Origin of the sequence: Glaesserella sp. (assembly GCF_041817755.1) — a bacterium.
GTDB lineage: Bacteria > Pseudomonadota > Gammaproteobacteria > Enterobacterales > Pasteurellaceae > Glaesserella.
This window is the reverse complement of record NZ_JBGYBX010000055.1, coordinates 1-115,343: the sequence shown is the minus strand read 5'-3', so window position 1 is coordinate 115,343 and position 115,343 is coordinate 1. Positions and strand designations below refer to the sequence as shown.

At 43.5% G+C, this 115,343-nt stretch carries 107 protein-coding genes and 1 other RNA gene (1 of these 108 running past the window's edge); 79 read left to right on the top strand and 29 right to left on the bottom strand.

From position 1 onward, the window contains the following. From ACEYKX_RS08420 to ACEYKX_RS08345, 16 genes are all read left to right on the top strand, one after another. Positions 1–852, top strand: partial view of a terminase large subunit gene (locus tag ACEYKX_RS08420; RefSeq protein ID WP_373766380.1) — the 3' portion only. It extends 852 nt beyond the left edge of the window; the window shows 852 of its 1,704 coding nt (coding positions 853–1,704); its start codon lies off the left edge, out of view; its stop codon occupies positions 850–852. Then, entirely contained in the window at positions 849–1,001 is a 153-nt protein-coding gene (locus ACEYKX_RS08415) for a hypothetical protein (RefSeq protein ID WP_373766381.1), read from the top strand. The genes ACEYKX_RS08420 and ACEYKX_RS08415 overlap by 4 nt, the downstream gene beginning before the upstream one ends. Beyond that, on the top strand, positions 998–2,215 hold the full coding sequence (locus ACEYKX_RS08410; protein ID WP_373766382.1) for a phage portal protein: 1,218 nt from the start codon (positions 998–1,000) through the stop codon (positions 2,213–2,215). The genes ACEYKX_RS08415 and ACEYKX_RS08410 overlap by 4 nt, the downstream gene beginning before the upstream one ends. Next, the gene (locus tag ACEYKX_RS08405; RefSeq protein ID WP_373766383.1) at positions 2,208–2,807 is read left to right on the top strand and encodes an HK97 family phage prohead protease; all 600 of its coding nucleotides are present in this window, start codon (positions 2,208–2,210) and stop codon (positions 2,805–2,807) included. Before ACEYKX_RS08410 ends, ACEYKX_RS08405 begins: the two co-directional genes overlap by 8 nt. Before the next feature lie 62 nt (positions 2,808–2,869). Further along, the gene (locus tag ACEYKX_RS08400) at positions 2,870–4,069 is read left to right on the top strand and encodes a phage major capsid protein (RefSeq protein ID WP_373766384.1); all 1,200 of its coding nucleotides are present in this window, start codon (positions 2,870–2,872) and stop codon (positions 4,067–4,069) included. A 225-nt stretch (positions 4,070–4,294) separates the two neighbouring features. Continuing rightward, positions 4,295–4,627, top strand: coding sequence for a head-tail connector protein (locus tag ACEYKX_RS08395; RefSeq protein ID WP_373766385.1), 333 nt, complete (start codon positions 4,295–4,297; stop codon positions 4,625–4,627). Between the two features lie 8 nt (positions 4,628–4,635). Further along, on the top strand, positions 4,636–4,965 hold the full coding sequence (locus tag ACEYKX_RS08390; protein WP_373766386.1) for a phage head closure protein: 330 nt from the start codon (positions 4,636–4,638) through the stop codon (positions 4,963–4,965). After that, positions 4,952–5,434, top strand: a complete 483-nt coding sequence (locus tag ACEYKX_RS08385) for an HK97-gp10 family putative phage morphogenesis protein (protein ID WP_373766387.1) — start codon at positions 4,952–4,954, stop codon at positions 5,432–5,434. Before ACEYKX_RS08390 ends, ACEYKX_RS08385 begins: the two co-directional genes overlap by 14 nt. Further along, entirely contained in the window at positions 5,431–5,775 is a 345-nt protein-coding gene (locus ACEYKX_RS08380; protein WP_373766388.1) for a DUF3168 domain-containing protein, read from the top strand. Before ACEYKX_RS08385 ends, ACEYKX_RS08380 begins: the two co-directional genes overlap by 4 nt. A 3-nt stretch (positions 5,776–5,778) precedes the next feature. Then, complete coding sequence (locus tag ACEYKX_RS08375) at positions 5,779–6,435, top strand: hypothetical protein (protein ID WP_373766389.1); 657 nt, start codon at positions 5,779–5,781, stop codon at positions 6,433–6,435. A gap of 70 nt (positions 6,436–6,505) precedes the next feature. Further along, the gene (locus ACEYKX_RS08370) at positions 6,506–6,907 is read left to right on the top strand and encodes a hypothetical protein (RefSeq protein WP_373766390.1); all 402 of its coding nucleotides are present in this window, start codon (positions 6,506–6,508) and stop codon (positions 6,905–6,907) included. Positions 6,908–6,951: 44 nt separating this feature from the next. Continuing rightward, the gene (locus ACEYKX_RS08365; protein ID WP_373766391.1) at positions 6,952–7,179 is read left to right on the top strand and encodes a DUF4035 domain-containing protein; all 228 of its coding nucleotides are present in this window, start codon (positions 6,952–6,954) and stop codon (positions 7,177–7,179) included. Between the two features lie 341 nt (positions 7,180–7,520). Then, positions 7,521–7,769 (top strand): hypothetical protein, encoded by a 249-nt coding sequence (locus ACEYKX_RS08360; RefSeq protein ID WP_373766392.1) that lies wholly within the window; start codon positions 7,521–7,523, stop codon positions 7,767–7,769. A gap of 196 nt (positions 7,770–7,965) precedes the next feature. Next, positions 7,966–11,229: a tape measure protein gene (locus tag ACEYKX_RS08355; protein ID WP_373766561.1), complete on the top strand. Its 3,264-nt coding sequence runs from the start codon at positions 7,966–7,968 to the stop codon at positions 11,227–11,229. A 44-nt stretch (positions 11,230–11,273) separates the two neighbouring features. Then, entirely contained in the window at positions 11,274–11,606 is a 333-nt protein-coding gene (locus tag ACEYKX_RS08350) for a phage tail protein (RefSeq protein WP_373766393.1), read from the top strand. Continuing rightward, on the top strand, positions 11,606–12,343 hold the full coding sequence (locus ACEYKX_RS08345) for a phage minor tail protein L (RefSeq protein WP_373766394.1): 738 nt from the start codon (positions 11,606–11,608) through the stop codon (positions 12,341–12,343). The genes ACEYKX_RS08350 and ACEYKX_RS08345 overlap by 1 nt, the downstream gene beginning before the upstream one ends. Here ACEYKX_RS08345 and ACEYKX_RS08340 read toward each other — a convergent pair. Then, the gene (locus tag ACEYKX_RS08340) at positions 12,340–12,621 is read right to left on the bottom strand and encodes a HigA family addiction module antitoxin (protein ID WP_160576952.1); all 282 of its coding nucleotides are present in this window, start codon (positions 12,619–12,621) and stop codon (positions 12,340–12,342) included. The two genes, ACEYKX_RS08345 and ACEYKX_RS08340, sit on opposite strands and share 4 nt — an antisense overlap. Positions 12,622–12,632: 11 nt before the next feature. After that, complete coding sequence (locus tag ACEYKX_RS08335; RefSeq protein WP_016527932.1) at positions 12,633–12,911, bottom strand: type II toxin-antitoxin system RelE/ParE family toxin; 279 nt, start codon at positions 12,909–12,911, stop codon at positions 12,633–12,635. 70 nt (positions 12,912–12,981) lie between these two features. Here ACEYKX_RS08335 and ACEYKX_RS08330 point away from each other — a divergent pair, with 70 nt between their 5' ends. From ACEYKX_RS08330 to ACEYKX_RS08245, 18 genes are all read left to right on the top strand, one after another. After that, the gene (locus ACEYKX_RS08330) at positions 12,982–13,743 is read left to right on the top strand and encodes a C40 family peptidase (protein WP_373766395.1); all 762 of its coding nucleotides are present in this window, start codon (positions 12,982–12,984) and stop codon (positions 13,741–13,743) included. Next, the gene (locus ACEYKX_RS08325; RefSeq protein WP_373766396.1) at positions 13,686–14,300 is read left to right on the top strand and encodes a tail assembly protein; all 615 of its coding nucleotides are present in this window, start codon (positions 13,686–13,688) and stop codon (positions 14,298–14,300) included. Before ACEYKX_RS08330 ends, ACEYKX_RS08325 begins: the two co-directional genes overlap by 58 nt. Before the next feature lie 161 nt (positions 14,301–14,461). After that, the gene (locus tag ACEYKX_RS08320) at positions 14,462–14,608 is read left to right on the top strand and encodes a hypothetical protein (protein WP_373766397.1); all 147 of its coding nucleotides are present in this window, start codon (positions 14,462–14,464) and stop codon (positions 14,606–14,608) included. A gap of 330 nt (positions 14,609–14,938) precedes the next feature. Beyond that, positions 14,939–15,406: a ProQ/FINO family protein gene (locus tag ACEYKX_RS08315; RefSeq protein ID WP_373766398.1), complete on the top strand. Its 468-nt coding sequence runs from the start codon at positions 14,939–14,941 to the stop codon at positions 15,404–15,406. Positions 15,407–15,711: 305 nt separating this feature from the next. Continuing rightward, positions 15,712–16,593, top strand: a complete 882-nt coding sequence (locus ACEYKX_RS08310) for a phage antirepressor N-terminal domain-containing protein (RefSeq protein WP_373766399.1) — start codon at positions 15,712–15,714, stop codon at positions 16,591–16,593. Between the two features lie 122 nt (positions 16,594–16,715). Then, a complete protein-coding gene (locus ACEYKX_RS08305; RefSeq protein WP_373766400.1) occupies positions 16,716–22,427 on the top strand; it encodes a phage tail protein in 5,712 nt (1,903 codons plus the stop codon). A gap of 73 nt (positions 22,428–22,500) precedes the next feature. Then, entirely contained in the window at positions 22,501–22,833 is a 333-nt protein-coding gene (locus ACEYKX_RS08300; protein WP_373766401.1) for a hypothetical protein, read from the top strand. A 48-nt stretch (positions 22,834–22,881) separates the two neighbouring features. Next, positions 22,882–24,042, top strand: a complete 1,161-nt coding sequence (locus tag ACEYKX_RS08295; RefSeq protein WP_373766402.1) for a hypothetical protein — start codon at positions 22,882–22,884, stop codon at positions 24,040–24,042. A 349-nt stretch (positions 24,043–24,391) separates the two neighbouring features. Next, positions 24,392–25,075: a 2,3-diphosphoglycerate-dependent phosphoglycerate mutase gene (locus ACEYKX_RS08290; RefSeq protein ID WP_373766403.1), complete on the top strand. Its 684-nt coding sequence runs from the start codon at positions 24,392–24,394 to the stop codon at positions 25,073–25,075. 100 nt (positions 25,076–25,175) lie between these two features. After that, positions 25,176–25,562, top strand: an RNA gene (gene rnpB, locus ACEYKX_RS08285) — RNase P RNA component class A. Between the two features lie 116 nt (positions 25,563–25,678). Continuing rightward, a complete protein-coding gene (locus ACEYKX_RS08280) occupies positions 25,679–26,317 on the top strand; it encodes a DUF1007 family protein (protein ID WP_373766404.1) in 639 nt (212 codons plus the stop codon). Continuing rightward, positions 26,308–27,297, top strand: a complete 990-nt coding sequence (locus tag ACEYKX_RS08275) for a nickel/cobalt transporter (RefSeq protein ID WP_373766405.1) — start codon at positions 26,308–26,310, stop codon at positions 27,295–27,297. The genes ACEYKX_RS08280 and ACEYKX_RS08275 overlap by 10 nt, the downstream gene beginning before the upstream one ends. Positions 27,298–27,424: 127 nt before the next feature. Further along, positions 27,425–28,873: an alanine/glycine:cation symporter family protein gene (locus tag ACEYKX_RS08270; RefSeq protein ID WP_373766406.1), complete on the top strand. Its 1,449-nt coding sequence runs from the start codon at positions 27,425–27,427 to the stop codon at positions 28,871–28,873. 213 nt (positions 28,874–29,086) lie between these two features. Further along, positions 29,087–31,015 carry a TonB-dependent receptor domain-containing protein gene (locus ACEYKX_RS08265; RefSeq protein ID WP_373766407.1) on the top strand — a complete coding sequence of 643 codons (1,929 nt, stop codon included), beginning with the start codon at positions 29,087–29,089 and terminating at the stop codon, positions 31,013–31,015. Positions 31,016–31,091: 76 nt separating this feature from the next. Continuing rightward, positions 31,092–31,880 carry an ABC transporter substrate-binding protein gene (locus ACEYKX_RS08260; protein WP_373766408.1) on the top strand — a complete coding sequence of 263 codons (789 nt, stop codon included), beginning with the start codon at positions 31,092–31,094 and terminating at the stop codon, positions 31,878–31,880. Between the two features lie 108 nt (positions 31,881–31,988). Next, entirely contained in the window at positions 31,989–32,837 is an 849-nt protein-coding gene (locus tag ACEYKX_RS08255; protein WP_373766409.1) for a BRO family protein, read from the top strand. 11 nt (positions 32,838–32,848) lie between these two features. Continuing rightward, the gene (locus ACEYKX_RS08250) at positions 32,849–33,829 is read left to right on the top strand and encodes a FecCD family ABC transporter permease (RefSeq protein ID WP_373766410.1); all 981 of its coding nucleotides are present in this window, start codon (positions 32,849–32,851) and stop codon (positions 33,827–33,829) included. After that, positions 33,822–34,550 carry an ABC transporter ATP-binding protein gene (locus ACEYKX_RS08245; protein WP_373766411.1) on the top strand — a complete coding sequence of 243 codons (729 nt, stop codon included), beginning with the start codon at positions 33,822–33,824 and terminating at the stop codon, positions 34,548–34,550. The genes ACEYKX_RS08250 and ACEYKX_RS08245 overlap by 8 nt, the downstream gene beginning before the upstream one ends. Positions 34,551–34,614: 64 nt before the next feature. Here the strand turns inward: ACEYKX_RS08245 and ACEYKX_RS08240 are convergent, their stop codons facing one another. The 5 genes from ACEYKX_RS08240 to metH all read right to left on the bottom strand — a co-directional run bounded on the left by ACEYKX_RS08240 (position 34,615) and on the right by metH (position 42,141). Next, positions 34,615–35,070: a hypothetical protein gene (locus ACEYKX_RS08240; RefSeq protein WP_373766412.1), complete on the bottom strand. Its 456-nt coding sequence runs from the start codon at positions 35,068–35,070 to the stop codon at positions 34,615–34,617. Between the two features lie 198 nt (positions 35,071–35,268). Further along, entirely contained in the window at positions 35,269–36,108 is an 840-nt protein-coding gene (locus tag ACEYKX_RS08235; protein ID WP_373766413.1) for a DUF72 domain-containing protein, read from the bottom strand. A gap of 218 nt (positions 36,109–36,326) precedes the next feature. Continuing rightward, positions 36,327–36,800, bottom strand: a complete 474-nt coding sequence (locus tag ACEYKX_RS08230; RefSeq protein WP_373766414.1) for a transposase — start codon at positions 36,798–36,800, stop codon at positions 36,327–36,329. 178 nt (positions 36,801–36,978) lie between these two features. Further along, positions 36,979–38,391 carry an HNH endonuclease gene (locus tag ACEYKX_RS08225; protein WP_373766415.1) on the bottom strand — a complete coding sequence of 471 codons (1,413 nt, stop codon included), beginning with the start codon at positions 38,389–38,391 and terminating at the stop codon, positions 36,979–36,981. A 60-nt stretch (positions 38,392–38,451) separates the two neighbouring features. Then, entirely contained in the window at positions 38,452–42,141 is a 3,690-nt protein-coding gene (gene metH / locus ACEYKX_RS08220) for a methionine synthase (protein ID WP_373766416.1), read from the bottom strand. Between the two features lie 269 nt (positions 42,142–42,410). Here metH and lepA point away from each other — a divergent pair, with 269 nt between their 5' ends. From lepA to recO, 5 genes are all read left to right on the top strand, one after another. Beyond that, positions 42,411–44,204, top strand: coding sequence for a translation elongation factor 4 (gene lepA, locus ACEYKX_RS08215; protein ID WP_373766562.1), 1,794 nt, complete (start codon positions 42,411–42,413; stop codon positions 44,202–44,204). A gap of 80 nt (positions 44,205–44,284) precedes the next feature. Then, positions 44,285–45,319 carry a signal peptidase I gene (lepB, locus tag ACEYKX_RS08210; RefSeq protein ID WP_373766417.1) on the top strand — a complete coding sequence of 345 codons (1,035 nt, stop codon included), beginning with the start codon at positions 44,285–44,287 and terminating at the stop codon, positions 45,317–45,319. A gap of 105 nt (positions 45,320–45,424) precedes the next feature. Further along, positions 45,425–46,096, top strand: a complete 672-nt coding sequence (gene rnc / locus ACEYKX_RS08205; protein ID WP_373766418.1) for a ribonuclease III — start codon at positions 45,425–45,427, stop codon at positions 46,094–46,096. 21 nt (positions 46,097–46,117) lie between these two features. Further along, a complete protein-coding gene (gene era, locus ACEYKX_RS08200; RefSeq protein ID WP_005711218.1) occupies positions 46,118–47,020 on the top strand; it encodes a GTPase Era in 903 nt (300 codons plus the stop codon). Beyond that, on the top strand, positions 47,020–47,742 hold the full coding sequence (gene recO / locus ACEYKX_RS08195) for a DNA repair protein RecO (RefSeq protein WP_373766419.1): 723 nt from the start codon (positions 47,020–47,022) through the stop codon (positions 47,740–47,742). Before era ends, recO begins: the two co-directional genes overlap by 1 nt. Here the strand turns inward: recO and ACEYKX_RS08190 are convergent, their stop codons facing one another. Continuing rightward, a complete protein-coding gene (locus ACEYKX_RS08190) occupies positions 47,743–48,816 on the bottom strand; it encodes a homoserine O-acetyltransferase (protein WP_373766420.1) in 1,074 nt (357 codons plus the stop codon). Positions 48,817–49,068: 252 nt separating this feature from the next. Between ACEYKX_RS08190 and ACEYKX_RS08185 the strand changes: the two genes are divergently transcribed. Then, a complete protein-coding gene (locus ACEYKX_RS08185; protein WP_373766421.1) occupies positions 49,069–49,959 on the top strand; it encodes a helix-turn-helix domain-containing protein in 891 nt (296 codons plus the stop codon). A gap of 63 nt (positions 49,960–50,022) precedes the next feature. Here the strand turns inward: ACEYKX_RS08185 and ACEYKX_RS08180 are convergent, their stop codons facing one another. Genes ACEYKX_RS08180 through ACEYKX_RS08170 form a run of 3 tightly spaced genes read right to left on the bottom strand, consistent with a single transcriptional unit; the run spans position 50,023 to position 54,004 of the window. Further along, complete coding sequence (locus tag ACEYKX_RS08180; RefSeq protein ID WP_373766422.1) at positions 50,023–50,934, bottom strand: DmsC/YnfH family molybdoenzyme membrane anchor subunit; 912 nt, start codon at positions 50,932–50,934, stop codon at positions 50,023–50,025. Between the two features lies 1 nt (position 50,935). Further along, a complete protein-coding gene (locus ACEYKX_RS08175) occupies positions 50,936–51,556 on the bottom strand; it encodes a DMSO/selenate family reductase complex B subunit (protein WP_373766423.1) in 621 nt (206 codons plus the stop codon). Positions 51,557–51,562: 6 nt separating this feature from the next. Then, the gene (locus tag ACEYKX_RS08170; protein ID WP_373766424.1) at positions 51,563–54,004 is read right to left on the bottom strand and encodes a DMSO/selenate family reductase complex A subunit; all 2,442 of its coding nucleotides are present in this window, start codon (positions 54,002–54,004) and stop codon (positions 51,563–51,565) included. 257 nt (positions 54,005–54,261) lie between these two features. Here ACEYKX_RS08170 and ACEYKX_RS08165 point away from each other — a divergent pair, with 257 nt between their 5' ends. Continuing rightward, positions 54,262–55,158, top strand: coding sequence for a DMT family transporter (locus ACEYKX_RS08165; RefSeq protein ID WP_373766425.1), 897 nt, complete (start codon positions 54,262–54,264; stop codon positions 55,156–55,158). Next, the gene (locus tag ACEYKX_RS08160; RefSeq protein ID WP_373766426.1) at positions 55,155–55,871 is read left to right on the top strand and encodes a vancomycin high temperature exclusion protein; all 717 of its coding nucleotides are present in this window, start codon (positions 55,155–55,157) and stop codon (positions 55,869–55,871) included. The genes ACEYKX_RS08165 and ACEYKX_RS08160 overlap by 4 nt, the downstream gene beginning before the upstream one ends. A 75-nt stretch (positions 55,872–55,946) precedes the next feature. Here ACEYKX_RS08160 and argG read toward each other — a convergent pair whose 3' ends face one another. Further along, positions 55,947–57,278 carry an argininosuccinate synthase gene (gene argG / locus ACEYKX_RS08155; RefSeq protein ID WP_373766427.1) on the bottom strand — a complete coding sequence of 444 codons (1,332 nt, stop codon included), beginning with the start codon at positions 57,276–57,278 and terminating at the stop codon, positions 55,947–55,949. 186 nt (positions 57,279–57,464) lie between these two features. Between argG and ACEYKX_RS08150 the strand changes: the two genes are divergently transcribed. Further along, entirely contained in the window at positions 57,465–58,493 is a 1,029-nt protein-coding gene (locus ACEYKX_RS08150) for a glycosyltransferase family 9 protein (RefSeq protein ID WP_373766428.1), read from the top strand. Positions 58,494–58,565: 72 nt separating this feature from the next. Here the strand turns inward: ACEYKX_RS08150 and ACEYKX_RS08145 are convergent, their stop codons facing one another. Further along, the gene (locus ACEYKX_RS08145; RefSeq protein ID WP_373766429.1) at positions 58,566–59,327 is read right to left on the bottom strand and encodes a glycosyltransferase family 2 protein; all 762 of its coding nucleotides are present in this window, start codon (positions 59,325–59,327) and stop codon (positions 58,566–58,568) included. Between the two features lie 133 nt (positions 59,328–59,460). On the opposite strand from ACEYKX_RS08145, the gene yhbY reads away from it, so the two are divergent. The 18 genes from yhbY to tyrA all read left to right on the top strand — a co-directional run bounded on the left by yhbY (position 59,461) and on the right by tyrA (position 78,137). Then, a complete protein-coding gene (gene yhbY, locus ACEYKX_RS08140) occupies positions 59,461–59,775 on the top strand; it encodes a ribosome assembly RNA-binding protein YhbY (RefSeq protein ID WP_373766430.1) in 315 nt (104 codons plus the stop codon). A 97-nt stretch (positions 59,776–59,872) separates the two neighbouring features. Next, positions 59,873–60,562: a phosphatase PAP2 family protein gene (locus ACEYKX_RS08135; RefSeq protein ID WP_373766563.1), complete on the top strand. Its 690-nt coding sequence runs from the start codon at positions 59,873–59,875 to the stop codon at positions 60,560–60,562. A 1-nt stretch (position 60,563) separates the two neighbouring features. Beyond that, a complete protein-coding gene (gene nagK, locus ACEYKX_RS08130; protein ID WP_373766431.1) occupies positions 60,564–61,484 on the top strand; it encodes an N-acetylglucosamine kinase in 921 nt (306 codons plus the stop codon). Between the two features lie 50 nt (positions 61,485–61,534). After that, on the top strand, positions 61,535–62,242 hold the full coding sequence (gene gloB, locus ACEYKX_RS08125) for a hydroxyacylglutathione hydrolase (RefSeq protein ID WP_373766564.1): 708 nt from the start codon (positions 61,535–61,537) through the stop codon (positions 62,240–62,242). A 91-nt stretch (positions 62,243–62,333) separates the two neighbouring features. Beyond that, complete coding sequence (gene uppS, locus ACEYKX_RS08120) at positions 62,334–63,047, top strand: polyprenyl diphosphate synthase (RefSeq protein WP_373766432.1); 714 nt, start codon at positions 62,334–62,336, stop codon at positions 63,045–63,047. Positions 63,048–63,066: 19 nt separating this feature from the next. Further along, a complete protein-coding gene (locus ACEYKX_RS08115; protein WP_373780703.1) occupies positions 63,067–63,936 on the top strand; it encodes a phosphatidate cytidylyltransferase in 870 nt (289 codons plus the stop codon). A gap of 12 nt (positions 63,937–63,948) precedes the next feature. Then, positions 63,949–65,268 carry an RIP metalloprotease RseP gene (gene rseP, locus ACEYKX_RS08110; protein WP_373766434.1) on the top strand — a complete coding sequence of 440 codons (1,320 nt, stop codon included), beginning with the start codon at positions 63,949–63,951 and terminating at the stop codon, positions 65,266–65,268. Between the two features lie 55 nt (positions 65,269–65,323). Continuing rightward, positions 65,324–67,714, top strand: coding sequence for an outer membrane protein assembly factor BamA (gene bamA / locus ACEYKX_RS08105; RefSeq protein WP_373766435.1), 2,391 nt, complete (start codon positions 65,324–65,326; stop codon positions 67,712–67,714). Positions 67,715–67,832: 118 nt separating this feature from the next. Beyond that, positions 67,833–68,543, top strand: a complete 711-nt coding sequence (locus tag ACEYKX_RS08100; protein ID WP_373766436.1) for an OmpH family outer membrane protein — start codon at positions 67,833–67,835, stop codon at positions 68,541–68,543. Next, on the top strand, positions 68,543–69,568 hold the full coding sequence (gene lpxD, locus ACEYKX_RS08095; protein WP_373766437.1) for a UDP-3-O-(3-hydroxymyristoyl)glucosamine N-acyltransferase: 1,026 nt from the start codon (positions 68,543–68,545) through the stop codon (positions 69,566–69,568). Before ACEYKX_RS08100 ends, lpxD begins: the two co-directional genes overlap by 1 nt. A gap of 33 nt (positions 69,569–69,601) precedes the next feature. Continuing rightward, complete coding sequence (gene fabZ / locus ACEYKX_RS08090) at positions 69,602–70,069, top strand: 3-hydroxyacyl-ACP dehydratase FabZ (RefSeq protein ID WP_373766438.1); 468 nt, start codon at positions 69,602–69,604, stop codon at positions 70,067–70,069. Positions 70,070–70,099: 30 nt separating this feature from the next. After that, positions 70,100–70,894 carry an acyl-ACP--UDP-N-acetylglucosamine O-acyltransferase gene (lpxA, locus tag ACEYKX_RS08085; RefSeq protein ID WP_373766439.1) on the top strand — a complete coding sequence of 265 codons (795 nt, stop codon included), beginning with the start codon at positions 70,100–70,102 and terminating at the stop codon, positions 70,892–70,894. 217 nt (positions 70,895–71,111) lie between these two features. After that, positions 71,112–73,682 (top strand): ATP-dependent chaperone ClpB, encoded by a 2,571-nt coding sequence (gene clpB, locus ACEYKX_RS08080; protein ID WP_373766440.1) that lies wholly within the window; start codon positions 71,112–71,114, stop codon positions 73,680–73,682. 121 nt (positions 73,683–73,803) lie between these two features. Further along, positions 73,804–74,469, top strand: coding sequence for a Bax inhibitor-1 family protein (locus tag ACEYKX_RS08075; protein WP_373766441.1), 666 nt, complete (start codon positions 73,804–73,806; stop codon positions 74,467–74,469). Positions 74,470–74,500: 31 nt separating this feature from the next. After that, on the top strand, positions 74,501–74,872 hold the full coding sequence (locus tag ACEYKX_RS08070; RefSeq protein WP_373766442.1) for a TusE/DsrC/DsvC family sulfur relay protein: 372 nt from the start codon (positions 74,501–74,503) through the stop codon (positions 74,870–74,872). 9 nt (positions 74,873–74,881) lie between these two features. Continuing rightward, positions 74,882–75,916 carry a glycosyltransferase family 9 protein gene (locus ACEYKX_RS08065; RefSeq protein WP_373766443.1) on the top strand — a complete coding sequence of 345 codons (1,035 nt, stop codon included), beginning with the start codon at positions 74,882–74,884 and terminating at the stop codon, positions 75,914–75,916. A 41-nt stretch (positions 75,917–75,957) separates the two neighbouring features. Then, entirely contained in the window at positions 75,958–77,019 is a 1,062-nt protein-coding gene (locus ACEYKX_RS08060) for a 3-deoxy-7-phosphoheptulonate synthase (protein ID WP_373766444.1), read from the top strand. Continuing rightward, on the top strand, positions 77,016–78,137 hold the full coding sequence (gene tyrA, locus ACEYKX_RS08055; protein WP_373766445.1) for a bifunctional chorismate mutase/prephenate dehydrogenase: 1,122 nt from the start codon (positions 77,016–77,018) through the stop codon (positions 78,135–78,137). Before ACEYKX_RS08060 ends, tyrA begins: the two co-directional genes overlap by 4 nt. A gap of 110 nt (positions 78,138–78,247) precedes the next feature. Here tyrA and bamE read toward each other — a convergent pair whose 3' ends face one another. Both bamE and yejK read right to left on the bottom strand, forming a co-directional pair. Further along, on the bottom strand, positions 78,248–78,595 hold the full coding sequence (bamE, locus tag ACEYKX_RS08050) for an outer membrane protein assembly factor BamE (RefSeq protein WP_373766446.1): 348 nt from the start codon (positions 78,593–78,595) through the stop codon (positions 78,248–78,250). Between the two features lie 64 nt (positions 78,596–78,659). Continuing rightward, the gene (gene yejK / locus ACEYKX_RS08045; protein WP_373766447.1) at positions 78,660–79,661 is read right to left on the bottom strand and encodes a nucleoid-associated protein YejK; all 1,002 of its coding nucleotides are present in this window, start codon (positions 79,659–79,661) and stop codon (positions 78,660–78,662) included. A 121-nt stretch (positions 79,662–79,782) separates the two neighbouring features. Here yejK and ACEYKX_RS08040 point away from each other — a divergent pair, with 121 nt between their 5' ends. From ACEYKX_RS08040 to lptD, 6 genes are all read left to right on the top strand, one after another. Then, the gene (locus ACEYKX_RS08040) at positions 79,783–80,172 is read left to right on the top strand and encodes a RidA family protein (RefSeq protein WP_373766448.1); all 390 of its coding nucleotides are present in this window, start codon (positions 79,783–79,785) and stop codon (positions 80,170–80,172) included. A gap of 5 nt (positions 80,173–80,177) precedes the next feature. Beyond that, a complete protein-coding gene (gene pgeF, locus ACEYKX_RS08035; RefSeq protein WP_373766449.1) occupies positions 80,178–80,915 on the top strand; it encodes a peptidoglycan editing factor PgeF in 738 nt (245 codons plus the stop codon). 156 nt (positions 80,916–81,071) lie between these two features. Continuing rightward, positions 81,072–81,650 (top strand): Der GTPase-activating protein YihI, encoded by a 579-nt coding sequence (gene yihI / locus ACEYKX_RS08030; RefSeq protein WP_373766450.1) that lies wholly within the window; start codon positions 81,072–81,074, stop codon positions 81,648–81,650. A gap of 33 nt (positions 81,651–81,683) precedes the next feature. Beyond that, positions 81,684–82,133 carry a DUF2489 domain-containing protein gene (locus ACEYKX_RS08025; RefSeq protein WP_373766565.1) on the top strand — a complete coding sequence of 150 codons (450 nt, stop codon included), beginning with the start codon at positions 81,684–81,686 and terminating at the stop codon, positions 82,131–82,133. A gap of 8 nt (positions 82,134–82,141) precedes the next feature. Then, entirely contained in the window at positions 82,142–83,509 is a 1,368-nt protein-coding gene (gene hemN / locus ACEYKX_RS08020) for an oxygen-independent coproporphyrinogen III oxidase (protein ID WP_373766451.1), read from the top strand. 104 nt (positions 83,510–83,613) lie between these two features. Then, positions 83,614–85,947: an LPS assembly protein LptD gene (gene lptD / locus ACEYKX_RS08015; protein ID WP_373766452.1), complete on the top strand. Its 2,334-nt coding sequence runs from the start codon at positions 83,614–83,616 to the stop codon at positions 85,945–85,947. Positions 85,948–85,987: 40 nt separating this feature from the next. Here the strand turns inward: lptD and yfbV are convergent, their stop codons facing one another. After that, on the bottom strand, positions 85,988–86,422 hold the full coding sequence (gene yfbV, locus ACEYKX_RS08010; protein ID WP_373766453.1) for a terminus macrodomain insulation protein YfbV: 435 nt from the start codon (positions 86,420–86,422) through the stop codon (positions 85,988–85,990). Between the two features lie 138 nt (positions 86,423–86,560). Here yfbV and ACEYKX_RS08005 point away from each other — a divergent pair, with 138 nt between their 5' ends. The 10 genes from ACEYKX_RS08005 (at position 86,561) to fadD (ending at position 96,027) form a co-directional block, all read left to right on the top strand. Continuing rightward, the gene (locus ACEYKX_RS08005) at positions 86,561–87,295 is read left to right on the top strand and encodes a hypothetical protein (RefSeq protein WP_373766454.1); all 735 of its coding nucleotides are present in this window, start codon (positions 86,561–86,563) and stop codon (positions 87,293–87,295) included. Positions 87,296–87,304: 9 nt separating this feature from the next. Next, positions 87,305–87,859 carry a septation protein A gene (locus ACEYKX_RS08000; protein WP_373766455.1) on the top strand — a complete coding sequence of 185 codons (555 nt, stop codon included), beginning with the start codon at positions 87,305–87,307 and terminating at the stop codon, positions 87,857–87,859. Next, a complete protein-coding gene (gene yciA / locus ACEYKX_RS07995; protein ID WP_373766456.1) occupies positions 87,849–88,292 on the top strand; it encodes an acyl-CoA thioester hydrolase YciA in 444 nt (147 codons plus the stop codon). The genes ACEYKX_RS08000 and yciA overlap by 11 nt, the downstream gene beginning before the upstream one ends. Positions 88,293–88,306: 14 nt before the next feature. Then, a complete protein-coding gene (locus tag ACEYKX_RS07990) occupies positions 88,307–88,603 on the top strand; it encodes a YciI family protein (protein WP_373766457.1) in 297 nt (98 codons plus the stop codon). Positions 88,604–88,686: 83 nt separating this feature from the next. Then, a complete protein-coding gene (gene glnE, locus ACEYKX_RS07985; RefSeq protein WP_373766458.1) occupies positions 88,687–91,596 on the top strand; it encodes a bifunctional [glutamate--ammonia ligase]-adenylyl-L-tyrosine phosphorylase/[glutamate--ammonia-ligase] adenylyltransferase in 2,910 nt (969 codons plus the stop codon). Positions 91,597–91,600: 4 nt separating this feature from the next. Beyond that, positions 91,601–92,350 (top strand): copper homeostasis protein CutC, encoded by a 750-nt coding sequence (locus ACEYKX_RS07980; protein ID WP_373766459.1) that lies wholly within the window; start codon positions 91,601–91,603, stop codon positions 92,348–92,350. Beyond that, positions 92,347–92,736 carry a hypothetical protein gene (locus tag ACEYKX_RS07975; protein WP_373766460.1) on the top strand — a complete coding sequence of 130 codons (390 nt, stop codon included), beginning with the start codon at positions 92,347–92,349 and terminating at the stop codon, positions 92,734–92,736. Before ACEYKX_RS07980 ends, ACEYKX_RS07975 begins: the two co-directional genes overlap by 4 nt. A 166-nt stretch (positions 92,737–92,902) precedes the next feature. Continuing rightward, positions 92,903–93,877 (top strand): MucB/RseB C-terminal domain-containing protein, encoded by a 975-nt coding sequence (locus tag ACEYKX_RS07970; RefSeq protein ID WP_373780702.1) that lies wholly within the window; start codon positions 92,903–92,905, stop codon positions 93,875–93,877. A gap of 5 nt (positions 93,878–93,882) precedes the next feature. Beyond that, a complete protein-coding gene (locus ACEYKX_RS07965) occupies positions 93,883–94,311 on the top strand; it encodes a SoxR reducing system RseC family protein (protein WP_373766462.1) in 429 nt (142 codons plus the stop codon). 12 nt (positions 94,312–94,323) lie between these two features. Beyond that, a complete protein-coding gene (gene fadD, locus ACEYKX_RS07960; RefSeq protein WP_373766463.1) occupies positions 94,324–96,027 on the top strand; it encodes a long-chain-fatty-acid--CoA ligase FadD in 1,704 nt (567 codons plus the stop codon). Between the two features lie 137 nt (positions 96,028–96,164). Here fadD and pyrD read toward each other — a convergent pair whose 3' ends face one another. From pyrD to ACEYKX_RS07920, 8 genes are all read right to left on the bottom strand, one after another. Then, the gene (pyrD, locus tag ACEYKX_RS07955) at positions 96,165–97,172 is read right to left on the bottom strand and encodes a quinone-dependent dihydroorotate dehydrogenase (RefSeq protein WP_373766464.1); all 1,008 of its coding nucleotides are present in this window, start codon (positions 97,170–97,172) and stop codon (positions 96,165–96,167) included. Positions 97,173–97,243: 71 nt separating this feature from the next. Beyond that, positions 97,244–98,194, bottom strand: coding sequence for a ribose-phosphate pyrophosphokinase (locus ACEYKX_RS07950; protein WP_373766465.1), 951 nt, complete (start codon positions 98,192–98,194; stop codon positions 97,244–97,246). Next, a complete protein-coding gene (gene ispE / locus ACEYKX_RS07945) occupies positions 98,187–99,065 on the bottom strand; it encodes a 4-(cytidine 5'-diphospho)-2-C-methyl-D-erythritol kinase (RefSeq protein WP_373766466.1) in 879 nt (292 codons plus the stop codon). Before ispE ends, ACEYKX_RS07950 begins: the two co-directional genes overlap by 8 nt. Further along, positions 99,065–99,697 carry a lipoprotein insertase outer membrane protein LolB gene (gene lolB, locus ACEYKX_RS07940; RefSeq protein ID WP_373766467.1) on the bottom strand — a complete coding sequence of 211 codons (633 nt, stop codon included), beginning with the start codon at positions 99,695–99,697 and terminating at the stop codon, positions 99,065–99,067. The genes ispE and lolB overlap by 1 nt, the downstream gene beginning before the upstream one ends. A gap of 82 nt (positions 99,698–99,779) precedes the next feature. After that, entirely contained in the window at positions 99,780–102,347 is a 2,568-nt protein-coding gene (glnD, locus tag ACEYKX_RS07935) for a bifunctional uridylyltransferase/uridylyl-removing protein GlnD (RefSeq protein WP_373766468.1), read from the bottom strand. 92 nt (positions 102,348–102,439) lie between these two features. Beyond that, positions 102,440–104,083: a bifunctional UDP-sugar hydrolase/5'-nucleotidase UshA gene (gene ushA / locus ACEYKX_RS07930; RefSeq protein WP_373766469.1), complete on the bottom strand. Its 1,644-nt coding sequence runs from the start codon at positions 104,081–104,083 to the stop codon at positions 102,440–102,442. Between the two features lie 64 nt (positions 104,084–104,147). Next, a complete protein-coding gene (locus ACEYKX_RS07925; protein ID WP_373766470.1) occupies positions 104,148–104,645 on the bottom strand; it encodes a murein L,D-transpeptidase family protein in 498 nt (165 codons plus the stop codon). Between the two features lie 87 nt (positions 104,646–104,732). Next, complete coding sequence (locus ACEYKX_RS07920) at positions 104,733–105,095, bottom strand: diacylglycerol kinase (RefSeq protein WP_373766471.1); 363 nt, start codon at positions 105,093–105,095, stop codon at positions 104,733–104,735. A 240-nt stretch (positions 105,096–105,335) separates the two neighbouring features. Here ACEYKX_RS07920 and sstT point away from each other — a divergent pair, with 240 nt between their 5' ends. Together sstT and ACEYKX_RS07910 are read left to right on the top strand one after the other, a co-directional pair. Further along, positions 105,336–106,547, top strand: a complete 1,212-nt coding sequence (gene sstT, locus ACEYKX_RS07915; RefSeq protein ID WP_373766472.1) for a serine/threonine transporter SstT — start codon at positions 105,336–105,338, stop codon at positions 106,545–106,547. A 138-nt stretch (positions 106,548–106,685) separates the two neighbouring features. Next, positions 106,686–108,968 (top strand): DNA internalization-related competence protein ComEC/Rec2, encoded by a 2,283-nt coding sequence (locus ACEYKX_RS07910; protein ID WP_373766473.1) that lies wholly within the window; start codon positions 106,686–106,688, stop codon positions 108,966–108,968. 43 nt (positions 108,969–109,011) lie between these two features. Here ACEYKX_RS07910 and queA read toward each other — a convergent pair whose 3' ends face one another. From queA to ACEYKX_RS07885, 5 genes are all read right to left on the bottom strand, one after another. After that, positions 109,012–110,097, bottom strand: a complete 1,086-nt coding sequence (queA, locus tag ACEYKX_RS07905; RefSeq protein WP_373766474.1) for a tRNA preQ1(34) S-adenosylmethionine ribosyltransferase-isomerase QueA — start codon at positions 110,095–110,097, stop codon at positions 109,012–109,014. 68 nt (positions 110,098–110,165) lie between these two features. Beyond that, positions 110,166–111,089 (bottom strand): uridine diphosphate-N-acetylglucosamine-binding protein YvcK, encoded by a 924-nt coding sequence (yvcK, locus tag ACEYKX_RS07900; RefSeq protein ID WP_373766475.1) that lies wholly within the window; start codon positions 111,087–111,089, stop codon positions 110,166–110,168. A 28-nt stretch (positions 111,090–111,117) separates the two neighbouring features. Beyond that, positions 111,118–112,194 (bottom strand): AI-2E family transporter, encoded by a 1,077-nt coding sequence (locus ACEYKX_RS07895; protein WP_373766476.1) that lies wholly within the window; start codon positions 112,192–112,194, stop codon positions 111,118–111,120. Positions 112,195–112,209: 15 nt separating this feature from the next. Continuing rightward, positions 112,210–112,965: a class I SAM-dependent methyltransferase gene (locus tag ACEYKX_RS07890; protein WP_373766477.1), complete on the bottom strand. Its 756-nt coding sequence runs from the start codon at positions 112,963–112,965 to the stop codon at positions 112,210–112,212. Positions 112,966–113,160: 195 nt separating this feature from the next. Next, a complete protein-coding gene (locus ACEYKX_RS07885; protein WP_373766478.1) occupies positions 113,161–115,005 on the bottom strand; it encodes an acyltransferase family protein in 1,845 nt (614 codons plus the stop codon). Positions 115,006–115,343: the final 338 nt, after the last annotated feature.

Sequence of the window (115,343 nt, the reverse complement as noted above, 5' to 3'; positions counted from 1 at the left end):
ATTTTGCGTAAAGCTAACCCAAACTTTGATATTTCGGTTTATGGCGACTATCTCATCAGTCAACAAAAGCAAGCGATGAACAATCCACGCTTTACGAATACTTTCAAAACCAAGCATCTTAATGTGTGGGTATCTGCAAAAGAAGCCTTCTTCAACATGGTAAGTTGGGAAAATTGTAAAGATGAAACACTCAGTTTAGATGATTTCACCGGTGAAGATGTTGTATTAGGGCTTGATATGGCTCGCAAACTGGATATGAACAGCCTAGTGAGAGTTTTTAGCCGAATCATTAACGGAAAACGGCATTATTACTGTATTGCTCCCCTGTTTTTTGTGCCAGAAGAAACGATTTTTAATACGGATACTGCCTTAAAACGAGTGGTAGATAAGTATCAAAAATGGGTAGTCAGCGGTCATCTTACTGCAACGGATGGGGCGGAAGTAGATTATCGAGAGATCTTTGAATGTATTAAAGACACCAACAAGGAACACAAGGTTATCTGCTGTCCTATTGACCCACACGGCGCAATCGCAATCAGTCACGATTTGGCGGATGAAGGCTTAAATCCGATAACGATTACCCAAAATTACACCAATTTATCCGACCCAATGAAAGAGTTGGAAGCGGCTATTGAAGCAGGAAGATTTCATCATGACGGAAATCCTATTATGACATGGTGTATCGGCAATGTAGTCGGCAAATCTGCTGTCGGTAATGATGATATTGTCCGCCCAATCAAAGAAATCCCCGAAAACAAAATTGACGGAGCGGTCGCTTTAATGATGGCGATTGGTCGATTAATGTTAAATACAGATGAAGGCTATATTCCTGATGAGGTGCTAACGTTATGAAAACCTTATTTACAGATTTAATCGGTCTTGGCGGAATGTCTACTTTATGTTATGGCACTTATTTACAATATGGTACAGCGATTACATGTATGGTTGCAGGTTCGTTATTGTTGCTTTATGCCGTATTAACAGCAAGAGGTGATAAATGATTTTCGACAAACTATTTGGTCGGCGTTCCATTGAAAATCCACAAGTGCCACTTTCAGCAGAAAATGCCATCGATGATCTTTTTGGCAATGAGCGTGGGAAAACAGTCAGTCCGGATATGGCGATGAAAAGTGCAGCAGTTTATGCCTGTGTGAATGTGCTTGCCAGTTCACTCGCACAATTACCGTTACACGTGCTACGCAAAGATGGTAAAAAAATCGAAAGTGCCAGAGAGCATCCGCTGTTTTATCTACTACATGACAGCCCGAACTTTTGGCAAACATCCTACAAAATGCGTGAATATAATCAGAGTGCGGTTTTACTGTATGGTAACGCCTATTTACGCATTGAGCGAGATAAAAAAGGTAATGTAACCAGCATTGAGAGTTGTGAGCCTTGGCAAGTGCAGTTATTAAAAAACGGCAATCGCTATACTTACGGTTACTACAATGAAGATGGCACATTGGCGGTGCATCCTGATGATATGATTCACATCAAAGCCTTAGGCACAAGCCTGAAACAAGGTAAATCAGTCATCCAGCAGCACGCAGAAACTATTGGCTTAGGACTTGATGCCAAGGAATTTGCGACAGGTTTTTTCAATGGTAATGCACGTCCTGCAGGTATTGTTACCGTTAAACAGCAAATTAACCAAAGTTCTTGGGATAATTTCAAAAAAATGTGGGAAAAAGCACAGTTAGAGTTGCGTAGAAAAGAGAATAAAACCATTCTTTTACCTGCAGATCTTGACTATAAAGCCTTGACTATTTCCCCTGTTGATACCGAATTACTCTCAATGATGAAGCTTAATCGCTCAGAAATTGCCGGTATCTTCAACGTGCCGGCACACATGATTAACGACTTAGAAAAAGCCACATTTTCTAATATCTCAGAGCAAACCATTCAATTTATCCGGTATAGCTTAATGCCATGGATTGTAAATTGGGAGCAAGAGATCAACCGAAAAGTATTCACACAAGCCGAACGGAAAGCAGGTTATTTCGTCAAATTCAACCTTTCAGGGATTATGAGAGGCACCCCAACCGAGCGAGCAGCGTTTTACCACAATGCGATTACGGACGGTTGGATGTCACGCAACGAAGCCCGAGCCTTTGAAGATATGAATCCTGTGGATGGCTTAGACGAATTCCTTGTAAGTGTGAATGCCAGCCAGCAACAACACAATCAACCAACGGAGGTACCACCGAATGAGTGAAATTGAAAAGCGCTCTTATCTTGGTGAAGTCCGAGCCGACAGTCGAGAAAATGAGCCGACTCACATTATTGGCTATGGCTCAGTATTTAACACCAAATCGGAAGTAATGTGGGGCTTCCGCGAAATCATTATGCCGGGTGCATTCGACAATTGCCTTGACGATGATGTTCGCGGTTTATTTAACCACGATCCGAATTTTGTATTAGGTCGATCAACCGCCGGCACATTAAGCCTGTCCGTGGATGAACACGGCTTAAAGTACGATATTATCGCCCCAGATACCCCAACAATCCGCGATTTGGTCATTGCCCCACTGCAACGTGGTGATATTAACCAATCTTCGTTTGCTTTTAAAATTGCTCGCAATGGCGATGACTGGTATGAGAACGATGAGGGCATTATTATCCGTGAGATCCATAAAATCTCACGGCTTTATGATGTCAGCCCCGTCACTTACCCCGCTTATCAAGAAGCAAGTAGTACCGTGCGATCGTTCGAAGCGTGGAAAGAAGCTCGTAACAGCGGAGCAATCAAACAAGCCATTCACCAACGTTCAGCACGAGAACGATTTTTACAGTTAATTTCAGCCTAAACCGACCGCTTGTGTCGGTTTTTTTATCTCTATTTTTTAACCATAGCTATGAGGAAAAACTTATGTCTTTAAAAGATCTACAACAAAAACGTAATACCCTTGCAGGTCAAATGCGTAATTTACATGAAACCATTGGTGAAAACGAATGGACGGTCGATCAGCGTACCCAATGGGAAAATATGAAAGGCGAACTCGACAAGTTGGAAACTCAAATCCAACGTGAAGAAGATTTACGAGCCTTAGATCAAAAAGTTGTGACTGACGCAGAGCCACCAAAAGAAGATCGTCAAACCAATCCGGAGCTTGAACAGCGTTTTGTCTTTGATGCATTCTTGCGTCACGGCTCAAGTGAGTTAACCGCAGAACAACGTAAAGTATTAGGCGAAATGCGTGCGCAAGCCGTAGGAACTAATGAAAAAGGTGGTTATACCGTACCCAAGGAGTTTCAGGCTCGTATTGTTGAGCAGATGAAAGCCTATGGCGGTATTGCCAGTGTCAGCCAAATTCTTAATACATCTGACGGTCGCACAATCGAATGGCTTACAGCAGATAGTACCGCAGAAATCGGTGAGTTAATTGGTGAAAACCAAGCTGCAAGCGAAGAAGATACCAATTTTGGTATTGCAAACCTTGGTGTGAAAAAACTCTCTTCAAAAATTATTCGTGTTTCAGGCGAATTGCTCAATGACAGTGCTATCGATATCGAAGGTTATCTTGCACAACGCATTGCAGAGCGTATCGGTCGAGCAGAAGCGAAATACCTTATTCAAGGTACAGGCTTAGGCTCACCAGCACAACCTAAAGGGTTAGAAGCAAGTGTTACCGGCACAACTCAAATTGCAACAGCAGGCAAAGTCGATTGGAAAGATATTAACGCATTGATTCACTCAATAGATCCTGCATACCGCAATGCTGCACAATCACGCCTTGCCTTTAACGACAACACATTAAAAGTGCTCAAAGAAATGGAAGATGCACAAAAACGCCCATTATGGTTGCCGGATATTCGCGGTGTTGCACCTGCAACGATTCTTGGTTGCCAGTATATCATTGACCAAGGCATTAAAGATATTGGTGCTGGTAATAAGTTTATTTATGTGGGTGATTTTAACCGATTTATCGTCCGTCGAGTATCTTATATGACCTTAAAACGACTTGTAGAACGATATGCGGAATTTGATCAAGTTGGCTTCCTCGCATTCCACCGCTTTGACTGCGTACTGGAAGATACATCGGCAATTAAAGCCTTGGTTGGTAAGTAACAAAAAATAAGCCCGAACGACTGCAATCGCTCGGGCTTTTTTATTCCACTTTCGTTACCAAAGAGGAACAAAATTCATGGAGAGTTTAAAACTTATTCTCTCAATTATCAAGGAGCTTAGGAAAATGAATGAAAAATTAACTACGCTTAGATTTTGGGGGATTTGGTTGATCGGCTTTTTAATTGCATCAGCCATTTTCATTAATGCGGTAAAGTGGTGGTAAAAATGAAAATCACCCTAGACGAAATCAAACAGCAATGCCGAATCGAGCACGATTTGGAAGATGACTTACTGCTTGGTTATCTTAAATCAGCTCAAGTGATTGTAGAAAATTATACAAATAGAAAGTTGTTTGACACATTGCCAGATAATCCACCTGATAATGCACTGTTACTATCAGATGATTTAAAAATTGCTATTTTAATGCTGATTGCATATCTCTATGAACATAGAGAGGGATGGAATGAAAGTAATCAAATGCAATTTGTAGGTACTATTTTGAAGTTACCACCAACAGTAGAGCTTATTGTGTCTCGCTATATTTTCTTTACCTTGTAGGAGACTGAATGAACATTGGTAGATTACGTCACCGCATTAAGATCCAGAAGCAACGATACCGCCCAAGCGATTATGGTGCAACGATTGCCGAATGGCACGATCTGCACAACGTTTGGGCGGATGTTAAATCCTTGTCGGGCAGAGAATTATTCACGGCCCAACAAGTACAAGCGGAAACCACAGCTCAAATTTGGTTGCGTTATTTGGCGGATGTGGACACCACAATGAGAGTAGAGTTTAACGGTCGATTTTACCAAATCTTATCCGTTATCAATTATCGAGAGCTAAATAAATCCCTGATTTTACACTGTAAGGAACTGCACAATGGCGAGCGTTAAAGTGAAAATTGATGGGTTAAAAGAGCTTGGCAAAGCAATGCAAGATCTCGGCAAAAAAGCCAGCAACCGCATAGCCGTTAAAGCCATGCGGCAAGGTGGTGCGATTGTTCGCGATAAAGCACGAGCCAACGCCCCAGTATTGCAAGAAAAAGTACCGCACCGCAAAGCAGGTACATTGCGAAAAGCGATCAAGTCTCGTACCAAAGTCAAACGTGGTGGCAAAACCGAAACAGTCATTTGGGTAAAAGGTTTAACGGGCAAGCAAATCAGCAAATTCAAGGGTAAAACAGGTAAAGGTGGGCGTGATAACCCAAACGATCCTTACTATTGGCGATTTGTTGAATTTGGTACCAGCAAAATGCCGGCTAAACCATTCTTACGCCCAGCATTTGAGCAAACCAAAGAACAAGCCAGTTCAGCCATTATCAGCACACTTCGGGAAGAAATTCTCAAGGAGGGCAACAAATGATACAACAAACACTTTTTTCTGCCCTGTCGCCGTTGGTGGCAGGGCGTTGTTTTTATGAACTGATTCCCGAAACAAATCGGGAATATCCAGTAATTGTATATCAATTTCCCAATATCTCACCAAATTTAGCATTAGAAAATGGTGATTTAGACGATTTTACGGTGCAAATTGACCTTTACAGTCCAAATCCTGACGACATTTTCCGCTTACGCAAAACAATATTTCAATCAGTTGAAAATGCTTTTGATTTTGCTACAAGAGAAAATGATTTCAGCGATTACGAGCCTGAAACCAAGTTACACCGCAGAATAATCCAATATCACATTAGTTATGAGGAATAATCTATGTCAAAAACAACACCCTTTCAAGGTACAAAATTCTACATCGGCACAGGTGTAGAAACCGAAAAAAATATTACAGCTTGCACAGTCACACCTAATGCAAGCATTACCATTGCTTCGCACGGTTTCAAAGCCGGTGATCTCATTCGTATCACAAGTTTAGGATCACTCGATGGCTACTATCCAATTAAAACCGTAGATAGTGGAACGCCAGGTTTAATTACTTTGGCGGACGAAGTGGATTGGAGCGCTCACGACAAGCCGACTGATTTCAGCCAAGCCAAAGCCACTCGTGTTCAATGGTCTAATAACTTCTGTGCAATCAAGAATCTTGAACGTAGCGAAGATACATTGACGGAAGAAGACGTGACGACAATGTGCGATGAAGGTACCGTTACCGAGCCGGGCGAAATCGAATTTGGTTCGACCAAGCTCACGTTTGCCACCGCTCCAAGCACTGCAATGCAACAGTTGCTGCGTAAAACCTTTTTTGCTAAAGCCACGATCCCATACAAACTAATCTTCAAGAAAGGTGAAGGCACAATGTACGGCACCGGCTTTATCCAATCCGGCAACAGCTATTCAGGCGAAGTCAAAGGCAAGTTTGAAAGCGGTGCAACCATTAAGCACACCAAACGGGATTATCATTTACCGGCTTAATTGCAAAAAATTGGTAAGAACTGACCGCTTGTAGTAATACAGGCGGTTTTTTTAATAAAAAGGAAACCCTATGACCCTACGCGAAACCTTATTATCCCAAACCCCAAAATTGAACCCGATTGAGATCAAAGGCACGACCTACTATGTGCGTGATTTAACCGTTGGGGACATGAACAACCATCTTTACGGTATCAACGTATGGCTGAAAAAACAAGCTGAAATCGAAGGCTATGAATTACCTGCAGAAGATGATGAAAACTTTGCGACAGCTTTAAGTGAGTTCGGGGCAAAATACCGCTTACCGCAATCAATTGCAGTACGTCTGTGTGATGAGAATGGCGAATTGCTGTTTGATCCATTCAATGTCGATGATTTGAATGCCATTGCAAAATTAGATAACCAAGTCTTAATTGATTTCAACAATGGTTTAGGTGACCCAAAAAACTCACCGACCGCCGACGCTTCCAGTTAAATTTATCACTGGCGTTAGGCAAAACCCTTGCTGAAATTGAAGCAATGCCTGAAAGACACTTGGCGGAGTATGAATTATTTTACCAAGAACAACCTTTCGGGCTTTGGCGTGACGATTACCGCACAGCCCAAATATCGCATTTACTGGCGATGATCAATCGAGATCCAAAAGGCGACAGCCCGAAATTATCGGATTTTATGCCCTTTTATCAAAAGGCAGAAGAAGCGGAAGACGATGACGGTGGTGTGGCGTCGTATTTGGCGAGTAGGTAAAAACAACGAACCCCTGACTATTGGCGTAGTACAGGGGTTCTTTCATATCCACTTAATGCACTAAGAGGACATAAATTGGATGAATTTTAACATATTTAATGAGGTACGCAAAATGTTAGAGATAATAGATAAGTCTGATAAAGCACGCAAATTTGCGTATTGTGTTGTCATTTTGGCATTCATTTTTGGAATGGTTTGGGCGTTACCTAATTTAATTACTGTTATTCGGTGGTGGTAATGAAAGCAATCATTCTGTGTATTTTACGGTAAAATTTACAAAAAAAGCCTTGAAAATGACCGCTTGTTGACTTATGTTTTGGGTATAAGTTAAGGGAGGAAATATGGGAATTAGAGATATATTTGAATCATTTGGATGGCTTTTTAGAACATTCTTTTCTTTAGTCGTTGTTGTTTTTGTGTTACCAGTCATTATCATTGCTTGGATAATATTTGCAACATCATTAAATACTCCTGATTTCCCTTGGGCTGCAATTGTTGGTCCTGCGCCTTTCTTCTTGTTGCTAGGAGCTTACTATCTTGAGCAGTATAAAATAAACTGCCATTTAAAACGTAATAAAAAACAGTATTAAGATAGTAGATATGATTATTTAATTAGGTTTTATAGATTTATAAGCCACCTTTATAGGTGGCTTTTTTTATGGGAGAAATAAAATGTCGCTTGGAAAATTAAATATTATCCTTGATTTAGAAACCGCTAGTTTTGAAAAAGGAATGTCTAAATCGGAGCAGAGAACCAGTCAATTTTCACGCACTTTCCAAGTGGATATGGATAAAGCGTTAAATTCAGCCAAGCAGTTTTCTCAGCGTACTACCACATATTTAAAAAATATCGAGAATGCAGCAAACAACATCAATTCAGCTGCTAAGTGGGAGTTTCGATTTAATAATATTGACAGGGTAAAATCACTTGGTTCTCAAATTTTTCAACTGTCTGACAGTCATACGGAACTTGCTAATAAAATAAAGCTTGTCACTGAAACCGAAGCTCAGCACGCTCAGGCAATGGCTTCAGTGTATGACATTTCAATGAAAACCGCACAATCAACACAAGCGGTATCAGCGGTGTATCAATCATTTGCCCAAAATGCGAAAGAGCTAGGCATCAACCAACGGCAAGTCGCCAGTGTTACTGAAACGATCTCAAAAGCCGTTGCTATCTCAGGGGCAAGTACAGCAGAAGCCCAAAATGCCTTAACCCAATTTAGCCAAACGCTCTTAATGGGCAAAATGCGAGCTCAAGAGTACAACTCAATTATGACCCAAACGCCGGCGGTGATGCAGGCGATTGCTCGTGGTTTAGGGGTCACAATGGGGCAATTGAAAGAGATGTCGGATAAAGGAGAATTAACCACCGACAAGATGATCCAAGCTCTTGAGAAGTCAAAAAAATCTGTCGATGAGCTTTATGGCAAAACAGCAACAACGATCAGTGGTGCAATGCAAAATTTATCAACTGCAACAGAAAAATTTGTTGGTAATTTAGTTAATTCGACAGGTGTTGCAAATGGAATGGCTTCTGCAATTGGTGTATTAGCAAATAATCTCAATTACATTTTACCTACTATAACAAGCGTTGGCGTTACATTTGCTGGAATTAAATTATTTGAACGGACAAAAGAAACTATTGCGTTAAGCAATGCGAATAGAGAAGTCGCAGCAACACAGGCACAAGTGGCACATGCAACACTTTTACGCACACAGCAAGATTTGGCTTATGCTAGAGTGTCAATGCAATCACTCTCTGCTCAATTGCAACTTGCAAGGACAGAGCAACAAAGAGCGTTAATTCGTACTCAAATGCAAACTCAAGCTGCACAAATTATTTCATTAACAAATGCTGAAACGGCAGCAACAGTGAAACTTACAGCTGCTCGTCAAAGTGCGAGCTTGCTTTCTGGAGCATTGTCAATGGTTGGTGGGCCACTTGGCTTACTCACGATTGGATTAACTGCTGGGGCAACCTGGCTTTACAACTGGCATCAAGAAGCTGAGCAAGCAAGACAAAATGCCCTTGAATTTGCGAACGAATTGCCACGTATTAAGGAAAATATTGAGGCAATGAACAGCATCGATCTTCGCTCAACAAAAGCTCAGCTTGAAGAAAGTGCCGAAGTTCAACAACGTCAAGTCGATCAACTTAAGCGTAAGGTCCAAGAATTAAAACAAGAAATTGAAAACACACCTAAAGTTAAAGTGTTAGAAGCAGATGGATATGAATTTGAGATAGACCAAACTCAAAAAATTATTCGGATGCAACGTGAATTAGATAAAACCATCAAGGAGCTTAATGACAGCGAAATCAAGTTAAATGATACTAAGCAAACCATTGCAACTACGATGGAACAAATGCCTGTCGCCGAGCTCAAAGCCCGTTTTGCAGAGCTTTATCCAAACATTGAACAATCTAAAATCAAAGTGGATGGGCTGAATGTATCCATCGGTAATTTTACTTTTGCAATGCCGTCAGCAACCGCCGAAGCATTAAAGTTCGCCGGTGCAATCGGGACGATTTCACAGGCAGCCATGCAGGCGGCGGTTACGGTGGCAAATCTGCCGTTTGTACAAGGTGGCGGTGGTATCATCGACCCTAAAAACTTGGAAATGATCGAGAAGATTGAACGGCGGAATGCGATAGATCAAGCCAAAGGCAACGATAAAGTTGCTTTACAGGTTAAAGACGCACTCATTAATTCGGGAATGAAAGAAGGGGACGCAGGCTATCAGCGACTGAAAGAAGCGTACGAGAAACAATTTGCCCAACAAGCCTTATCAAAAGGTGGCGGTGGGGGAAAGGGTGGCAAAACACGATCAGGCGCCGATTATCGGAAAGACTTTGACGGTTTTTTTGACGATCTCAAAAAGACCAATGCGGATACGTTGCAAAATATTGACATTAGTCGTGCGAACTCACTCGAAAAACTCAACAAACTGATGAAAACGGGCGTGGTGGCTCACGAAGAGGCGGAAAAGGCAAAAGTCTTGATCACTCAACGTTATTTACGAGAACGTGAAGAGTTGGCGGAACGTTACGCACCGCATTTATCTGCTAAAAACAAAATGCAACGTGAGCTTTATGATATTCAACAGTTGCAGTCGGTAGGGTCGTTATCGAATATAGATGCCAGAAATGCCGGTGACAAAGCTAAATTTGAGTATGCTCAAACAGCGGCGCAAAATGCGGTATCCGTGCAAGATCAGATTAAGGGGATGTATGACCCGAATCAAGAGCAGCTCAATCGACAAACACAAGAACTTGCTCAGCTTGACGCATTTCATCAGACGCAGTTACTTAAGGAAGAGGAGTTCCAAAAACTCAAACAGCAAATTATCGACCGTTATGCGAATGATAAATTTCAAACCGAAATGCGGAAATATGCGGAAGGCTTGAATACATTAGGCTCAGCTTTTGGGGATTTAACCAGTGTTATTGAGCAAGCAGGAGGCAAACAATCTGCCGCTTACAAAGCAATGTTTGCGATACAAAAATCTTTTGCGATTGCGGAAGCGACAATTAATGTCACCCGTGCTGCAAGTCAAGTGATGACAGATTGGTCAACAATGAACCCTGCGGCTAAGTTTGCCGCCGTCGCAAGTGTAATGTCTCAAGGTATGGCATTAGTCGGACAAATCCGCAGTGTTGGCTTTGCGACCGGCGGTTATACCGGCGATGGTGGCAAATACACCCCAGCCGGTATCGTCCACCGTGGTGAATATGTTATCACCAAAGAAGCAACTTCTCGTCTTGGGTTGGATTATCTTAACTACCTTAACTATGGCAAACGTGGTTTTGCGACAGGTGGCGGTGTTGGTGTGCCGAGAGTGCCGAGTACGCCTACGCATTTTGGCGGGTCGCAAAATGTGACTGTGACGGTGATTAATAACGGCAAACCGACATCCGCCGAAGTTGAAACCCAAAAAGACGGTCAAGATTTAGCAATTACCGTGAAGTTAATGGAGCAGATTGCAGATGGTGTCTATCGTCGCAATCAAACGCGTGATCTGCGTAGTGGTGGTGCGTTAAATAGATAATACCCTTAGAGAGTTTCTAAGGGTATTTTATTATAAGGTGATCTATGACATTACAAATACTTCCCTTTTGCCCACAACCAAATTACACCGTCGAAAGCGAACCACGCAGAAAGGTGAATAAATTTGGTGACGGCTATCAACAGCGAATGGTCGATGGATTAAATCCATTGCAACGTAAATTTTCATTGAGCTTTAACCTACGACACGCACAAGCGGTTGGATTGTTACAATTTCTTGCAAATCACGGTGGTGTAAATGCCTTTCAATTTAGGGAGCAACCAAAAATGCCACTGATTAAAGTGGTGTGTCCGAAATGGTCGCAGACGGTAGGTAAAACCCATACGTTGATTAACTGCGAATTTGAAGAGGTGATTTAATGCCCAAAGCCCTTCCCCAAAAAATGGCAAACGAACTGCCAAAACTTGAACAAAATGCCTTGATCGAACTATGGGAAATTGATTTAAGGCATATCAGCAGTAATAGCGACTCAACCAGAAAAGGTGAATTGTTACGCTTTCACAACGGTTTAAACCAAGGACAACAAAATGTTTGGTGGCAAGGTAATGAGTACCAAGCCTACCCTATTAAAGCCGATGGTTTTGAAATTAGCGGTCAAGGTCCAAGCTCACGCCCTACGCTGACAGTATCCAATCTGTACGGCATTGTGACCGGTATAGCTGCAAACTTCGGGCAGGGTGTCGGCGGGAAAGTTACCCGCCGTTTGGTTTATGCGCAATTCCTTGACGCGCGAAATTTCCCGAACGGGCAGAACCCGCAAGCCGACCCGACACAGGAAAGCGTGAGCTTATTTGTGATCGAGCAGCTGAAAAGCCTGAACGACGAAATCGCCACCTTTGAGTTAGCCTCACCCGCAGAAACGGACAATGCGCGAATCCCACTGTTGATGATTACCTCGGATGTTTGTATTTGGCAATATCGTTCTGCGGAGTGTGGCTACACAGGCGGACCGGTTGCCGATGAAAAAGATAATCCGACGACCGATCCGAAAAAAGATGCTTGCTCTCACTGTTTGCGTGGGTGCAAGTTGAGATTCGGGGCTAACGCCATTTTGCCGTTTGGTGGCTTTCCAAGTACGACGCAGTATGGGGCTTAAGCAAAGAGCGGTTCTATGTGAAATGTAGCACGCTGTTCTAATTGCCACAAATCAAAATCTGCTTGCATACCTAACCATAATTTTGGTGTGGTATTAGGCAATAGCTGACTTAAACGGAGTGCCATTTCAGGGGTAATCGCTGATTTTTCATTGATAATGCGAGATAAGCAGACACGAGTAACACCAAGTTGTTTAGCAATTTGAGTAATACTAGCGTCAGTATTATCTAGGTATTCTTTTAGCAACAAGCCCGGATGTGGCGGGTTAAACATTCTCATTCTTCAGCTCCTTAATGATAATCTTGATAATCCACAATTTCTGCGTGACCGTTTTCAAATTTAAAGGTTAAGCGCCAGTTTTTATTGACTTTGACACTCCAATGCCCAACAAGATTGCCTTGTAATGGGTGTAAATCCCAACCGGGGAAGTTCATTGCAGAAACAGTTTCAGCGTTCTCTAGTGTAGCAAGTTGAAGACGTAATTTAGAAGCGTGGTTAGCTTGAATACCTGCTGTTGAACCTGTTTCAAAAAATAGCTTTAAGCCTTTATGTTTAAACGAGAGAATCATTGTAGTTATCCTTTTTGTATACAGTAAGTATACGCTAAAATCTTAACTTGTAAATAGGTTGTATACAATAATGCAAAATATCTCTTTTACAGAACAAATTTTATATCACGCCAAACGCTCAGAACCGCACGAAAGTTGCGGTTTTGTCGTTTCTAAGGGCGGTAAACAACATTATTTCCCTTGCGAGAATATCGCAGTCGATCCGATTAATCACTTTGAAATTTCGCCCGATGATTGGATTCGGGCAGAAAGCGTAGGGGAAATTGTGGCGGTTGTTCATTCTCACCCTGATTCTGAAACCGAAAAAGGTTTGCCGTATTTATCCACCGCCGACCGTGAATGCCAAGTTCGGCTTAATCTGCCGTTTTGGTTAGTTTGCGACGGAAAATTGCAAAAAATCCGCCCAATTGCACCGCTTGTCGGTCGTCAGTTTGAAAACAACAAGCAAGATTGCCGAAATATTTTGTTAGATGCCTATATGTTGGCAGGGTTGGATTTGCCCGATGATGTGACGTATGAATTTGAGTGGTTTAAATCGGGCAATCTGTATGAAGAAAACCTACTCCGCTTTGGATTTAAGCGGTTGGATTTTGAAGAACCGCCCCAGCTTGGCGATATTGTATTACTGCAAATTGGTAGCGAAGTGGCTAATCACGCAGGCATTTACCTTGGCAATCAGCTGATGTTGCACCACAGCGAAGGCAGATTATCTGCCCGAGTGCCTTATGATGGGGCGTGGTTACAACAAACTCATAGTATTTGGAGATACCCGAAATGGTCAGAGTTAAATTTTACGGCGATCTTAAACGATTTGAGCCTAACGAACCGATAGAGCTTGAAGTGAGTTCGTTTAAAGAGTTGATGAACGGACTGCTTAGCCAAATTCAAGGCTTAAATCAGTATTTGCGTAAAGGCTATTACAAAGTGCGGATCGGGAAACGCTATTTAAGCGAAGAGCAGATTAAAACCAACCCCACAATGACATTGGCGGATGATTGCACGGTGCATTTTACGCCGGTGGTGGCGGGAGCTGGGAAAAATATGAATGTGATGAATATTGTCATCGGCGTTGTACTGATTGCTGCCTCTTGGTACGCCGGTGGTGCGGCAGGTTGGAGTTATCTGGGGGCGCAAGGTTTTGCTGGGGCAACTATGGCATTTACTATGGGTGCCTCGATGGTGCTCAGTGGGGTAATGGGGTTACTCACAAAACCCCCATCAATGGATACCAAACTCAGCGACAGCGAAAAACAGCAAAGTACCTCATTCAGCAATTTGCGTAATCTTACCCCGCAAGGCAGACCAATACCGTTACTTTACGGAAAAATGATGACAAGTCTTGTGCTGATCTCGCAGGGGTTAGACTCGTACGATGATGTGACAACGTAAATAATTAACAAAAAACAAACCCCGAACATTGCGAGTGCTCGGGGTTTTTTATTCCCAACTTTCCATAACAAAGAGGAAATAAACTGAATGAATAATAAATTTAACAAATGGAGAACTTCCAAATGCAGATAGATTTTAACGTAATGGAGGGGATTTGTAAAATGTTAGAGATTATCGAAAAAGCACCTAAAGCACGTACATTTGCTTATATTGCTTTGTTTTTAGGTTTTATTTTAGGGACATATTGGCTTGCCCCCACTTTTCTAAAAGCCTTAGCAGATTTTATCTTAACGCTGAAAAATTATTAAACCAAATAAAACAAAACCCCGAACATTCGCAGTGCTCGGGGTTTTTCATTTAACTATTAGTTAGGACTAATATGGAGCAAATTATATCTTTTCTATTTGAGCAATTCAAGGAGTTTAAAATGCAATATGGCTTATGGGAAACAGTGTTAGCATATTCATTTTTAGGTTTTGTAGTTTGTTTGGCGTGGCGACTGCCGAACATCATTACAGCATTAAAAGAGTGGAAAAAGTAATTGACGATAAGAAATAGTTAGAGTAGTATTTACCCCATAGGTGTCGAAACCTTAATCCACAGCTTCCAATAGGAAGCTATTTTTTTATGGAGAAAGTATGGGGCGAAAAGATAATGTAAAAGCTAATTTAGCTAAATTAAAAGAGCGGTTCCCCAACGTATTTTTTGATACAAAACCGTTAGTTCCAACGATTATTGAAGATATGATTGCTGTATTGGGCAATGATGAACTCTCTAAAGTCGTGCGAAGTGCAATGAAATATTACTTAGACTCACCAAGTTATTTAAAGCGTTTTGTAAGGCGAAAATGGATTAGAGATGTTAATGGTTCAAAGGTCAGACTAATTACGGATGAAGAAAAAGACTGTGCGAGAAAAAGGTTAAGTCAAATTAATGAGCATAATTCTAAGGCAAATGCAGAATATCGTTTTGCAGTAGCTTTAGCGAGAGAAACCAAAATTGAATATAAAAAAATTGAATTACTTGAGCAAAATAATTCAGAGAAAAGTAAAGTTGTCGTTATTCACAAACGAACACCTAAAGTTAAGAACGAACAATGCTCATAACCCTATTGACAATCAATAGGGTTTTTTATTACTATTTCCTTGCTCTCAAAAGGCATTTTACATCTGTTCGGTTATCTCAATTCACCCCGTTAGTGTGATTTTTTTATACCTGAAATCCAGTAGGCTTGACCTTGCCATTATCAAGTTTATTGCAGGCAGAAAAAGAGATAGATTTTATTTATTCAATGGTCGGCGGTGCGAGGAATACAACACCGCAAGGAAATAACTCCGCTAGCTAACAGATCTAGTTTTGAGCCGCCGACCACCCGATTTATCGGGATTTTCTCTCAAAAGGAAACTCTGTTATGACTACTCAAATTTCTACCCAAATAATTTCATTCAACAACCAATCCTTAATTACATTCGAACAAAACGGTACACGTTACACAGCTATGAAACCAATCTGTGAAAATATTGGTTTAGCTTGGGAGCCGCAATTATTAAGAATTAAGCGTGATGATATTCTTAGTTCAACTATGATCATCACGATCATAGTTGCTGAAGATGGAAAAAATAGAGAAATGGTCTGCTTACCAATTGAATATCTTAATGGTTGGTTATTCGGCATTGATGTTAAACGTTGTAAACCTGAAATCCGAGAAACTTTAATCAAATACAAAAAAGAATGTTATCAAGCATTACACGACTACTGGTTTAATGGCAAAGCCGAACGCAAAACAACCACAGACGAACGCACGGGATTAAGACAAGCAGTCAGTGCTTTAGTGAGTAAAAAAGGCTTACTCTATTCCGATGCTTACACACTCATTCACCAACGTTTCAACGTAGAACATATTGACGAGCTAACCCCTGATCAAGTTGGAATGGCGGTGGAATATGTACACAAGATTTATCTTGAAGGGGAGTTGATTATTGACCCACCAAAACAAGATGATGACCTTGCGGATAATCTTACACTAACCTCAATGTGGTTCGCTCTTTACAATTGCTTAGATTTATTGGGACAACTGGAACAACCTCTGCGGGCAATCGGATCGCATTTTGGTTCGGCAGCATATACACACGCCACGGAATATTGCCACACATTACAATTTGCGAGAGATATACTGATGCCCAAATTAGAGGGCGTAGAGATCAACGCTTGGAAAGATCCTCATTACCATTTAGCATTGGAAACAATGCGAGCAAGAGCATACCCGCTAAGAAGAGGTATGACTAAACGATAATTTAGCAAAATTTTAACCAAAACAGACCGCTTGCAGCCTAGCGTTGCAAGTGGCTTTTGGCATATCTGAAATTTAACCGCCGTTACAGGAAACTGTGACGGCTTTTTTATTGGAGAAACACTATGGGCGGAAGTGCAGGCGGTGGCGGAAGAACACCTTACGAAGCACCGGATAATTTAAAGTCGGCGCAACGATTAAGAGCGATAGGGCTAATTTCCCTCGGTCCTATTCGGGGGGCGGTAACAGAAGACCAATATCAAAGTGCTTTTTTTGATTACACGCCACTGAAAAACCAACAAGGCGAGTGGAACTACCAGAACACAGAAATTAACTATCGGTTGGGGTATCAAGATCAAACGCCGCTGGAAGGTTTTGAAATGTCGGAGCGGGAAGTGTCGGTGGGGGCGGAAGTGAAATTTGATCATCCGTTATCCCGTACGGTTATTGATCCGGATATTACCCGCTTGCGTATTACGTTAGGCGTAAATGCGTTGTTTAGTCAAAACGACGAGGGCGACACACACGGTTCGTCCGTGTCGTTTCAGGTGTTGATTAACGGCGTTATCCGAGAGGATCAAACCATCGAAGGGAAGTCCTCCTCTCGTTTTACCCGTAGTTATATTATCGATAATTTACCGCCACGTCCGTTTACGGTGACGGTAAAACGAATCACACCGGACAGTAAGAGCCAACGCTTACAGAACGGGACGTTTTGGTCAAGCTATACGGAAATTATTGATACAAAACTCAGTTATCCGAATATGGCGATTGTCGGGGTAAAAACCGATTCTCGATACAATCCGAATTTTCCGAACCTGAATTTCTTACTTTACGGCAGGTTGGTAAAAGTGCCGGTCGGTTACGATCCGGATAAACGAACTTATGCCGGCGGAATTTGGCGCGGTGATTTTAAGCTGGCGTGGACAAACAACCCGGCATGGGTGTTTTATGATTTAGTCACGAACAAATTGGCGGGATTGGGGCAACGTCTAGGCGATTATGGCATTGATAAATTCCAACTCTACCAAATCGCAAAATACTGTGATGAGTTAGTCGATGACGGTTTTGGCGGAAAAGAACCTCGTATGACGGCGAATCTATGGATTACCGAACAACGTAGTGCCTATGAGGTTGTGTCGGATATGGCGTCCGTGTTCCGTGCTATCGTCATTTGGAACGGCACACAGCTGACGGCAATCCAAGACAGACCGGCTGATCCGGTGTGTACTTACACGCAGTCAAACGTGATTGAGGGGAAATTTAACCGCCAATACGTGCCGCTGAAATCCATTTATACCGCCGTAGAAGTGGAATATGCTGACGAAAATAATCAGTATCAGAAGGCGATCGAATACATTTCCGACGACGCCATGATTGCCCGTTACGGCTACAATGTGAAGAAAATCCAAGCGTTTGCCTGTACGAGCCGAGGGCAAGCCCGCCGTTACGGCAAATGGGTGCTGGAAACCTCACGACTTGAACAATGCACGATCACCTTTAGCGTCGGTCGGGAAGGATTATTAACTCTCCCGGGAGATATTATTGAGGTTGCGGACAAAACTTATGCCAATGTAAATATTGGCGGGCGTGTGATTGCCGTCAGCGGCAGAAACGTTACCCTTGATGCACCGATTGAAGTCGCAGGCGAAAAACACCTGAGTTATCTCATCAATGATAACAATGTACAGCGATTGACCCGTATCAAAATTACGCAAGTCAACGCTAATAACAAATCCATTGTTACACTTGAAAGTGTGCCGACCGGATTAGAGGTCATGGATACATGGGCATTGCATACGCCGTTAGTCAGCACTCAACGCTATCGGGTGTTGGGTGTAACGGAGAATGAGGACGGCAGCTATGCGATTACCGCCCTCCAACACGAACCGCAAAAAGAAGCGATTGTGGACGGCAGTGCGAGCTTTGTGCCGATTTCTGACACGACCCATAATGGCGGCGTCTCTGCCGTGATTAATGCGGATGCCACCGTCACAGAAGGCGGGGTGAAATTGACGTGGAGTCAACCGTTTGTCAGTGGCGGAAAAGTGACGTACGAAATCCGCTTGTACCGCAACGGCAAGCTATACAGTACACACTTAGGGTTAGAATCGCCTGAATTTACTTTTGACAACCTGCCTGACGGCAGCTATACCGCCGAAATCAGAGCGAGAAACGCACAAGGGCAGTTATCGAATCCGGTAACCCGCAGCTTTGAAATTAACTTAAGAATCCCTCGATTTGTCACAAAATCATTGTTGTTTGCGATCGAATTGAATTGGGATTTACCGAAAACAGCGACCGTCGGTAATTACACCGAGATTTGGCGGAGCAGCACCGACGATATTACCAAAGCGGTAAAAGTGGCGACCTTAGCTTATCCGCAAAACAGCTACACGATCAACGGGGTAAGCTTGTCGGAGAGTTACTACTTTTTTGCCCGTTGCGGGGATAAAAACGGCAACAAAGGCGAATTTACCGAAGGTGTATTTGGCGAGGCGGATCATAATCCTGATACGCTACTAAACGCGCTGGAAGGACAGATTACCAAGTCACATCTCGGCGAAAGTCTTATTAACTCGCTAAAAGGCGACATTGACGCCGCCGTCGACGAAGAAGCCGAACTGCGTCGTGTTGCATTGGCGAGCGTCGTTGGTCAAATCCAAGCGGAAACCCGTGAACGGGTTAAAGCGATTGAAGCGGAAGCTGCGGCGCGCGGAAATGCGATTGCAACCGTCGAAACGGTTAACGCCGAACAAGCAAGACAGATAGCAACCGTAACCGCTCAGGCAGGTAGTGCGTTGAGTGGCTTACAAGAAGAGCGACAAGCCCGCATTGATGCGGATAAGGCGGAATCGGCAAAACGCGAAACGTTAACGGCGAAAGTTGATAACATTGGCGGCGTAAATATATTGGTGGATTGCGAATATCGCTCTCGCCTTGCATGGGATCACACTAAAGTGCGAATCTCCCAAAATATGTGGCAAGGTCGGTTTACAACTCGCGTTACCTCAACGGCTGACGGTCAAGGGCAGCGAGGCATTATACAGGGTAATGATAAAAAGTTGACGAAAGTCAAGCAAGGCGAAACCTACACCTTGTCATTGCACGCGCAAGGTACCGCAGGATTTACCAAGAACGGGTTAAATTACGTTTATTTAATGCGGGACGAGGGTGAGAATTTCCGTCTACCGACTATCCCAATTACCAACTCTATTAGAGACCCGCACAAGGTGACGTTTGTCGCGCCATGGACAAGTAACACGGTGCGGGTATTGATTGGACACATTGGCGAAGCGGCGTCTGATGATTGGTTCTCGTTTCATGGTGTGAAATTAGAGCGGGGAAGTGTGGCGACGGACTGGTCTCCGACACCGTCAGACGTAAACTCAATGATTGATAGCGTTAGCGCCGACTTAACCGCGTATAAATCGACACAGGCAACCAAGGAGCAAGCGCAAACCGTCGCATTTAACGGATTGACCGCGCGCATGGGTACCGCAGAAGGTACGCTGGAGACAATCCAAACCACTAAAGCGAACAAAGACGAAGTGGCGAGTATTGCACAAACAGCGTTACAATCGACGTGGAAGGCTGACGCTCAACAAACCGTTGATGCACTGAAAATCGGTGGCCGCAATCTCCTGCTGGACAGTGAGTTTAAAAGTTTTTTGTTATGGGGCGGTACGAATTATACCAACGCTTCAGCCTCCGAATACAACGGTCGACGGGTCATCCGCATTGAGAACAAGGAGGTGGCAAAAGCTGCGGGTGTATCGGCAATGGCGAAAAACCGCAAGACCACATTTGTGAAGGATAAAAAATATGTGTTGTCCTTTTATGCGCGCGGAAATGCAAATCTTAATTACGTACACCTGATGCGTAACAATAGTGGATTCCAGCGATTACCAGAAATGCGAGTACCGAGCGAGGAGACGTTTGAGAAGGTTGAATTGAAGTTTATCGCAAAAAACGGCGTGGAAGTCACGGACGGCTATCTTTTAATGGCGTTTACTAACTTTGAGGTCGGAAAATGGGTGGAATGCCACTCGATTAAGATCGAAGAAGGGGATGTGGCGACAACATGGACACCGGCACCGGAAGACTTAGAATCGGTCGTATCCGAATCTACCGCCAAAATAACAGCGTTGTCCGAAACGGTCAGCAATCACACCACCGCTTACGCTAAAGATAAACGGGAACTCGTCGCACGGATAGACGGTGCAGAATCCCGCATAACCACCACCAGTGAAGCAGTGACAGGCTTAAACGGTAAAGTCAGTGCAATGCACACGGTGAAAACACAAACTATTGCAGGCGGTCGAACAGCGATTGCCGGGGTTGCAATGGGGACGGATTCGGCGGGTGAAAGCTCGGTTATCGTTATGGCGGATAAATTCGGTATTGTTGCCAATGCCAATGACAGCAACGTCAAACCGGTATTCAGCGTGGCAAATGGTCAGGTTGGTATTCGTGGTGATTTGGTTGTGGCGGGGTCGGTGACACGGGATAAATTATCATCAGGTGCTGGCGGTAACTTATTGTATAACCCGCAAATCGGTCAGCATGGCTGGCGACAAGCCGGGCATCGTAGTGGAGCGCAAATCGGAAAGCTTAATATTACCCATCAGATTAGAGCGGGTAACGGTGAGTTTCATCCCAATGTTGCAGATGAAACATGGTCTGTATTGGCAATATCAGGATCTCATGCGGATATTAACGCATTGGCGGATAATGCAAAAAATAACTGGGTAGACAACATCCGCTGCCTTGTGCCGGTCACTCCCAACAAGTGGTATATGTTTTCCGCTTACGTTGGTGGTTATCATTGTGGGGCACAGGTGTTGATTGAAAAATATAGCGCAGACGGCAATAGCTATCTTGGTTTTATTGACTCAACGGCAATCATCGGGCAAAGCGACGCAGTGATATTTAGTGGCGATCGGTTTGAGATTGGCGATACCAGTCATTTTCAGCATGGTGTAGGCTTAAACGCCAAAAGAGCATTTGTAAAATTCCGCGCGCCGGATACCGGTAAAATCATGATCATCCATCGGCTCAATCGTTTTGCCAAAAATCAAGGATATCAAGACGCTTACTTGTGCCGTCCTATGTTGGAGGAGTGCTCCGAGCACACGTCCGAGCCCAGCGCATGGCAAAATGCGGGGGTGAGTGTTGTACATGGCGGCAGCATTCTTGCCAACACCATTCGAGGCGAGCACATCCAAGCCAACCAAGAGATTCGCGCACCTAATATCAACGGCGGAAATCTCAATATTGGTAATGGCAATTTCATGGTTGACAGTAGTGGCAATATGACGGCGCGTAGAGGCACATTTAGTGGTACGGTTACCGGTTCGACGATAAATGCTGCAACGATTAACGGCGGAACGATTAACGGTGCGCACATTACCGGTATTACGGTGGAAGCCGAGAATATCATTGGTGATGTGGTGAAAGCATATCATGTGACTTATCGCAATACCGCAACATATGTTCATAATCATGTCATGACGCTATCCATCCCTGCCTCAAGACGGTTAAGAGCGGCATACTTAATGCCGGTTATATTGATGTCATCCGGACATTATAGTATTGGTGCCGGCGAAAGGGATGAGTGGGAGTGGACAAGCACTCAAAATGCATCCGCAGAAATTAGAATGAACAACGCAACCGTGATACGTAACAGTGCAAACGGAGGTAAGTTTTCCAAGGCATTGCAAGGTACGTTTAACATCCCTCCGCATACTGTCGCGAACATTTCCATTATTGTTAACAGTACCTATCAAGGCTTAGCCGACGGTACGCAATTTGTGTTCTTCGTCGGTAATGCTTGATTCGTAAATTTTTAACCCAAACCGACCGCTTGTAGCAATGCAGGCGGTTTTTTTATTACTCATAGGAGCTCATATGAAATACATTGAAAAAACACTCGAAGACGATAACACCGGCGCTGTCGTCGGTTATCATGAAATCACCGCAATCAATTGTGATTATGCGAACAATTCGGTGGTTGCTACGTTATCCTCTTATGTCTCGAAAAAAGCAAAAGACAGAGGCAAAAACGCATTGTCATTTGCGCAATTTACCTTTACCAGCAGCATGCCAAGCCGAGACGAAAGCGCGCATAATTGGGTGCTCGATCAGTTAATCTTACCGGAGCCCGAAGGGTTCCAGCCTGAAACATATTACGGCTATGTTAACCCGCATATGTTTGCCGGTGGCACCATTAAACAATCATAATCAACCAACAGCCCGCTATATGCGGGCTTTTTTATTTTGGGTAGCAAAATGGAAAAGCAGAACATAACAATCAAGCGCGGTGATACCTTTGTTCACCGCTTTACACTGTTTGAGCAAGTTGGCGAAGAGAAGACGGCTTTTGATTTTACGGGTGTTGCCCGCGTGGATTTACAAGCTGTGGCGGATGATGAAGTTGTGTTGTCGCTCTCAACGACGGATAACACGCTCTTAATTAAGGATAACGTACTTTTGGTGTTGGTCAGTAAACAAGCGACCAAGGGGCGGGAGTGGATTAAAGCCAAATATGACGTACAAGTGACGTACACCGATGGCGTCGCGAAGACGATTATCGACGGCACAATTAAACTCAATCACGACGTAACCACGTTGGCGGAAGAAGGTGAAGCATCCTTTGAACGAGCGATTGAACAAGCAATGTCTAATCCGGTATCTGATATTGTGGTGGAGCGTGACAGCGTTAACGTTGTTTTCGGCGTTGCGGCAAAAGGCGATAAGGGCGATCCGGGAGAAAGAGGCTTACAAGGTCCAAAAGGGGATAAAGGTGATGTCGGTCCACCGGGACCACAGGGCTTACCGGGTGTGCGTGGCGCACAAGGCTTACAAGGAGAAAGAGGTTTACCCGGTGAGAAAGGGGAGCCGGGCACACCGGGTAGAGATGGAGAGCGAGGCGAAAAAGGCGAACCGGGGAATAATGGACGGGACGGCGAGAGAGGTCCGCAAGGTGAGCGCGGTTTACCCGGTAAAGACGGGCGAGACGGAGCCCCGGGTGTACAAGGACCTCCGGGACCACAAGGAGAAAAAGGCGAGGCTGGACAAAACGGTAAATCTGTCTACGATCTGTTGGTGGAAACTGGTGCTTTTACTGGATCGCTGCAAGAGTTTACAACGCAAATACTGGCAAGTGTTTTGCCTGTTAAAGAATTACAAATGGGGGCACCAGTCAGAAGTGAGCTTGAATTAACGAACCCTGAAGTTGGTGCAGGAAGCAATAATCGTGTTTGGAAAGTCCCGTTTAAAACACCATTTAGCCAAAAGCCAAAAGTACTCATGACGGAGAATGCCAATTATTACCATGGCGGGTCTATGTTGGTACATGCTATTACCACAGAGTATTTTTTAGTACGGTCAAACTATGCTGGTCCCGACACAATGGAGCTCCCTTATATTGCTTTTGTGCTTAAGGATTAATAGAGACTGTGTCATATTTGTGACGTAATTAACGATAATTATCATTAACCACTGTAATTAAAAACAGTTTTTTTGAATGCGGGTTATCTTGTAGGCTATTGATTTTTAAATGATTTATATAATTTCGCTGATGTTTTACGTCAGACTCATAATCGCTTGGTCACTGGTTCAAGTCCGGTAGGGGGGACCATTTTAAACAATCGTTTATTTGTTTCATTCCATAAAATCCCGATTTAATTTGTTACAGATCAGCTTTTTATCGAATCCTTTTGGTTTAGCTTTAAAAGCGCGTTGTTTTTTGTTATAAATAACAAGTTATCAAATCAACTCAAATCTAATAGGAGAGCTTATGGAATTAGTATTTATCCGTCACGGTTTTAGTGAGTGGAATGCTAAAAACTTATTTACAGGTTGGCGTGATGTTAACTTAACGGAGCGCGGTGTTGAAGAGGCGAAGGCGGCAGGTAAAAAATTATTAGCCGCCGGCTACGAGTTTGATATTGCGTTTACCTCCGTGTTAACACGTGCTATTAAAACCTGTAACATCGTGTTAGAAGAATCTAACCAACTTTGGATTCCACAAGTGAAAAACTGGCGCTTAAACGAACGTCACTACGGTGCGTTACAAGGTTTGGATAAAAAAGCGACCGCCGAGCAATATGGTGATGAGCAAGTTCACATTTGGCGCCGTTCTTATGACATTTCTCCGCCGGATTTAGATCCGAACGATCCGAATTCCGCACATAACGACCGCCGTTATGCGCACCTTCCGAAAGATGTTGTGCCGAATGCGGAAAACTTAAAAATCACCTTAGAGCGCGTATTACCTTTCTGGGAAGATCAAATCGCACCGGCGTTGTTATCCGGTAAACGCGTTTTAGTCACCGCACACGGTAACTCATTACGTGCATTGGCAAAACATATCATCGGCATTTCCGATGAAGAAATCATGGATTTTGAGATCCCGACCGGCCAACCGTTAGTGTTGAAACTGGATGACAAATTGAATTTCATTGAGAAATTCTATTTATAATTGATGTTCAATGAACGCCCGGCTTACTTGCCGGGCGTTTTTTATGGTACAAGCGGTCATTTCTTGGCAAAAGTTTGCAAATCCGCTATACTCGCCCACCTGAGTCGGTCAGACAATCGCTGGTTTATTGAAGCCCTTAACCGTTCGCAAGAACGACCTAGCGGGACAAGTAAACGAGAGGAAAGTCCGAGCTACACAGGGCAGAGTGCCGGATAACGTCCGGGAGGCGTGAGCCTACGACCAGTGCAACAGAGAGCAGACCGCCGATGTACGCAAGTGCAGGTAAGGGTGAAAGGGTGCGGTAAGAGCGCACCGCGTGAGTGGTAACATGTCACGGCACGGTAAACTCCACTCGTAGCAAGACCAAATAGGAATCCAACGAGTTGCCCGCTTGGGATTCGGGTAGGTTGCTTGAGCGGCTGAGTAATCAGTCGCCTAGAGGAATGATTGTCCGCGACAGAACTCGGCTTATCGATCGACTCAATTTATTTTAAACAGCGAACAGAACTTTCTGTTCGCTTTTTTGTATTTATAATATCGATCAAAGTAGGATCACATTCGACAAACCGGCTATATGGCTGTACTGAATCAATGAATATGTCTATGAAAAAAATCTTTTTAACGCTATTGGGTTTACTTATTGCAAATGCCACCTCGGCACATCCTCATTCATTTTTAGATATGAAAAATAAAGTACTGATTCATCAAGATAAACTGGAAGGTTTTGAAATGAGTTGGATGCTGGATGAAATCACGTCGGCGGAATTGATTTATGAAATTTCGGCAAGCGATAATAAAGACGACGCCGTGAAAAAGATCACCCAAGAATTGAATCGGTCGGCGGTGGATGCGCACTATTTCAGTGAGCTGTATGATGAAAAAGATCAGCCGATCAAATTTAAAGCTCAGCCGACCGCTCCGTCTATCGAAATCAAAGACACCCGAATTATCTATCATTTTACCTTATCATTAGCGCAGCCTCAGGAGATTGCCGGACGTAGTTTTCGCTTATTCACCTTTGAACCGAGTTATTATTTATCCATGGCGTATGAAAATGCGCAAGATGTAACAAGTACGGCGCAAAATCGGTGTGACATCAATATGACCGAGCCGAAAGTGAGCCAATCCCTCCGCTTGTATGCCTCAAAATTGGATAAAACCGAGACACCGGATATACCGGATGATAAAAGTCTTTCCTTAGGTGCACAATTTGCCCAAAAAGTGAGCATTGTATGCCAATAAACGCTAGACCGCTTTTATGGATTATCCTGATTGGCGGATTGATTTTTATGCTCTACCAAATCTATCCGCATATTTTATTTCAAGTGGCGGAGTGGCAGCGTCATTTTAATTTGGAATTGTCCGCGTCACTGAAAAGTATTAAGGAGCACCCGCAACAAGCCGGTATGACGTTGATGGGGGTGAGCTTTCTTTACGGTGTATTTCATGCGATCGGCCCGGGACACGGCAAGTTTATTTTGACCGGTTATTTGTCGCTTGAAGAAACCAAACTGCCGAAGGCAATTCGGATTACATTACTTTCTGCGCTGGTACAAGGTTTGGTGGCGATTGGCTTGGTGACGCTGATTGTCGTAGTGTTTACCCTTTCCCGCAGCTATTTTAATTTGACGCTGAAATGGGTTGAGCGGGGCAGTTTCATCGTGATGATGTTGTTCGGATGCTATTGGTGCTATCAGGCTGTCAAGGAAAGAAAACCGGTACCGACAAAACCCCAAGGCTTCCAAATTCATCATTTGCAAAAAATTGAACGAAACGCACCGCTTGTTCAGGCGGTATCGCATCAACATACTGAAAACTGCCCTTGTGGTCATCGTCATTTGCCGTCGGCAAGCGAATTGGCTAACGCGACGGATTGGAAAACCGTTTGGATGCTGATTTTAAGTATTGGATTACGTCCGTGTACCGGCGCCGTGTTGGTCTTATTTTTAGCTTATACCTTGGATTTATACCTGTGGGGCGTGGCTTCAGCCTTATTAATGGCGGCAGGCACCGGTCTGACGTTAACCTTGTTTGCCTGTGTGGTGCTGTTTGCCCGAGGGCAGGCAATGCGAGCCGGACGGTGGTATCTTTCCGTGCAAACCAGCAAGCGGTTTGTGTTAGGTTTAAAATTATTGATGGGAATAGTACTCATCGGACTAGGTGTTACGTTATTCCACAGCAGTCTGCTCGAAGCAAGCGGTAGCTTGCTATTCAAACGTTAACACGCTTTTGACTCATTAAATCCCATTAATGTTTTTGATTATGCCAATAAATTAAACTTTTCAAATAGCTAAAAATCGCTAAAATGCGCTATCTTTTTTAACGTATTTTTAACGAATGAGGCTCAATATGGAAAGCATTGTTTCGATGTTTGAAGAACTCCTGACGTGGATTGTCAACACGGTTGACGGTCCGCTTTGGGATATCACCGTGCTTACGTTGTTAGGCGTAGGCTTATTTTTTACCATTACGACCGGATTGGTTCAGTTGCGGTTATTACCGCGCAGTATCCGTGAAATGTGGTCGGGACGAGCGTCGGACGGCGATGCATTGACACCTTTCCAAGCATTTGCCACCGGGTTGGCAAGCCGTGTGGGCGTGGGTAATATCGGCGGTGTGGCAACGGCGATCGCCTTAGGCGGACCGGGTGCGGTATTTTGGATGTGGATTACCGCATTAATCGGGATGAGCAGTGCATTTGCGGAATCATCATTGGCACAAGCGTTTAAAGTCTGCGATCCGAACGGTATGTTCCGCGGTGGTCCCGCCTATTATATTGCAAAAGGCTTAAAAGCGCCTTGGCTTGCCATTGCTTTTGCGGTGACTTTAATTTTTACCTTCGGCTTTGCTTTCAATGCCGTCCAAGCAAACTCCATTGTGGAAGCTACCCGTAATGCTTGGGAATGGGATCCGCACTATGTCGGTATCGTCTTGGTTGTGATGACCGCCGCCATTATCTTCGGCGGTGTCAAACGTATCGGGCAAGTTTCGGCAAAAGTCGTGCCGCTGATGGCGTTGTTCTATTTAATCGTCGCCATGATCATTTTAGGGATGAATATTGAACGCGTACCCGAAATCTTAAATAAAATTATTACGAGCGCATTCGATTTCTCGGCAATGGCGGGGGGGATTTTCGGTTCGCTTTTCTCACAAGCAATGTTACAAGGGATTAAACGCGGTTTATTCTCAAACGAAGCGGGTATGGGTTCGGCGCCGAATACGGCGGCGACTTCAGATGCCAAACACCCGGCAAGCCAAGGTTTAATCCAAATGTTAGGCGTATTCGTCGATACAATCATTGTGTGTACCTGTACCGCGATTATCATCTTAATGTCTAACGACTACGGCAATGAATCTTTACGTAGCGTCTCTTTAACACAAAAAGCATTGGAATTCCATGTAGGTGAATTTGGCTTACATTTCTTAGCCTTTACTTTACTTCTTTTCTGCTATACCTCAATTATTGGTAACTATGCTTATGCAGAGAATAACATTCGCTATATCCGCAACAAACCAAGTTTCGTATTAGCGTTCCGTTTAATCGTGTTATTCTTCGTTTACTTCGGTGCGGTGCGTGACGGCGGTATCGTTTGGGCGTTTGCCGATACGGTGATGGCTTCAATGGCGATGATTAACTTAGTGTCTATCATTTTACTTGCGCCGATTGTGTGGGTCATCTTGAAAGACTACCAAAAACAAATTAAAGCAGGTATCGAGCAGCCGGTGTTCAACATTGAAGATCACCCTGAGCTTATCCGCCGTGGTGTAGATCCGTTAATTTGGAAATCTAAAAAATAGTTTGCCGTTTTTACAAGCGGTTCGTTTCTCGCAGAATTTTGCAAAATGTTGTGAAAAACAAACCGCTTGTTTATGGAGATTGTTATGTAAAGATGAATTTCTTTCATAGACAAACAGCAAAACATTCATCACTTCTCGAACGCTTTAACCACCGAAATCCCTTCTCTTTAGGTATAATAATGTGAATTTATTATGCAACCCTGAGAACCCAATATGAAAAAAAATCTCATCACGATCGCTATTTTTATGAGCTTACCTGTTTTTGCCTTCGCCCAAACGGAGACGGAACTCGATACCGTTAATGTCTATTCCGCTTATGCCGCGCCCGTTAACCAAGACAAAACCGCCTCTTCCGTCACTGTTTTGACAGAGAAAGATTTCACTGAACGCAATGCGACTTATGTCAGCGATGTGTTGAAAACCGTGCCGAGTGTGGCGATTAGTGCTTCAGGCGGTCGCGGTACCTTAACCAACTTCTATTTGCGTGGTGCCGATGCAAACCATACGGCTGTGATCATTGATGGTGTAAAAGTTAATCCTGTGACAGGATACGGCTTTGATTTCGGTGGTTTAAGTTTAAGCAATATTGATCGCATCGAAGTTTTACGCGGTGAGCAATCGGCGCTGTGGGGCAGTGATGCGATGGGCGGGGTGATTTATATCACCACTAAAAGCGGATTATATAAAGATAAGCCGTTTAATGTGGACTTTGATTTAGGCACAGGTTCACACGGAACTTATGACGGTTCAGCGACGATTTCAGGTTATAACAATGGCTTCTATTATGCGTTGAATGGAAATAGCCATCGTACCCGAGGTATTTCAGCGTTAAGTTCAAATACATTCCGCTATACAGCCCAAAACGGAACAGAAATAGCTACCGGTGGAGCGAAAGAGCGTGATAAATTTCATCGTGATAATGCCTCTTTACGTTTAGGATATGACGATAATCAAAAAGGTGTAGAAGTTTTGGCTTCTCATTTCTCGCAAACAGCACATTATGATGGCAGTTTAGCGGGAGAAACCTCTTTTGATGATTATACTCGCACCCGTGAAACCTTGTTCAAATTAAGCGGTTATCTAGGGAATGAACAGGAATTATTTAAACAGAAAGTGAGTGTCAGCCACGTTAAAACCGATAGTGATACGATCAGTTCTTGGGCAAGTGCTTATGATGCTAAAAAATTAAATGCAAATTATCAATTAGATATTAACTTTGATCGTGAAGGTCCGGTAAATCAAGCGGTCAGTATTTTAGGCGAATATCAACAGTCAAAATATGATTCAACCTCTTACAATGATGAAAAAAGCTTAGTAGAGAAGAGTATTGCTACCGAATATCGTTTATTTACAGAAGATGATCACAGCCTTTCAATTAGCGGACGCTATACAGGGAACTCTGAATATAAAGATGCGTTTACAGGGCGTATTTCAGGCGCTTATCGCTTATCGCCAAACTTCCGCGCTCACGCGAGTTTTGGTACAGCAATTCAAAACCCAACAATGACGGAATATTATGGTTATTCAGGCAGTTATGTAGGAAATCCAAACTTAAAACCGGAAAAAAGCCGTGGTGGAGATGTTGGTTTACTTGTGGAAAGTAATGATAAACATCACTCTCTTGACTTAACGTACTTTGCCCGCAACGTGAGTAATTTAATTAGTAGTGAAGTACTTGATTTTACAACTTATCGCTCTCGAGCTATTAATATAGAGGGTACGAGCCAAATTCGAGGCTTAGAAATTGCCTACAATGGTAAATTGGCAAATCGTTTAACGGCTTATGCTAACTACACTTACACTCAAGCCAAAGATAGTAAAAAAGCGGAATTAGTTCGCCGTCCGAAACATCTTGCGAACCTAGGCTTAGCGTATCAAATCACGGAGAAATTGGGTTCAAATGTTAATGTTTCATATGTTGGCAAACGGGTTGATACCTATTTTGATGAATTAACCTATGCTTCTTCTCGGGTTAAAATGCCATCTTATACATTGGTTAATTTGGGTGTAAATTATCAACTAAGCAAGAACTTGAATGTTTATGCGAATTTAAACAACTTATTTGATAAAAAATATGAAAATATTATCGGCTACGGACAAGACGGTCGTAACGTTTATGTTGGCTTAAAAGGTAGCTTCTAATAACCGTAGAGGCAAATTATATTTGCCCCAAAACGGTTTAGGGAAATGGGGCTAATATGATTAGCCCCTACATTTTATGAAAAAAACGCTTACATTTTTAACCGCACTTTTCTTGCCGTTTACAACGGCTCTTGCACAAGAGCAGTTTGTTTCGCTCACCCTTTGTAGCGACCGCCTGCTGGCCGAAATCGCTCGCCCTGAACAAATTGCGGCGATGTCGCCTTATTCTCAAAATCCGTTGATGATGTTGGATAAACTCAATCACGACAAACCGACACTTGAACCGCAATTAGACCGACTGTTGCCGTATCTGGATAAAACCATGCTGATTAACGAGCGGTTTTATCCGCAATTGGTCGCAGAGCTAAAACAGCTCGACGTGAAAATTCTGCCGATAAATGACAGTCCGCAAACCCCCGAACAGCTTTTTGAATTGATTTTGCAGCTGGGGAAATTAACCGATAATCAAGCTAAAGCAGAACAACTTATCGCTAAATTAAAATCGCAAAATGTTATGCTAAACCGACCGCTTGCAGCGACCTTGATTGTATCGGATACCGGTGTGGTCGATACACGGCAAGCTAATTATCAAACCTTATTGCAGTTATTAGCTTTAACGCCGTTAAAAAACGCCTTAACGCCACAAAATTTCTCGCTCGAAAAAGTGTTGCTCAGCCAACCGAATATCTTGATTACCTTAACCGATAAACAAGGCTATAACGAACAATCAGAACTACTTTCGCATCCACTTTTGCAAAATTATTTCCAAAACCGACCGCTTGCAACCATCCCGTTGAAATATACTTATTGTTTTGATCACGGTATTTGGCTGGGAGCAGAAAGGATTTATCAACAGTTAAAATAGTTTGTGAAGCTTGTCGAAAAACGGGAATTTTCTATTTATACAGTATTGCACTGTATATAAATTTGTGTATGATTTCTGTGTTTTTATACAGTTGTGTAGGGGGTCGTGATGAGCAATGCAATTAAATTATTTGAAGGAAATCAAATCCGTTCCGTATGGGATAATGAGCAAGAAGAGTGGTATTTTAGTGTTGTTGATGTGGTTGCGGTATTAACCGAAAGTGCCAATCCAAGACGTTATTGGAGCGATCTAAAACGTAAATTACAAGTAGAAGAAGGGGCAAATGAGTTGTACGAAAAAATCGTACAACTGAAATTTAAGTCTTCCGATGGGAAAATGTATAAGACAGATGCAACTGATATACAAGGTATTTTCCGTATTATTCAATCTATCCCAAGCCCGAAAGCCGAGCCGTTTAAATTGTGGTTGGCACAGGTTGGCAAAGAACGGATTGATGAAATTATCGACCCAGAATTAACCATTGATCGCGCCTTGGAAACCTATTTGAAAAAAGGTTATACAAGAGAATGGATCAACCAACGATTACAAGCTATTCAAGTGCGAAAAGAGCTAACGGATACTTGGCTAGATCACGGCGTGAAAGAAGGACGAGAATTTGCGATTTTGACCAATGAAATCTCGAAAGCGTGGAGCGGAATGACAACCAGAGAATATAAGGATTTCAAAGGATTGAAGAAAGAAAATTTACGCGACAATATGTCCACCCTTGAATTAGTGCTAAATATGTTGGCGGAAGCCACCACAACCGAGCTGACACAGATTGCCAACCCACAAGGATTAGAAGAAAATAAAAAGATTGCTCAAGAAGGCGGAAGTATTGCCGGCGATACGCGAAAAGCGATTGAAAGCAAAACGGGTCAGCCCGTGATTACCCCGAAAAATGTAATCTCTTTTTCTCAGCTAATCGAAGACGTCGTTAAAGAGACATCAAAATAATTACACAAAAAATGAACAAAATAGCCCGACTTAACACTGCACTTTTGCTCTTGCTTCTTGCGATTATTAGCTTAGCAAGTTGGTATGATCTTAACGATTTTTCAGCATTGAGAAATGCGGACGGAATTGTGACGGATATGCGACCGCTTGTGTTGTGGGATATTCGTCTTCCACGGATTTTACTTGCCGTTCTAACAGGGGCAAGTTTGGCGTTGGCAGGCAATGCCATGCAGGGCATTTTCCAAAATCCGTTGGCAAGCCCGGGCTTGTTGGGGAGTGCAAATGGGGCAACAACCGCCAGTGTTTTTATCCTGTACTATTTTTCCGTCCCCTTTACCTTGTTACTGATTGGCGGTGTACTTGGGGCATTATTGAGCTTCTTATTAGTTTATTTGATTGCCAAAAATCATGGTACAACAATGATGATTTTAAGTGGTTTGGCGGTCAATATGCTACTCGGTTCAGCGATTGCGTTGTTGCTGTCGAATGCCGAAAGCCCTTGGGCGTTGGCGGAACTTTATCGTTGGCTACAAGGCTCGTTGGTATGGGCGAAATTAGATACCTTATTGATTTCATTACCGATTATCCTATTGGGGGTGTCCTGTCTTTATCAACAACGCCGTTATCTTGATTTGTTCACCTTTGGCGAAGAAACCGCAAGCACAATGGGCATTAATCCCAAGCACAGCTTTTTTATTACCACCTTTGGTGTTGCATTATTAGTGGGGGCAACCATTCCGCAAACGGGAACCATCGGTTTTATCGGCTTAATTGCACCGCACTTGGCGCGCATGATCCTGAAAAAACGCCCATCACAGCTTTATCTCACAAGCGGTTTGATTGGTGCATTAATTTTACTGATTGCCGATCTCTGTATTTTATATTTGCCGTTCTTTTCCCATATTTATGTGGGAACGCTTACCGCAATTATCGGCGCGCCGTTTTTGATTTGGATTTTATTAACACAGCAACGGAGAATGGCAAATGATTAAACTGGAAAATGTCAGCCTTGCATTTGGTTTATCTAACATCAGTTGCCATATCCCACAAGGCAAACTTATCGGCATTATGGGGGCAAACGGGGCAGGGAAATCTACCTTGTTGAAAAGTATTGCGGGTATCTTACCACTTACAAGCGGTGAGATTTGGCTCGGAAATTGCAAATTGTCCGACATGACCGCCAAGCAGAAAAGCGAATGGCTGGCGTACTTCGCTCAAAATACCCAAATTCATTGGGATTTATCGGTCTATGATGTGATTGCGCTCGGTTTAACAATACCCACAAAAGATGAAACAGAAAAAGTGCGGTCGGTTTCCGAACAATTTTCTATTTCCCATCTACTTGAAAAGCCGTTCCAACAGCTTTCAGGCGGTGAAAAAGCTCGCGTGCAACTGGCTCGCTGTTGTATCAAACAAGCCCCCTTATTACTTGCCGATGAACCGATTGCATCGTTAGATCCTTATTATCAAATTGATATGATGGAACAATTAAAATCCCTCACTCCGCAAAGAACCTGCATAGTCGCCATTCACCATTTAGATTTAGCCTACCGTTTTTGCGACGAAATTATTTTGTTGGATAAAGGCAAAATCCTCGCCGGCGGCGAAACACAAGCGGTATTAAATGTAGAAAATCTTGCAAAGGCGTTTGGGGTGAAAGTTAAACTTGATCAGGTAAAAAGAGAAATTTTTGGCATAGCGAAAATGACTTGAGTATACACTAAAAAAAAACAGCCGTTCGATTTACTGTCAAACAGCTGTTTGGTTTCGGTAAGCGTTAACTCTCCCGACAATTCAACCAAGGCATACGTCTTCCTTGATAATTTTTGTAGTAAGTCGAGCCGTGTTCGCGGGCGATTAAATCAACATAAGTCCCTTGAATCGGATGATATGAACGATAAACCACCTCAAAACGTGAACGGCGTGCATTGAGCGGTTTATTTTCGATATGATCAAACGGCTGTGCTTTATCTCCGTCTAATTGAAAATAAAAACCGAAATTTTCCGTCATGCGACTTTCCCTTGAAAGCGGAAAATAGGCGGATAAATAAGAGTCTGCACCAGTTTCTGCGTTACGGCAATGGTAATAATAACGTTTGAAATTCGTCGAATTATACAATTCAGCTTGGCTGATATTGTCCTTTAAGTAACCGGTTTTCGGTGGTGGGGGAGGGGTACAAGCGAATAATCCGGCGAGGGTTGACGTGAATAAAATCCATTTAAGTGTGTTCATAGCTAAAATATCCGAGAAAATGAGAGACTACCTATTAGCGAACTATGATAACTTAAATTGTGCAGAGTGCAAGGGAACGGGGAAGTTGACCCTAATTTTGCAAAATATCGGCGAGATCAGACCGCTTGTAATCTGATTGTCGAATAGAAAAGGCGATTTTCCGATGGAGATCGCAAAAGTGAAACCTGTACGTAATCCCTAAAACAAACTCTGTTGTCCAACCAAAAATTCAGGTGTGTTTTTCACTTGAAATCCATAGTTCGCCAAATAGCCTTTCAAACTTGCGATATTGTAGAACGAATGGCTTTTAGTGGTGTTTTGAAAGTAAAGATAAAGCCGATCGAATTCCGCTTTTCGCTGATTTAACAACACTGCCAGTTGTTGTAATTCGGTTTCGCTATAACGATAATCGTGGCGTTCTTGTGCCGATTGGGCTTTCCACCAATGGGGATTACGACCGTGCAATCTTAGGTAAGCGGTACGTTGGTTCGCATAAAATTGAAAGGCTGGCAAGCCGATATTCTGCGGATAATCCACATTGCACCAAATCAGATTTTCCTTGCCGTGAAAATAATCCCACACCGACTGAGTATGCCAACTGGCGTGGCGAAACTCAATGGCAAGGGGATAATCACTAAACCACGACACCAGTTCCGCCAGATAGTAACGGTTGGCGTGATGACGCTCAAAACTGGTAGGGAATTGCACAAATAAATTGGCTAAACAATGGCTATCTCGCAACGGTTGCAATGCAGCCAAAAACGCTCGAGCTTGCTCGGCAGTGGCGGTGTGTTTATGGCTAAAATCTTGATGCAGTTTTACCGAAAATTTTAACCGCCCTTCCGCCTTTTCTAACATACCTTGCACCGCCTTATAGCCAATCGGGGCGTGAAAGGTACTGTTGATCTCAACGGTGTCGTAATGCTGGCTGTAAACCGACAAAAAATCCGCTTTGTCCGTCCCAAACGGATAGAGCGAACCGACTAAATCCGTATCGCTATAACCACCCGTGCCGATGTAGATGTGGGGTGTGTGCATTTTTAATATTTTGTTTTTAATTTGCAAAATGTTGAGTAAATGTAACCGCTAGTGAGGGGATTGTCGAATGGAAATGTAAGTTCTACATAGTTGGAAGTTTATTTCCATTTCAACCTTATTTTAAAACAATTGGAAGTTGATTTCCAATTTAAGGATTTTTCTCCAAAATTGGAAACACACTTCCATTTCGTAGGGGCGGGGTTTATCCCCGCCCGTATCTATTGATAAAAACGATCTAAATGCCATTGTAATGGATTATTTTCAATATATTCCCAAATTCTCAAAAAATCTTCATCATTCCGAATAATATGCTCATAAAAACTGCGTTGCCATAATGGTTCATAAATCTGGTTATTCATCATCTCTCGATATTTTTTAGCCGTAATCCCTTTCAATTTCCGAACCAAATGTGAAAGTAAAACATCGTCTTGATTAAACCAAATGAAATGTATGTGATTTGGCATAATAACATAGTGAGAAAACTCACTTTTGGGATAATCTTTTAATAAATCGTTTAAGGTTTCATCTATCATCATTCCAATTTCATTTAAGTGCATTTTTTCATTAGCAATATCTCCAAAAAGACAATTTCTGTTTTTGGTACAGATTGTGACGAAATAGCAACCATATTGAGAATAATCGTAATGTGGTAGTCGCATATTATTACGGCGTTTGGGGAGATTGTTTTTCATATTTTCTGTATGTGGGGATATTTTCGGGCGGGGATAAACCCCGCCCCTACGAAAATTTATTAAAATTGTCGTGTTGCCAAATAGAAAATTTATAGCGGTTGAATTTGTTTGAAATTTTACAGATTTTGAAGAAAAAGTACCCATCGTGAGATAGGCGCTACTAAGGTAATTCTATACGTCAGTATAGGAATTTGAATAATTCGTTTAATTTTTTTAAATTTGCAATAGCTTGCTTTAAAATCTCTTTGCAAATTGTATCAAAAACGACTTCATCATCATTTACTATATTAGCTGTATAATAATCGGATAAATTTTCACAAACATCACTCATAAAATAATCTAAGTCAATTAATCTTAATTGATTTTGAAAATTGAGGTTTTCTCTTTGATTGCTTATACTGGAAATAATATTATTAAAATGGGCTTTTCCATTAATTTCTAATAATATCTTAAGATATTTTACAGCTATTTCTATAGGATTATTACTTCCTGGTTCTTCTTTAGAAAGGAACTTTATAGAATTAAAAATATGCTGTTTATTATTCAGCCAAAATAGCTTCATATCTTCTGATGTTTTTTGTTTCTTTAAACCATCAATTAGCATTTTATTTTGTCGATTATTCTCAAATATACTTAGTTTCTTTTCAAGTAGCTTTATAGGTGAATTAGCATCACCTTGAAGATTTTTTTTAATGTTCTCTTTATGCAGGCTAGGACTAAAATTAACGAGTACATCTTCTGGTAAGGATTCTTTAACCATACTATCATTAGGGTTTTTAGTCCTAACTAACGGGTAAATATATATTACAAAATTATTGAAATCATTCTTGCACTCTCCTATTTTAATAACATATGTAACAGTATTAAAGTATGAAAATATACTATAAATAAATCCATTATTTTTAATAAATGCGAAAGAATGCATAATACTATTCTCATCATCTTTCAGAAATGGTGGAAGTTTTTCGAGAGAAACCATGTTATCAATATCAAATTCATCATTATTAAGCAATATTTTTTTAATGCTTTTTATGTCAATATATTCTATTGTTTCACGAGAGTAGTGAGCAATAAATGTTATAGATAAATATAATATTGATTTAAAAAAATCTAATCCGCCAAAAGTGATTTCTAACCTAAGTTGATTTTTGAAAACCTCTTTTGTAGGTTCTCCTTTTTCTAAGATTTTTATATCTACACTGTGTTTCTTATTTAAGTGTTTTTTTAAATATGTAATATCTTGATGTGATGAAGTTATTATTTCATATGGTTTACCAGTCAATAGTTCTTTTTCATTTATATTATCTAATATTGAAAGAGCTATTTCACCATCAACATTCCGCAGAAAAATATCTCCGGTAATAGGATCTTCTAATTTTATTGATTTGGAATCTCCACGATCGGGTCGTATCCCAAATATATTGTTCAAAGCTCCAATTTGAGAATCAAGAAATTCAACATATTTTCCTAATGCTGAATTATGAGTTTCGCAATAAATTTTACTATTTTCTAATTGTCCTCCAAAAGACGATGGAAAAATGTGTTCCTTTGAACGTTGTGTACTATCACAAAAAATACAATATGCTCCCATGTTATTATTTTCCTTAATTTGTTAGATTAAAAGATGCGTTAACAGACTCCCCATGCATCCCTATTTCATCGCCATTCCCAACCACTTCACCATCTCTCTCTCACTCCACCCTTTACGTTTCGCATAATCCACCGCTTGATCTTCGTCAATACGCCCAAGGGTGAAATAATTACTCGCAGGGTGGGTGAAATACCAACCGCAGACACTTGCCGCTGGCCACATGGCGTAGCTTTCGGTGAGTTTCATGCCGATGCGTTGTTCCACTTCCAGTAAATCCCAGATGATCTGTTTTTCCGTGTGTTCAGGGCAACTTGGGTAGCCGGGAGCTGGGCGGATGCCGATGTATTCTTCACGGATTAAACGGTCGTTGTCTAAGCTTTCATCGGTGTAGCCCCAGACTTTGGTGCGCAGTTCAAAGTGCAGATATTCCGCCATTGCTTCGGCTAAACGGTCGCCGACGGCTTGCAGCAAGATGGCGTTGTAGTCGTCCCCCGCGGCTTTGTAGCCTTCCACTAAGTCGTGTTCTTCAATCCCGGCACAAACGGCGAACATACCGAACCAGTCTGGTTTGCCGCTGGCTTTGCCGGCGATAAAGTCGCTTAAGCAAAGGTTGTACGGGCTTTTGCTGTTTCTGCCGCGTTCGCTTTGTTGGCGGAGATTATAGACTTTGCCTGCCACTAAAGTGCGGTCAGAATTTTGATAGATTTCAATATCATCGCCTACGCTGTTGGCTGGGAAAATGCCCATAATACCGCTTGGGTTGAGCTTGTGATTTTGCTCTAATTCGTCCAACACTTTTTGGGCGTCATTCCACACTCGGCGTGCCTCTTCACCGCCTTCAGGGTAGTCGAAGGCATCAGGATAACCGCCCATTAAGCCCCATAAACGGAAGAACGGCGACCAGTCGATAAATTTCCGCAAGGTCGCAATCGGCACGTTTTTATATTCCACAATGCCTGTTTGTTTTGGCGTTGGCACTTGATAATCCGCCCATTCGCCACCGAACGCATCAAAGGCATTTTTGCGAGCCTCGATAATCGGCAACTGCTTGCGTGGCGCTTTTTTGTTGGCAAAGGATTCTTGAATTTGCTCGTACTCTTTCTTCATTCGTTCCCACAGTTCCGCTTTGGTATCTGGGTTCATCAATGCCGCACAAACTGTCACTGCACGAGAGGCGTTGGTGGTGTAAATCACTTCGTGCTTATATTTTGGATAAAGTTTAATCGCCGTATGCTCTTTGGAGGTAGTTGCACCGCCGATAATCACAGGAATATTCAAGTTCAAGCGGTTCATTTCGCCTAAGAAATATTCCATTTCGTCAAGGGATGGTGTGATCAAACCGCTTAAGCCGATAATGTCCGCTTTTTCGTCAATCGCCGTTTGAATGATTTTATCCGCAGGCACCATTACGCCTAAGTCAATCACTTCAAAGTTATTACATTGCAACACCACGCTCACGATATTTTTACCGATGTCGTGAACATCGCCTTTTACGGTCGCAATCACCACTTTACCGCTTGACGAGCCTTTCTGCTTGGTGGCATTGATAAACGGCTCTAAATAGGCAACCGACTGTTTCATTACGCGAGCGGATTTCACCACTTGCGGCAGGAACATTTTACCGTCCCCGAACAAATCGCCCACCACATCCATACCGTCCATCAGCGGTCCTTCGATCACTTCGAGCGGTGTCGGGAATTTTTGACGGGCTTCTTCGGTATCTTCAATAATGTAATTAGTAATCCCTTTCACGAGAGCGTGTTTTAAGCGTTCTTCCACCGCCCAAGTACGCCATTCGGCAACACCGCTGTCTTCATTGCTACTAGCGGTTACATTTCGGTATTTTTCTGCAATATCCAACAGGCGATCGGTCGCATCAGGACGGCGATTTAGCACTGCATCTTCAATCACATCACGCAATTCAGGATCGAGATCATCATAAATCGCCAGTTGCCCAGCATTCACGATCCCCATATCCATTCCCTGCTTGATAGCGTGGTAAAGGAACACGGCGTGAATGGCTTCACGCATCACGTTGTTACCACGGAACGAGAAGGACACATTCGACACACCGCCCGAAATTTTGGCGTGCGGTAGGCTACGTTTAATGCGACCCGTGGCGTTGATAAAGTCCACGCCGTAGTTATTGTGTTCTTCAATCCCCGTACCAATGGCAAAAATGTTTGGGTCGAAAATAATATCTTCAGGCGGAAAGCCCACTTGGTTCACAAGAATGTCGTAGGCTCGGGTACAGATTTCCACCTTGCGTTCTTCGGTGTCCGCTTGCCCCACTTCATCAAACGCCATCACGACCACCGCCGCACCATAACGGCGAACCAGTTTCGCTTGGTGGATAAATTTTTCTTCACCTTCTTTAAGGGATATGGAGTTCACGATCCCTTTACCTTGCACCGATTGCAAGCCGGCCTCAATCACTTCCCATTTGGACGAGTCAATCATCACAGGCACTTTCGCCGCATCAGGCTCAGTCGCCATAATGTTAAGGAAACGGGTCATACATTTTTGTGAGTCGAGCAAGGCTTCATCCATATTGACGTCAATCACTTGCGCACCGTTTTCCACCTGATCGATAGCAATCTCAATGGCTTCGCTGAATTTTTCTTCTTTAATCAAACGCTTAAACTTCGCCGAACCTGTTACGTTATTGCGTTCGCCCACGTTTACAAACAGGCTTTCATCATCAATGTTCAACGGCTCAAGCCCCGACAAACGCATTGCCGTTTTGATTTCAGGCAAGGCACGCGGTTTAATCCCAGCCACTACGTCCGCAAAGGCTTTGATATGTTCAGGTGTCGTCCCGCAACAGCCGCCCACGATATTTAAGAAACCGCTTTCCGCCCACTCTTTGATGTGAGCCGCCATCTCTTTCGCCCCCAAATCGTAGCCACCAAAGGCATTCGGCAAGCCGGCATTCGGGTGAACGGACACATAGGTTTCACAGATTTTCGACATCACTTCCACATAAGGACGCAACTCTTTCGGCCCTAACGCACAGTTCAAACCAAAGCTGAGCGGTTTAGCGTGGCGGAGCGAGTTGTAAAAGGCTTCGGTGGTTTGCCCCGAAAGGGTACGCCCAGAGGCATCGGTAATCGTCCCCGAAATCATAATCGGCAATTCTACGCCCAGTTCTTCAAATACTTGGTCAATGGCAAAAGCGGCAGCTTTAGCATTCAAGGTATCAAAGATGGTTTCGATCATAATGATGTCTGAACCACCCTCAATTAAGCCACGAGTTGCTTCCGCATAGGCATCGACTAATTCCATAAAAGTAATGTTACGAAAACCTGGGTCGTTCACATTTGGTGAAATCGAAGCAGTGCGGTTAGTTGGGCCAAGAATACCTGCCACAAAACGTGGTTTCTCTGGGGTGCTGTATTTATCCGCCGCAATCCGAGCCAACTTCGCCCCTGCAAAATTTAGCTCATAAGCCACCGCTTGTAAGTCGTAATCCGCCTGTGCAATGGTGGTGGAACTGAACGTATTGGTTTCAATAATATCCGCCCCAGCTTCAAGGTATTTTTCGTGAATAGAGGAAATCACTAAAGGCTGCGTCAGGGTAAGCAAATCGTTATTACCACGCAGATCCACGCTAGAGTTTTTAAAACGCTCGCCACGGAAATCCGCTTCGGTCAGTTTAAATTGTTGGATCATCGTCCCCATCGCACCATCTAAAATCAAGATACGTTGTGCAAGGGCAGTTTTTAATTGTTCAATTCGGTTGTGTTGCATAAGTGATTCCGGTTACGAAAATTAGGGAAAATGGGAGAAATGATAGGGAGGAGGGCGAAGTGTGTCAAATTTTATCTTGGCGCCAAAGTCGTTCGCTGATTTGGGTATCATACAAGCGGTCTGATTTCGTCGATTTTTTGCAAATTACAAAATTCAGGTGGAATCTTACCGCTTTCCTTTTCCTTTTTAGGCTATTTTCAGGTACAATCCGCCGATTATTTTTCTTTTATCAATAACAATACAATAGGACATTTACTGCCCTTATGAAAATGCAGAACATTCGTAACTTTTCTATTATTGCTCACATTGACCACGGTAAATCGACTTTATCTGACCGCTTGATCCAAACTTGCGGTGGTTTGTCGGATCGTGAAATGGAAGCTCAAGTGTTAGATTCTATGGATCTTGAGCGTGAGCGTGGTATTACCATTAAAGCACAAAGTGTTACTTTAAATTATCAAGCAAAAGATGGTCAAACCTATCAGTTAAACTTTATCGATACGCCGGGGCACGTTGATTTCTCTTATGAAGTTTCTCGTTCCCTTGCCGCCTGTGAAGGGGCGTTATTGGTCGTGGATGCCGGGCAAGGGGTTGAAGCGCAAACCCTTGCCAACTGTTACACGGCGATTGAGATGGATTTGGAAGTGGTGCCGATTTTAAACAAAATCGACTTACCGGCGGCTGATCCTGAGCGTGTTGCAGAAGAGATTGAAGATATTGTCGGGATTGATGCGATGGAAGCGGTGCGTTGCTCGGCGAAAACCGGTGTGGGTATCGATCTCGTTTTAGAAGAAATCGTGGCGAAAATTCCAGCCCCTGAAGGCGATCCTGATGCACCGTTGCAAGCCTTGATTATTGACTCGTGGTTCGATAACTATTTAGGCGTGGTGTCTCTCGTGCGTGTCAAAAATGGTGTGTTGAAAAAAGGCGATAAAATCAAGGTAATGAGTACAGGACAGTCTTATCAAGTGGATCGTCTCGGTATTTTCACGCCAAAACAAGTGGATACTACGGAATTAAAAACAGGCGAAGTAGGTTGGGTGGTCTGTGCGATTAAAGATATTTTAGGTGCACCGGTTGGGGATACTTTAACCCATCATCACAATCCTGCAAGCGAAGTGTTACCGGGCTTTAAAAAAGTAAAACCGCAAGTCTATGCCGGTTTGTTCCCAATTAGCTCAGATGATTATGAAGCGTTCCGTGATGCGTTGGCAAAATTGAGCTTAAATGATGCGTCGCTTTTCTATGAGCCGGAAAACTCAACAGCACTAGGCTTTGGCTTCCGCTGTGGCTTCTTAGGCTTGTTACATATGGAGATCATTCAAGAGCGTTTGGAGCGTGAGTATGATTTGGATCTGATTACCACCGCACCGACGGTAGTCTATGAAGTAGAACAAACTAATGGTGAAATTGTCTATGTAGATAGCCCATCGAAGTTACCTGCGATTAACAATATTGCGGAAATTCGTGAGCCGATTGCGGAATGTAATATGTTGTTACCGCAAGAGTTTTTAGGTAATGTGATTACGCTTTGTGTGGAAAAACGTGGTGTGCAGACAAATATGGTGTATCACGGTAATCAAGTAGCACTCACCTATGAAATCCCGATGGGTGAAGTGGTGTTGGATTTCTTCGACCGCTTAAAATCAACTTCGCGTGGCTATGCGTCGTTGGATTATGGTTTCAAACGTTTCCAAGCGGCAGATATGGTGCGTGTGGATATTATGATCAACGGCGAGCGTGTCGATGCGTTAGCATTAATCGTACACAAAGCTAATGCCCCTTATCGTGGTCGTGAATTAGTGGAAAAAATGAAAGAGCTAATTCCACGTCAGCAGTTTGACATTGCGATCCAAGCGGCGATTGGTAACCATATTATCGCTCGTTCGACGGTAAAACAGCTTCGTAAAAACGTATTGGCGAAATGTTACGGCGGTGACGTAAGCCGTAAGAAAAAACTGTTGCAGAAGCAGAAAGAAGGTAAAAAACGAATGAAATCTTTAGGTAACGTGGAAGTGCCGCAAGAAGCGTTCTTAGCGATTTTGCACGTTGGGAAGGATTAACAATAATATCCCCCCCTCAGCCTTCGGCAGCTCCCCCCGCAAGCAGGGGGAGCGATTAGATTAAGGAGAAGAGAAAACAGATGAGCAATATTTTAACCATTGGTTTTATTGCAGTATTGTACGGTGTTTGGAAGGTGTTGGATTCAATGCAACTGCCAAATACAATTTCCATTATATTAGTAGGTTTGGTCGTTATTTGTGGTGGCTTTTGGTCGTTTTACAAATTTAGTGCCGAACCTCACCGCTTGCGTGCGATTGAGCGTGAAGAAAAGCATTTAGGCAAACCGCTCTCAGCAGAAGAAAAAGCAGCGATTCAACCTCGTTCATTAGTGGGTGATTTTTTTGCGTCACTTTTCGGTGTGATATTTGTGGTAACGTTTTTACGTTCATTTGTTTTTGAACCGTTTCAAATTCCAAGCGGATCGATGGAACCAACATTACGCGTAGGTGATTTTTTGCTTGTTGAAAAATATGCTTACGGTATTAAAGATCCGATTTGGCAAAATACCTTTATAAAAACAGGTCGACCTGAACGCGGTGATATTGTCGTATTCAAAGCGCCGAAACAAGCTTTACCGGGTGAAAGAATGGGGGTTGTCACCAGTTCGGATGTCGATCAACGTTACGGTGAAGAAAATATGTCTCATGTTGACTATATTAAACGCGTTGTAGGTATTGGCGGGGATAAAATTAAATACGACTTTCATACGCAGCAGTTGACGGTAACTCACGGTGATACCGGTAAAACCATGGTATTTAAATATGAAGGTGCAAAACCGAATTCGGATTATTTCTACCATGGTGAAATGCAGGTAGAAAGAACGGAAATCGGTGATGTGACGCATCAAATTTTAAATAATCCGCAACCGTTTAATTATGAACCTTATTTCTTTCAGCAGGCGGAACAATCTGCCGGTGAATGGATTGTGCCGGAAGGACACTATTTCGTCATGGGCGATAACCGTGATAACAGTGAAGACAGCCGCTTTTGGGGATTTGTACCTGAAAAGAATATGGTCGGTAAAGCAAGTGTTATTTGGTTAAGCCTTGATAAGAAACCGAATGAATTTCCAAGCGGATTACGTTTTGAGAGAATGTTTACTTCAATTAAGTAAACAGATGTGTAGGGGCGGACCGATGTGTCCGCCCGAAAAATAAAGGTGATATGGGCGGACACATCGGTCCGCCCCTACAATGTCTATATGACATAAAATAAACTTATGCAACTAGAACGATTACAGAAAAAATTAGGTTATCAATTTGCTAACCTTGATTACCTCACCCAAGCCCTCACTCACCGCAGTGCTGCTTCCAAAAATAATGAACGCCTTGAGTTTCTTGGCGATTCCATCTTAAATTTTGCCATTGGCAAAGCCTTATATGAAAAATTCCCTAAAGCGGATGAAGGGGAATTAAGCCGTATGCGTGCGGCATTGGTGAAAGAACAGACCCTTGCGGTTGTCGCTCGTCAATTTGAGTTGGGCGAGTATATGAAATTGGGGGCTGGAGAATTAAAAAGTGGCGGCTATCGTCGAGAGTCCATTTTGTCCGATTGTGTAGAAGCGATTATTGCAGCGGTATATTTAGACGCAGGGATTGATCGGGCGATAGAGCGTGTGCATTATTGGTATCAACAGCTTCTGAATGAGATGCAACCGGGGGAAGCACAAAAAGATCCGAAAACCCGTCTGCAAGAGTATCTACAAGGGCGTAAGCTACCGTTACCGACTTACGAAGTGATTGATATTAAAGGCGAAGCACATAATCAAACCTTTAAAGTGAGTTGTAAAGTCGAAAAAGTCGATGAGATTTTTATCGGTAATGGCACAAGCCGCCGTAAAGCCGAACAAGATGCCGCATTGCAGGTGATAAAGGTTTTAGGGATAAAATAAATAATTTTTTAAGAGAACATAATGACAGATCAAAAAACATATTGTGGCTTTATCGCCATTGTTGGTCGTCCCAACGTGGGAAAATCAACGCTATTAAACAAAATTTTAGGGCAGAAAATTTCGATTACTTCTCGCAAAGCACAGACAACACGTCACCGTATTTTAGGGATTAAAACCGAAGGAGCGTATCAAGAGATTTATGTTGATACTCCAGGGCTTCATATTGAAGAAAAACGGGCGATTAACCGCTTAATGAACCGTGCGGCAGCCAGTGCGATTGGCGATGTGGATATGGTAATTTTTGTGGTGGAAGGCACAAAATGGACGGACGATGATGAGATGGTTCTCAATAAATTACGCTCGACCAAAGCCCCTGTGATTTTAGCAATTAATAAAGTGGATAATATCAAGGAAAAAGAAGAATTATTGCCACATCTGACCGCTTTATCGCAGAAATTTCCGTTTAAAGAGATCATTCCGATTTCAGCTCAACGGGGCAAAAACGTACATATTTTAGAGAAATTTGTGCGTGAGTCGCTAAAAGAAGGCATTCATCACTATCCTGAAGATTATGTCACCGACCGTTCGCAACGTTTTATGGCGTCAGAAATTATCCGTGAAAAACTAATGCGTTTTATGGGTGAAGAGTTGCCTTATTCGGTGACAGTTGAAATTGAGCAGTTTAAAACTAACGAGCGTGGCACTTATGAAATCAACGGTTTGATTTTAGTGGAACGTGAAGGGCAGAAGAAAATGGTGATCGGCAACAAAGGTCAGAAGATCAAAGTGATCGGCACCGAAGCCCGTGCAGATATGGAACGTCTGTTTGATAATAAAGTCCACCTTGAGCTATGGGTGAAAGTCAAAGCAGGGTGGGCGGACGATGAACGTGCGTTAAGAAGTTTGGGTTATATTGACGAATAATGATCGAACAGTGGCAACGTGGCTTTGTGTTACATCGCAGAGAGTACAGTGAAAGCAGTTTGCTTGTTGATTTTTTCACTGAAAATCACGGGCGTATAACCTTACTTGCCAAAGGGGCAAGACGACCACGTTCACCATTGAAATCTGTTCTTCAACCCTTTACTCCGTTACTGCTGAAATGGACGGGCAAAGGGGATTTAAAAACACTCACCAAAGCCGAACCGGCTTCCTTGACCTTACCTATGCAAACACTGGCACTGTATAGCGGTTTTTATGTCAATGAAGTCCTTGTAAGAGTATTGGAAAATCACACCGCTTACCCTGAGTTATTTCAGCATTATCTGCACTGTATGACAAAGTTGGCAAGCCGACCGAATGAAATTGAGCCGATCTTACGCACCTTTGAATTTCATACGCTACAAGCGCTCGGTTACGGCATTAATTTTACACATTGTGCGGCAACCGGCTTACCCGTAGAGCCGCAAATGACCTATCAGTTCAGTGAAAATAAAGGCTTTATCGCTTCTCTGTTACAAAATAACTATACCTTTATCGGCAAAGATTTATTGGCTTTTGCGGAAATGGATTTTTCAGAGAAAGAAACCTTACAGTCGGCAAAACGCTTTACCCGTATTGCCTTGAAGCCCTATTTGGGATCAGCGCCGCTTAAAAGCCGAGAGCTGTTTCAGTCTGTATTGCCGAATAGGTTGAAAAGCGTTTAATTACTTCGCAATTCCTTTCTTAATCATCTCTTCAAAAAACGGGTAATCGACTAAAAACGCATCGTGTCCGAAGTCGGAGTGAAATTCGTAAAAATCGACGGTAACTCCGGCATTTTCCAAACGCTGTTTACTTTTATGCAGGTCAACCTGTTTAAACAGTTGATCACTCGTGACCCCCACGAGCGTATAGTTGGCTTGAATACGGGAAAGCGCTTCTTGTTCATTCGCATAGGTTAAAGCCGGGTCGTAAAGATCCATGGCTCTTAATAACCGCAAATAACTGTTGGCATCAAAGCGATGGAGAAATTTGATCCCTTGGTAACTGAGATAAGATTCTACTTGGAAATGATCGCCCCAAATTTCTCCCGTTTGTTTGGTTTCTCGCCCAAAAGCTTTAGCCAATTGCATATCGGTGCGATAAGTCAGCATGCCAAGCATTCGAGCGATCTTTAAACCGTTGTCGGGCGGTGTGCCGTGATAGTAATCGCCGTTGTTGAAATGCGGATCATTAATGATCGCTTGGCGCATCACGTGATTAAACCCGATGGCTTCCGCACTTAGGGTTAATGAGGAACAAAGATTGACGATATTGCGTACTTGTGTCGGGTAATCAATCGCCCATTGTGTCGCTTGCATGCCACCAAACGAACCGCCGACTACCGCTTGTAATCGGGTGATACCGAGTTTGTCGAGTAAGGCTTTTTGTACTTTGACAATATCTTGCACGGTAATAATCGGAAATTGACTGCCGTAAGGTTGATGTGTTTGCGGATTGGTTGAAGACGGTCCGGTGGTTCCTTTGCAACCGCCGAGCACATTAGAACAAATAAAAAAGTATTTATCGGTATCAAAGGCCAATCCCGGACCGATAAAATCTTGCCACCAACCTTTATCCGCAGGCGGTGCATAATAGGGTTCGGCATCTCCCGTGAGAGCATGGCATAACAGCACGGTATTGCTTTTATCCGCATTCAACGTGCCGTAGGTTTGATAGGCTACATGGATCGGCGAAAGCGTTCCACCCAAAGTCAGTTCAAGGGGTGTTTCATCAAAAAGAGTTATCTGCTGTGCCATAGTGATCCTTGCAAAAAAACGGCAAAAAGTGACCGCTTGTATTCAGTGGAATGCCGTTAAGTTTACGAAAGCAGAGTACTTTGTCAAGAAATTTTAGCCATCTAAACGTCTAGATTTTTAAACGGCTAAATACAAGCGGTCGGATTTAATCGATTTTTTACAAATAAGTTGTTTTTATTCGATTTTTATCCGTTTATACTCAAGTTAACGTTGCTTAATATGATCATTTTATTATTCATACTATAGAGGAGCATGATGGACTATTTAGACAGATTGATTGAATTTGCACATATTAAAGGAGAAATCAATATTTTGTGCCGTTTCAATGGTAGCTGGCAAGTGAATAATGTTCAGAGTAAAGATCTATTGGGGGTATTCCATATCGTTTCGAAAGGGCAGTGCTGCTTGCGTTTGGAAGAGCAGTGTTATCATCTTAAAGAAGGCGATGTTTTTTTCTTACCCTATGGTTCGGCACATATTGTAGAAAGACACCTCGAATCGGAACCGGATCCGTTGCGGATTGATATACAGCAAGAGTACGGTGCATTTACGCTTTGTGCAAATAACCACTTAGTGCATGATTTTGAAATGTTTTGCGGTTATTTCCATTATTCCAGCCCGTTGTCCCGTTCTCTCATTTCTTTACCGCAATGGTATTTATCTACGGCAAATCATTCTATTTTGTCGTTATTAGCCATGTTGCGCCAAGAGACGATACCGGCACTAGGCGGCAAAGCGGTTGTGAACGCCTTGTCTAATGTATTGTTCACTTATTTAATTCGAGATTATTTAGCCCGTCATCAGGTGAAAGAAGGCATTTTAGCGGCATTGCAAGATAGCCGTTTAAGCTGTGCGGTCAATGCGATGTTGGAGGATCCTGCTCAAGAGTGGACGATGGAAAGCCTTGCTGAGTGTTGTGCAATGTCAAGGGCGACGTTCATTAAGCAATTTAAAGAGAAAACGGGGATGTTGGCAGGACAATTTTTAACGGAACTACGAATGCAAAAAGCAGAAAGTTTGTTGAAATACAGCCAAAAAAGTATCCGGCAGATTGCGGCAGAAGTGGGATATAGCTCGGAAGCGCATTTCAGCAAAACATTCAAACGTTATTATCACTGTTCGCCGAGCCAGTTTAGAGCTTAACCTTTGCCCCTTCCCCCTTCCCCAGTAAATAGGGGAAGGGAAGTTAAAGAAACGCTATATAAGTTAGCCCCCTAACGCTTTCAATCCTACCGTCATATGTAATCCGTAAAACAAGGTTCTAGCGAGTAATTCGCCGATCAGGATTAACGCAAATCCGCTGAAGCTGGTAAGTGCGGTGCGTTTTTTCAATGAAATCAATAATAGAAGAACCCCGGTCGCGATCAATCCAAAACGGATAAAGGTGATAGTGAAATAATCAGGCACGAGATCTAATGCCGTGAAGATTGCCGTTTTTACCCCGGTGAGATATTGATAGTTCAAGTAGGTGCTAATTGCAGCGGTAATCGCGCCAACTATCGCAATGCCGACAAAAGCTTTTTGTAAGTTTTCACCGCAACGTACCGCTTGTAATAAACCGACCGTCAAAGCAGAACCTGCCAATACTACCGTTAAGAAAAAGGATACGGGCGTATAGACGCTGTTCCACGTCGGCACGGTTGGGATTAGGTAGAGTTTTGCCATTGCCCCGATAAAAATTAAACCTGAAATAGCAACCACTATGCGTCCTAACGGTTGCCATGCGGTCGGCAGTTTGCTTTCAATGGATGAAACCATGCCGACAAGCGGTACGTTCGGGCGATCTTTTTGCAAATAACGGCTGACCGCTAACGCCCAGTAAGCACCGCCAAGGGCAAAGAATAGTGAGCCGGTGGCGATTTCATTACTTAAATCCGACGCACCGACACGGTTTAACGCATTAAACGCCCGTTCGGGTGAACCTAAGTGGGTGGTGGACGCAATAAAGCCGATTGCCATGATCAGCCAAAGTGCGGTCATAATGTAGTGAGTTTTATTGGCTTCCGTTTTACCTTTTGGTGTCGCAAGCAGGAAGGTCAGTGCAATAAATGCCCCGACAACCGTTTGAGCCAACACGGTAAAAAAGACGAGTGGTAGTTCGTGTAATCCGGCTCCCATTTTAGACCTCCTTCGGATTGGCTAAGAAACCGCCTTGATAGTCGGTCGGTTTGGCGTTGTTATTTAAACGTAATGCAATGTTCGGCTGGGTGTAGCTCGAATCAGGCAACGGCGCGACATCACGAATTTCTCCGTATTTGGCTTTCAGTTCATCCATCGGCAATAAATCTAACGCACGCAACGGACAAGATTCGACGCACATTGGTTTTAAACCTTGTTCTACACGTTCAAAACAGCCGTCGCATTTGGTCATTCTGCCTAGTTGTTGGTTAAATTGTGGTGCGCCGTAAGGGCAAGCCATTGAGCAATATTGACAGCCGATACAGACTTCTTGATCAACTACCACAAAACCGTCTTCGCGCTTGTGCATTGCACCGCTTGGGCAAACGCTCGCACAAGCAGGGTTGTCACAATGATTGCAGGAAATCGACAGATAGTAAGAGAACACATCTTGCGTCCACGCTTCGCCCTGTTGTTTCCAACCGCCGCCGCAGTATTCGTAAATACGGCGGAAGCTCACATCAGGGGTTAAATCTTTATAGTCTTTACACGCCAGTTCGCAGGTTTTACAGCCCGTGCAACGTTGCGAATCGATGTAAAATCCGTATTGTTTTTTACTCATAACTTATTACCCCTTCACCACTGGTTCAATTTCAACTAAGTTCGTATGTTGTGGATTGCCCTTTGATAACGGCGACGGGCGTTGTGTCGTTAAAACGTTAAAGCTACCGTTATGATCCACCCGTTTTCCGTCAGGCATATACCAAGCGCCTTCACCCATTGCGGTAACACCAGGCATAATACGCGGTGTGACATTCGCCATGACACGCGTTTCACCACGATCATTAAAAATCCGCACCATTTCACCGTGTTTAATGCCACGTTTTTCGGCATCAAGCGGGTTGATCCAAACGGATTGTTGCGAAGCCTGTTGTAACACATCGACGTTGCCGTAGGTGGAGTGAACACGGGATTTATAGTGGAAACCAACGAGCTGTAACGGATATTGCTCACGTTTCGGATCGTCCCAGCCTTCAAATTGACGGGCATAAATCGGCAATGGGCTAATCACATCACCTTCAGGCAATTTCCACGTTTCAGCGATTTTCGCCAAACGTTCGGAATAGATCTCAATTTTGCCCGATGGGGTGGTGAGCGGATTTGCCACAGGGTCTTCACGGAATTTTTTGAACGCGACCATATGCCCTGCAGGATCTTTCTGTTTGATAATGCCTTTTTCTCTGAACTCTTCAAAACTGAACTGTTGGAAGAACGGATTTTTCTCTTGAGTAAGTTTATAGAGATGGCGTAACCACTCTTCTTGGGTTCTGCCTTCGGTAAACTGCTCTTTCACCCCCATTTTTTCCGCAATGCCTGCCAAGATTTCATAGACCGGTTTACATTCAAATTGTGGTTCAATCGCTTTGTCGGCAAAAATCACATAGCCCATATTGCCCGCTGAGCCGTCCATACAGAAGTCCATCTGCTCTGATGTGGTGCAATCGGGTAAGAGAATGTCGGCACATTTGGCGGTTGAAGTCATATGGTTATCAATCACCACTAACATTTCGAGCATACTTTCATCTTGTAGAATATCTAAAGTACGGTTAATGTCTGAGTGTTGGTTGATAATACAGTTGCCTGCGTAGTTCAGGATAAACTTGATCGGCTGATTGAGCTTCTCTGCACCTTTTAAACCATCGGTTAAAGCGGTCATTTCCTTGCCGCGCGTAACGGCATCAGTCCACATAAAGATAGGAATTTTGGCTTTAATCGGGTTCTCGCCCACAGGCAAACGCACAAACGGCATCGTATAGAAACCTTCACGAGATCCGCTGTTCCCACCGCTAATCCCCACGTTACCCGTTAAGCAGGCTAACATTGCGATAGCACGGGCGGCTTGTTCACCGTTGGCGTGGCGCTGTGGCCCCCAACCTTGACAAATATAAGCAGGTTTTGTAGTCGCAATTTCACGCGCAAGGCTGACAATGCGCTCTTTTGGAATGGCGGTGATTTTTTCTGCCCATTCGGGTGTTTTTGCCGTTTGATCGTCCCCTTGCCCTAAAATATAGGCTTTGTAGTGAGCATTCGGTTTTGCCGAAGCAGGTAAGGTTTTTTCGTCATAACCGATACAATAAGTATCAAGGAAGGCTTGATCGACCAAGTTTTCGGTAATCATCACATACGCCATACCTTCCACTAATGCCGCATCGGTTCCCGGGCGGATCGGAATCCACTCGCCACGACCTGCAATAGTGTCGTTATAACGTGGATCGATCATAATAGTTTTAGCTTGCGAACGTTCCGCCGCTTGTTGATAAAGGTAAGTCACGCCACCACCACTCATACGGGTTTCCGCAGGGTTATTACCGAAATAGACCACCAGTTTGGAATTTTCAATATCCGTCGGGCTATTGCCTGCATTACTGCCGTACATATAAGGAATGGCTTCAAAAATTTGGGCGTAGCTGTAAGTGCCGTGATGTCCTAAACAACCGCCGATACTGTTCATAAAACGGCTGGAAATACTGCGTGGCGGCGGATAAGACGCAGCAACCGTTGCCCCTAGTGTACCTGTGGCAAACGGCAAATAAAGACTTTCGTTGCCATATTGGGCGATAATACGTTTTAAATTGGACGCAATTTCTTCAAAGGCTTCGTCCCAAGTAATGCGTTTAAACTTACCTTCGCCACGTTTGCCGACCCGTTTCATCGGATATTTCAAACGGTCCGGGTTATAGACACGACGACGCATTGAACGCCCCCTTGCACAAGCACGCACTTGGTGGAAATCACCGTAATTGTCTAAACCGAGATTATCGGTTTCCACATATTTAATCACGCCGTCTTGAACGTGCATACGCAACGGACAACGGCTGTGGCAGTTTACGGTACAAGCACTCCAAACAAGTTTTTCATTCGCCGTAGAAGCGGTTGGTTTTGGATTAGCTTTTGCAATTGGAATTTGAACGGCACTTGCTGCAAGCGCCGCTCCGCTTAATGCAGCCCCTCCTTTGAGAAACGAACGTCGTTCCGCCGAAAAATGGCTGCTGTCTGATTGATGTTTCATATCATTTCCCCACAAAATAGAAAATTGACCCGATTAAGTCATTCGTAGGGAATATAGAGATTTCCGTTGATGAAGTTTTGACGATTATCAAATTGCTCGGGAAGTTAGACGATAACGCTTTAGGTTGAGATTATTTCATTATTTATTTTTCTATATAATGGAAACGGCGTTAAAAAGAGCAAAATAAGATCCGACTTGCAATTTCTATTAGCTCGGCTATGCTAATTGCTATCTGATTTCTTGTTATTTAAGCTTATATGTCCAATCATCAACCCGTTAAAGGGGCGATTGCGATCATCACGGCAGGCGTGTTGTTTGCTTGTGTGAATACGTTAATCCCTAAACTTACTTCGGTATCGACCATTGATGCCAGCGTGATTGCTTTAGTGCAATACCTTGTCGCCTTTGTTTTTTTAATGCCGAGTATGGCGAATATGGGCTTTTTTCAGTCCTTAAAAACCAAACACTTTGGTCAACATTGCTTTCGAGTGTTTTTATCTGCAATCGGAATCCAATGCTGGACGATGGCGCTTGCGTATCCTATCCCGATTTGGCAAGGTATCGCCTTATTAATGACCTCACCGCTGTTTGTGACGATCGGTTCGGGGCTGTTGCTCAAAGAAAAGGTCGATGCTAAACGCTGGATGGCAACCGGTTTGGGTTTTATCGGGGCGATGATTATTTTGGAACCGTGGTCGGAAAATTTTGATTGGGTGGTCTTGTTACCTGTCGCAGCGGCTTTCTTTTGGGCATGCTATTCGTTGATGGTCAAAAAATTATCGGTAGAGGATTCCCCGACCACCATGGTTGCCTATTTGTTTATTCTAATTACGCCGTTTAATCTATTGATTGCACTCACGAATTTAAGTCCGACAGGGTTTAACTTACCGTCATTCAGTGATTTCGGTTGGCTGATTTTATTAGGCTTTTTTACGGCATTGGCTCAGTTAGCCGTGGCGAAAGCGTACAGTTTGGCGGATGCCTCTTATATTCAACCGTTTGATTTTATTAAATTACCGTTGAACGTTTTAGCCGGATGGCTTGTCTTTAATTGGGTACCACCGGGAAAATTGTGGTTAGGCGCGGCGATTATTATCGGGGCGACAATGTATATTACTCATGCGGAAACCAGGTTAGCAAAAGATCAAAAATGAAAGAACAAACCACGACACACAATATCGCACAAGAAAGTAAAGCGGTTACATTGAGAGTTAATGTAATTCGCTATGTGTTGCGTCTATTGAAATGGGGATTGTGGTTAATGTTTTCCTTGGGGTTATTGATGTTGGCGATTGACTTTGGTACAGGTTATATTGTGAGAGAGGCGATCTATCATGATGCCGCTCAAATACCGAAAAGAGAATATGCCGTTGTGCTGGGAACGGCAAAATATTATCCGTCCGGTTCGCCTAATTTATATTACAAGTATCGGTTAGAAGCGGCTAAGCAGCTGTTCGACCGCCAAAAAGTCCACTATTTATTGATGAGCGGGGATAATCGTACCGCTTATTATAATGAACCGAAGATGATGACCAATGATTTGTTGAAAATGGGCATTCCTGCGCAAAATATTAAGCAGGATTACGCCGGATTCAGTACGTTGGATTCGATCATTCGGGCGGATAAAGTATTTCAGTTGGAGCCTTTCGTGATTATTTCACAGCAATTTCATTGTGAAAGAGCGCTGCTGATTGCGAAGTTTCGACGTATTGATGCCATTTGCTATGTGGCGAAATACCCGGATTCACATTACAAAGTTCGGATTCGAGAGTTTTTTGCACGGACGGGCATGGCGCTCAATTTATTAATCGGAGCGGATGCCACAACTTTAGAGCCGTCTCAAATTATCGAGCCGACGAGAAAATAACATTTAATGTTACTGACTTATCGAATGTCACAAAAAAGCACACCGAATGGTGTGCTTTTCGATTACAAGGTAAAACTATTTGGTTCCTAATTGCGGAATCACATTATTTTGTACGGAGAGTAATCCGGTTTCCGAGTAAATACCTAATTTACCGCGGGTGTCTACGATGTCCAAATTACGCATGGTAAGCTGGCCGATACGGTCTGCCGGCGTAAACGGCGCATCTTCCACTTTTTCCATACTTAAACGTTCCGGTTCGTAGGTGAGGTTCGGGGATTCGGTGTTAAGAATCGAGAAGTCATTGCCGCGACGCAATTCTAAGGTCACGGTACCGGTAATCGCTTTCGCCACCCAACGTTGAGCTGTTTCACGCAACATTAACGCTTGCGGATCAAACCAGCGGCCCTGATATAACAGACGACCTAAACGTAGGCCGTTAATACGGTATTGCTCGATCGTGTCTTCGTTATGAATACCGGTAACTAGACGCTCATAAGCAATATGCAGTAAAGCCATTCCCGGCGCTTCATAAATACCGCGGCTTTTCGCTTCGATAATACGGTTTTCAATTTGGTCAGACATACCTAAACCGTGACGACCACCGATACGGTTCGCTTCCATAATCAAGTCAACCGGATCGTCCAAACGTTTTCCGTTTAAGGCAACCGGAACGCCTTCTTCAAACGTGACCGAAACGGTTTCAGGTTTGATTTCAACGGATTCGTCCCAAAACGCAACACCCATAATCGGTTTGACGATTTTGATGCCGGTACTGAGCAATTCTAAGTCTTTAGCTTCATGAGTTGCGCCGAGCATATTAGAATCGGTTGAGTAGGCTTTTTCGACCGACATTTTATATTGGAAACCGTTGGCAATCAGGAATTCGGACATTTCGTGGCGACCGCCGAGTTCATCGATAAAGGTTTGATCCAGCCACGGTTTGTAGATTTTGAGTTTAGGGTTGGTTAACAAACCGTAACGATAGAAACGCTCAATATCGTTTCCTTTGAAGGTTGAACCGTCGCCCCAAATGTTGACGTCGTCTTCTTTCATGGCTGCGACCAGCATGGTTCCGGTGACGGCGCGACCAAGCGGAGTGGTATTAAAGTAAGGGATACCGCCGGTTGAAATGTGAAATGCACCGCATTGAATCGCCGCGATACCTTCGTGGGCAAGCTGGGTACGACAATCAATTAAGCGGGCGTTTTCCGCACCGTATTCCATCGCTTTTTTCGGGATGGCATTATAATCGTCTTCATCCGGTTGACCTAAGTTTGCGGTATAGGCATAAGGCACGGCGCCTTTTTGACGCATCCATAATAAGGCGGCGCTGGTATCCAAGCCGCCGGAGAAGGCGATACCGACTTTTTGACCGAGAGGAAGGGTTTCTAGAATTGTGGCTGACATATCGTTTCCTATATTTTTGAAGAATGTGAAGAAATGAATAATATTACGCAGAAAGAGGTTTGCGTTCAGGGTCGGTATTCTAGCGGAAAATCGGAAAAATTAAAGTACAAATCATGTAGCGTCGCTGGAGAAAATGCCGACGGACGATTAAAATAGCCTAAATAGTTCTAACAGGTAGAATAAACAATGCAAAATATTTTAGTCATTCGAAATGACAAAATCGGTGATTTTATGGTGGCGTGGCCGGCTTTCGCCATGCTGAAGAAATCGTTACCCCAAGCGAAAATTACCGCATTGGTTCCCCAATATACGGCACCGCTGGCAAGACTTTGCCCGTACATTGACGAAGTGTTGTCGGACAGTACGGACAAACAGAATCCAAAAGAAAATCAGCGGGTTTTAAATGATGTCGTTGCCGGTCGGTTTGAGGCGGTCATTTGTTTCGTCTCCGATTGGTATAACGCCAAATTAACGTGGAAAAGCGGCATTCCGTATCGTTTGGCGCCCGCCACGAAATTGTTTCAATTTCTTTATAATCATCGTTTGACGCAGCGCCGTTCCCGCTCCGAAAAAGCGGAATCGGAATATAACGTGGATTTGGTACGGAAATTTTTGACGGATCATCGAATACCGATTGTCGAACCTCATCCGCCTTATTTAACCGTTGCGCCTGAACGAATTGAACAGCAAAAAGCCAAGTTAGCCGCGCAGTTAGGGTTGTCTTTATCAAAGAAATGGTTATTTGTGCATAGCGGTACGGGCGGCTCGGCGAATAATTTATCCTTGGAACAATATGCGGAGATGATCAACGGGATCCTCGGTGCATTTGATTGCCAAGTCGTGCTGACGGCGGGACCGAATGAAGGCGACAAGGCGCATATTTTGCAAGGGTTGGTGAATCATCCGAATGCGGTCGTTTACGATAAAAATGACGGTTTGACGGACTTTGTGCATTCATTGGCTTGTGCCGATTTATTTATCGCCGGTTCAACCGGTCCGTTACATATTTGCGGTGCGCTGAATATTCCGACGATCGGATTTTATCCGAGCCGATTATCCGCTATTCCGCGCCGCTGGCGACCGATAAATGACGCTGACAAACACATTGCGTTTACACCGCCGATGGGTAAAGCGACGGAGAAAAATTTAACGTTAATTTCGATTCCGACGGCGCTGAAAACGATTTTGCCGTTTATCGGCAAAATGTGGGCGTAAATACAAGCGGTCGGTTTCGTCTTAAAATTTGCAAAATGCCAAGCAAAACAGACCGCTTGTTGCGTATAGCGTTCACTTTTCGCGCGTGCGGTTCCATAAATCGGCGTATTTGACAAAGGTCGAATGCGCCGAGAGTACTGCCAGTAAGAAGCCTTGTTTTCCGTCTAAAAAACCGGCCTTTAATAGATACATTTTCACAAAGCAACCGACGGCATGGGTGACACCTTGAAGCAGCGAGCCTTTTTTACCTACGCCGGCTTTCTGTATTGCCCAAGCTTTAGCGTAGCCCGCCGATTTCACCAAATAGTGGTGGATGTCTTTATACGTAAAATGCAACAGGTCGCCTTTCAGTTTTTTCACTTGTGCGTTTTTCGGGTAATGTACTTTTTCGTGAACCAATTCATCACCGTAAGCCGCAAAATCCGTACGATATAAACGCACAACGTAATCCGGATACCAGCCTGAATGGCGAATTTTCCGTCCGAACACCTCACTTAAACGCCCAAGTTGGTAAACGGTATTTTTTTCATCGTTTCTGACCGCTTGTTGAATGGATTGCGCCAGTTCCGGCGTGACGCGTTCATCCGCATCCAGCCAAAGCACGTAATCGCCGGTGACATATTGTTGAGCGATTTGGCGCTGTTTGCCGAAGCCTTGCCAGTCAGTGTGTTCAAAGAATTTGGCTTGATATTCGAGAGCGATGGCTTTGGTGTTATCCGTACTACCGCTGTCTAAAATGACAATTTCATCCGCCCAATCTTTGACGGTTTCCAAGCATTGTGCGAGATCTTGCGCTTCGTTTTTTACAATCATTGCAACGCTGAGTGTCGGCATAGCTGATCCTTTTTTATGTCTAAAATGAATATTTGACATGATAACACAATCAATTCTGACTTTGAAAACGGGGATATTTGTGTTATTTTCAGCAGGATTTTTATTCCTATTTTTAAACGAAAGGCAACATTCAATGTCAATTCAATTAACAACAAAACAAAAACAATATCTTAAGGGTTTGGCGCACCATTTAAATCCGGTTGTGATGCTCGGCGGCAACGGATTAACGGAAGGGGTTCTTGCAGAAATAGAGAATGCCTTGGATCATCATGAATTAATTAAGGTTAAAATTGCCGGTGCGGATCGTGAAATGAAGCAGCTGATCATTGACGCTATCGTGCGGGAAACAAAAGCGGCGGAAGTACAAACGATCGGACATATTTTGGTACTTTATCGTCAAAGTGAAGAGAAGAAAATTATATTGCCGAGATCCACTAAAGCTATTTGATTGGTAAATTATTCATAAGTAATGACCGCTTGTTGTAGGCGGTTTTTTTGTCGGAGTTTATTCAGTGTTAAAAAAACTTTCCTTTTATACCTTTTTAATGTTACTTGTGCCATTAGTTACATGGGCTATCGGCTGGCAATGGTCGTTAGGCATTGAGTATCGTTCGTTCGATCTTGATTATTGGTTGTTTATCTTAACGGAAACGGGCTCAACGCCTTATGCGTTGATCACTTGCGTACTGTTTATGTTATGGCTGATGTGGCTGGCGCGCAAACGCTATTCGTGGGTGTTGATCGGCTTTATTTGTGCGACGTCCGTGATTGGGACGCAAGCGATTAAAGAAGGTGCGAAATCGATATTTAAAGAGCCGCGTCCGTTTGTTACGGAAATGTTCCAAACTCAAACGGAAAGTTTTTATGCCTTGCCGAAAATCGATCAAGAGAAAGAAGTTTTGAAATTTGCCAAAACGGATGAGAATTTTGCGGTACTGCATCAAGCGGATGAGCTGGGCTATTCTTTCCCGTCCGGTCACACGATTTTTGCGGTGTCGTGGATGTTGGTTTTCGCCGGTTTATTGCTCGGTTTGTCAGGACAAGCGGTCTCTTTCGCACAAATTTTTGCAATTTGTTGGGCGGGTTTGATGTTGATCAGTCGTTTACGCTTGGGAATGCATTATCCTATAGATCTTTTTGTCAGTACCTTGATTGCATGGGGTTTCCATGCGGTGCTGTTTATTTGGGCGGTTCCTTATTTAGAAACTTTCAATTTATTTAAAAAGCGAGGCTAATATGGCGTTTTACTATGGTTTAGATATCGGCGGTACAAAAATCGAACTTGCGGTATTTAATGAAAAATTGGATAAATTATATACCGAACGGGTACCGACGCCGCAAACCAGCTATGAAGATTGGTTGAATACGGTTGAAACCCTTGTGCGTAATGCCGATGCGAAATTCGGTGAAGAAGGTAAAGTCGGATTGGGTGTTCCCGGATTTGTCAACCATAAGAGCGGATTGGCTGAAATGGCAAATATCGCCGTAGTACACGGTAAGCCACTGTTAAACGATTTAACGGTTCGTTTGGGACGCGAAGTCCGAGCGGAAAATGATGCAAACTGTTTGGCGCTTTCCGAAGCTTGGGATGCAAGTAATCTGCAATATGAGACGGTATTAGGGTTTATTATCGGTACCGGTTTCGGCGGCGGTATTGTATTAAACGGTAAAGCGCATTCCGGTCAAATCGGGATGGCAGGCGAGGTCGGCCACTTAAAACTGGACTATCAGGCATTAAAATTGCTCGGTTGGGACAAAGCGCCTGTTTATAAATGCGGATGTGGTCAAACGGCATGTTGGGACAGCTATATTTCCGGGCGAGGTTTTGAATTCTTATACCGCGATTTGGTGGGAGAGCAAATTGATGCGAAAACGATTATTCAGCGTTTTTATGATAAAGATCCGAAAACCGTTGAGTTTGTCGAACGTTACATTCAATTAATGGCGATTGCCGTTGCGGGGTATATTACCGTATTGGATCCCGACATGATTGTTTTCGGTGGTGGTTTGTCGAATTTCGATTATATCTATGAAGCCTTACCGAAAGCCTTACCGCCTTATTTAATGCGTAATGCGGAGGTGCCGGTGATTAAGAAAGCTATCCATGGGGATTCGAGCGGTGTTCGTGGTGCGGCGGCACTGTTTTTAGATAAATAAATGATGAAATGGGCAATAGTGATATTGCCCATTATTGTATGGAGCGTATTGTGTTAACCGTCAAACCGATTCCGGCATTAAAGGACAATTATATTTGGGTGATTCAACAAGGGAAGGAAGTGATTATTGTTGATCCGTCCGAAGCGAAACCTGTATTGGAGTGTTTGTCTCATCAACAATTAACCCCTATTGCAATATTATTAACTCACAATCATCATGACCATACCGATGGAGTTGCAAGTATTGTCGAACAGTATCGTGATTTACCCGTATTCGGACCGGAAGAAACCAAAGCGTTTGCAAATAAGCTTGTCCAAGCGGGAATGCAATTGGAATTATTCGGATTACCCGTTCAGGTCATTGAAAGCGCAGGACATACCGCTGGGCATGTGAGCTATTTGTTGGATAATGCTTATCTCTTTTGTGGAGACGCGTTATTTTCAGGGGGATGCGGTAGAGTATTTACGGGGAATTATCGAGCTCAGTTTGAGGCTTTAGCTCGATTTAAACAATTGCCGGATTTTGTTCAGGTTTATCCCGCTCATGAATATACGCAAAGTAATTTAAAATTTGCACAAAGCGTGATGCCTCAAAGTTGTGTTCTCATGGAATATCAAGAGCGGGCGGATATATTAAGAGCATCATTTCGTCCTACACTTCCGACAACGATTGGGGTGGAAAAACAGATCAATCCGTTTATGCAAGCGGTCAGTTTGGATGAATTTATTGCACTACGGCAGAAAAAAGATAATTTTTAACGATTAAGTCTGATTCCCCAATATAGCGCATTGTGATATGATTTCCACTTTGATGAATTGTGCTTAAATTGATGAATTAAGAGAGTTTTCCGTGAATTTTGATCCTCAAAATATGCCGCAACATGTTGCCATTATTATGGATGGTAATGGTCGTTGGGCTAAACAGCAAGGTAAATTACGCATTTTCGGACATCAAAACGGCGTAAAAGCGGTCAGAGCTGCGGTAAATTTTGCAGCAAGCCATCAAATTAAGGTACTTACCCTTTATGCCTTTAGCAGTGAAAACTGGAGTAGACCGGATGCCGAAGTGTCGGCATTAATGACGCTGTTTATGAAAGCGCTGGATTCGGAAGTAAAAAAACTGCATAAAAATAATATTCGCTTAAGAATTATCGGTGATAAATCCCGCTTTAGTGAAAGTTTGCAAAAACGTATTCGTCAATCGGAAGAGCTTACTGCCAATAATACCGGGCTTATTCTTAATATCGCAGCAAATTACGGTGGCTATTGGGATATTGTCAATGCCGCACAGCAATTGGCGGTCAAAGTTAAACTCGGCGAAATTTCAGTTGACGATATTACGGTAGAGCGCTTCCAACAGGCATTGTCGACGGAAGATCAACCGCAAGTCGATTTATTAATCCGTACAAGCGGGGAACAACGCATCAGTAATTTCCTGCTATGGCAGATTGCCTATGCGGAGCTTTATTTTAGTCCGGTGTTATGGCCGGATTTTAATGAAACGGATTTTGCTCAAGCCGTAGAAGCTTATCAACAACGTGAACGCCGTTTTGGTGGTTATTAAAATTATAAAGGACCAGTAAATGCTTAAGGATCGTATTTTATCCGCAATTGTATTGATTGCTTTAGCATTAATCGCATTATTTTGGCTTTCGCCGTTACCTTTCACGATTATCCTTTCGGCAATTATTGTATTGGCTATGTGGGAATGGGCGCAGTTTGCCGGTTTTAAGCGTCCGATTGCACGTGCAATCGTTGCTTTTGTCGTTACCTGTTTATTGATTTTTCCGATTATGGCAGGGACGGCTTATATTCAGGCGGCACGTTTTCTTACCGATGAAACGACGCCAATCCTATTTGTCGGATGTATTTGGTGGAGCATGGCAACTTATTTGGTCGTCACCTATCCGAATTCAGCGAAAATTTGGGAAAAATCAATCAGTGCCAAGTTTATTTTCGGTTTTTGTACGCTACTTCCGTTTTTAATCGGTACGCTTGCGTTACGCTTCCATCAATATTACGTTGATCCTCATCAAGGAACTTATTTATTACTTTATGTCTTCTTATTGGTGTGGGGCGCCGATTCGGGCGCTTATTTCGTCGGTCGGGCATTCGGGAAACGTAAATTAGCCCCGAAAGTTTCGCCGGGTAAATCTTGGGAAGGAGCTGTCGGCGGGGTATTTACTTCGGCTGTCATCGCTTTTATTTTCTTACAATTATCTCCGCCCAATATCTTCGGTAAAGAACTGGCGACGGTGCCGTTTATCGTGCTATCGACCATTACGGTCGCGATTTCTATTTTAGGCGATTTAAGTGAAAGTATGTTTAAACGTCAAGCCGGCATTAAAGACAGCAGTCATTTAATTCCCGGCCATGGCGGTATTTTAGATCGAATTGATAGTCTCACCGCCGCAGTGCCTGTTTTTGCCACAGGTTTCTTCTTTATTTTATAAAAAGGTAAGTGCATGACTTCCGCATTGGCATTTTTTGTTTTAATTTGTGTGCTTGTTTTTGTGCATGAATACGGACATTTTTGGGCTGCGAGAAAATGTGGCGTTAAAGTGTTACGGTTTTCAATCGGTTTTGGCAAAGTATTGTGGCGTAAAAAAGATAAACAAGGTACGGAGTTTGCATTTTCCATGATTCCGTTGGGCGGGTATGTCCAAATGTACAATGGTGAAGAAGAATTCGAGTTATCGCCAGAACAATCTCTAAAAAACAAAACAGTTCTGCAGCGAGCATTTATTGTTATTGCCGGTCCGGCTGCAAATTTTCTTTTTGCGATTCTTGCCTATTGGTTAGTCTTCAGTATCGGAATCCCGACCGTTAAACCTGTAGTGGGAAGCGTCATTCCGGATTCCATTGCGGCACAAGCAAAATTTGAACCCGAATTTGAAATTAAGCGGGTGGACGGTAGACAAGTACAAGACTGGGAAGAAGTAACATTAGCCTTAATCGGCAAAGTCGGCTCAAAAGATGTGCCTGTTGAAGGCGCATTTATTGATGGGAATTTTCCGAAAACGCTGAAATTAGATTTAACCCGTTGGAATGTGGAAGGAAATAAAGAAAATCCGCTACAGACATTGGGAATCAAACCGAAAAGCGGTGTGGTGGAACCAATTATTAAAGGGGTAGTCGAAAATTCCGCATCAGCCAAAGCCGGCGTGAAAGTCGGTGATAAGATTTTATTGATAAATCAGCAGCCGTTTGATTGGCCTTATTTGATCAAACAAGTTCAAACCGGTGAAAATGTACAGTTGGTAGTTGAGAGAGACGGTAAACAGATAACGTTTTGGCTGATCCCGGAAAAATCGGAAAAGGAAAAGCGTTATTTAATTGGTATTACACCGACGTTTGAACCTTTAGCGGATAAGTATCGGACGGAGCTAAAGTATGATATTCTTGCCGCTCTTGAGAAAAGTGTGTATAAAGTTGTTTCGCTTATAAAAATTATTTTGCAATTTATTGGCAATTTAATTACCGGTGAACTATCTATCACGAATATGGGCGGACCGATTACCATGGCAAAAGGTGCCGGCGTAACTGCTGAAATCGGCATTATTTACTATCTTAGTTTCATGGCGTTAATCAGCGTTAACCTCGGTGTGATGAATTTATTCCCGATATTACCGTTAGACGGCGGGCAATTGTTATTATTAGGCGGTGAAGCGATACGCCAAAAACCGCTTTCGGACAAGGTTCAATTTCGTTTTCAGCAATTAGGTGTAGCCTTTGTGCTTAGCCTGATGGTATTTACGTTATTCAATGATTTAATACATTTCTAGCCCTAACAAGCGGTTAGATTACAGAATAATTTTACAAACTAATAGGATCATTTCGATGAAAAAACTATTACTCTCTACACTTTTAGTTGCAAACGGTGTTGCAGCTGCGCCTTTTGTCGTTAAAGAGATTCGCGTTGATGGTGTCCAACCTGCAACCGGTGCGGCGATTATTTCCACATTGCCGGTAAAAATCGGTCAAACGGCTACGGATAATGACGTTGCAAACGTCGTGAGACAACTGTTTACTCAAAAACGCTTTGCCGATGTACGGGCTACGCGTGAAGGCAATACTTTAGTGATTAAAGTTGCAGAATATCCGGTGATTAATAATGTGGATATTGAGGGTAACTCGGCAATTCCGAAAGAGCCTTTAGAGCAAAATTTAAAAGCAAATTTGATTACAAAAGGTGAAGTATTCGATGCGGCAAAATTAGAAGAGTTTAAATCAGCCTTAATCGAACACTATCATTCCATCGGTCGTTATAATGCGACGGTTGATTCCGTCGTAACAAAAGCCGAATCGGGCGGAATGAATATTAAACTGGATATTAAAGAAGGCGATGTGTCTTACGTCAAAGTTATCAATTTTGAAGGTAATCAGGCATTCAGTGCTAAAGAGTTAACGAAACAACTTGATATCCAACCGGACGTATCATGGTGGAATATTTTTGAAAGCAGTAAATTTGAACAACAGGCGTATAATCAAGATTTAGAAAATCTTCGCAATTTCTATATGAACAGAGGCTATGCAAAATTCAATATTCAAAAAAGTGACGTTCAATTTAGCGATGATAAAAAAGACGTAACCTTGACCTATAAGCTACAGGAAGGTGAACAGTATAACGTCAGTGAAGTTCGTATCATCGGAAATACGGCAAAGCTGGATAAAGAGTTAAATGCATTGCTGAAAGATTTCCGACCGGGCGAGCAATTCCGCAAAGATGAATTGAAAAAAATTGAAGACGGGATTAAGCAAGTATTAGGTGATAATGGTTTTGCTTCGGCGAAGATCGATTTATACCCGACATTTGATGAAGAGAACAAAACGGTGCGTATTAGTTTTGTCGTTGATGCCGGTAATCGTATTTACGTGAGAAAAATTCGTTTTGAGGGAAATAGCGTTACGGCAGATTCAACGCTTCGTCGTGAAATGCGTCAGCAAGAAGCGACTTGGTTATCCACAAGTTTGGCGGAATTAGGTAAAGCACGTTTAGAACGTACCGGTTTTTATGAGTCTGTGGAAATGAGTTACCCGAATGTGCCGAATGCGTCGGATCAAGTTGATTTACTCTACAAAATTAAAGAACGCAATACGGGAAGCATCAGTTTTGGTATCGGTTACGGTACGGAAAGCGGGTTGAGTTATCAAGCCGGTATTAAACAAGAGAATTTTCTTGGCATGGGATCTACCATCAGTTTAAACGGTACGCGTAATGATTACGGTACAAATATTAGTTTAGGCTATACCGAGCCGTATTTTACCAAAGACGGAGTCAGCTTGGGCGGTAACGTTTTCTATGAAGATTATGATAACTCGAAAAATGATATTTCCGCAGCATATAAGCGTCAGACTTACGGTATTAACGGAACGTTAGGCTTCCCGGTTGATGAAAATAACTCCTACTACTTAGGTTTAGGCTATACGCATGATGCCATTACAAACGCTCGTCGTGAATACAATCGTGAGCTTTATATTAAATCAATGAACTATGAGATCGATCCGGCATTAGATTTTTATAAGAAGTTTAAGTCGGATGATTTCGATTTTTCATTTGGTTGGAATTATAACAGTTTAAACCGTGGATTCTTACCGACGAAAGGTAGCGTAGCAAGTATCGGCGGTAGAGTAACCATTCCGGGATCGGATAACCAATATTATAAAATCAGTGCGGATTTTAGAAATTATTATCCGTTAAACCGTGAACATAAATGGGTCGTATCAACCAGAATGGGCGTTGCATATGCAAACGACTTCGGAAGTAAAAAACTACCGTTCTATCAAACCTATTCGGCGGGCGGTATCGGTTCATTAAGAGGTTTCGCTTATGGTGCGGTAGGTCCGCAAGCGATTTATTTAACCCGTGATGCAAGCGGTAACGCTTCATTCAGCTCCGTAAACGGTGATATTGTCGGTGGTAATGCGATGGCAACAGCAAGTCTAGAGTTTATTGTACCGACTCCGTTTGTCAGCGAAAAATATCAACATAATGTAAGAACATCATTATTTGTCGATGCGGCAAGCGTTTGGAATACGAAATGGAAACAAGAGACTTATCCGACATTACCGGATTACGGTGACTATAAACGCATTAGAGCGTCGGCCGGTGTGGCGTTCCAATGGAATTCACCGATTGGTCCGTTAGTGTTCTCTTATGCAAAACCAATCAAGAAATATGACGGTGATGAAATCGAGCAATTCCAATTTAGTATCGGTAGTGCATTCTAATTAATATCAACGTTTGAACACCTGCGATAATACATGTCATTAAATTCGTAAAAGAATCATGAGGTATCGCAGGGTTCAATTTAAAATCTATTCTATAACAATTTAAGAAGGACATTTTATGAAAAAGTTGTTTAAAGTTTCAACAGTAGCGGCAGCGCTTGTTTTTAGCGCAAATGCAGTCAATGCATCGGATAATATCGCATACGCAAATCCTAATTTTTTAGTACAAAATCACCCGTTATTGACGGATCCGAATTCTGAATTCGTCAAAGAAATGAAGGCGGAAGAAGCTAAGTTTGCCGAGGCGGAAAAAAAATTAGAGGAAGAAGAGAAAAAATTAGCCGCTGATGCAAAAAAATTGCAAGAAGAGGAAAAAAGTGTTTCGGAATCCATGAAGAAGAAAGTTGCCGCATTAGAAAAAGAAGCGCCTAGACTACGTAGTGCAGAGATTAAGAAACGTCAAGATGCCATTAATGCAGAAGGTAAAGCGTTCCAAAATAAAGTGGATGCTATTCAAAAACGTGAAGCTGCGTTTAGAAAAAATGTGGAAGAATTCCAAAAAACATTTGGCGGTATTCAACGTGAATTGGCCGAAAAGCAAGCTAAGATTCAACAAAGCGTAGTCGCCGAAGTCGAAAAAGCGATTTCCGATACGGCAAAAGCGAAAGGCTTTACATTAGTATTGGATTCGACCGCTGTACTTTATACGCAAAATGAAGCGAATGATTTAACCGAAGAGGTGTTTAAAGCGTTAGGCGGTGTAATTAAACCGAAATCGGACGATACCAAACCTGATGAAACGCCGGCTCAACCGGCAGCGAGTAAATAATGGCAAATTTCCGTTTATCTGATTTAGCGGCGCAAATCGGCGGCACCTTAAAAGGTGAAGCCGATTTAGTGATTTCAAGTATTGCGCCTTTAGAAAAGGCAAATACGTCACATATTACCTTCATTTCAAACGCAAAGTATCGCCCCCAATTAGCGGAAAGCCAAGCGGGAGCAATCATTGTAAGTGAAGGGGACGTTGAATTTTGTCGGGAAGATCAAAATCTCATCATCGTTAAAAATCCTTACGTCGCTTATGCATTATTGGCGCAATATATGGATAGCACGCCTAAAGCCGCTCAAGGCATTGCATCGAGTGCAGTGATCTCTCCGGAGGCAAAATTAGGTCATAATGTTTCGATCGGTGCAAATGCCGTCATTGAAAGTGGTGTCGAACTTGCCGATGATGTAGTTATCGGTGCCGGTTGTTTTGTCGGGAAAAACACGAAAATCGGTGCAAGAACCCAGCTTTGGGCAAATGTAACCGTATATCATAACGTGCAAATCGGGAGAGATTGTTTAATTCAATCTTCCGCCGTGATTGGCAGTGACGGATTCGGTTATGCCAATGACAAAGGTCAATGGATTAAAATTCCGCAAACCGGCGGCGTTATCATCGGAAATCGAGTGGAAATCGGTGCTTGCACCTGTATTGACCGTGGAGCCTTAGATTCTACCGTCATTGAAGACAATGTCATTATTGATAACCTTTGCCAAATTGCCCATAATGTTCATATCGGCTTCGGTACGGCGGTTGCCGGCGGTGTGATTATGGCGGGAAGTCTCAAAGTAGGGCGCTTCTGTCAGATCGGTGGAGCAAGCGTAATCAATGGTCATATGGAAATTTGTGACGGTGCAATTATTACCGGTATGGGCATGGTGATGAGACCGATTACCGAGAAAGGCATTTATTCTTCCGGTATTCCGTTGCAACCGAATAAAGAATGGCGTAAAACCGCAGCATTGACCATGAATATTGATGAAATGAATAAACGCCTCAAAGCAGTTGAAAAGCGTTTGGCAGAATAATGTATTAATTAAAGCGTAATTAAGAGGTCTAGAGTGACAACTGAAGTACAAACAGAAAACAGAGAACCAAGAATTATCGAAGTAACTGAAATCATGACCATGCTTCCGCATCGTTATCCGTTTTTATTGGTCGATCGCGTTGTGGACTTTGAAGAAGGCAAATGGCTTAAAGCAGTGAAAAATGTCAGCGTCAATGAACCGTGCTTTACCGGGCATTTTCCGACACAGCCTATTTTTCCGGGCGTATTAATTTTGGAAGCCATGGCGCAAGCGACGGGAGTGTTGGCAGTAAAAAGTTACGGCAAGTTAAGAGAAGACGAACTTTATTATTTCGCTTCGATTGATAACGCCCGCTTTAAACGTCCTGTCGTACCGGGAGATCAAATGCTGATCGAAGTAAATTTCTTGAAAGAGCGCAGAGGTATCAGCTTATTTACAGGGAAAGCATTTGTTGACGGTAAAGTCGTTTGTGAAGCAGACTTAATGTGTGCCCGCAAATAATATCCACTCGAGAGTAGAGGAATTACTCCTATGCAACTAATTGATTCTTCAGCAAAAATCAGCCCTCTTGCGGTAATTGAGGAAGGTGCGAAAATTGGTCCGAATGTTGAAATCGGTCCGTTTTGTGTAATAGGTAAAGACGTTAAAATCGGCGCAAGAACAAAAATTCATTCCCATGTTGTCATTCAAGGCGATACGGAAATCGGGGAAGATAACCATATTTTCCAATTTGCCAGTATCGGAGAGATCAACCAAGATTTAAAATATCAAGGCGAGCCGACCAAAACGGTGATCGGCGATCGTAACCGCATTCGTGAAAGCGTGACGATTCATCGTGGTACCGTGCAAGGTGGCGGTGTGACAAAAGTCGGAAGCGACAACTTATTCATGATTAACTGTCACATTGCTCATGATTGCCAAATCGGCAACCGCTGTATTATTGCCAATAACGGTACCTTGGCAGGTCATGTTACTTTAGATGACTTTGTCATTGTCGGCGGAATGTCAGCGATTCACCAGTTCGTGGTGATTGGTTCGCACGTGATGCTTGGCGGCGGTTCGATGGTAAGCCAAGATGTTCCGCCGTATGTTATGGCGCAAGGTAACCATGCCCAGCCGTTCGGCGTAAACTTGGAAGGGTTAAAACGCCGCGGTTTTGAAAAAGCGACGATGCACGCTATTCGCAACGTGTACAAATTAATTTATCGTAGCGGAAAAACATTGGAAGAAGTGATCCCGGAAATCGAACAGTATGCCAAAACGGAAGCGGCAATCAGCTTATTCTTAGATTTCTTCAAACGCTCTACGCGTGGAATCATCCGTTAATTTCCTTTTCTCGCTACAAGCGGTCTGATTTGAGCGACATTTTGCAAATTTCCGCTCAAATCAGACCGCTTGTTATTTACCTCACGTATTACAAAGATTTTGTGATCTATTTCACATTTTCTCTTGAAATCCCCTTGACAATCCCAATTTATAGTTTCGTCAAACGAGGAAAACCTCGATGTCAGTATCATTTAATTAACAGAATTGAGAGGAAACTATGAATATCGATAAATTTACCGGCAAATTTCAATCCGCCATTGCAGAAGCACAATCCTTAGCCGTCGGAAAAGACAATGCTTATATCGAACCGGCGCACTTATTGCTTGCTTTGCTTAAACAGCAAGACGGCTCCGTAGCCCCTTTATTTACCGTGTTGAATGTAGCGCCTGCTCGGCTGATCAGCGAAGTAGAAGCCGTGATTAAGCGCATGCCGCAAGTCAGCGGAGGGAATACACAGCCGTCACAACAACTGATTCGTTTGTTAAATCAATGTGATAAGTTGGCGCAACAATTCGGTGATAGCTTTATTTCATCGGAATTGTTTGTACTTGCCGCATTAGATGATAATGAATTAGGCAAATTGCTAAAACAATTTGGATTAACAAAAGAAAAAGTCACCACGGCAATTAACCAAATTCGAGGAGGGGATAGCGTGAACAGCCAAAATGCGGAAGAAACCCGTCAAGCATTACAAAAATACACGATAGATTTAACCGAACGCGCCCGCTCAGGCAAATTGGATCCGGTGATCGGTCGTGATGAAGAAATTCGTCGGACGGTACAAGTATTACAACGCCGTACGAAAAATAATCCGGTACTGATCGGTGAACCGGGGGTCGGTAAAACGGCGATTGTCGAAGGGCTGGCACAGCGTATTGTCAACGGTGAAGTGCCGGAAGGACTGAAAAACAAGCGGGTACTTTCGTTAGACATGGGGGCGTTAATTGCCGGTGCCAAATACCGCGGTGAATTTGAAGAACGTTTGAAATCCGTATTAAATGAACTCGCAAAAGAAGAAGGTCAAGTGATCTTGTTTATTGATGAAATTCATACCATGGTCGGTGCCGGTAAAACGGACGGTGCAATGGATGCGGGGAACTTGTTAAAACCGTCCCTGGCTCGCGGCGAATTACACTGTGTCGGGGCAACAACCCTTGACGAATATCGTCAATATATTGAAAAAGATGCCGCGCTTGAGCGTCGTTTCCAAAAAGTATTGGTGGACGAGCCGAGTGTTGAAGATACGATTGCGATTTTACGCGGTTTAAAAGAGCGTTATGAAATTCACCACCATGTACAAATTACCGACCCGGCAATTGTTGCCGCAGCGACATTATCACATCGATATGTCAGCGACCGCCAATTACCGGATAAAGCCATTGACTTGATTGACGAAGCGGCTTCCAGCTTACGTATGGAAATTGATTCCAAACCGGAACCATTGGATCGTTTGGAGCGCCGAATTATTCAATTAAAATTGGAACAACAGGCGTTACAGAAAGAAGATGATGAAGCCAGCCGTCAACGACTTGCAAAATTAAGTGAAGATCTGACCGCTCGCGAACGTGAGTATGCCGAGCTTGAAGATGTGTGGAAAGCTGAAAAATCAGCATTACTAGGCACACAACACATTAAAGAAAAATTGGAAAATGCCCGTATTCAAATGGAGCAGGCGCGTCGCGAAGCCAATTTTGAAAAAATGGCGGAGTTACAATACGGTGTGATTCCTGAATTGGAAAAACAACTGCGCGAAGCGGAAAAACATGAGTCCGAAGACAACGGTATGCAATTATTGCGTACGCGGGTAACGGATGAAGAAATTGCCGAAGTGCTTTCACGTGCAACGGGTATTCCGGTTGCGAAAATGATGGAAGGCGAGAAAGAAAAATTGCTTCGTATGGAAGATGTGTTGCACAAACGGGTTGTCGGACAGGCTGAGGCGGTAGATGCGGTCGCAAATGCGATTCGCCGTAGCCGAGCCGGGTTATCGGATCCGAATCGTCCGATTGGTTCCTTCTTATTCCTTGGTCCGACCGGGGTGGGTAAAACCGAACTTTGCAAAACGTTGGCGAATTTCTTGTTCGATAGTGAAGACGCCATGGTGCGTATAGATATGTCCGAATTTATGGAAAAACACAGCGTGTCTCGTTTGGTGGGCGCACCTCCGGGGTATGTAGGATATGAAGAAGGTGGTTATTTAACCGAAGCCGTTCGTCGTCGTCCGTATTCCGTCATTTTATTGGATGAAGTGGAAAAAGCGCATCCGGATGTATTCAACATTTTATTACAAGTGCTTGATGACGGTCGCTTAACGGACGGACAAGGTCGAACCGTGGATTTCCGTAATACCGTCGTCATTATGACCTCAAACTTGGGATCGCATTTGATCCAAGAAAATGTGGAGCAAATGACCTACGATGAAATGAAAGAAGTGGTGATGACCGTAGTGGCAAAACATTTCCGACCGGAATTTATTAACCGTATTGATGAAACCGTGGTGTTCCATCCGCTTGATAAAGAAAATATTCGTGCAATTGCCAGAATCCAACTTGAACGTTTAATTAAACGCATGGCGGAACGTGGTTATCATGTAACGGTGACGGATGCAGCGGTGGATCATATCGGTGCGGCAGGTTTCGACCCGTTATTCGGTGCCAGACCGCTTAAACGTGCGATTCAACAAGAGATTGAAAATACGCTCGCACAGCAAATTTTGTCCGGTAAATTATTACCGAATAAAGATGTGATGGTGGATTATCAAGACGAGAGAATTGTGGCTGTTCAATAATTTGTGATACGAAAGGGCGCAAGTGAGGCGCCCTGATTTTATCCATTGACTTTAAAGGCGGTTATGGTAATTTATTCACCGTTTTTTACACTAAAACAACGTTTATTTAACAGGAGAATCTATGCAAGATCGTTTAGTCACGGGCGTCCGTCGTGGTGAATCATTAATCAGTACCCACAAAGTACTGCGTAACACTTACTTTTTATTAGCGCTTACTTTAGCGTTTTCTTCTGTTGTTGCGATAGCGGCAATGGCGTTGAATTTACCAAGTTTACCGTGGTGGGGAATGTTAATCGGTTTTTACGGATTACTTTTCTTAACCAGTGCGACGGCAAACAGCGCAGCCGGTATTGCGAGCGTGTTTGCGCTGACCGGTTTCTTAGGTTATAGCTTAGGACCGATTTTAAATGCCTATATCGGTGCAGGTTTGGGAGATGTTGTCGCATTAGCGTTCGGGGCAACTGCAGCGGTATTCTTTGCGTGTTCCGCTTATGTGTTGACAACGAAGAAAGACATGTCCTTCTTATCTGGTATGATGATTGCCTTATTCGTCGTCTTACTTGTCGGTGTAATTGCCAATATTTTCTTACAAATTCCGGCATTAAGTTTGGCTATCAGCGCATTATTTGTCATTTTCTCCAGTGCGGCGATTTTATTAACGACCAGCAGCATTATTCATGGTGGTGAAACCAACTACATCTTGGCAACCGTGAATTTATACGTTTCACTTTATAACTTGTTTGTCAGCTTCTTACAGCTTTTCGGTGTATTAGGTAGCGACGACTAATCCTTTCTCTCTTTAATAAAATGCCACTATAATGTGGCATTTTTTATTACTTATCTATTCCGCTATGATTCATTATATTGAGCTTAATCATCAACAATTTCCCACCGATGAATTCGGCTATTTGAAAAACATCGACGATTGGACTGAAGAACTTGCAATAGTCATTGCTGAAAAAGAGCATTTAGCGTTAACGGAAGCGCATTGGGAAATTATTTGGTTTGTCCGAGATTTTTATCAAGAATACAAAACCTCACCGGCTATCCGCATGTTGGTAAAAGCGTTAGCGCAAAAGTTCGGTGAAGAAAAAGGCAACAGCCGTTATTTGCAACGTTTATTTCCTGACGGTCCGGCAAAACAAGCGACCAAAATTGCAGGGCTCCCCAAACCGGTAAAATGTTTATAAGGAATCTGTATGAAAGTACCTCAATCTATCTGTATTTTGCGACTGTCTGCAATTGGTGATGTGTGCCATACCTTGGCTGTTGTTCAGGCAATCCAACGGCAATATCCGCAAGCTGAAATTACCTGGATCATCGGCAAAACGGAAGCTCAGCTTATGCAAGGGATCCCGAACGTACAGCTGATAACTTATGATAAAAAATCCGGTTGGAAAGGTATATTGGCGTTATGGAAACAGCTGCGTTACAAGCGGTTCGATGTGTTGTTAAATTTGCAAACTGCACTGAGAGCGTCCGTTTTGTCTTTGGGAATTAAGGCGAAAACCAAAGTCGGTTTCAATAAAGATCGTGCCAGAGAGGGGCAGTGGCTTTTTACAAATGTTAAGGTGGAACAGACCGCTTGTCCGCATGTGTTGGACGGTCAAATGATGTTTGCCAAAGCGATTGGCGTGCAAGATCTCACGCCACAATGGAATTTGCCGATCAGCGATGTGGATTTGACTTATTCGGCGCAGTTTATCGATAAGCAGCGAAAAAATTTGGTGATAGCCCCTTGTTCAAGTAAAAAAGAAAAGGATTGGTCGCCGGAAGCATATGCGGAAATTGCACGATTTGTGTTACAGCATAATATCAATGTGATTATCTGTGGCTCCCCGTCTCCTTATGAATTGGAAACTGCCGCTAAAATTCATCAACTTGCACCAAATAGCCTGAATCTTGCAGGTAAAACGAATTTAAAACAGCTTGCCGGTTTAATCCGACAAGCGGATTTGGTACTTTCCTCCGATTCCGGTCCGGCGCATATTGCGACGACACAACATACACCGGTGATCGGTTTATACGCGATCCATAATCCCCGTCGCACCGGTCCGTATCAAGATTTGGATAATGTTGTTTCCGTTTATGACGAAGCCGTTCAACAAAGTTACGGCAAGGCATGGCAAGAATTACCTTGGGCGACAAAAGCAAAAGGAAAAGACTGGATGAAATTGATTACCGTCGATGTCGTGAAACAAAAAGTAGTTGAAAGCTTGGGCATAAACCAGTAAATTACACTGTATTGATTTTTTTACATCTATAGGAAATAAAAATGAACACTGTGGTCAACCAAGACAGCATACATAATGTCAACATCGTCGATGAATATGTATTAATGACGCCTAAAGCGCTAAAAGCGGAATATCCGCTTTCGGAAAAATTACGCAAACAGATTGAAGAATCACGTAAAATCATTTCGGATATCATTCATAAACGTGATCCGCGTCAACTCATTGTCGTTGGTCCGTGTTCCATTCATGATCCGATTGCTGCCATTGAATACGGTAAAAAATTAAAAGCGTTAGCGGATAGAGTGTCAGATAAACTTTACATTGTTATGCGGGTTTACTTCGAAAAACCGCGTACAACGGTCGGGTGGAAAGGGTTAATTAACGACCCGAATTTAGACGGCTCATTTGATGTGGTGAACGGCTTGCGTATTGCCCGTAAATTACTTTTGGATCTTGCCGAATTAGGCTTACCTTTGGCAACGGAAGCATTAGATCCTATCAGTCCGCAATATTTAGCCGATATGTTCAGCTGGTCGGCGATCGGTGCCAGAACGACCGAATCACAAACCCACCGTGAAATGGCCTCAGGGTTATCGATGGCGGTCGGATTTAAAAACGGAACCGACGGCAATTTAGCCGTAGCGATCAACGCAATGCAGGCTTCGGCTCAAGGGCATAATTTCATCGGTATCAACCAAGAGGGGCAGGTTACGGTGTTAACCACTAAAGGTAATCCGGACGGTCATGTGATTTTACGTGGCGGTAAAAGCCCGAATTTTGATGCACAACATGTTGCCGAATGTGAGCAATCCTTGGCAAAAGCCGGCTTGCCGCAAGCGATTATGATTGATTGCAGCCACGGCAATTCGAATAAAGATTACCGTCGTCAACCGCTGGTTGCGGAAAATGTATTGGAACAGCTTGTCAACGGTAATCAATCCATCATTGGTTTGATGATTGAAAGTCATTTATTTGCCGGAAATCAATCTTCCGAACAGCCGTTTGCGCAAATGCAATATGGTGTTTCCATTACCGATGCGTGTATTGATTGGCAAACAACGGAAGCGTTATTGACCCGCTTTGCAGAGACATTAAGAGTATGAATCCGTTAAATCCTATACGCGAACAAATCGATTTGGTCGACCAGCAGCTTATTCGACTGTTGGCAACGCGTTTATCACTAGTGGCGGAAGTCGGTAAAATCAAGCATGAACACGGTCTGCCGATTTATGCGCCGGAGCGTGAAGCCGCCATGATTAACGCCCGTCGTCAAGAAGCGGAAAAGCAGGGAATTCCGCCCGATCTGATTGAAGACGTTTTACGTCGGGTAATGCGGGAATCTTACGCCAATGAAAACAAGCACGGTTTCAAAGCCACAAATCCGGCCATCCGTAAAATTGTAGTGGTCGGTGGTCGTGGTAAGCTCGGAGGTCTGTTTGCCCGCTATTTCAGTCAATCGGGTTATACGGTTGATGTGTTAGGCAGTCAAGATTGGGAAAATGCGGAGACGATTATTGATGGTGCGGATGTCGTCATTGTATGCGTACCGATCGATAAAACGTTGGAGACGATTGAACGGTTGAAGCCCTATCTTCATGAAAACATGATTTTGGCCGATCTGACTTCCGTCAAGGCTCAGCCGTTGGCGAAAATGTTAGAGGTGCATGAGGGTGCCGTTGTCGGGCTGCATCCGATGTTCGGACCGGATATCGCCAGCATGGCAAAACAAGTGGTTGCTTGTTGCCACGGGAGATTCGCCGAGCGCTATTACTGGTTATTGGAACAAATGAAAATTTGGGGGGCAAAAATTGAACCAATTGATGCTCATGAACACGATCATGCCATGACGTATATTCAAGCGCTGCGCCACTTTTCCACCTTTGCTTACGGCTTACATTTGTCTCAGCAGCCGGTGAAATTATCCCAATTATTGGCGCTTTCTTCGCCGATTTACCGTTTGGAATTGGCGATGATCGGGCGTTTGTTTGCACAAGACGGCGCATTATATGCGGATATCATTGCGGACAAACCGGAAAATTTAGCGGTAATCGAATCGCTTCAACAAAGTTTTGCGCAAAGTTTGGCCTTTTTCACACAACATGATAAACAAGGCTTTATTGATGCCTTTGAGAAAGTTCACCGCTGGTTCGGTGATTACTCCGAACAATTTTTAAAGGAAAGCCGTAATTTGTTGCAACAAGCGAATGATTTGAGAACCTAAACGGAAAGGGGTATCGGCAGATACCCTTTTGTTTATCGAGATACTCAAGCAAGCGGTACGATCCGACGAACAATTTGCAAAATTACGCCGGGATCCGACCGCTTGTGACACTATTCGGCTGTCGCCGGTGAGAGCGGTTTGTCGAGTTTGATTTCTTTTACGAGATTACGTTGGTCAAAGTAAACGAACAACGTGTGTTGAATCGGCTCTTCATGCCCTTTACGGTTGATGAAGACATAGTCCCAACGGTTTTCATTAAACACATCTTTTAATACCGGCGCCCCAAGTAAATATTGAACTTGTTCTTTCGTCATGCCGACTTGCACTTGATCGATTTTATCCTGTTCTAAATAGTTACCTTGCGGTACATCGATACGGTATACCACCTTTTTGACGGTGGAACACGCGCTGACACCGACGGCAAGCAGTAACACGGCAATCAAAGAGTTTATTTTCATCGTTGTTATCCTTTTTATGTTTGATGTTTCGGCAGATCATACCGAAAGCCCAATAAAAATACCATTATTTATTGCGTTCGAGTTGATCGCGTAAATTGGCGGGTAACCCTTTGATAGTCAAAGTATCATTTAGTTCATCCCAAATAATGCGTTGGCTTAATAATTCGGCATCAAAGCTGATGGTTACTCCCTTCCCCGAACCGGCATATTTGGTTAAGGTTTTCAACGCATTACGCACCGGCGGAATGCTCTCTTCCAAACCATATTCTTGCGTTTGGGTAAAACCGATAAAATCTTGCTCATTGAGCGTCGGCATCGCCGCCGAAAGCTCTTGCAGGGCGATGTCTTCGCCATTGTTAATCTGCCCTTTACAATAATCGAACACTTGCTTTTTGACCGCTTGCGTTTGGGTACTGTTTAATTCACCTTGTTCGCAGTAATCGCTCACGGCTTGGAGTAAGGTTTGGTTTTGTACCTGCGGGTTTAATCCTTCTTCCGCGCCTAAAAAGTCCATAAAAAAGTCTGCCACTTTTCTGCCGACTCGTCCTTTAATAAAGGTAAGGTAACGATTCGATTGGGCATCAACGTTCAGCTCGGTTAAATTAATACGGCAGGCAATATCGTATTGAGTAATATCTAAATATTGCGTCCGTTTGACCTCTAATTGTTCGTCAACCAATATCGAAGTACGGCTGTCAATCAGAGCAATAAAAAGGTATTCGGTCGCTAAAAACGTGTATCGGCATAAAATGAAGGTGCCGCCCGACGCAAACGGATATTTTGCCAACTCGGTCGCCAGCATTTTGGCACAGCTGTGGCTGAACGGGAGAAACTCTGTTTCATTTTCCAATAAACGGTTGAGTTGTCGGGCAAAGACCGATTCGGCTTGAAAGATACCGTACGCTTTTGCTTTACTCTGATAGGCTTGGTGAAGCTGCAACATCATCTGTTCCGCCTCGGGGCTGACAGCCAATAAATTCTCTCTTAAAACAGTGGTGAGTTCGGGGGATTCTCCTTCCCCTTGGTGAAGTTGGTGTAATACGATTTCAGTAACGTTGATACTCATAGTCTCTCTTTACAAGCGGTTAGATTTCATTGATATTTTGCCATTATATGCTATTTACAAAGCGTGAAAAACCTTTCAAACTCTCCGTATTGTGTTCACCGTTATTTTTGAGGAAATATTTATGACGAAAATCATTCATACCGAACAAGCACCGAAAGCAATCGGTCCTTATGTGCAAGCCGTGGATTTAGGCAATTTAGTGTTGACTTCCGGACAAATTCCGGTCAATCCGCAAACCGGTGAGATTCCGACGGAGATTCGTGCGCAAGCGCGTCAATCTTTGGAAAATGTCAAAGCTATTATCGAACAATCGGGCTTAACTGTGGCGGACATTGTGAAAACCACGGTATTTGTCAAAGATCTGAACGATTTTGCGACGGTCAATGCGGAATATGAAGCGTTTTTCCGTGAAAATCATCATCCGGCATTCCCTGCGCGTTCTTGCGTGGAGGTCGCGCGTTTACCGAAAGATGTCGGTGTGGAAATTGAAGCGATTGCGGTCAGAAAATAATTCGTATGAAATATATTTATCCGACATGGCGCGTGCCGCCGTTCGTGCAGGCGTTTACCACAACACGCCTCGGTGGTGTAAGCCGTCCGCCTTTTGACGGGCTGAATTTGGGCGATCATGTCAATGATGACCCGAGCCATGTTCAACGCAATCGGGCGTTACTGGTCGAGCATGCCAACTTACCGCAAGCACCGCTGTATCTGACGCAAACCCACAGTACGCATGTAATTCGTTTGCCTTATAGCGGTAATGAGAGGGAAGCGGATGCGGCATATACCGATCAACCGAACCAAGTTTGCCTGGTGATGACGGCAGACTGTTTGCCCGTTATTTTCGCTTCGAGCGACGGCAAAGAAGTGGCGGCGGCGCATGCCGGCTGGCGCGGATTGTGCGATGGTATTCTTGAGGCGACCGTTACCGAGTTTAAATGCGCACCGTCGGACATTCGTGTGTGGCTGGGGCCGGCTATCGGTCCGACCGCATTTCAAGTCGGACGGGAAGTCGTTGATCAGTTTTGTGCGGTTGATCCGTCGGCTTCACAAGCGTTCATCGTCGACCCGTCTGCAAGCGGTAAGTTTCTCGGTAATCTTTACCAAATTGCCTGTCAACGTTTGAATGCATTAGGTGTAACTGATATTTCAGGCGGTGATTATTGTACGTTTACCGATCGCGAACATTTCTTTTCCTATCGTCGGGACAAACGGACGGGCAGAATGGCTACGTTGATTTGGCGTAGTGAATAGCCAAACGGCGTGTCGCCGATACGCCGTTTTTTCTTTTTGTTTGCAAATTTATTGAAAGATCTCACCGCTTGCATTATTCCATAAACCCAATTTTTCATTCCCGACAGATGTGATACAATCCCGACTTATTTTAATTTAGATTGAAGCAGATTATTTATGAGTCGCCAAAAGAAAACGCGTAGAATTACCGATATTATGCCTGCGCGTAAGGTAGAGAAAAAACCTTACGAACAGGAGAAAACCCCGAAACCGTCAAAAAACCGTAAACCGTCCCGTTATGAATTGGACGCTGCCGCCCGTGAAGAAAAGAAAAAGCGTAAACATAAAGGTTTGCCGTCAGGTTCACGTACCACCGAAGGGATAGTAAGTAAGAAAGCGGAAAGCAAAGAAATTAAAGATCCGCGTATCGGCAGCCGCAAAAAAGTGCCATTAATGGTGGAATTCGTCAACCAACCGGAAAAAGGTAAAATCATTAAGCCGGTGCCGGTGGAACCGAAACGTTTATCGGCGGAAGACGAATTGGAACAATTGGAAAACAATGAATGCCTCAATCAGTTTTTAGATGAGTTGGAAGCCGGTAAAACCTTGTCGGCGAAAGATCAGCAATTTGTGGATGAATGCTTGGATCGCATTCATGAATTGATGACGGAATTGGGGATTGATTATGAAGACGACGAAGATGAGGATGCGTTACTTCGTCAGTTTGAAACCATGGATATTAATAAATTCCGTTAATTCAATGATGGCGTCACGGAAAATAAGCAGATGATCATTCGATTTTTTTTGATTATTTTAGCGGTATTGATCGTGCTTTCGATGGCAGGTTATGCGGTGTTTTTGTTTTGGAAGTTGAAAAAGCAGAAAGTACATTTGTTACAGGCAAAGCATGAACGTTATCGAAATATCGCAGGCAGTATCGAGATCATTATTCGAGCGATGCTTTCGGATCAGTGTGATCTTTCGGAGGGCGTATTGCGTCTAAAACCGTTGCTGGATGTGTTAGGTAAAAAGCTCAGTGAATATCCTGCAATGTGGGCGCTGTATCAAGTGGTGGAATCGATGCCGATTTTAGACGCGCGTAAAGAATTAAAACGTAACGAACGCATGAAATTGGATTTAGAGCGTGAAGCCAAAGAAGCGGAATTAGCACAACAAATTAAAACGGAACTTCGTCAATTAGTTACAGACGTAGAACAATTCCAACAAGAGTTGAAGTAGGCAAGTCAATGTCAGAAATTATTTGGGATATAAATCTTATCCAAAAATATAACCAATCCGGTCCGCGTTATACCTCTTATCCGACGGCATTGGAATTTAGTGAATCTTATAACGATGATGATTTCATCGCGGCAGCCGGGCGTTACCCGAACAAACCGTTATCGCTTTACGTTCATATTCCGTTTTGCCATAAGCTTTGTTATTTTTGCGCATGTAATAAAATCATTACCCGTCATCAACATAAAGTCGATATTTATTTAGATTATCTTGAGAAAGAAATTAAATACCGAGCGGCATTATTTAAACACCGTACCGTGACCCAAATCCATTGGGGTGGCGGTACGCCGACGTATTTGGACGAAGAACAATCATTGCGTTTAATGGCGATGTTGAAAAAGCATTTTAATGTCAGCGAACAGGCGGAAATCAGTATTGAAATGGATCCGCGTGAAATTGAATTGGACATGTTGGATCACCTGCGTGCGATTGGTTTTAACCGAATCAGCATGGGGATTCAGGATTTTAATAAAGAAGTTCAAAAATTAGTCAATCGTGAGCAGGACGAAGCGTTTATTTTCGCATTGATGCAACGTGCCAAAGCCCTCGGTTTTGCTTCCATTAATATTGATTTGATTTACGGTTTGCCGAAACAGACGGTAGACAGTTTTATGTTTACGTTGCAAAAAGTGATTGAGTTAAATCCGGACCGAATGAGCGTGTTTAACTATGCGCATTTACCGAGCCGTTTTGCCGCACAGATCAAAATCAAAGACGATATGCTCCCGCCGCCGGAAGTAAAATTGGCGATTTTGCAGCAAACGATCGAGACGTTAAATCAAGCCGGTTATACCTTTATCGGGATGGATCACTTTGCCAAACCGGATGATGAACTCGCCGTGGCGCAGAAAAAAGGGGAATTGCATCGGAATTTCCAAGGCTATACCACACAAGAAGATGCCGATTTATTGGGCATGGGCGTCTCGGCAATCAGCTTGCTGGGTGACAGCTACGCGCAAAATCATAAAGAACTGAAACAATATTATGCCGAAGTGGAAATGCGGGGCATTGCGTTACATAAAGGGCTAAGCATGACGAAAGACGACTGCTTGCGGCGTGATGTGATTAAAGCATTAATTTGTAATTTCAAATTAGATTATGCCCCTATAGAAAACGCATATCAGATTGAGTTTAAAACGTATTTTTCGGAAGACTTAACGTTATTGGCACCGTTGGCAAAAGACGGGTTGCTTGAAATCGGTGAAAAAAGCATCGTGGTTTCACCTCGCGGTCGCTTGTTGATCCGAAATATTTGTATGTGTTTTGATATTTATTCGAGACAGCAAGCAAAAAGACAGCAATTTTCGCGAATTATTTAACCGCCTTTTTACCGAATCGACGTTTACAAGCGGTCGGTTTCGGATAATTTTTTGCAAAGACGCAGATCATGTGTCTTCACATTGAAATGCAATAGGATAATGGTATGAAACGACATCATTACAGCTTACTTTCTCTTGCCGTGTCGGCGGCATGTTACAGTAACTATGCGGTTGCCGATTTAAAAAGCCAATGTTTATTGGGCGTACCGCAATTTCAGGGGGAGATTGTACAGGGTGATCAAACCCGGTTACCCGTTTATATTGAAGCGGATAGTGCTGTGATTAATCAACCGACGGATGCGACGTATACCGGCGATGTTTCCGTTAAACAAGGGAATCGTTCGCTTTGGGCGGAGCAGGTTCGCGTAGAACAACAAGGCGAAAATACGCGTAATGCTTATGTGACGGGTAAGTTTGATTATAAAGATAATTTAATTCAGGCGTCGGGTAATGATGCAAAAGTGAATCTTGTCGATAATACCGCCGAGTTAGGCAGTGCGAGTTATCAATTAGTCGGTCGCCAAGGGCGAGGAACATCGGAAAATGCGGTGGCTGGTGAGGGAACCCGTGTTATGAAAAACGCCAGTTTCACCTCTTGTTTACCGGATGATGATTCATGGTCCGTTGAAGCGAACGAGATGATTCAGCATGTGAAAGAAGAGTATGCCGAAATGTGGCATGCCCGTTTTAAAGTCAAAGGTGTGCCGGTATTCTATTCGCCGTACCTACAATTCCCGATCGGTGATCGTCGCCGTTCCGGTTTATTGATTCCGAGCGCGAGACATTCCAGTCGCGACGGGGTCAGCTATTCCCAACCGATTTATTGGAATATTGCACCGACAATGGATGCGACCCTCACGCCGGTATACTATTCCAAACGCGGTTGGCAGTGGAAACCGGAATTCCGTTATTTAAACCTTCTTGGAGAAGGCACCGTTGCAGCGGAATATTTAAACAAAGATCGTTTATCGGAATGGACCGAAAAGAATCGCTCCCGCTATTTGTTATTTTGGAAACACAATGTGAATTTCTTAAGTAATTGGCGTTTTTCGGCGGATTATACCCGTGTCAGTGACAGACGTTATTTTACGGATTTTGACTCGGACTACGGAAGCAGTACGGACGGTTATGCAACCCAGCAATTTAAATTAGGTTATTATCAACCGAACTATAATATTTCCATTGCGGCTAAAAAATTCCAGACTTTTGATGATTCCGGCATCAAACCTTATCGGGTTTTTCCTCAAATTGATTTCAACTACTATAAAAATGAATTGGTGAGAAACGGTGATTTTGCTTTCTTTGCTCAGATCTCACATTTTGATAATGACAGTAAAACGATGCCGACGGCATGGCGTTTCCATGCGGAACCGTCAATTAATTTCCCGTTTGCCAACCGGTTCGGTAGCCTTGACATCGAAACCAAATTCTATGCCACACAATATTTACAGAAAAAAGGAACGGCAAATGATGCGGAAGAGGTTGAACGCAGTGTTTCGCGTATGATTCCACAATTCAAAGTGGATCTGAAAACCACATTGGAAGCGGATAAGCAGTTATTTAACGGCTTTACCCAAGTGTTGGAACCGAGAGCGCAATACCTTTACCGAACTTACCGTAACCAACGCTATATCGGTTCGAGACGTCAGCAAAGTCTCGGTTTAGGTTACGATTCCGCCTTATTGCAGCAAGATTATTATTCGTTATTTAATGATCGCCGTTACAGTGGTTTAGACCGTATCGCCTCGGCAAACCAATTTACCTTAGGCGGAACGACCCGTTTCTTTAGCGATAAAACGGGTGATGAGGTGTTTAACTTTAGTGCGGGGCAAATTTACTATATTACGCCGTCAAAAGTAGACAGTACGTCGGAAAATACAACGGCGAAGCGTTCTTCGTCATGGTCATTGGAATCCAACTGGAAATTCCACCCGCAATGGAACTGGCACGGCAGTTATCAATACGATACGCGTTTAAACGAAACCTCGTTGACGAATATGTCATTGCAATATAAGCCGAAAGAAAACAATGTCATTCAGTTAAACTACCGTTATGCAAGTAAAAATTACATTGACCAAAACTTGAGTAGTAATAGGTACGGGCAAGACATTAAACAGATCGGGGCGGTCGTCGGTTGGGAAGTGACCGATAATGTGGCGATGATGGTCAGCCATTATCATGATTTGGCATTGAGTAAACCGGTCGAAAGTCAATTGGGGATCACCTATAGTACTTGCTGTTGGAGTACCACGCTTTATACGGCACGTCGTTTAACCGCGACTCCGACGGGTAAGAGCGATACGATTAACGACTTTTACTATGACAACCGATTCGGGGTCAATTTTGAATTGCGCTTCGGCACCCACTACAACAGCGGCGTACCGAAACTCTTGAAGAAGGGTATTATTCCTTATACGGAAGCATTCAATATCAACTAAACGAAAGGGCATCGTAGGATGCCCTTTTGCTTATCGTCATTTACAGTTCGTTAAAATAACTGTCTCCCCACGTCTCTTCGGCAAGGCGGAGCAAATTTGCAAAATCTTGATAAGAAGGCACCGCTTGATCGGTGATTTTATGCTTTTCACGGATAAGTTTTTGACGTAATTCCTCATACCATTTAAGTAACGAAAGCGGTAACGGTGATTTTGCCCGTTTTCCTAACCAGTAGAGTCCTTGGAACGGAATACTGAGGGCAAAAAAGGAGGTCAACGTCGCATTGGCCAGCACCGATTGTTCCGGGTCATGGAAAAAATATTGCCAAATCAGAGCAAAGCAGGCGAAGGCAGGCATAAAACGAGAAGCGAATTTCACTAATCGAATAAAGCGATAATCGGGCATAAACAGCCCCAATTTTTTCTGATTCGGAAACGTATTCAGATAACGTTGTCCCGCTTGTAAAGTCGTGTACATAGTAAAAGGTAATAAATCGTTCGCTGACTTAAATGGATAACATTGTAACGGACTGATGAAAATCTACAATAGCGAAGTGGTTTAACAGTTGCTATACTTTGCAACATTTTCGTTACTTCTCTTTTAAAGGATCACAGAATGCCGATTAAATTTCCCGACTTATTACAAGACAGTTGGAACTTCATGCGTAATCAATTACCGTTTTCCCTTTTTTCCGTCGGTTTGTTGATGATATTGCAACTGACAAGTCATTACATCATGCCGAAATCGGCGGTGCCTCAACATGTACAAAGTCTTGATGCGAGCGGGCTGTTGATTTTAATTCTGCCGGCGATTCTCTTTGCATTGCTGAATATTTTGGCGAACGCCTTAATTATTTTGAACATTAAAGCCATTAATGACGGAGGGTATCAGCATTTCTTCCGGCATATCGGCGATGCGGTTAAAGTCTTTTTACCGTTAATGCTGATCAATATTGTCATGGTGTTACCCCTGTCAATCGGCGTTTCATTCGGCGGAACCGTCGGGCAAGCGGATGCCGGTTTGGCGATTTTGATACTACCGTTAATGCTCTCCGGTATTTATATTTTCGTGAAGTTAAATTTAGCCCCTTACGCCTACTTAGTTGAGGAGCCGAGAATGCGTGTATCGGAAACCCTTAAATTTACTTGGGGGCTAACCCGTGGAAAAATGAGCATGATGTTCCTTTTTTGTCTTATCGCTTATGTAATGCCGATTTTGTTAGGTGCAATGATCGGGCGGATCAATGAGCCGACCGGTTTGTTGGTTGCGCTCTTTAGCGGATTGGTGGGAACATTTACCGCCATTTTCGCTTTCCGTTTTTATCAGGTTTATCGTCGAATGCCGGGGTAATCAGTAGATATGAAACAGTTACTTGAATTTATTCCGCTAATTCTTTTTTTTGTTGTGTACAAAACATACGGTGTACAAGAAGCGGCATTGGTTTTAGTCGGCGCAACCATTGTACAGTTTGCCGTATTAAAAGTGTTGTATAAGAAAGTTGAGAAAAACCAATGGATTATGGGGATTGCCGTCGTTTTTTTCGGCTTACTTACCGCCTATTTTAATGATTTGGCTTTTCTGAAATGGAAAGTCACCTTGGTGAATGCCTTGTTTGCCGTTGCACTATTGATTAGCCAGTTTGTCTTTAAGAAGCCACTGGTACAAATGTTATTAGGTAAAGAATTGGTGCTTCCGCAAGCGGTTTGGAGTAAGCTTAACCTCGGCTGGGCAGGCTTCTTTATCCTTTGTATGATCATTAATATTATCATCAGTGAATTTTTTTCGAATGACGCTTGGGCAAATTTTAAAGTCTTCGGATTAACCGGCTTGAGTTTTGCCGCCGTGATCGTAACCGGATTTTATTTATATCCTTATTTAAAACAGCAGGAAGAGCAGAAAGGCAATGAAAACTAATCAATCGAATCGAACCCCGGAAGGCACATTGATTTTACGAACTCTCGCCATGCCGTCAGACACCAATGCGAACGGCGATATTTTCGGCGGGTGGATTATGTCGCAAATGGACATGGGCGGCGCTATTTTAGCCAAAGAATTGGCAAAAGGCAGAGTGGTCACCGTATCCGTTGACAGCATGAGCTTTTTACGCCCCGTATCGGTCGGCGACGTCGTTTGTTGTTATGGTAAATGCGTCAAAGTCGGTCGTACGTCCATGCAGGTCAAAGTGGAAGTGTGGATTAAAAAAGTGTATGAAGGCGTACGGGATCGCCATTGTGTAACGGAAGCGCTCTTTACCTTCGTCGCCATCGACAAAAACGGCAAACCCCGTCCGATTCCGCGTGAAGACAACCCTGAATTAGACCAAGCTCTCGGCTTACTTGAACCCTAACACGGAGATAAACTATGTATTACGTTATTTTTGCTCAAGATATTCCCGGTACGCTTGCCAAGCGTTTAGCCGTACGTGAAAAACATTTAGCGCGCTTACAACAATTGCAAGCCGAAGATCGTTTACTGACGGCGGGACCGAATCCGGCAATCGACGATGAAAATCCGGGAGACGCCGGTTTTACCGGGTCGACCGTCATTGCGAAATTTGACTCGTTGGAGGCGGCGAAGCAGTGGGCGAGTGAGGATCCTTACGTGGAAGCCGGCGTATACGGCGAGGTGATTGTCAAGCCGTTCAAAAAAGTCTTTTAACTGAGACAAGCGGGTAGATTAGTAAAATAATTTGCAAATCTACCCGCTTGTTTTTGTATTGTCATAAATATCGCGAGAGAGTCATGCCAGCATCTTTTTTCCATCAAGCCGAGCAAACATTGAAAGCGTTGTCGGCGCAACACGGCATCCTATTGGATTTGCAAAATTCCAACCGAATCGAACCGCTTGTTACCGCGATTGCCCTGTCGGATTTTGTCGCCCAACAATTACAAAAGCAGCCGACGCTATTGATTGAGTGGCTTGAAACATTACCGACTATCGCTGATTGCGGCAACTATACCGAACGTTTGGCGTCAGCTCTAGATACCGTTAAAGAAGAAGAGGAATTCCATCGTGTCCTGCGCCGGTTTCGTCACCGTGAGATGGCAAGGTTGAGTTTTGTACAATCGAATTATCCGCTGCAAGTACAGGCAGTATTTGAAGCGTTATCGGATTTGGCGGAAGCATTGATTTTGGGTGCAAGAGACTGGCTGTTTGAGCGCTTGTGTTCGGAATACGGTGTACCGATGAATGAATTGGGCGAACCGCAAGAACTGCTCATTTTAGGCATGGGAAAGCTCGGCGGGCGTGAGTTGAATTTTTCGTCGGATATCGATTTGATTTTTACCTATCCGGATATCGGTGAAACGGTAGGCGGTAAAAAAACGCTCGACAACGGCAAGTTTTTTACCCGCTTAGGGCAACGTTTAATTCGGGCGTTGGATGAAATTACCTTGGACGGATTTGTTTATCGAACCGACATGCGCTTGCGCCCTTTCGGTGACAGCGGTGCATTGGTACTGAGTTTTGCGGCGATGGAAGATTATTATCAAGAACAAGGGCGGGATTGGGAACGTTATGCGATGATTAAAGCCAAAATTCTCGGCGACGATCCGAATAACATCAATCATAAATATCTTAAACAGATGTTACGCCCGTTTGTGTACCGCCGTTATTTGGATTTCGGTGCGATTCAATCGTTACGCGACATGAAGCATAAAATCAGTCGGGAAGTGTTACGACGCGGTTTGGTTGATAACATTAAACTTGGCGCGGGCGGTATTCGGGAAGTGGAATTCATCGTACAAACCTTCCAGATGATGCGCGGCGGGCGCGATAAATCCCTTCAACAGCGCAGCTTGCTGGCGGTATTGCCGCAACTTGCCGAGTTGAATTTGTTAACCCGACAACAAATCGAACGGTTAAAGGAGGCTTATCTTTTCTTACGTCATGTCGAAAATATACTGCAGGCGATCAACGATCAACAAACCCAAACGTTGCCGACGGATGAAAAAGATCGTCGGCGAATCGCATTTTCCGTCGCACAGCGTGAGCGGGGGCTGAATCCGCAGGTATATCAATCCGATGACACGGATGATTATTGGGTGGATTTTATTAAGCGGTTAACCTTTCACCAACAGAATGTACGAGCCGTTTTTAATGAATTGATCGGTGAAGAAAATGAGTCTGACGATTCGCCTGAAAATGAGAAGCTGGCGGCATGGCATGATATTTTACATTATCAAATGACAGCGGACGATTTGGCTTCCTGCCTGCAAGATTATCCGGTCGATCCGCAAGATTATGAAACGATTTACCGATTGTTATCTACGACATTTCAAGATTGGGTCAAACGTTCGATTGGGGTAAGAGGGCGTGAAGTATTGCGTCGACTCATACCGAAAATCGTCGATGCGATTTTCAGTCAAGCCGACTATGTCGTATTACTTCCTCGGATTTTAAATATCGTCGATAAAATTACGACGCGGACAACCTATTTGGAATTGTTGCTGGAAAAAGAACAGATTTTGCCGCAATTGCTCACCTTATGCGGACAATCCGTCATGATTGCCGAACAAATTGCTCGTTATCCGATGTTGTTGGATGAACTGATTTTGCAAAAAAGCTTAACGAACATCATTGAGCTTGACCAATATGCGGTGGTATTGCATGAATATTTGTTGCGGATTCCCGAAGAAGATGAAGAAGCAATGTTTGATGCGTTGCGCCAGTTTAAACAAAGTCAAATTTTGCGGATTGCCGCAGCAGATATTCTGGGCGTATTACCGGTAATGAAGATCAGCGACCATCTTACCTATTTGGCGGAAGCCATTATCGGCGCAGTAGTGAATATGGCTTGGCGGCAAACGACCCAACGATTCGGTACGCCGCAACACCTTGTTGACGGCGAACAAGATTTCGTGGTAATCGGTTACGGTAAGTTGGGCGGTATTGAGTTGGGCTATAACTCTGATTTGGACTTGGTTTTCTTGCATAATGCTCCGGAAGACAGCGAAACGGTCGGCGGTAAAAAATCCATTTCCGCTCACCAATTTTATTTAAAATTAGCGCAGAAAATTAATGCAATCTTTAATTTGAATACCAGTGCCGGCGTGTTATATGACGTGGATATGCGTTTACGCCCGTCCGGTGAGGCAGGGCTGCTGGTTAGTACGTTTAATGCCTATGAACAATATCAGAAGGAAGAAGCATGGACGTGGGAATCTCAAGCGTTGGTTCGGGCAAGAGCCGTATACGGTACGGCGGATTTGCGCCAAAAATTTGAAGCGATTAGGATGAGTACGTTGGCAATGCCGCGTACAAGCGGTCAGTTACGCGAAGAAATTTGCAAAATGCGGGAAAAAATGTACCTACATTTGAGTAAAACCCCGGTAGAGCAATTTCATTTGAAAACCGATCAAGGCGGGATCACCGACATTGAATTTATCGCACAATATTTAGTGCTGAATTATGCTCACCGCCATCCTCAAATGGCGGTATGGTCGGATAATGTGCGTATTTTTGACAGTGCGACGGCGTGCGGCGTTTTATCGGCGGAGCAAGGCGAACAATTGAAACATTGCTATACCGCTTTACGTAACCGCATTCATCATTTAAATTTGTTAAACAAAGAAAGTATCGTCGAGTCGAGCGAATTTGTTGCAGAAAGAGCGATAGTTAAAGCCAATTGGGATCACTTGTTTAAGGAGTAAACGTATGAATCATCCGCTCATTGAAATTTGTGTCGATAATTTGGAATCGTTAATGACGGCAAATCAATTTCCGATCCAACGTATTGAACTGTGTTCCGCATTATCCGTCGGCGGCATTACCCCGAATTACGGCTTGCTGAAACGTGCGGTTGAAATGTCTACGTTGCCTTTAGCGGTCATGATTCGTCCTCGAGCAGGCGATTTTCTGTATAGTGAGTACGAAGTGCAGGTGATGTTCAATGATATTGAAATGGCGCGAAATTTAGGAATTAACCATATTGTGATTGGTGCATTAACCGCAGATGCGGAGATTGATATGGACACTACGAGAGCATTGATGACCGTAGCTCAAGGCATGGACGTAACGTTCCACCGAGCCTTTGATTTATGCCGTGATCCTTATATTGCATTAGAACAGTTAATTGAACTGGGGTGTGATTATGTATTAACCTCAGGGCAAGCGCCAAATGCGTTACAAGGTGTAACGATATTAAAGCAACTAATCGCTCAAGCCGGTAACCGTATTCAAATTATGGCAGGGTGTGGTATTACGGCGGAGAATGTTACGGAACTGATGCGTCAGACCGGGGTGTCGGCATTGCATTTTTCTGCAAAAAGTGAGCGACAAAGTGCAATGGCGGCAACTTCCGCCGCTACCATGGGTAGTAACGCGGAACAAGATCGCCGAATGATAGTGACCGATCCGATAAAAGTTGCCGATATTTTACAACGCATCAAAGAGGTGGATGTATGAAATTAATAAAAACCGCGTTCGTGTTTTCAATGATATCCGTATTAAGCGCCTGTGCATTGACACCGGAGCAAAAAGCCGAGCGTGAAGCGAAGCGTATTAGAGCCGAACAGGCGTTGCAGGTCAAATTAGCGAAGCAGTGTGATGTGGAGACGGCGGAGTTAATTCACGAATACTATAACCCTCCGCTAAGTCGTACGGCCGAGGAGGAAAAGCGGTTCAACCAACGTTATACGGATAAAGTCAATAACCCGATGTTCCAAGCATGTTATAAACTGGCGTTGCAGCATCATCATGCGCAGGAAGAAATTCAGCGCATGCGCCATTATTACGACGATGATTTCCGTTGGCGCTTCGGATTCGGTCCTTTCTGCTATGCCTGTTGGTAAACGGCTACAAGCGGTCGGATTCTTGAAATAATTTACAAATTGAAAACCGTTTGGATCAATGAGTATTCAAACGGTTTTTTGTTATAAATTATGCTGTTTTTTGTCAATGAAATGCATTGATTCTTGTAAAAATTTGTTACAATCGCACCGCTTGTATGAATAGAAAATGAAACCAATGAAGATATATCCGTTTATTGCTTTTTGGGTCTTGTGGTTTTTGCCGTTGTCGGTATGGGCGGAACAACCGAAAACCCCTTTAGCTTACCTGAATGCCATGACGAAAGCGCATCAGACGCTGAATTACGAACAGCTTTATACTTTGCAGCAAGGCGAGAACACCGACGCTTTGCGTTACCGTCATGCCTATTGGAACGGTCGGGAATATGCACAATTATTGCTGTTGGACGGCGCTCGCGAAGAGATGATTTTACGGGATAATACCGTCAGTTATTTCGGGGATTTCCAGCCTTTTCGCCTGCAGAGTCGCCATATTTTGGATAATTTGCCTTCGGTACTGTATGCCGATTTCGATAAGCTGAAAGAGTATACGTTTATCGACGCCGGGCGGACTCGTGTGGCGGATCGTATCGCCCGTATTATTCGAATAGTGGCGAAGGACGATTTTCGTTACCAATATACGCTTTGGATTGATGAAGAAAACTATTTATTGTTAAGAAGTGATTTAACCGATCGCAATAATCAGGTATTGGAGCAATTTCGCGTGATTCAAAGTATCGTAGACGAACAATTTTTGTATATCGTTGAGCCGATTACGTCATTGATTTTACCGACACTGATTTCAACGGAAGCTCAAACGCCACACTTACTGACATGGCAACCGACGTGGTTGCCAAGCGGTTTTAATGAAATCGCATCGGGGCGACAAAGTTTATCGGAATTTTTTATTGATGATGAACAGATTGAAAGCCAGTTATACAGCGACGGTTTATTCACCTTTACCGTTTATTTGGTCGAAAACCGAGGAATTATTTTTAACGAACAGTTTTGGCGTGACGGAAAAATCAGTATTTACAGCCAAACGGTCGGCGATAAAGATATTGTCGTTGTCGGTGAAATTCCGTTAGTGTCGGCACGTTATATCGTGCAGGAACTTAGTCATAAAGTGCAGGCGGAGAACTAAATGCTATGATGATCGAACAAGCGACCGTATTACGTTATCACAACGGTATTGCTACCGTACAATGCTACGCCAAATCGGGCTGTGGCGGTTGCAGTGCACAAGACGGTTGCGGAGTGAAATCTCTTTCCGCTCTTGCCGGTGAAAAGCGGGCTCCGCAATTTGAGTTAGCAGTTGATCAGCCTTTAAACGAGGGAGATCGCATTGAGATCGGTTTGGCGGAAAAAAGCGTGTTATACAGCGTCTTTTGGCTATACGGTGTACCGTTAATGACAATTCTCGTCTCAGCCCTTTTGTTATCGCACCGGATTGAAAACGAATTAGTGGTGGCATTGGGTATATTGGTTTGTACTGCGGTAACGTTTCTATTGATTAAAAAGAAAATGGGGCAAAAAGCACAACGGGAATTTATTCCGGTGTTTTTACGAAAAGTATAAAGGAGACCTCAAATGGAAAAAATTTGGTTTGAAAATTATCCCAACGATGCTCAACGCATTTTAAATGTCGAGCGATACGAATCCTTGGTTGACATGTTTGAGCAATCGGTGAACCAACATCCGGATATGCCGGCGTACATTAATATGGGACAAATTTTAACCTATCGTAAATTGGAAGAACGTAGTCGAGCTTTTGCCGCTTATTTACAAAACGAATTACGTTTGGAAAAAGGTAACCGCATTGCATTGATGATGCCGAATTTATTGCAATATCCGATTGCCTTATTCGGTGCACTGCGCGCCGGGCTTGTTGTGGTGAATGTGAACCCGTTGTATACGCCGCGCGAATTGGAACATCAATTGAATGACAGCGGTGCCAAAGCGATTGTCGTGGTCTCGAATTTTGCCGCAACGCTTGAGAAAGTCGTGTTTAATACGGAGGTCAAGCACGTGATTTTAACCCGTATGGGCGATCAGCTTTCTTTCGGTAAACGGACATTGGTCAATTTTGTGGTGAAATACGTGAAAAAATTGGTGCCGAAATACAAATTGCCGAATGCCGTCAGTTTTCGCGAAGCGCTAAGCATCGGTAAACAGCGTCAATATGTCAAACCGATCATGTATAAAACCGATCTCGCTTTTTTACAATATACCGGCGGTACGACCGGTGTGGCGAAAGGCGCAATGTTAACCCACAGTAATGTCGTCGCCAATATTGAACAGGCAAAATGGGTTGCCGCCCCGTTATTAAAGAATATCGGTCAGGATCGTATAGCGGTAATTGCCTTACCGCTGTACCACATTTTTGCCCTGACGGTAAACTGCTTACTCTTTATCGAACTGGGCTTAACCGGTTTGTTGATTACCAACCCGCGTGATATTCCGGGTTTTGTTAAAGAATTAAAAAAATACCCGGTGTTGGCGATTACCGGTGTGAATACGTTATTTAATGCCTTGTTGAATAATGAATCTCTCAAAGAAGTCGATTTTTCCCGTTTGCGACTTTCCGTCGGCGGGGGAGCAGCCGTGCAACGGGCGGTTGCGGAACGTTGGCATAAGGCGACCGGCTGCCACATTATCGAAGGTTACGGCATGACCGAATGTTCTCCGCTCATTGCCGCCACCCGTAACGATTCTACCGAATATTCCGGTTCTATCGGCGTACCCGTGCCGAATACGGACATCCGTATTGTCGATGATGCCGGACAAGATTTGCCGTTAGGAGAACGCGGTGAGTTGTGGGTAAAAGGTCCGCAAGTCATGTTAGGTTATTGGAAACGCCCGGAAGATACGGCGGAAGTGTTGAAAGACGGTTGGGTCGCCACCGGTGATATTGTCGAAATGGGGCAAGATCTCAATTTGCGTATTGTCGATCGGAAAAAAGATATGATCATTGTGTCCGGTTTTAATGTATATCCGAATGAAATTGAAGATATCGTCGTATTGCATCCTAAAGTGAATGAGGCGGTCGTGGTCGGGATTCCGAGTGATGCTACCGGTGAAAGCATCAAAGTGTATGTCACGAAAAAAGATGAAAGCCTAACTCGTGACGAACTGCGAAATCACTGCCGTCAACATTTAACCGGTTATAAAATTCCGCGTGATATTGAGTTTCGTGACGAACTGCCGAAAAGCAATGTCGGTAAAATTCTCCGCCGAGTACTACGTGATGAAGAAATCGAGCGGATAAAAGCGCAATCTCAAGCGAAAGGTTAAGTGCCATTCCAACATCATAAAGCCGTTGAATCCGTCAACGGCTTTATTGTTTACAAGCGGTCCGTTTGTATCACTATTTTGCAAAATGTTGCTCAAAACCGACCGCTTGTTTGCAAAGGGTTTTGTCGGTGTGAGGTTTAAACTTTAATTCCCTTCACTAAATCGTAAATCAATTTCGGCCCTTGATAGATCATGGCGGAGTAGAGTTGCAATAAACTTGCGCCGGCGTCGATTTTCTCTTGCCCGGATTCCACGGAATGAATTCCGCCGCAGCCGATGATAGGGATTTTCCCGTTTACTTCCAAGGCGAGCTGTCGGATAAGCGGTGTACTTAACGCATGCAGCGGTTTTCCGCTGAGTCCGCCTTGTTGGTCGGCATTCGGTAATCCTTGGACGGTGTCACGGGAAAGGGTTGTATTACCGGCAATCACGCCGTCCATTTGATAGCGGACTAAACTGTCGGCGACTGCCGCAATTTCTTCCTGGGTTAAATCCGGTGCGATTTTGAGTACGAGCGGTTTATAAATACCGTGCTTTTGAGCCAGTCCGGCTTGTTCGGCTTTTAATCCGCTTAAAAGCGCATCCAGCGCCTCACCATATTGGAGCGAGCGGAGATTTTTCGTATTGGGGGATGAAATATTGACCGCAATATAACCTGCATGTTGATACACTTTGCGTAAGCAGATTTGGTAATCATCAAAGCTGTGCTCAATGGGTGTGACGGCATTTTTGCCGATGTTAATGCCAAGTACGCCGTCGAATTTGGCTTTTTTTACATTGTCAATCAATACGTCTACGCCGAGATTGTTAAATCCGTTACGGTTAATAATGCCTTCGGCTTCGAGTAAACGGAATTGGCGCGGGCGGGGATTGCCGTCTTGAGCGACCGGGGTAACGGTGCCGACTTCAATAAAACCGAAACCGAGTTTGGCGAAGCCGTCGATGGCTTCTCCGTTTTTGTCCGCACCGGCAGCAAGTCCGATAGGATTTTTAAACCGTAATCCCATCACGTTAACCGGATTGTCAGGGAGAAAACAACGGGGTGAAACGGGAGAATAACCAAGCAAATGCAATGCTTTGATTGAAAATTGGTGCGCATTTTCCGCATCTAACGAGAAAAGGTATTTTCGGATAAGGGAGTACATAATTTACGATAAAATAAGTGTATTGATATCAATGTCATATAAAAAAGCCCTGAATGAACAGGGCATTTTTATTAGTGACTAAACATCGCAGAAATGGATTCTTCATTACTGATGCGGCGGATTGCTTCAGCCAGCATGCCGGAAAGCGTTAATACGCGTACTTTATTTAAAGCGCGAATTTCTGCAGAAAGCGGGATGGTATCCGTTACCACGACTTCATCTAATGCTTCATTGGCAAGGTTTTTCGCCGCCGTACCGGAAAACACGGCGTGAGTGGCATACGCAAATACACGACGTGCACCGCGCTCTTTTAGCGCTTCCGCCGCTTTAACCAACGTACCACCGGTATCGATCATGTCATCTACGAGGATACAATCGCGATCCGCCACATCCCCGATGATGTGCATGACTTGTGATACGTTGGCTTTCGGGCGACGTTTGTCAATGATTGCCATATCGGCATCATTCAGTAATTTGGCAACCGCACGGGCACGAACGACACCACCGATATCCGGTGAAACAACGATCGGATTGGTCAGATCGGTTTTCTTTAAAATATCGTCCAACAAGACCGGTGAACCGAACACGTTATCTACCGGAACGTCAAAGAAGCCTTGGATTTGTTCGGCATGCAGATCGCAAGTCAATACACGGTCAACACCGACGCTTGAAAGGAAGTCCGCCACCACTTTTGCGGTAATCGGAACACGGGCGGAACGGACGCGGCGGTCTTGGCGGGCATAACCGAAATAAGGAATCACGGCGGTAATACGACCTGCCGACGCACGGCGTAACGCATCCACCATGACGATTAATTCCATTAAGTTGTCATTGGTCGGGGCGCAGGTGGATTGCACGATAAAAATATCGCCGCCACGTACGTTTTCATTGATTTGTACTTGAATCTCACCATCACTGAAGCGACCTACCGTTGCATCGCCAAGGGAGATATAAAGGCGTTCTGCAATTCGTTTTGCTAATTCGGGCGTGGCATTTCCAGCGAAGAGTTTAATATCAGGCATTTGGGGGAACCTCTGAGTTAAATTGGGAAAATAAATTTAGTGTTTGATGTAAGGGTGAAACGTTTTGTCCCTGAGCAACAAAGCCTTCAATATGGTCAGGCTTAAGGGAGAAAATACGGCGTGCTTCCTCTTCCGTTTCAAATTCGGCAAATACACAGGCACCGGTGCCCGTTAACCGAGACGGCGCATATTGTACCAACCACGTCAGTAATTCATCAACCTCTGAATAGAGATCTCGGGCAATTTTTTCGCAATCGTTTGCCCAAGGAGAATGTAATAATTCTTGAAATGAACGTTTTGGCGTATTGCGGGTGAGCGCCGGATGACCGAAAATCAAGGCTGTTGAAATGGAGACGTTCGGCTTGAGGACAACATACCATTTTTCTTTCAGCTGACAAGGCGTTAATTTTTCACCGACACCTTCGGCAAATGCCGCAACGCCTCGAACGAAGATCGGCACATCCGCGCCTAACGTTAAGCCGATATCGGCAAGGGCTTGCAGCGAGAGATTGGTTTTCCATAAATGATTTAAGGCAATAAGTACGGTTGCAGCATTGGATGATCCGCCGCCAACCCCGCCGCCCATCGGTAGGCGTTTGGTGACGCCGATTTTTGCACCGAGCTTACAAGCGGTCTGATTTTGCAAACATTTTGCAGCTCGGTAGATCAGGTTTTGTTCGGGAGGAACATCGTCAATATTATTCACGAGGGTGATTGTCGGTTCGTCAGTAATTTCAATTTCAATATCATCACCGAAAGTAAGAAATTGAAACAACGTTTGCAATTCATGATAGCCGTCCGGGCGCTTGCCGTTGATATACAGAAATAAGTTTAGCTTTGCCGGGCTGGGAAAAGTAACACGTTTTTGCATCAGTAAGTCCATTGATCAATACGAATTTTCAAGGTTTGTTCGCCGTTGACCAACACGATAAGTTTCGGTAGGTTCGGCGTGCGATCTTCATGGTATTCAACGAAACTGGCTTTCCAAATCGTGCCGTTAATCGGGTAATCGAATTCTGACAATTGGCGCTTTTCATTGATGATATAACGACCGTTGGCTTCTGGTTGACCTTTTACCCAGTAAGCGAACTGATCAATCGGAAACGAAACACCGATAATCTCTTTCATTAACGCATTCACATCCGCTTCGGTACGGGAGTTACCTTCACTGTCGGAAATGGTCATGCCGATCCTATTGCGTTGTAATTTTAATGATTTACTGGAGAGGTTTGAAGATAAGGTTAAACCAAAATCGGTCGGCGTTTTATATTGCCAATCAAAGTGTGAAGAAAAACGTTCTTCCGGAGAAATGTAACCGAATTGTCCTTTTGCCGTGTAGGCTTTAATTTGTGCCAATTGCGTCAAATGTTGTTGCCATTGTGTGTCATCGTGCGGAATATTGACGGTAGGCTTGGCGACTTGAGTCGGAGCATCCAACACGGATTGGCAGCCGGTGAGTATCAGTAATGTACTCAGCGTAAGAACCTTAGTGAATGTTTTCATTTTTTTCCTGTGGTATCAAAAAAGAACGAATCTGCACGAATTATAGCGTAAATTGCTCGGATTTGCCGAAATTTTTCCATGATCAGTTTTCCAGCTCACGGAGAATGCGCTCTTTCAATGTCTTTTTCTCAGTATCGGTTAAGGCTTGATTAGTTTTGGTATTGACTACGAAAAAGTCTTCAACGCGCTCGCCGATTGTGGTGATCTTCGCATTAAGCAAATTCAGTTCAAGTTGATTAAAAATATCGCCGATTTGCGCTAACAAGCCGTCACGATCTAACGTAAATAATTCAAAGGCCGTTTGATTGGTTTTGGAATCCGTTAAAAAACGAACTTTGGTTTTACGTTTAAACGATTGATGTTTAACCGGATTTTTGATTGGCTTAAAGGTTTTGTGTACCGATGACGTTAAGTTGGCGAGCAATGCCTTATGTGCATGCTTGTTACGTTCGTCATCCAGCGGTTGTCCGTTATTTTCCGTGACGATAAAGCTGTCCAATACCAAACCGTCGTCGGAGGTCAAAATTTGAGCCGCATGAATACTGATCTTTTTTTGGCTTAAGGTGTGGGCGATACGGGCGAACAGTTGAGGTTGATCCACACAATGAATGAAAATTTCCGTTGCGCCGCGGGCGTGTTCATTACTGATTAGGACGAGCGGTAATATCGGTTGTTCGATCATGCGTAACGCATGCCATACCAGTTGTTTAGCGCTGTTTCGGACGAAATAGCTGTCAGGGCAACGTTGCCAAAAGGCGGTCAGTCTGTCCAATTGTTCGGGAGAACATTGGGCTTGTAATGTCGCCATAGCATGGGATTTATGTTCAAGTCCGAGTTGTTGATAGTCGATTGACTTTTCATGTCCCAGTTGCAGCTGCCGTTGAGTAAATTGGTATAAATTGCGAAAGAGGGAGCGTTTCCAATCGTTCCACAGGGTTACGTTAGTTGCACAAATATCGGCAACCGTCAAACAGGTAAGAGCGGATAAAGCGGTCTGATTGCCGACGATTTTTGCAAATTCTTTAATCACCTCGGGATCATGGATGTCCCGTCGTTGTGCGGTAATCGACATGGTCAAATGTTCGGCGACCAGCCACACCATGAAATCGGTGTCTGCCTGGTTAAAGCCGTGCTGCAGGGCAAATTGACGCATATCGACGGCACCGAGCTTGGCATGATCACCTTCCCGCCCTTTGGCGATGTCGTGAAATAAGGCGGCGAGATATAATAACGGTCGATTCGGCAGTGTCGGAAAAATCTCGTAGCACAACGGATGTTCGTTATTTTTCGGTTCGAGAAAGCTTTCAAGTTTCAGCATAACGCGAACGGTGTGTTCGTCAACGGTGTACATATGAAACAAATCGAACTGCATTAACCCTTCAATGCCTTTCCATTGCGGGAGATAGGCGCTCAGCACGCCCAAGCGGTGCATCGGCTCGATCGCCAGTTTGATAGCGTTCGGCTGTTCGAACAGTTGAATAAAGCGACGGCGGGCATGCGGCAGTTCGTTTAACGGATGGGTTAAACTTTGCAAGGTGAGACGTAGATAGCGTAATGTTGTTGCCGATACCGTCGCTTCGGGATGTTGGGTTAAATGGTAAAACAGATCCAAAATGGTGTGAGGATGTTGGCGTAAGCTGATATGGTTTTGACAGAAAATAGTGTTATCCCGTAAGAAAAAGACCGAGTCAAGCGGTTGGTTGGCGCCGGTTTTTTGCAAATCCAGTAGTTCAATCTGTTCAAAGCTGTTAAGTACAAGCTGAGTGAGCTGAGAGATGGATTGGGTTGCTTGGAAGAAATGTTTCATCATCGCTTCTACGGGTTGGTTACCTTCACCTTGATAGCCGAGTTGTTCGCTGAGTTGAAGTTGGCGATCAAAACGGAGACGGTTATCGTAGCGTTTCAATTGTAAATGCAAGGCAAAGCGCATGTTGAACAGCGTTTGCCGGGCTTGCGCCAATTCCCGATATTCTTCGGGGAACAAGATACCTTTATCGGATAAATCGGCAAAGGTATGTATTCCGTAGTGGCGTAACATGATCCAAGAGAGCAGATGCAGATCCCGCAGTCCGCCGGGGCTGTGTTTGAGATCGGGCTCCAAGTTGTAGCTGGTGTTGTGATAACGGGCGTAACGTTCTTCTTTTTCTTGCATTTTGGCTCGGAAAAAATCATCGATAGCCCAAAAGTCAGGTTGATTCAATCGGTCGGAAAGTTGCTGCCATAAAGTTGGATTTCCGCATAAACAGCGGCTTTCCAACATGTTGGTGGCGACGCTGATTTCCGTTAATCCGACATCAATACATTCATCCACGGTGCGGATTGCAGACCCGACTTGAAATTTGCTGTCCCACAGTAAATTAACGATTTCATTGAGCGTGGTGTGCGTGTCGGTATCTAAAGGCTGTTCCGTCAAGATCAAAATATCCAAATCGGACAAGGGGAACATTTCGCGTCGCCCGTAACCGCCGACGGCGACTAATGCCAAATCAGTGCGCTGATCCAACGCATATTGACGCCAAAGCTGTTGTAACAATCGATCATAAAAATCACTGCGTTGATGAATTAATTCAATCACATTGCTATCGGTAAAGGCTTGCTTTTGTCGGGTATTGAAATCGGCCAGTCGGCTTTTCAGATCGGCTATATTCATGGTGGTCACTATCGGTTGATAAAAACGGTGCGGTATAAAACAAGCGGTGAGATTTGTAAAACTTTTTACCAATCTCACCGCTTGTCAATTAATTATTTAAAGATGATGTCATCTTTCGGATCATATTTTGAAGCGTCAATAGGGGAATTTTCTTCAAAATATTTTTTCAACATTTCGGCATCAATAAAGCCGGTGTTGACATAGCTCGGGTGCTTTTTAAGTAACGGATAACCGTCGCCGCCGTTCGCACAGTAGTCTGGAATGGACACTTTATATTTTTTCGCCAAATCGATCGGTTGTCCGCCGATTTTGACATCGGAGACTTGTTTTGCCGTGCGGTCAACCACCATGGAAATACCGGCGAATTGCGGATAAGCACCGGTATCCGGCTCTTTTAAGGCAACAACGTTTAAGAATTCGATGAGTTCTTTGCCGGTCAAATCAACGGTAGAAATCATATTGCCGAACGGTTGAACCGTTAACAGATCTTTGTAAGTCGTCGCTCCTTCATTAAGGGAGGCGCGGATTCCGCCGGAGTTCATCACGCCGACGTCCGCTTTAACGCGTTCCATTTGAGATTGAGCGATGAGACGACCTAGGTTGGTTTGGTGGAAACGGATGATTTTGCGATCACCTTCCAATTTACCTTTGATGTCGCCGACTTTCACTCCGAGTAGTTTATCACCTTCGTCTTGGTATTTTTTCAAGTGTTCGAATACCGCTTTGTCTTCGGTGATTTCGGCTTGGTAGAGTTTGTATTCGCTTTTACCGTCCGCCAATTTAATCCGCTGTTTCAGGTTGATTGGAATGAGTTCGTATTTAACCAATTTCGTTTCGCCGTTTTTGAATTCAAAATCCGCGCGACCTAAATATTTTGCCCATTCACCGGCTTGAACGATCCACGTGCCGTTTTGAAAATCCGGTTTGCATTCTTCACCCGGGGTGTATTTCACTTTGAATTCCCCTTTTTCGTCAACGCAAACCGTATCGTGCGTATGACCGCCGATAATGAGATCGAATGCCCCTTTTTCTAAGGTTCTGGCAAGTGTAACGTCGCCCGGAGCGTTGGAACCGTGTTGCGCGTTAGGATAGTAACCCATATGGGTGAGAGCGATGCGGACATCCGGTTTTTCTTTTTTATTGATTTCAGCCAAGGTCGCTTTGGCGGTTTCAATCGGATTTTTGAAAATAACATGATCGGTGACATCCGGATTGCCTAATTTAGCGGTATCTTCCGTTGTTAAGCCGACAACGGCAACTTTTAAGCCGTTTTTATTTAAAATGATGTAAGGTTTGACTAAAGGTTTTTTGGTTTTTTTGTTGATAACGTTGGCGGATAGGAAAGGAAAGGTTGCCCATTTTTCTTGTAGCTCCAATATTTGAAGAGGGAAGTCGAACTCATGGTTACCTAATACGGCGGCTTCATAACCTAACATATTCATGCCTTCAATATCGGGTTTGGCGTTTTGCATGTCGGATTCCGGTACACCGGTATTAAAGTCGCCCGCATTCAGGATAATCACGGCACCGTCTTTGCTTTCTACTTCTTTACGGATAGTGTCAATCAACGTTTTTTGGGCGGCGAAACCGTATTCGCTTTTATCGTTTTTCCAAAAGTGACCGTGTGTGTCGTTGGTGTGTAATACGGTAAAACGATAGGTTTTATCCGCTTCGTAAGCCATTGCGGTCGTTGCGCTTAACAGCGCTGCGGAGAGTAGCGTTTTGGTAAATTTCATAAGAGCACCTTTTTATATGAATGAATTATTAAACAAGGTTATATTGATAATATTATCAATTCGGTTAAGGATGAATCGCTATTTCGGCGTTATGTACGACGTTTTGATAGAGTTCATCGATTTCTTGATTGGTGACTGCAATACAGCCGTGAGTCCAATCTTTAAGTAGGTGAAGACGTCCTATCGAACCGCTTCCGTTACGTAGCCCGTGAATTTTAATTAATCCGCCGGGCGATTTTCCTTGGGATACCGCATAAGCTTTATCGGCTTCGTTCGGGTATGATATTCCTAAATTTTTATGGTAACTGCTGTTGGGATTGCGTTCATTGATGCGATAAACCCCTTCCGGTGTTTTGCCGTCGCCTTCAAATTGTTTGTGGCCGATAGGATTAAAGCCCAGAGCAATCGGATAAATTTTTACGAGTTGCTCACCATGGTAGACCCACATTTGACGTTTGGCTTTAAACACAACCAAACGATCAATGTTCAGTTGAGGTAACGGTTGATCTAGTGAAACCAGTGGTAATGCGCTTTTTTCCTCTTGAAGAATAGCCTTAGTCATATCATTTTTTGAAAATTGCGCATAACCCATAACTCCACCTGCAATCAGTAATATTAAACATAGCCAAAAGAAAAGGTTTCGCATAAATCAGAAAAATAAAATTAAGCCCCAAGTGAGTCCGGTGAATATCATGGCGATAAAAACAGCTGCGGAGCCGATATCTTTTGCTCTACCTGATAATTCATGATATTCCGATCCAATGCGATCCACCACCGATTCCACGGCACTATTGAGCAGTTCGGCAACCAGCACGATGAGAACGGAACCGACGAGTAAAATTTTTTCAATGATACCGTGACCTAAAATGAAGCCGAGAGGAATTAATACAAGTGACAGCCATACTTCTTGCCGAAACGCCGCTTCATGAATATAGGCACTTTTTAATCCCTTCATGGAATAGCCGGCGGCTCGAATAATTCGTTGGAAATTTGCTTTGTTTTCGGGTTTCATCGCTCTCTCTTTTTAAATATAAAAAACGGTCGTCATTCTACCTTAAACAAAAGAAGAGCGCACAGTGAAATTTGCGGATTGTTTAGTAAAATGTTAAAAAGATTGAGTGCTAAAAAAATTATGAGCAGAAATAAATAAAAGTTATTCACTTATCCCGCTTTTTCAGTTAATCTCGTCACTCTCAAATTCAGGCGGATAGATGGCTAGCCGTTTATTCATTTTTGTCTTACAGGAAGCTTTATGAGTCATTCTTCGTTATCTTCTAAAATTCTGGGCGGAAATTTGGTCTTACGTATCGCCATTTTTCTCGTATTAGGTATTCTGCTTGCAACCATCCATAAAGAATGGGCAATCAAAGTCGGCGTTTTAGGTCAATTTTTTGTTAAATCGTTACGGGCGATTGCGCCGATTTTGGTTTTTTCTTTGGTTCTTTCGGCCATTGCCAATAAAGAAGTCGGCACGGACGGGCGTTTGAAGCCGATTTTGGTCATGTATGCACTGGGAACATTTGTTGCGGCGGTGACGGCGGTTATTTTAAGTTATTTATTCCCGACCACACTTGAATTGGTTGTCAGTCCGGACGGATTAGCACCACCGCAAGGGGTTGGTGAAGTGCTAAAAACCGTTATTTTTAACGTGGTGGATAATCCGTTAGGCGCAATTACCAATGGTAACTTTATCGGTATTTTGGCATGGTCCATCGGTTTAGGAATTGCCCTTCGTCATGCGGCGCCGAGTACAAAAGTACTATTGAATGATATGTCGGATGCGGTTTCATTTGTTGTGAAAATTGTGATTGCGTTTGCACCGGTCGGAGTCTTCGGTTTGGTTGCGGAAACCGTGGCGACGAACGGTCTTGATGCATTTCAAGATTATGCACGCTTGCTCGGCGTATTACTCGGTGCGATGGCGATTGTAGCCTTCATTCTTAATCCGTTATTGGTGTATTGGAAATTACGCCGTAATCCGTATCCGCTCACATTCACTTGTCTGCGTGAAAGCGGTGTCACGGCGTTCTTTACCCGTAGTTCTGCCGCGAATATTCCGGTGAATATGGGATTAGCGAAACGTCTAGGTCTAAAAGAGGAAATTTATTCCGTTTCTATTCCGCTCGGTGCAACTATTAATATGGCAGGTGCGGCGATTACCATTACCGTATTAACTTTAGCGGCGGCATATACGCAAGGAATTACACCGGATCTTTGGACGGCAATTTTATTAAGCTTTGTCGCATCGATCTGTGCGTGTGGAGCGTCAGGTGTTGCCGGCGGTTCGCTCTTACTGATTCCGCTTGCCTGTAGTTTGTTTAATATTCCGAATGATGTTGCCGCACAAGTGATCGGTGTCGGCTTTATTATCGGGGTTATCCAAGATTCGGCGGAAACAGCGCTGAATTCATCGACCGACGTGCTGTTTACCGCAGCGGTCAGTATGGCGGATGACAATAAATAAGTTATTGAAATCGGATATCACGGGGCTGGCAGCCCCGTTGTTATTTTTGTGAACCTCGTCGAAAAATCACTCTCCTTTTCTTTCCTATTCTGAACTAAACGGCATACTTCGGCTACTTATCCATCGATAGCTGAATTTATGAATTTGGACCGTTTCTGTCAAAGCATCGTGTTGCTGTTATTGCCGATATTATGTTTACCCGGTGAATGGCTGATTTATGCAATCATCGGCGCAGTATTATTAGGCATATTCGGTATAGTACGTCGGGATTCTTTATGCAGCGCGCTAGGCATTATTATCGGCTTAAGCTACGCCTATATCTTTCATCTTTATCAAGTGCTTGATAATGTCGTTGCCGAAAAGGTTGTCGATAACATTACCGTAACGCAAATTCTCAAACAGCAAGAATACCAATCGGCAATTGCCGAACGCTCGAACGGGAGGCGGATTTATTTGACATGGCAGAGCGATACGCCGTTAATATTACATGCGCAGTATCGGGCGGAATTGAATATTAGACCGATCTCAGGACGGTTAAATCAAGGTAACTTCGATCGTCAGCGCTGGTATGTAGCACAGCATATTGAACAACTCGCCAGTGTAAAACGGGCGGAGCGGGTGGAACTGAAAGGAACAGAACCGCAACGAACACGGTGGCTTTATTTTGTGAAAGATCAAACGGAGCGGTTAGCATCACAAGGGCTGTTGTTGGCATTGGCATTTGGGGAACGGGCATGGTTACCCGCATCGCATTGGACGTTATTTCAGCAAACGACAACGGCGCATCTGATCGCCATCTCAGGTTTACATATCGGTTTTGCTTTTCTGTTCGGCTTTTGGTTTGCCAAGTTACTTCATTGGATCGCACTACGCTTTCGGCTAATACAAGCGGTCGGTTTCGCCCATTATTTTGCAAATACGCTGGGTTGGATTTTTGCTGCCGGTTATAGTTTTTTAGCGGGTTTTGCGATCCCGACCGTGAGAACCTTAATTGCCATCAGTCTGGTGTTACTGTGCCGATTTTTACGCCGGCACTATACGCCGTGGCAATTATGGTGGCGCGGCGTGGCGTTGTTGTTGATTTTAGATCCGACCACACTCTTATCTGACAGCTTTTGGTTATCGGTATTGGCGGTTGCGAGTTTAATTTTTTGGTACCGGTTTTTTCCTTTCCATCAATGGATACGGTTCGATTTTTGCAAAAAATTCGGCGTAACCGACCGCTTGTTGTTACCGCTAATCCATTTACAACTCGGGATTTGGTTGGTGTTTACCCCTGTGCAACTGTGGTTTTTTGGTGGTTCATCATTATTGGCGTTACCGGCAAATCTGTTGATTGTCCCTCTGTATAGTTTGGTATTGGTGCCGATTATTTTAATCAGTTTATTAACGAACAATGTCTTTCAAACTTGGCAACTGGCGGATTGGCTGATTCAGTGGAGTCTGGCTTTGCTTGAACCGTTGGCGCCGTATTGGATTGATCTTTCCTCTCAACAACAATGGCAATTGCTCACGATTAATGTATTGGTGTTAACCTGTCTTTATCTCAAGCTCAATCATAAACCGTGGCGTTATTGGGGATATGCGGTTATCGTTTTTCTATTGTGCAATCGGGCATATGCTGCGGTTCGCCTGTTCTCTCCGCCTCCTTTGGTCGAATGGGTGAATTTTGATGTCGGACAAGGCTTGGCAATGGCATTGGTTTATCAAACAAGCGGTCAGAAAAGGGCGGTTTTTTACGATACCGGAGCGAGTTGGGTGGGCGGAAGCATGGCGGACATGGAGATTCTGCCCTATTTAAAGCGGGAAGGAATTGAGGTTGAGGCAATATTTATCAGTCATGATGACAACGATCACGCCGGTGGTACAAAAGCGTTATTAACACATTATCCGCAGGCAAAATTAATGTTATCGGGACAAAATAGCGATAACCACCACGCATTTGAGCCTTGTGTGGCCGGTAAATGGTGGCAATTCGGAGAAATAGAGGTTCGGGCCGTTTACCCGAACCAAACGGTACCGCACGCTAAAAATGAAGATTCATGCGTATTATTGGTTGAAATTGGCCAATCTCGTGTGTTGTTCACGGGAGACAGTGGTGTGGCGGAGGAACGGCAATACGCAAGGCAGATCGGGACAATCGATTTTCTGCAAGTCGGTCATCACGGTAGTCAAACCAGTACAAGTCAAACATTACTTGCCCATACCCGACCGAATTATGCAATGATTTCGGCGGGACGTTGGAATCCTTGGAAGCATCCGAACCGGCAAGTTGTGGAGCGCTTGCTGAATTATGATTCTACTGTCTTGAATACCGCACAGGTAGGGATGATCAAGGTCGCTTTTTACCGAGATCATTACCGTATTACAACCGCAAGGGATAAGTGGAGCAGTTGGTATAGCGAGTATTTGGGGAGGTAGCCAAGGCGCAAGTATTGAGATATTGTTCTTGCGCCGTCGACATTTAAGGAAGATCGTCTAATGCATGAGGATTTTTGGTGATAAACATCGCATCCCCGTAACTGAAAAAGCGGTATTGGGCTTCAACCGCATGTCGATAAGCCTGCATACAATGGTGATAACCGGCAAAGGCAGAGACCAGCATAATTAACGTGGACTCGGGCAGGTGGAAATTGGTTAATAAGGCATCGACGATGCGAAACGTCTTGCCGGGATACAGAAAAATAGCGGTATCCGAATAAAACGGGATAATCAATTTACCTTCTGCTTCAGCCGCTTGCGCAGCACTTTCAATCGAACGGACGGAGGTTGTGCCGACGCAAATTACGCGTTTCCCTTGCGCTTTGGTGGCGATAATTTTATCGACAACGTCTTGACTGACTTCGGCGTATTCCGCATGCATTTTGTGCTCTTCAAGCGTGTCGACCCGTACCGGTTGGAAAGTACCGGCACCGACATGTAACGTCACAAACGCGGTATTCACACCTTTTTCCTGAAGTCGCTGTAATATTTGGTTATCGAAATGCAGTCCCGCCGTCGGAGCCGCAACCGCTCCGAGCACTTTACTGTAAACGGTTTGATAACGTTCTTGATCGGCATCTTCGTCAGGTCGATCAATGTAAGGCGGCAGAGGCATGTGACCGGCTTGTTGCAATAGTTCGAATAACGGTTGTTTCGCATTAAATTGTAGTTCGAATAAGGCATCGTGACGGGCAATCATCGTGGCGTGAAATCCGTTACCTGCACCAAGTTTATCTTCGCCAAGGATAATTGTTGTTCCTTCTTTCGGTGCTTTCGAGGCACGAATATGCGCTAAACAGCGATGAGCATCTAATACCCGTTCGACTAATACTTCTAATTTTCCGCCGCTGGCTTTTCGTCCGTATAAGCGGGCGGGAATGACGCGGGTATTATTGAAAATGAGTAAGTCTCCCGGATTGATATGGGAGAGTAAATCACAGAAACGTTGATCCTGAAATTCGCCGCTTGCACCATTGAGGTAAAGCAACCGGCTTGCCGTTCGTTGCGGTGTCGGGTAGCGGGCAATCAGTTCGTCGGGTAAATCAAAATGGAAATCGGTGACGCGCACAAAATATCCTTAGAAACGGGGAAAATAAAAGTGTGCAAATTTATACGTAAAACTGACCGCTTGCAAGCCTAAAATAATGCCATGATATCGTTAATCGCTTTGCTGAGCTTATAACGATCGTGGCGGTAGGTTACATCATCGGCACTGAGATCTTGGCGGAGTACGGTGATATAGCTTGGAAGCCTAACGGTCTCCGACGGCAGTGTAATGATGCCGTCTAAACGTTGAGGACCGATAGCCCGTTCCAACCACATCACACGATGATTCAGCGACAGTGTGCCGGCAATGCCGTGTTCTTTACCGATATTATCAATATAAATCACTTTGGCATCGCTCTGATGAATCGCTTCGGCAATTTCGGGGATCAATAAACTCGGCATCACACTGGTTAAAAAACTGCCGGGACCTAAAATGATGAGATCGGCACCATGTAGTTCTTCCAGCACTTCCGGGGTAGCCGGTACTTGGGGTTCAAGAAACAGTTGTTGCGGTAATTCGGTCAGTGCGTCAATAGAGACTTCACCGACAATCGTTTCTCCTGTCACTAAATGGCTGGCGAGGTGTACCGGATGTTCGGACATCGGCATCAGCCCCACTCGAACGTGCAGTAAGTCGCGGACTAAATCCAATCCGACAAGCGGGCGGATTTTCATATCTTCCAGCGCTTTTAGAATCAGATTGCCCAAGTTGTGACCGGATAATTCACCGTCACCGCCGAAACGATATTCAAATAAGGCGGAAGCGACGGTCGGCTTGACGGTAATTTGAGTGAGACAATTACGCAGATCCCCCCAAGCAATACCGCCGTGTTGCATGCGGATTCGCCCGGTCGATCCGCCGTTATCCGTCGTTGCGACAACACCGGTTAGCCGCCCGCGCAAAAAAGAGAGCGCGGACAGTATTCTGCCTAAACCGTGTCCGCCGCCAATCGCAACGACTTTATCCAATTGACTTAAATTCGGATGACGAGGGGATAGTTCTTGTGTAACCATGAGTGTCAAAAGCCTCTATAAAACGAGTTTACTGTACGTGTGATTCTTCTTCGGTATTCGTAGACGGTAGCGCATTAAGGACCGCTTTAACTAATGTGGCTAACGGAATGGCAAAGAAGACACCCCAAAAACCCCATAATCCGCCGAAAATAATCACGGCAACAATAATGGTGAGCGGGTGTAAGTTCACGGCTTCGGAAAATAAAAACGGCACGACGATGTTGCCGTCCAATAATTGGCTAATGACAAACGCCAGTAATAAATAATAAAAATCGGAGGATAATCCGAATTGGAATAAGGCGACTAAAGCAACCGGGATTGTCACCAATACTGCGCCTATATACGGAATCAATACGGACAGACCAACCGCAACGGAAAGCAGTAGCGGATAACGTAAATCAAAGAACAGAAAAATCGCATAGGTGGCGATCCCGACGATGAATATTTCTAAGAATTTACCGCGAATGTAATTGGCAATTTGTTGCTGCATTTCGCCCCAAACACGTGCGGCTAACCGACGGTTTTTAGGCATAAATTTGACGGTAGAGCGAATAAAAAGCGCTTTGTCTTTTAATAAGAAAAACACCATCAACGGAACCAAAAACGCATAAATACCTAATCCGACCAAGCTAACTAACGAATTGAGAGAAAACGCTAGCAGTGAATCACTGAAACCTAAAATACGGGTTTTTAGTGAATTCATCAGTGAGTCCAACATGGCATAATCGATTACTTCGGGATAGTGTTCTGGTAAGGCTTCCAACCAAGCATTCAATAGGTTAAACATGGACGGTAAATCTTTTACGAATGTGACCCCTTGGTTCCATAACGACGGTAACATCACGACAAAAAGGAAAATCGAAAGAGAAATGAATCCGCCCAATACAATAACTAAGCTGAGTGTACGAGGAAATTTAAGCTTTGCACTAAGAAAGCGAATCGGCCATTCAAGCAGATAAGCAAACACAATCGCCACCAACAGAGGCATGAGCAGATGGCTAAAAAAGTAAATGATCCCGAAACCAATGAGTAAAATGGCAAGCAGTGCCACGGTTTGCGGATCATTAAATTTTTGTTTGTACCAATTTTGGAATAACTCAAACATAGTGATTGTCCTGTTCTATTTTTGGCTACAAACAGCAATAAATCCTAATTTTTTTTCAGGATCATTAAAGGTGCGGAACATTTTTTTGAACGTATCTCGATTTTCCGGTTTTAAAGCATTGCCGACGATTTTCATTGCACCCAACACGCCTTCATCATAAATAAGCCCTTTCGGAGAAAGCAAACTCATTTCACCGCTAAAGGTTTCCACGTTACGGAATCCGCATCGGAGAAACGTTTCTTTCCAATCTTGTTTTGACAATGGAGAAACGGTGATGTTAATCGCTTCACGCAGTTGTGCAATGACACCTTCGGCATCATCGGTATTCAGCATGACGTCATGCGTCAATAAAAAACCGTTTGGTTTTAACACCCGCCAATATTCACGAATGGCTTTCTCTTTCGCTTCATTCGGTAACATCGTCAGCATCGCTTCATTAATAACAATATCAAAACTGTTATCGTCAAACGGCAGTTTGGTTGCATTGGCGCGTTGAACTTGCACGAGTGCGTCGAGATTATTTTCTTTAATGTGATGACGTGCTTTTTCCAGCGCTGCTTCATCCAAATCAATACCGATGACTTGGCAGCCGAATTGTTTGGCAATTTCTATTGCGGTTGTTCCCATATTACAAGCAACTTCAAGCACTTTTTTATTTTGTTTGAAATCACCGTTGGCAATCAACCAATCCGTCGCCAGTTTTCCACCCGGACGTAAACGCGTTTTACCTAAACGGGCGAGAAAATGATGTCCGATTTCTTCTTTTTTCATATAACCTCCTTTTGCAAAAAATTTGCACAATCTTACCGCTTGATACTCGTTATCGAGGCGGTGGAAAATGGAAGGATTATAGCGTTTTTTCCATGAATCTTATAGATCACTTTGTACGATTTACGTTAGGATCGTTTTAAAACGAAAAGAATGCTCCGCAATAAAAAACGCCTGAGGGTGTCAGGCGTTGGAATGTTACTGGATTCGTATCAGCGTATCTTTGGCGATAAATCGTTCGGATAATTTTTCTACACCGTATGGATTCAGGTGATCATAATCCCGATAAATAGGAAGATTATCAATCATAAAATCTTCCGGTATATGGTTGGTAAAATCCACCCAATGAACTTCAGGATATTTGTCAACAAGTTGTTTGACAATGTTATTCGCTTGAACGGTTTTTTCAATTTCTTGTCTGCGGTATTCTGTTTGATAATGAATATGTATCCCTTTTTCTGCCAACATATATTTACGAAGAATTGGATAAGATGCCATAGGATTATCTTTGACTACGTAAACCTGCTTTCCTTCTTTCAGTAAGGTTTGAAGAGTTTCTTCAAACCGTTGTAGAAAACCAGGATAAGACAGATGAATCATCCAGCGCTCTATCAGCATTACGGTTTGGTATTTATTGAGATGATTTTCAACATAGGTCATGTAGCTGTTACAACGATCTGCTCGGCGGTTATCCAACGGGAGTCTGAAACCAATAGCGACCGGACACGCATTGGATGAGATGACATCGGCAGCCCATCCTTCTTTTTTACCGACATTGTCAATAAAGAGATTATATTGACCTGCATGGGAATCTCCGGCAACTAAGATGGTAACGGGAGCTTCGGGATTGCCTTTTTTGCAACCGCTGTCTAAAACGGTATCGTGACATGCATCGGTATAATCCCAAATCAAACGGGTCTGTGCATCGGCTTCTTTTGATGCTTGATAAGTCAGTCCTCCGACGGGAATGAGCAAGGCGAAATAAGCCAACATACTGCCTAAAAATTGTTTGTTAGATAGATTTTGTATTTTACGTATAGGGTTTTCAACAAAGCGATAAGAACAATAGGCCAGTATAAACATGCTGATTACGGACACAATGATGACATTATATGGCAAAATGTTGTCCATATAAATATAACGCAATAAAGATAAAATTGCCCAATGCCATAGATAGAGTGAATAAGAAATTAAACCGATACCAACCATCACCTTCGTACTCAGTAAGGTATAGGCCATATCCCGTTTATTTTGCACACTATAATGTCCGAATAAGATTAACAGCCCGACACTAAAGCAGACGATCAAACGTTCAACATAGCCGTTACCGGGCAATACGTCTTTAGGGATAAACATCATGACGATAATAATGAACAATAACAGCGACGGAGTGCCTTTTTCCGCTTTTCGGGGCGAAATAAAGGCAAATAGAGAGCCAATAAGTAATTCATAAGCCCGAATATGGGATAAATAATATTTTTCTAATCCGAAAAAAGATGAAAATTGTGAAAGTAAGCTGATAATTATTAAGCCGATAATCATTAATTGCGCTTTATTTTTAAATAATTTAAAACAAAGCAATAATAGAATCGGGAAGAAAAAATAAAATTGCTCTTCTACAGATAGGGACCAAATATGCAGCAAAGGTCTTTCCGATGCGGAAATATCAAAATAATCGCCTCTACGGGCGAAAAAGAGATTGGCGGAGAACAGAAGTGATGCAATGGTGGATTTTAAATATTGCAGGAAATCATATTTAAGAAGTAAAAAGTAAGAGGCAAGTGTAGTAAAAAATAGAATTAATACAAATACTGGTAGAATGCGCTTAGCCCTTCGTTTATAAAAGCCAATAAATGAAAATGATCCTTCATCCATTTCTTTACTGATAATCCGCGTAATTAAATAACCAGAAAGAACGAAGAATATATCTACACCGAGAAACCCACCGGGTAGCCATGTTGCGTTGATGTGAAATAGGATAACGGATAGGACAGCGACAGCTCTTAAGCCATCAATGTCTGCACGATAGTGGATATTGCTCATAAAAAGTTTCCAAATAATAAGTGTCGAAAGGTGTTAAAGGCATAAGAGTAGACAGTAAAAAAGTATCAAAGTATCGTCTGTCTCAATAAAGATGCTAAATTATTTATATAATAAACTCAATGATATAATATTAAATAAAGTTAAATTACATTAAGGTGTAAAGTATTAAATAAATGTTTTGTTTTTGTTAATGGGGGCTTTTGATATGATTTATAAAGAATATTTTTTTTGGGGTTTATTTGTTATTGTAAATATAATGTGTAGAGCATATAATTAAACTTGTTTTTTTACGTAAAACGATAATTATATCTGGTATGAGGTCTTATCTCTTTAGGTGT

What these genes read in the sequence shown, in the direction of transcription:
- era (WP_005711218.1), top strand. Translation starts at nt 46,118, where the DNA reads ATGACAGATCAAAAAACATATTGTGGCTTTATCGCCATTGTTGGTCGT.
- yihI (WP_373766450.1), top strand. Translation starts at nt 81,072, where the DNA reads ATGAGTCGCCAAAAGAAAACGCGTAGAATTACCGATATTATGCCTGCG.
- ACEYKX_RS08345 (WP_373766394.1), top strand. Translation starts at nt 11,606, where the DNA reads ATGCCCAAAGCCCTTCCCCAAAAAATGGCAAACGAACTGCCAAAACTT.
- ACEYKX_RS08150 (WP_373766428.1), top strand. Translation starts at nt 57,465, where the DNA reads ATGCAAAATATTTTAGTCATTCGAAATGACAAAATCGGTGATTTTATG.
- ACEYKX_RS07890 (WP_373766477.1), bottom strand. Translation starts at nt 112,965, where the DNA reads ATGAAAAAAGAAGAAATCGGACATCATTTTCTCGCCCGTTTAGGTAAA.
- ACEYKX_RS08115 (WP_373780703.1), top strand. Translation starts at nt 63,067, where the DNA reads ATGCTTAAGGATCGTATTTTATCCGCAATTGTATTGATTGCTTTAGCA.
- metH (WP_373766416.1), bottom strand. Translation starts at nt 42,141, where the DNA reads ATGCAACACAACCGAATTGAACAATTAAAAACTGCCCTTGCACAACGT.
- fadD (WP_373766463.1), top strand. Translation starts at nt 94,324, where the DNA reads ATGGAAAAAATTTGGTTTGAAAATTATCCCAACGATGCTCAACGCATT.
- ispE (WP_373766466.1), bottom strand. Translation starts at nt 99,065, where the DNA reads ATGCAAAAACGTGTTACTTTTCCCAGCCCGGCAAAGCTAAACTTATTT.
- ACEYKX_RS08405 (WP_373766383.1), top strand. Translation starts at nt 2,208, where the DNA reads ATGAGTGAAATTGAAAAGCGCTCTTATCTTGGTGAAGTCCGAGCCGAC.
- rseP (WP_373766434.1), top strand. Translation starts at nt 63,949, where the DNA reads ATGACTTCCGCATTGGCATTTTTTGTTTTAATTTGTGTGCTTGTTTTT.
- ACEYKX_RS08185 (WP_373766421.1), top strand. Translation starts at nt 49,069, where the DNA reads ATGATGGACTATTTAGACAGATTGATTGAATTTGCACATATTAAAGGA.
- ACEYKX_RS07965 (WP_373766462.1), top strand. Translation starts at nt 93,883, where the DNA reads ATGATGATCGAACAAGCGACCGTATTACGTTATCACAACGGTATTGCT.
- argG (WP_373766427.1), bottom strand. Translation starts at nt 57,278, where the DNA reads ATGTCAGCCACAATTCTAGAAACCCTTCCTCTCGGTCAAAAAGTCGGT.
- glnE (WP_373766458.1), top strand. Translation starts at nt 88,687, where the DNA reads ATGCCAGCATCTTTTTTCCATCAAGCCGAGCAAACATTGAAAGCGTTG.
- ACEYKX_RS08375 (WP_373766389.1), top strand. Translation starts at nt 5,779, where the DNA reads ATGTCAAAAACAACACCCTTTCAAGGTACAAAATTCTACATCGGCACA.
- ACEYKX_RS08350 (WP_373766393.1), top strand. Translation starts at nt 11,274, where the DNA reads ATGACATTACAAATACTTCCCTTTTGCCCACAACCAAATTACACCGTC.
- ACEYKX_RS08175 (WP_373766423.1), bottom strand. Translation starts at nt 51,556, where the DNA reads ATGAGTAAAAAACAATACGGATTTTACATCGATTCGCAACGTTGCACG.
- ACEYKX_RS08075 (WP_373766441.1), top strand. Translation starts at nt 73,804, where the DNA reads ATGCAAGATCGTTTAGTCACGGGCGTCCGTCGTGGTGAATCATTAATC.
- ACEYKX_RS08310 (WP_373766399.1), top strand. Translation starts at nt 15,712, where the DNA reads ATGACTACTCAAATTTCTACCCAAATAATTTCATTCAACAACCAATCC.
- ACEYKX_RS07970 (WP_373780702.1), top strand. Translation starts at nt 92,903, where the DNA reads ATGAAACCAATGAAGATATATCCGTTTATTGCTTTTTGGGTCTTGTGG.
- ACEYKX_RS08365 (WP_373766391.1), top strand. Translation starts at nt 6,952, where the DNA reads ATGCCTGAAAGACACTTGGCGGAGTATGAATTATTTTACCAAGAACAA.
- yejK (WP_373766447.1), bottom strand. Translation starts at nt 79,661, where the DNA reads ATGAGTATCAACGTTACTGAAATCGTATTACACCAACTTCACCAAGGG.
- ACEYKX_RS08060 (WP_373766444.1), top strand. Translation starts at nt 75,958, where the DNA reads ATGAACACTGTGGTCAACCAAGACAGCATACATAATGTCAACATCGTC.
- ACEYKX_RS08190 (WP_373766420.1), bottom strand. Translation starts at nt 48,816, where the DNA reads ATGGCACAGCAGATAACTCTTTTTGATGAAACACCCCTTGAACTGACT.
- sstT (WP_373766472.1), top strand. Translation starts at nt 105,336, where the DNA reads ATGAGTCATTCTTCGTTATCTTCTAAAATTCTGGGCGGAAATTTGGTC.
- ACEYKX_RS08315 (WP_373766398.1), top strand. Translation starts at nt 14,939, where the DNA reads ATGGGGCGAAAAGATAATGTAAAAGCTAATTTAGCTAAATTAAAAGAG.
- ACEYKX_RS08265 (WP_373766407.1), top strand. Translation starts at nt 29,087, where the DNA reads ATGAAAAAAAATCTCATCACGATCGCTATTTTTATGAGCTTACCTGTT.
- ACEYKX_RS08135 (WP_373766563.1), top strand. Translation starts at nt 59,873, where the DNA reads ATGTTACTTGTGCCATTAGTTACATGGGCTATCGGCTGGCAATGGTCG.
- ACEYKX_RS08380 (WP_373766388.1), top strand. Translation starts at nt 5,431, where the DNA reads ATGATACAACAAACACTTTTTTCTGCCCTGTCGCCGTTGGTGGCAGGG.
- ACEYKX_RS08000 (WP_373766455.1), top strand. Translation starts at nt 87,305, where the DNA reads ATGAAACAGTTACTTGAATTTATTCCGCTAATTCTTTTTTTTGTTGTG.
- ACEYKX_RS08245 (WP_373766411.1), top strand. Translation starts at nt 33,822, where the DNA reads ATGATTAAACTGGAAAATGTCAGCCTTGCATTTGGTTTATCTAACATC.
- lpxA (WP_373766439.1), top strand. Translation starts at nt 70,100, where the DNA reads ATGCAACTAATTGATTCTTCAGCAAAAATCAGCCCTCTTGCGGTAATT.
- rnc (WP_373766418.1), top strand. Translation starts at nt 45,425, where the DNA reads ATGCAACTAGAACGATTACAGAAAAAATTAGGTTATCAATTTGCTAAC.
- lepB (WP_373766417.1), top strand. Translation starts at nt 44,285, where the DNA reads ATGAGCAATATTTTAACCATTGGTTTTATTGCAGTATTGTACGGTGTT.
- ACEYKX_RS08070 (WP_373766442.1), top strand. Translation starts at nt 74,501, where the DNA reads ATGTGGCATTTTTTATTACTTATCTATTCCGCTATGATTCATTATATT.
- lpxD (WP_373766437.1), top strand. Translation starts at nt 68,543, where the DNA reads ATGGCAAATTTCCGTTTATCTGATTTAGCGGCGCAAATCGGCGGCACC.
- glnD (WP_373766468.1), bottom strand. Translation starts at nt 102,347, where the DNA reads ATGAATATAGCCGATCTGAAAAGCCGACTGGCCGATTTCAATACCCGA.
- ACEYKX_RS08170 (WP_373766424.1), bottom strand. Translation starts at nt 54,004, where the DNA reads ATGAAACATCAATCAGACAGCAGCCATTTTTCGGCGGAACGACGTTCG.
- tyrA (WP_373766445.1), top strand. Translation starts at nt 77,016, where the DNA reads ATGAATCCGTTAAATCCTATACGCGAACAAATCGATTTGGTCGACCAG.
- ACEYKX_RS08410 (WP_373766382.1), top strand. Translation starts at nt 998, where the DNA reads ATGATTTTCGACAAACTATTTGGTCGGCGTTCCATTGAAAATCCACAA.
- ushA (WP_373766469.1), bottom strand. Translation starts at nt 104,083, where the DNA reads ATGAAATTTACCAAAACGCTACTCTCCGCAGCGCTGTTAAGCGCAACG.
- yhbY (WP_373766430.1), top strand. Translation starts at nt 59,461, where the DNA reads ATGTCAATTCAATTAACAACAAAACAAAAACAATATCTTAAGGGTTTG.
- yciA (WP_373766456.1), top strand. Translation starts at nt 87,849, where the DNA reads ATGAAAACTAATCAATCGAATCGAACCCCGGAAGGCACATTGATTTTA.
- ACEYKX_RS07980 (WP_373766459.1), top strand. Translation starts at nt 91,601, where the DNA reads ATGAATCATCCGCTCATTGAAATTTGTGTCGATAATTTGGAATCGTTA.
- pyrD (WP_373766464.1), bottom strand. Translation starts at nt 97,172, where the DNA reads ATGTACTCCCTTATCCGAAAATACCTTTTCTCGTTAGATGCGGAAAAT.
- nagK (WP_373766431.1), top strand. Translation starts at nt 60,564, where the DNA reads ATGGCGTTTTACTATGGTTTAGATATCGGCGGTACAAAAATCGAACTT.
- ACEYKX_RS07950 (WP_373766465.1), bottom strand. Translation starts at nt 98,194, where the DNA reads ATGCCTGATATTAAACTCTTCGCTGGAAATGCCACGCCCGAATTAGCA.
- ACEYKX_RS08335 (WP_016527932.1), bottom strand. Translation starts at nt 12,911, where the DNA reads ATGATTCTCTCGTTTAAACATAAAGGCTTAAAGCTATTTTTTGAAACA.
- ACEYKX_RS08145 (WP_373766429.1), bottom strand. Translation starts at nt 59,327, where the DNA reads ATGCCGACACTCAGCGTTGCAATGATTGTAAAAAACGAAGCGCAAGAT.
- ACEYKX_RS08280 (WP_373766404.1), top strand. Translation starts at nt 25,679, where the DNA reads ATGAAAAAAATCTTTTTAACGCTATTGGGTTTACTTATTGCAAATGCC.
- lepA (WP_373766562.1), top strand. Translation starts at nt 42,411, where the DNA reads ATGCAGAACATTCGTAACTTTTCTATTATTGCTCACATTGACCACGGT.
- ACEYKX_RS08005 (WP_373766454.1), top strand. Translation starts at nt 86,561, where the DNA reads ATGCCGATTAAATTTCCCGACTTATTACAAGACAGTTGGAACTTCATG.
- ACEYKX_RS08180 (WP_373766422.1), bottom strand. Translation starts at nt 50,934, where the DNA reads ATGGGAGCCGGATTACACGAACTACCACTCGTCTTTTTTACCGTGTTG.
- ACEYKX_RS08385 (WP_373766387.1), top strand. Translation starts at nt 4,952, where the DNA reads ATGGCGAGCGTTAAAGTGAAAATTGATGGGTTAAAAGAGCTTGGCAAA.
- ACEYKX_RS07920 (WP_373766471.1), bottom strand. Translation starts at nt 105,095, where the DNA reads ATGAAACCCGAAAACAAAGCAAATTTCCAACGAATTATTCGAGCCGCC.
- lptD (WP_373766452.1), top strand. Translation starts at nt 83,614, where the DNA reads ATGAAACGACATCATTACAGCTTACTTTCTCTTGCCGTGTCGGCGGCA.
- ACEYKX_RS08360 (WP_373766392.1), top strand. Translation starts at nt 7,521, where the DNA reads ATGGGAATTAGAGATATATTTGAATCATTTGGATGGCTTTTTAGAACA.
- ACEYKX_RS08230 (WP_373766414.1), bottom strand. Translation starts at nt 36,800, where the DNA reads ATGAAAAACAATCTCCCCAAACGCCGTAATAATATGCGACTACCACAT.
- ACEYKX_RS08235 (WP_373766413.1), bottom strand. Translation starts at nt 36,108, where the DNA reads ATGCACACACCCCACATCTACATCGGCACGGGTGGTTATAGCGATACG.
- yvcK (WP_373766475.1), bottom strand. Translation starts at nt 111,089, where the DNA reads ATGGTTACACAAGAACTATCCCCTCGTCATCCGAATTTAAGTCAATTG.
- clpB (WP_373766440.1), top strand. Translation starts at nt 71,112, where the DNA reads ATGAATATCGATAAATTTACCGGCAAATTTCAATCCGCCATTGCAGAA.
- ACEYKX_RS07910 (WP_373766473.1), top strand. Translation starts at nt 106,686, where the DNA reads ATGAATTTGGACCGTTTCTGTCAAAGCATCGTGTTGCTGTTATTGCCG.
- ACEYKX_RS08165 (WP_373766425.1), top strand. Translation starts at nt 54,262, where the DNA reads ATGTCCAATCATCAACCCGTTAAAGGGGCGATTGCGATCATCACGGCA.
- ACEYKX_RS08225 (WP_373766415.1), bottom strand. Translation starts at nt 38,391, where the DNA reads ATGGGAGCATATTGTATTTTTTGTGATAGTACACAACGTTCAAAGGAA.
- ACEYKX_RS08160 (WP_373766426.1), top strand. Translation starts at nt 55,155, where the DNA reads ATGAAAGAACAAACCACGACACACAATATCGCACAAGAAAGTAAAGCG.
- bamA (WP_373766435.1), top strand. Translation starts at nt 65,324, where the DNA reads ATGAAAAAACTATTACTCTCTACACTTTTAGTTGCAAACGGTGTTGCA.
- ACEYKX_RS08330 (WP_373766395.1), top strand. Translation starts at nt 12,982, where the DNA reads ATGCAAAATATCTCTTTTACAGAACAAATTTTATATCACGCCAAACGC.
- lolB (WP_373766467.1), bottom strand. Translation starts at nt 99,697, where the DNA reads ATGAAAACATTCACTAAGGTTCTTACGCTGAGTACATTACTGATACTC.
- ACEYKX_RS08065 (WP_373766443.1), top strand. Translation starts at nt 74,882, where the DNA reads ATGAAAGTACCTCAATCTATCTGTATTTTGCGACTGTCTGCAATTGGT.
- ACEYKX_RS08400 (WP_373766384.1), top strand. Translation starts at nt 2,870, where the DNA reads ATGTCTTTAAAAGATCTACAACAAAAACGTAATACCCTTGCAGGTCAA.
- hemN (WP_373766451.1), top strand. Translation starts at nt 82,142, where the DNA reads ATGTCAGAAATTATTTGGGATATAAATCTTATCCAAAAATATAACCAA.
- ACEYKX_RS08370 (WP_373766390.1), top strand. Translation starts at nt 6,506, where the DNA reads ATGACCCTACGCGAAACCTTATTATCCCAAACCCCAAAATTGAACCCG.
- ACEYKX_RS08250 (WP_373766410.1), top strand. Translation starts at nt 32,849, where the DNA reads ATGAACAAAATAGCCCGACTTAACACTGCACTTTTGCTCTTGCTTCTT.
- ACEYKX_RS08270 (WP_373766406.1), top strand. Translation starts at nt 27,425, where the DNA reads ATGGAAAGCATTGTTTCGATGTTTGAAGAACTCCTGACGTGGATTGTC.
- ACEYKX_RS08255 (WP_373766409.1), top strand. Translation starts at nt 31,989, where the DNA reads ATGAGCAATGCAATTAAATTATTTGAAGGAAATCAAATCCGTTCCGTA.
- ACEYKX_RS08275 (WP_373766405.1), top strand. Translation starts at nt 26,308, where the DNA reads ATGCCAATAAACGCTAGACCGCTTTTATGGATTATCCTGATTGGCGGA.
- ACEYKX_RS07975 (WP_373766460.1), top strand. Translation starts at nt 92,347, where the DNA reads ATGAAATTAATAAAAACCGCGTTCGTGTTTTCAATGATATCCGTATTA.
- ACEYKX_RS08395 (WP_373766385.1), top strand. Translation starts at nt 4,295, where the DNA reads ATGAAAATCACCCTAGACGAAATCAAACAGCAATGCCGAATCGAGCAC.
- ACEYKX_RS08040 (WP_373766448.1), top strand. Translation starts at nt 79,783, where the DNA reads ATGACGAAAATCATTCATACCGAACAAGCACCGAAAGCAATCGGTCCT.
- ACEYKX_RS08300 (WP_373766401.1), top strand. Translation starts at nt 22,501, where the DNA reads ATGAAATACATTGAAAAAACACTCGAAGACGATAACACCGGCGCTGTC.
- ACEYKX_RS07895 (WP_373766476.1), bottom strand. Translation starts at nt 112,194, where the DNA reads ATGTTTGAGTTATTCCAAAATTGGTACAAACAAAAATTTAATGATCCG.
- pgeF (WP_373766449.1), top strand. Translation starts at nt 80,178, where the DNA reads ATGAAATATATTTATCCGACATGGCGCGTGCCGCCGTTCGTGCAGGCG.
- ACEYKX_RS07990 (WP_373766457.1), top strand. Translation starts at nt 88,307, where the DNA reads ATGTATTACGTTATTTTTGCTCAAGATATTCCCGGTACGCTTGCCAAG.
- ACEYKX_RS08240 (WP_373766412.1), bottom strand. Translation starts at nt 35,070, where the DNA reads ATGAACACACTTAAATGGATTTTATTCACGTCAACCCTCGCCGGATTA.
- ACEYKX_RS08100 (WP_373766436.1), top strand. Translation starts at nt 67,833, where the DNA reads ATGAAAAAGTTGTTTAAAGTTTCAACAGTAGCGGCAGCGCTTGTTTTT.
- ACEYKX_RS08355 (WP_373766561.1), top strand. Translation starts at nt 7,966, where the DNA reads ATGGATAAAGCGTTAAATTCAGCCAAGCAGTTTTCTCAGCGTACTACC.
- ACEYKX_RS08260 (WP_373766408.1), top strand. Translation starts at nt 31,092, where the DNA reads ATGAAAAAAACGCTTACATTTTTAACCGCACTTTTCTTGCCGTTTACA.
- ACEYKX_RS08340 (WP_160576952.1), bottom strand. Translation starts at nt 12,621, where the DNA reads ATGAGAATGTTTAACCCGCCACATCCGGGCTTGTTGCTAAAAGAATAC.
- bamE (WP_373766446.1), bottom strand. Translation starts at nt 78,595, where the DNA reads ATGAAAATAAACTCTTTGATTGCCGTGTTACTGCTTGCCGTCGGTGTC.
- ACEYKX_RS08415 (WP_373766381.1), top strand. Translation starts at nt 849, where the DNA reads ATGAAAACCTTATTTACAGATTTAATCGGTCTTGGCGGAATGTCTACT.
- ACEYKX_RS07885 (WP_373766478.1), bottom strand. Translation starts at nt 115,005, where the DNA reads ATGAGCAATATCCACTATCGTGCAGACATTGATGGCTTAAGAGCTGTC.
- ACEYKX_RS08390 (WP_373766386.1), top strand. Translation starts at nt 4,636, where the DNA reads ATGAACATTGGTAGATTACGTCACCGCATTAAGATCCAGAAGCAACGA.
- ACEYKX_RS08295 (WP_373766402.1), top strand. Translation starts at nt 22,882, where the DNA reads ATGGAAAAGCAGAACATAACAATCAAGCGCGGTGATACCTTTGTTCAC.
- ACEYKX_RS07925 (WP_373766470.1), bottom strand. Translation starts at nt 104,645, where the DNA reads ATGACTAAGGCTATTCTTCAAGAGGAAAAAAGCGCATTACCACTGGTT.
- ACEYKX_RS08305 (WP_373766400.1), top strand. Translation starts at nt 16,716, where the DNA reads ATGGGCGGAAGTGCAGGCGGTGGCGGAAGAACACCTTACGAAGCACCG.
- ACEYKX_RS08325 (WP_373766396.1), top strand. Translation starts at nt 13,686, where the DNA reads ATGGTCAGAGTTAAATTTTACGGCGATCTTAAACGATTTGAGCCTAAC.
- ACEYKX_RS08290 (WP_373766403.1), top strand. Translation starts at nt 24,392, where the DNA reads ATGGAATTAGTATTTATCCGTCACGGTTTTAGTGAGTGGAATGCTAAA.
- recO (WP_373766419.1), top strand. Translation starts at nt 47,020, where the DNA reads ATGATCGAACAGTGGCAACGTGGCTTTGTGTTACATCGCAGAGAGTAC.
- ACEYKX_RS08320 (WP_373766397.1), top strand. Translation starts at nt 14,462, where the DNA reads ATGTTAGAGATTATCGAAAAAGCACCTAAAGCACGTACATTTGCTTAT.
- yfbV (WP_373766453.1), bottom strand. Translation starts at nt 86,422, where the DNA reads ATGTACACGACTTTACAAGCGGGACAACGTTATCTGAATACGTTTCCG.